The sequence below is a fragment of the Alsobacter sp. R-9 genome, assembly GCF_054612375.1.
Window position 1 is genome coordinate 278,784 of record NZ_JBTSWJ010000002.1, and the last position, 112,664, is coordinate 391,447.

General features: G+C 68.3%; 100 protein-coding genes and 3 tRNA genes (1 of these 103 only partly in view). 54 read left to right on the plus strand and 49 right to left on the minus strand.

Translation table 11 applies throughout. The features are described 5' to 3' along the window. The first annotated feature begins 2 nt into the window (after positions 1–2). From ACX9GQ_RS04045 to ACX9GQ_RS04070, 6 genes are all read left to right on the plus strand, one after another. Positions 3–1,187, plus strand: a complete 1,185-nt coding sequence (locus ACX9GQ_RS04045) for a glycosyltransferase family 2 protein (protein WP_459628254.1) — start codon at positions 3–5, stop codon at positions 1,185–1,187. A 3-nt stretch (positions 1,188–1,190) separates the two neighbouring features. Next, positions 1,191–2,714, plus strand: coding sequence for a glucosamine inositolphosphorylceramide transferase family protein (locus ACX9GQ_RS04050; protein WP_459628255.1), 1,524 nt, complete (start codon positions 1,191–1,193; stop codon positions 2,712–2,714). A gap of 14 nt (positions 2,715–2,728) precedes the next feature. Continuing rightward, positions 2,729–3,937, plus strand: coding sequence for a glycosyltransferase (locus ACX9GQ_RS04055; protein ID WP_459628256.1), 1,209 nt, complete (start codon positions 2,729–2,731; stop codon positions 3,935–3,937). Positions 3,938–4,051: 114 nt separating this feature from the next. Next, positions 4,052–5,167: a hypothetical protein gene (locus ACX9GQ_RS04060; RefSeq protein ID WP_459628257.1), complete on the plus strand. Its 1,116-nt coding sequence runs from the start codon at positions 4,052–4,054 to the stop codon at positions 5,165–5,167. A gap of 53 nt (positions 5,168–5,220) precedes the next feature. Further along, on the plus strand, positions 5,221–6,477 hold the full coding sequence (locus ACX9GQ_RS04065; RefSeq protein WP_459628258.1) for an O-antigen ligase family protein: 1,257 nt from the start codon (positions 5,221–5,223) through the stop codon (positions 6,475–6,477). Continuing rightward, a complete protein-coding gene (locus tag ACX9GQ_RS04070; RefSeq protein WP_459628259.1) occupies positions 6,455–7,705 on the plus strand; it encodes a glycosyltransferase family 4 protein in 1,251 nt (416 codons plus the stop codon). Before ACX9GQ_RS04065 ends, ACX9GQ_RS04070 begins: the two co-directional genes overlap by 23 nt. Positions 7,706–7,760: 55 nt before the next feature. Here ACX9GQ_RS04070 and ACX9GQ_RS04075 read toward each other — a convergent pair whose 3' ends face one another. From ACX9GQ_RS04075 to ACX9GQ_RS04090, 4 genes are all read right to left on the minus strand, one after another. Then, positions 7,761–9,203, minus strand: a complete 1,443-nt coding sequence (locus ACX9GQ_RS04075) for a hypothetical protein (protein WP_459628260.1) — start codon at positions 9,201–9,203, stop codon at positions 7,761–7,763. Between the two features lie 60 nt (positions 9,204–9,263). Then, positions 9,264–10,388: a hypothetical protein gene (locus tag ACX9GQ_RS04080; protein ID WP_459628261.1), complete on the minus strand. Its 1,125-nt coding sequence runs from the start codon at positions 10,386–10,388 to the stop codon at positions 9,264–9,266. A 46-nt stretch (positions 10,389–10,434) separates the two neighbouring features. Then, the gene (locus ACX9GQ_RS04085) at positions 10,435–12,096 is read right to left on the minus strand and encodes an MBOAT family O-acyltransferase (RefSeq protein ID WP_459628262.1); all 1,662 of its coding nucleotides are present in this window, start codon (positions 12,094–12,096) and stop codon (positions 10,435–10,437) included. A gap of 204 nt (positions 12,097–12,300) precedes the next feature. Next, entirely contained in the window at positions 12,301–13,737 is a 1,437-nt protein-coding gene (locus ACX9GQ_RS04090) for an undecaprenyl-phosphate glucose phosphotransferase (protein WP_459628263.1), read from the minus strand. Between the two features lie 375 nt (positions 13,738–14,112). Between ACX9GQ_RS04090 and ACX9GQ_RS04095 the strand changes: the two genes are divergently transcribed. From ACX9GQ_RS04095 to ACX9GQ_RS04110, 4 genes are all read left to right on the plus strand, one after another. Continuing rightward, a complete protein-coding gene (locus ACX9GQ_RS04095; protein WP_459628264.1) occupies positions 14,113–14,955 on the plus strand; it encodes a WecB/TagA/CpsF family glycosyltransferase in 843 nt (280 codons plus the stop codon). 448 nt (positions 14,956–15,403) lie between these two features. Continuing rightward, positions 15,404–17,083: an ArnT family glycosyltransferase gene (locus ACX9GQ_RS04100; RefSeq protein WP_459628265.1), complete on the plus strand. Its 1,680-nt coding sequence runs from the start codon at positions 15,404–15,406 to the stop codon at positions 17,081–17,083. A 15-nt stretch (positions 17,084–17,098) separates the two neighbouring features. Then, positions 17,099–17,854, plus strand: coding sequence for a glycosyltransferase family 2 protein (locus tag ACX9GQ_RS04105; RefSeq protein ID WP_459628266.1), 756 nt, complete (start codon positions 17,099–17,101; stop codon positions 17,852–17,854). After that, entirely contained in the window at positions 17,854–18,180 is a 327-nt protein-coding gene (locus tag ACX9GQ_RS04110; RefSeq protein WP_459628267.1) for a lipid-A-disaccharide synthase N-terminal domain-containing protein, read from the plus strand. The genes ACX9GQ_RS04105 and ACX9GQ_RS04110 overlap by 1 nt, the downstream gene beginning before the upstream one ends. A 9-nt stretch (positions 18,181–18,189) precedes the next feature. Here the strand turns inward: ACX9GQ_RS04110 and ACX9GQ_RS04115 are convergent, their stop codons facing one another. Then, positions 18,190–18,768, minus strand: coding sequence for a transglutaminase-like cysteine peptidase (locus ACX9GQ_RS04115; protein ID WP_459628268.1), 579 nt, complete (start codon positions 18,766–18,768; stop codon positions 18,190–18,192). A 275-nt stretch (positions 18,769–19,043) separates the two neighbouring features. Between ACX9GQ_RS04115 and ACX9GQ_RS04120 the strand changes: the two genes are divergently transcribed. Together ACX9GQ_RS04120 and ACX9GQ_RS04125 are read left to right on the plus strand one after the other, a co-directional pair. Next, entirely contained in the window at positions 19,044–20,633 is a 1,590-nt protein-coding gene (locus tag ACX9GQ_RS04120) for a hypothetical protein (protein ID WP_459628269.1), read from the plus strand. Positions 20,634–20,859: 226 nt separating this feature from the next. Beyond that, positions 20,860–21,444 carry a pyridoxamine 5'-phosphate oxidase family protein gene (locus ACX9GQ_RS04125; RefSeq protein ID WP_459628270.1) on the plus strand — a complete coding sequence of 195 codons (585 nt, stop codon included), beginning with the start codon at positions 20,860–20,862 and terminating at the stop codon, positions 21,442–21,444. 9 nt (positions 21,445–21,453) lie between these two features. Here ACX9GQ_RS04125 and metC read toward each other — a convergent pair whose 3' ends face one another. Then, complete coding sequence (gene metC / locus ACX9GQ_RS04130) at positions 21,454–22,638, minus strand: cystathionine beta-lyase (protein ID WP_459628271.1); 1,185 nt, start codon at positions 22,636–22,638, stop codon at positions 21,454–21,456. 225 nt (positions 22,639–22,863) lie between these two features. Here metC and ACX9GQ_RS04135 point away from each other — a divergent pair, with 225 nt between their 5' ends. From ACX9GQ_RS04135 to ACX9GQ_RS04155, 5 genes are all read left to right on the plus strand, one after another. Continuing rightward, complete coding sequence (locus ACX9GQ_RS04135) at positions 22,864–23,880, plus strand: amino acid ABC transporter substrate-binding protein (protein ID WP_459628272.1); 1,017 nt, start codon at positions 22,864–22,866, stop codon at positions 23,878–23,880. A gap of 143 nt (positions 23,881–24,023) precedes the next feature. After that, positions 24,024–25,220: an amino acid ABC transporter permease gene (locus ACX9GQ_RS04140; protein WP_459628273.1), complete on the plus strand. Its 1,197-nt coding sequence runs from the start codon at positions 24,024–24,026 to the stop codon at positions 25,218–25,220. 10 nt (positions 25,221–25,230) lie between these two features. Then, positions 25,231–26,412 carry an amino acid ABC transporter permease gene (locus tag ACX9GQ_RS04145; protein ID WP_459628274.1) on the plus strand — a complete coding sequence of 394 codons (1,182 nt, stop codon included), beginning with the start codon at positions 25,231–25,233 and terminating at the stop codon, positions 26,410–26,412. A gap of 11 nt (positions 26,413–26,423) precedes the next feature. After that, a complete protein-coding gene (locus ACX9GQ_RS04150) occupies positions 26,424–27,200 on the plus strand; it encodes an amino acid ABC transporter ATP-binding protein (protein ID WP_459628275.1) in 777 nt (258 codons plus the stop codon). 15 nt (positions 27,201–27,215) lie between these two features. Further along, positions 27,216–27,728: a hypothetical protein gene (locus ACX9GQ_RS04155; protein ID WP_459628276.1), complete on the plus strand. Its 513-nt coding sequence runs from the start codon at positions 27,216–27,218 to the stop codon at positions 27,726–27,728. Here the strand turns inward: ACX9GQ_RS04155 and sseA are convergent. Continuing rightward, entirely contained in the window at positions 27,725–28,579 is an 855-nt protein-coding gene (gene sseA / locus ACX9GQ_RS04160) for a 3-mercaptopyruvate sulfurtransferase (RefSeq protein ID WP_459628277.1), read from the minus strand. The genes ACX9GQ_RS04155 and sseA overlap by 4 nt on opposite strands. A 57-nt stretch (positions 28,580–28,636) precedes the next feature. Further along, complete coding sequence (locus ACX9GQ_RS04165) at positions 28,637–29,350, minus strand: alanyl-tRNA editing protein (protein WP_459628278.1); 714 nt, start codon at positions 29,348–29,350, stop codon at positions 28,637–28,639. Positions 29,351–29,626: 276 nt separating this feature from the next. Here ACX9GQ_RS04165 and ACX9GQ_RS04170 point away from each other — a divergent pair, with 276 nt between their 5' ends. Together ACX9GQ_RS04170 and ACX9GQ_RS04175 are read left to right on the plus strand one after the other, a co-directional pair. Then, positions 29,627–30,283, plus strand: coding sequence for a ChrR family anti-sigma-E factor (locus ACX9GQ_RS04170; protein ID WP_459628279.1), 657 nt, complete (start codon positions 29,627–29,629; stop codon positions 30,281–30,283). A gap of 75 nt (positions 30,284–30,358) precedes the next feature. Beyond that, positions 30,359–31,147 (plus strand): SDR family NAD(P)-dependent oxidoreductase, encoded by a 789-nt coding sequence (locus ACX9GQ_RS04175; RefSeq protein WP_459628280.1) that lies wholly within the window; start codon positions 30,359–30,361, stop codon positions 31,145–31,147. On the opposite strand, the gene ACX9GQ_RS04180 is transcribed toward ACX9GQ_RS04175, so the two are convergent. The 6 genes from ACX9GQ_RS04180 to ACX9GQ_RS04205 all read right to left on the minus strand — a co-directional run bounded on the left by ACX9GQ_RS04180 (position 31,134) and on the right by ACX9GQ_RS04205 (position 37,961). Then, positions 31,134–32,504, minus strand: a complete 1,371-nt coding sequence (locus ACX9GQ_RS04180) for an MFS transporter (RefSeq protein WP_459628281.1) — start codon at positions 32,502–32,504, stop codon at positions 31,134–31,136. The two genes, ACX9GQ_RS04175 and ACX9GQ_RS04180, sit on opposite strands and share 14 nt — an antisense overlap. Beyond that, the gene (locus ACX9GQ_RS04185; protein ID WP_459628282.1) at positions 32,501–33,796 is read right to left on the minus strand and encodes a class I SAM-dependent methyltransferase; all 1,296 of its coding nucleotides are present in this window, start codon (positions 33,794–33,796) and stop codon (positions 32,501–32,503) included. The genes ACX9GQ_RS04180 and ACX9GQ_RS04185 overlap by 4 nt, the downstream gene beginning before the upstream one ends. Beyond that, on the minus strand, positions 33,793–34,665 hold the full coding sequence (locus tag ACX9GQ_RS04190) for a DUF1365 domain-containing protein (RefSeq protein WP_459628283.1): 873 nt from the start codon (positions 34,663–34,665) through the stop codon (positions 33,793–33,795). The genes ACX9GQ_RS04185 and ACX9GQ_RS04190 overlap by 4 nt, the downstream gene beginning before the upstream one ends. Further along, positions 34,662–35,963 carry an NAD(P)/FAD-dependent oxidoreductase gene (locus tag ACX9GQ_RS04195; protein WP_459628284.1) on the minus strand — a complete coding sequence of 434 codons (1,302 nt, stop codon included), beginning with the start codon at positions 35,961–35,963 and terminating at the stop codon, positions 34,662–34,664. The genes ACX9GQ_RS04190 and ACX9GQ_RS04195 overlap by 4 nt, the downstream gene beginning before the upstream one ends. A 38-nt stretch (positions 35,964–36,001) precedes the next feature. Then, a complete protein-coding gene (locus tag ACX9GQ_RS04200) occupies positions 36,002–37,489 on the minus strand; it encodes a cryptochrome/photolyase family protein (protein ID WP_459628285.1) in 1,488 nt (495 codons plus the stop codon). An 82-nt stretch (positions 37,490–37,571) separates the two neighbouring features. After that, positions 37,572–37,961 carry an excalibur calcium-binding domain-containing protein gene (locus ACX9GQ_RS04205; protein WP_459628286.1) on the minus strand — a complete coding sequence of 130 codons (390 nt, stop codon included), beginning with the start codon at positions 37,959–37,961 and terminating at the stop codon, positions 37,572–37,574. Positions 37,962–38,196: 235 nt separating this feature from the next. On the opposite strand from ACX9GQ_RS04205, the gene ACX9GQ_RS04210 reads away from it, so the two are divergent. The 6 genes from ACX9GQ_RS04210 (at position 38,197) to ACX9GQ_RS04235 (ending at position 44,516) form a co-directional block, all read left to right on the plus strand. Further along, positions 38,197–38,272 (plus strand) — tRNA-Asn (locus ACX9GQ_RS04210). 217 nt (positions 38,273–38,489) lie between these two features. Beyond that, positions 38,490–38,563: transfer RNA gene (locus ACX9GQ_RS04215), tRNA-Cys, on the plus strand. Positions 38,564–38,790: 227 nt separating this feature from the next. Next, positions 38,791–39,444, plus strand: a complete 654-nt coding sequence (locus tag ACX9GQ_RS04220; RefSeq protein WP_459628287.1) for a protein-L-isoaspartate O-methyltransferase family protein — start codon at positions 38,791–38,793, stop codon at positions 39,442–39,444. Positions 39,445–39,624: 180 nt separating this feature from the next. Beyond that, on the plus strand, positions 39,625–40,992 hold the full coding sequence (locus ACX9GQ_RS04225; RefSeq protein ID WP_459628288.1) for a TolC family outer membrane protein: 1,368 nt from the start codon (positions 39,625–39,627) through the stop codon (positions 40,990–40,992). Between the two features lie 136 nt (positions 40,993–41,128). After that, a complete protein-coding gene (locus ACX9GQ_RS04230; RefSeq protein WP_459628289.1) occupies positions 41,129–41,692 on the plus strand; it encodes a PopZ family protein in 564 nt (187 codons plus the stop codon). Between the two features lie 121 nt (positions 41,693–41,813). Further along, positions 41,814–44,516: a valine--tRNA ligase gene (locus ACX9GQ_RS04235; protein WP_459628290.1), complete on the plus strand. Its 2,703-nt coding sequence runs from the start codon at positions 41,814–41,816 to the stop codon at positions 44,514–44,516. 33 nt (positions 44,517–44,549) lie between these two features. Here ACX9GQ_RS04235 and ACX9GQ_RS04240 read toward each other — a convergent pair whose 3' ends face one another. Continuing rightward, positions 44,550–44,969 (minus strand): DUF4864 domain-containing protein, encoded by a 420-nt coding sequence (locus ACX9GQ_RS04240; protein WP_459628291.1) that lies wholly within the window; start codon positions 44,967–44,969, stop codon positions 44,550–44,552. A 180-nt stretch (positions 44,970–45,149) separates the two neighbouring features. Here ACX9GQ_RS04240 and ACX9GQ_RS04245 point away from each other — a divergent pair, with 180 nt between their 5' ends. The 5 genes from ACX9GQ_RS04245 to lysM all read left to right on the plus strand — a co-directional run bounded on the left by ACX9GQ_RS04245 (position 45,150) and on the right by lysM (position 51,149). Next, complete coding sequence (locus ACX9GQ_RS04245) at positions 45,150–46,739, plus strand: peptide ABC transporter substrate-binding protein (RefSeq protein WP_459628292.1); 1,590 nt, start codon at positions 45,150–45,152, stop codon at positions 46,737–46,739. A 200-nt stretch (positions 46,740–46,939) separates the two neighbouring features. Then, the gene (gene oppB / locus ACX9GQ_RS04250; protein WP_459628293.1) at positions 46,940–47,860 is read left to right on the plus strand and encodes an oligopeptide ABC transporter permease OppB; all 921 of its coding nucleotides are present in this window, start codon (positions 46,940–46,942) and stop codon (positions 47,858–47,860) included. Next, complete coding sequence (locus tag ACX9GQ_RS04255; RefSeq protein WP_459628294.1) at positions 47,853–48,989, plus strand: ABC transporter permease subunit; 1,137 nt, start codon at positions 47,853–47,855, stop codon at positions 48,987–48,989. Before oppB ends, ACX9GQ_RS04255 begins: the two co-directional genes overlap by 8 nt. A gap of 1 nt (position 48,990) precedes the next feature. Continuing rightward, on the plus strand, positions 48,991–50,655 hold the full coding sequence (locus tag ACX9GQ_RS04260) for an ABC transporter ATP-binding protein (protein ID WP_459628295.1): 1,665 nt from the start codon (positions 48,991–48,993) through the stop codon (positions 50,653–50,655). 56 nt (positions 50,656–50,711) lie between these two features. After that, positions 50,712–51,149, plus strand: a complete 438-nt coding sequence (gene lysM, locus ACX9GQ_RS04265; RefSeq protein WP_459628296.1) for a peptidoglycan-binding protein LysM — start codon at positions 50,712–50,714, stop codon at positions 51,147–51,149. A gap of 58 nt (positions 51,150–51,207) precedes the next feature. Here lysM and ACX9GQ_RS04270 read toward each other — a convergent pair whose 3' ends face one another. The 6 genes from ACX9GQ_RS04270 to ACX9GQ_RS04295 all read right to left on the minus strand — a co-directional run bounded on the left by ACX9GQ_RS04270 (position 51,208) and on the right by ACX9GQ_RS04295 (position 56,880). Beyond that, on the minus strand, positions 51,208–51,498 hold the full coding sequence (locus ACX9GQ_RS04270) for a hypothetical protein (RefSeq protein ID WP_459628533.1): 291 nt from the start codon (positions 51,496–51,498) through the stop codon (positions 51,208–51,210). Positions 51,499–51,503: 5 nt separating this feature from the next. Beyond that, positions 51,504–51,803, minus strand: coding sequence for a hypothetical protein (locus ACX9GQ_RS04275; protein ID WP_459628297.1), 300 nt, complete (start codon positions 51,801–51,803; stop codon positions 51,504–51,506). 288 nt (positions 51,804–52,091) lie between these two features. Then, positions 52,092–52,166, minus strand: a tRNA-Lys gene (locus tag ACX9GQ_RS04280). Positions 52,167–52,242: 76 nt separating this feature from the next. Further along, positions 52,243–54,420: a glucans biosynthesis glucosyltransferase MdoH gene (mdoH, locus tag ACX9GQ_RS04285; RefSeq protein ID WP_459628298.1), complete on the minus strand. Its 2,178-nt coding sequence runs from the start codon at positions 54,418–54,420 to the stop codon at positions 52,243–52,245. Continuing rightward, the gene (locus ACX9GQ_RS04290) at positions 54,396–55,988 is read right to left on the minus strand and encodes an OpgD/OpgG family glucan biosynthesis protein (RefSeq protein WP_459628299.1); all 1,593 of its coding nucleotides are present in this window, start codon (positions 55,986–55,988) and stop codon (positions 54,396–54,398) included. The genes mdoH and ACX9GQ_RS04290 overlap by 25 nt, the downstream gene beginning before the upstream one ends. Before the next feature lie 337 nt (positions 55,989–56,325). After that, positions 56,326–56,880, minus strand: a complete 555-nt coding sequence (locus ACX9GQ_RS04295; protein WP_459628300.1) for a hypothetical protein — start codon at positions 56,878–56,880, stop codon at positions 56,326–56,328. 89 nt (positions 56,881–56,969) lie between these two features. Here ACX9GQ_RS04295 and glmU point away from each other — a divergent pair, with 89 nt between their 5' ends. From glmU to ACX9GQ_RS04310, 3 genes are all read left to right on the plus strand, one after another. Then, entirely contained in the window at positions 56,970–58,337 is a 1,368-nt protein-coding gene (gene glmU / locus ACX9GQ_RS04300; protein ID WP_459628301.1) for a bifunctional UDP-N-acetylglucosamine diphosphorylase/glucosamine-1-phosphate N-acetyltransferase GlmU, read from the plus strand. Positions 58,338–58,488: 151 nt separating this feature from the next. Then, complete coding sequence (gene glmS / locus ACX9GQ_RS04305) at positions 58,489–60,315, plus strand: glutamine--fructose-6-phosphate transaminase (isomerizing) (RefSeq protein ID WP_459628302.1); 1,827 nt, start codon at positions 58,489–58,491, stop codon at positions 60,313–60,315. A gap of 94 nt (positions 60,316–60,409) precedes the next feature. Then, a complete protein-coding gene (locus ACX9GQ_RS04310) occupies positions 60,410–61,159 on the plus strand; it encodes a DUF502 domain-containing protein (protein ID WP_459628303.1) in 750 nt (249 codons plus the stop codon). A 40-nt stretch (positions 61,160–61,199) separates the two neighbouring features. Here the strand turns inward: ACX9GQ_RS04310 and recG are convergent, their stop codons facing one another. Next, positions 61,200–63,302, minus strand: coding sequence for an ATP-dependent DNA helicase RecG (gene recG / locus ACX9GQ_RS04315; RefSeq protein ID WP_459628304.1), 2,103 nt, complete (start codon positions 63,300–63,302; stop codon positions 61,200–61,202). Positions 63,303–63,844: 542 nt separating this feature from the next. Here recG and ACX9GQ_RS04320 point away from each other — a divergent pair. After that, entirely contained in the window at positions 63,845–64,690 is an 846-nt protein-coding gene (locus tag ACX9GQ_RS04320) for a tetratricopeptide repeat protein (RefSeq protein WP_459628305.1), read from the plus strand. A 24-nt stretch (positions 64,691–64,714) separates the two neighbouring features. Here the strand turns inward: ACX9GQ_RS04320 and xth are convergent, their stop codons facing one another. Next, the gene (gene xth, locus ACX9GQ_RS04325; protein ID WP_459628306.1) at positions 64,715–65,497 is read right to left on the minus strand and encodes an exodeoxyribonuclease III; all 783 of its coding nucleotides are present in this window, start codon (positions 65,495–65,497) and stop codon (positions 64,715–64,717) included. 140 nt (positions 65,498–65,637) lie between these two features. Here xth and ACX9GQ_RS04330 point away from each other — a divergent pair, with 140 nt between their 5' ends. Further along, entirely contained in the window at positions 65,638–66,192 is a 555-nt protein-coding gene (locus tag ACX9GQ_RS04330) for a hypothetical protein (protein ID WP_459628307.1), read from the plus strand. On the opposite strand, the gene ACX9GQ_RS04335 is transcribed toward ACX9GQ_RS04330, so the two are convergent. From ACX9GQ_RS04335 to ndk, 3 genes are all read right to left on the minus strand, one after another. Beyond that, positions 66,193–66,543, minus strand: coding sequence for a hypothetical protein (locus tag ACX9GQ_RS04335; RefSeq protein WP_459628308.1), 351 nt, complete (start codon positions 66,541–66,543; stop codon positions 66,193–66,195). A 96-nt stretch (positions 66,544–66,639) separates the two neighbouring features. After that, positions 66,640–68,733, minus strand: a complete 2,094-nt coding sequence (locus ACX9GQ_RS04340) for a molybdopterin-containing oxidoreductase family protein (protein ID WP_459628309.1) — start codon at positions 68,731–68,733, stop codon at positions 66,640–66,642. 118 nt (positions 68,734–68,851) lie between these two features. Then, a complete protein-coding gene (ndk, locus tag ACX9GQ_RS04345; RefSeq protein WP_459628310.1) occupies positions 68,852–69,274 on the minus strand; it encodes a nucleoside-diphosphate kinase in 423 nt (140 codons plus the stop codon). Positions 69,275–69,378: 104 nt separating this feature from the next. Here ndk and ACX9GQ_RS04350 point away from each other — a divergent pair, with 104 nt between their 5' ends. The 6 genes from ACX9GQ_RS04350 to ACX9GQ_RS04375 all read left to right on the plus strand — a co-directional run bounded on the left by ACX9GQ_RS04350 (position 69,379) and on the right by ACX9GQ_RS04375 (position 73,908). Beyond that, positions 69,379–69,903: a DinB family protein gene (locus ACX9GQ_RS04350; RefSeq protein ID WP_459628311.1), complete on the plus strand. Its 525-nt coding sequence runs from the start codon at positions 69,379–69,381 to the stop codon at positions 69,901–69,903. Positions 69,904–70,014: 111 nt separating this feature from the next. Continuing rightward, positions 70,015–70,509 (plus strand): TspO/MBR family protein, encoded by a 495-nt coding sequence (locus ACX9GQ_RS04355; RefSeq protein ID WP_459628312.1) that lies wholly within the window; start codon positions 70,015–70,017, stop codon positions 70,507–70,509. 215 nt (positions 70,510–70,724) lie between these two features. After that, on the plus strand, positions 70,725–71,768 hold the full coding sequence (locus ACX9GQ_RS04360) for an ABC transporter substrate-binding protein (RefSeq protein ID WP_459628313.1): 1,044 nt from the start codon (positions 70,725–70,727) through the stop codon (positions 71,766–71,768). 12 nt (positions 71,769–71,780) lie between these two features. Further along, positions 71,781–72,623, plus strand: coding sequence for an ABC transporter permease (locus ACX9GQ_RS04365; RefSeq protein ID WP_459628314.1), 843 nt, complete (start codon positions 71,781–71,783; stop codon positions 72,621–72,623). Beyond that, positions 72,611–73,375, plus strand: a complete 765-nt coding sequence (locus ACX9GQ_RS04370; RefSeq protein WP_459628315.1) for an ABC transporter ATP-binding protein — start codon at positions 72,611–72,613, stop codon at positions 73,373–73,375. The genes ACX9GQ_RS04365 and ACX9GQ_RS04370 overlap by 13 nt, the downstream gene beginning before the upstream one ends. Before the next feature lie 89 nt (positions 73,376–73,464). Next, positions 73,465–73,908 (plus strand): response regulator, encoded by a 444-nt coding sequence (locus ACX9GQ_RS04375; RefSeq protein WP_459628316.1) that lies wholly within the window; start codon positions 73,465–73,467, stop codon positions 73,906–73,908. Between the two features lie 85 nt (positions 73,909–73,993). Here the strand turns inward: ACX9GQ_RS04375 and ACX9GQ_RS04380 are convergent, their stop codons facing one another. The 19 genes from ACX9GQ_RS04380 to ACX9GQ_RS04470 form a co-directional block, all read right to left on the minus strand. Continuing rightward, positions 73,994–74,809 carry a transporter substrate-binding domain-containing protein gene (locus ACX9GQ_RS04380; protein ID WP_459628317.1) on the minus strand — a complete coding sequence of 272 codons (816 nt, stop codon included), beginning with the start codon at positions 74,807–74,809 and terminating at the stop codon, positions 73,994–73,996. 88 nt (positions 74,810–74,897) lie between these two features. Beyond that, positions 74,898–75,569 carry an amino acid ABC transporter permease gene (locus ACX9GQ_RS04385; RefSeq protein ID WP_459628534.1) on the minus strand — a complete coding sequence of 224 codons (672 nt, stop codon included), beginning with the start codon at positions 75,567–75,569 and terminating at the stop codon, positions 74,898–74,900. Continuing rightward, positions 75,569–76,234, minus strand: coding sequence for an amino acid ABC transporter permease (locus ACX9GQ_RS04390; RefSeq protein ID WP_459628318.1), 666 nt, complete (start codon positions 76,232–76,234; stop codon positions 75,569–75,571). The genes ACX9GQ_RS04385 and ACX9GQ_RS04390 overlap by 1 nt, the downstream gene beginning before the upstream one ends. A gap of 21 nt (positions 76,235–76,255) precedes the next feature. Next, a complete protein-coding gene (locus ACX9GQ_RS04395) occupies positions 76,256–77,281 on the minus strand; it encodes a C-terminal binding protein (RefSeq protein WP_459628319.1) in 1,026 nt (341 codons plus the stop codon). Between the two features lie 6 nt (positions 77,282–77,287). Continuing rightward, positions 77,288–79,726 (minus strand): thiamine pyrophosphate-dependent enzyme, encoded by a 2,439-nt coding sequence (locus tag ACX9GQ_RS04400; RefSeq protein WP_459628320.1) that lies wholly within the window; start codon positions 79,724–79,726, stop codon positions 77,288–77,290. A 10-nt stretch (positions 79,727–79,736) separates the two neighbouring features. Next, a complete protein-coding gene (locus tag ACX9GQ_RS04405) occupies positions 79,737–80,516 on the minus strand; it encodes an SDR family NAD(P)-dependent oxidoreductase (protein WP_459628321.1) in 780 nt (259 codons plus the stop codon). Between the two features lie 121 nt (positions 80,517–80,637). Further along, positions 80,638–81,390: a GntR family transcriptional regulator gene (locus tag ACX9GQ_RS04410; protein ID WP_459628322.1), complete on the minus strand. Its 753-nt coding sequence runs from the start codon at positions 81,388–81,390 to the stop codon at positions 80,638–80,640. Between the two features lie 58 nt (positions 81,391–81,448). Further along, positions 81,449–82,429 (minus strand): dihydrodipicolinate synthase family protein, encoded by a 981-nt coding sequence (locus ACX9GQ_RS04415; RefSeq protein ID WP_459628323.1) that lies wholly within the window; start codon positions 82,427–82,429, stop codon positions 81,449–81,451. Positions 82,430–82,505: 76 nt separating this feature from the next. After that, on the minus strand, positions 82,506–83,441 hold the full coding sequence (locus ACX9GQ_RS04420) for an AraC family transcriptional regulator (protein ID WP_459628324.1): 936 nt from the start codon (positions 83,439–83,441) through the stop codon (positions 82,506–82,508). A 304-nt stretch (positions 83,442–83,745) separates the two neighbouring features. After that, positions 83,746–84,216 (minus strand): MgtC/SapB family protein, encoded by a 471-nt coding sequence (locus ACX9GQ_RS04425; RefSeq protein WP_459628325.1) that lies wholly within the window; start codon positions 84,214–84,216, stop codon positions 83,746–83,748. Positions 84,217–84,287: 71 nt separating this feature from the next. Continuing rightward, positions 84,288–85,133: an endonuclease/exonuclease/phosphatase family protein gene (locus ACX9GQ_RS04430; RefSeq protein WP_459628326.1), complete on the minus strand. Its 846-nt coding sequence runs from the start codon at positions 85,131–85,133 to the stop codon at positions 84,288–84,290. A 9-nt stretch (positions 85,134–85,142) separates the two neighbouring features. After that, complete coding sequence (locus tag ACX9GQ_RS04435) at positions 85,143–85,970, minus strand: carbohydrate ABC transporter permease (protein ID WP_459628327.1); 828 nt, start codon at positions 85,968–85,970, stop codon at positions 85,143–85,145. After that, complete coding sequence (locus ACX9GQ_RS04440) at positions 85,967–86,905, minus strand: carbohydrate ABC transporter permease (protein ID WP_459628328.1); 939 nt, start codon at positions 86,903–86,905, stop codon at positions 85,967–85,969. Before ACX9GQ_RS04440 ends, ACX9GQ_RS04435 begins: the two co-directional genes overlap by 4 nt. 55 nt (positions 86,906–86,960) lie before the next feature. Continuing rightward, positions 86,961–88,253, minus strand: coding sequence for an ABC transporter substrate-binding protein (locus ACX9GQ_RS04445; RefSeq protein WP_459628329.1), 1,293 nt, complete (start codon positions 88,251–88,253; stop codon positions 86,961–86,963). A 4-nt stretch (positions 88,254–88,257) separates the two neighbouring features. Then, positions 88,258–89,319 carry an ABC transporter ATP-binding protein gene (locus ACX9GQ_RS04450; protein WP_459628330.1) on the minus strand — a complete coding sequence of 354 codons (1,062 nt, stop codon included), beginning with the start codon at positions 89,317–89,319 and terminating at the stop codon, positions 88,258–88,260. A gap of 152 nt (positions 89,320–89,471) precedes the next feature. Then, positions 89,472–91,133: an ABC transporter permease subunit gene (locus ACX9GQ_RS04455; RefSeq protein WP_459628331.1), complete on the minus strand. Its 1,662-nt coding sequence runs from the start codon at positions 91,131–91,133 to the stop codon at positions 89,472–89,474. Beyond that, positions 91,130–92,149, minus strand: coding sequence for an ABC transporter ATP-binding protein (locus ACX9GQ_RS04460; RefSeq protein WP_459628332.1), 1,020 nt, complete (start codon positions 92,147–92,149; stop codon positions 91,130–91,132). Before ACX9GQ_RS04460 ends, ACX9GQ_RS04455 begins: the two co-directional genes overlap by 4 nt. 141 nt (positions 92,150–92,290) lie before the next feature. Further along, positions 92,291–93,295 carry an ABC transporter substrate-binding protein gene (locus ACX9GQ_RS04465; protein ID WP_459628333.1) on the minus strand — a complete coding sequence of 335 codons (1,005 nt, stop codon included), beginning with the start codon at positions 93,293–93,295 and terminating at the stop codon, positions 92,291–92,293. Positions 93,296–93,442: 147 nt separating this feature from the next. Next, positions 93,443–94,147 (minus strand): exopolysaccharide biosynthesis protein, encoded by a 705-nt coding sequence (locus ACX9GQ_RS04470; protein ID WP_459628334.1) that lies wholly within the window; start codon positions 94,145–94,147, stop codon positions 93,443–93,445. Between the two features lie 221 nt (positions 94,148–94,368). On the opposite strand from ACX9GQ_RS04470, the gene ACX9GQ_RS04475 reads away from it, so the two are divergent. The 3 genes from ACX9GQ_RS04475 to ACX9GQ_RS04485 all read left to right on the plus strand — a co-directional run bounded on the left by ACX9GQ_RS04475 (position 94,369) and on the right by ACX9GQ_RS04485 (position 97,370). Next, positions 94,369–94,596 (plus strand): hypothetical protein, encoded by a 228-nt coding sequence (locus tag ACX9GQ_RS04475; RefSeq protein ID WP_459628335.1) that lies wholly within the window; start codon positions 94,369–94,371, stop codon positions 94,594–94,596. Between the two features lie 126 nt (positions 94,597–94,722). After that, positions 94,723–96,471 carry a hybrid sensor histidine kinase/response regulator gene (locus ACX9GQ_RS04480; RefSeq protein WP_459628336.1) on the plus strand — a complete coding sequence of 583 codons (1,749 nt, stop codon included), beginning with the start codon at positions 94,723–94,725 and terminating at the stop codon, positions 96,469–96,471. Then, entirely contained in the window at positions 96,468–97,370 is a 903-nt protein-coding gene (locus ACX9GQ_RS04485) for a response regulator (RefSeq protein ID WP_459628337.1), read from the plus strand. The genes ACX9GQ_RS04480 and ACX9GQ_RS04485 overlap by 4 nt, the downstream gene beginning before the upstream one ends. Here ACX9GQ_RS04485 and ACX9GQ_RS04490 read toward each other — a convergent pair. The 3 genes from ACX9GQ_RS04490 to ACX9GQ_RS04500 are packed head-to-tail and all read right to left on the minus strand — an operon-like array spanning position 97,360 to position 101,851. Beyond that, a complete protein-coding gene (locus tag ACX9GQ_RS04490) occupies positions 97,360–98,937 on the minus strand; it encodes an ABC transporter substrate-binding protein (protein ID WP_459628535.1) in 1,578 nt (525 codons plus the stop codon). The genes ACX9GQ_RS04485 and ACX9GQ_RS04490 overlap by 11 nt on opposite strands. A gap of 29 nt (positions 98,938–98,966) precedes the next feature. Beyond that, positions 98,967–101,345, minus strand: coding sequence for an ATP-binding protein (locus tag ACX9GQ_RS04495; protein WP_459628338.1), 2,379 nt, complete (start codon positions 101,343–101,345; stop codon positions 98,967–98,969). A gap of 56 nt (positions 101,346–101,401) precedes the next feature. After that, on the minus strand, positions 101,402–101,851 hold the full coding sequence (locus ACX9GQ_RS04500) for an SRPBCC family protein (RefSeq protein ID WP_459628339.1): 450 nt from the start codon (positions 101,849–101,851) through the stop codon (positions 101,402–101,404). Positions 101,852–101,943: 92 nt separating this feature from the next. Here ACX9GQ_RS04500 and ACX9GQ_RS04505 point away from each other — a divergent pair, with 92 nt between their 5' ends. Further along, positions 101,944–102,813: an alpha/beta hydrolase gene (locus ACX9GQ_RS04505; protein WP_459628340.1), complete on the plus strand. Its 870-nt coding sequence runs from the start codon at positions 101,944–101,946 to the stop codon at positions 102,811–102,813. A 1-nt stretch (position 102,814) separates the two neighbouring features. On the opposite strand, the gene queF is transcribed toward ACX9GQ_RS04505, so the two are convergent. Next, complete coding sequence (gene queF, locus ACX9GQ_RS04510) at positions 102,815–103,264, minus strand: preQ(1) synthase (RefSeq protein WP_459628341.1); 450 nt, start codon at positions 103,262–103,264, stop codon at positions 102,815–102,817. Between the two features lie 177 nt (positions 103,265–103,441). Between queF and eno the strand changes: the two genes are divergently transcribed. The 9 genes from eno to ACX9GQ_RS04555 form a co-directional block, all read left to right on the plus strand. Beyond that, the gene (eno, locus tag ACX9GQ_RS04515) at positions 103,442–104,731 is read left to right on the plus strand and encodes a phosphopyruvate hydratase (RefSeq protein ID WP_459628342.1); all 1,290 of its coding nucleotides are present in this window, start codon (positions 103,442–103,444) and stop codon (positions 104,729–104,731) included. 149 nt (positions 104,732–104,880) lie between these two features. Continuing rightward, positions 104,881–105,213: an FtsB family cell division protein gene (locus tag ACX9GQ_RS04520; RefSeq protein WP_459628343.1), complete on the plus strand. Its 333-nt coding sequence runs from the start codon at positions 104,881–104,883 to the stop codon at positions 105,211–105,213. 197 nt (positions 105,214–105,410) lie between these two features. Continuing rightward, complete coding sequence (pdhA, locus tag ACX9GQ_RS04525) at positions 105,411–106,472, plus strand: pyruvate dehydrogenase (acetyl-transferring) E1 component subunit alpha (RefSeq protein WP_459628344.1); 1,062 nt, start codon at positions 105,411–105,413, stop codon at positions 106,470–106,472. Positions 106,473–106,557: 85 nt separating this feature from the next. Beyond that, the gene (locus ACX9GQ_RS04530) at positions 106,558–107,961 is read left to right on the plus strand and encodes a pyruvate dehydrogenase complex E1 component subunit beta (RefSeq protein ID WP_459628345.1); all 1,404 of its coding nucleotides are present in this window, start codon (positions 106,558–106,560) and stop codon (positions 107,959–107,961) included. Positions 107,962–107,965: 4 nt separating this feature from the next. Continuing rightward, complete coding sequence (locus ACX9GQ_RS04535; RefSeq protein ID WP_459628346.1) at positions 107,966–108,265, plus strand: DUF5076 domain-containing protein; 300 nt, start codon at positions 107,966–107,968, stop codon at positions 108,263–108,265. A 19-nt stretch (positions 108,266–108,284) separates the two neighbouring features. Next, positions 108,285–109,661, plus strand: a complete 1,377-nt coding sequence (locus ACX9GQ_RS04540; RefSeq protein ID WP_459628347.1) for a pyruvate dehydrogenase complex dihydrolipoamide acetyltransferase — start codon at positions 108,285–108,287, stop codon at positions 109,659–109,661. 197 nt (positions 109,662–109,858) lie between these two features. Further along, positions 109,859–111,292 carry a dihydrolipoyl dehydrogenase gene (lpdA, locus tag ACX9GQ_RS04545; RefSeq protein ID WP_459628348.1) on the plus strand — a complete coding sequence of 478 codons (1,434 nt, stop codon included), beginning with the start codon at positions 109,859–109,861 and terminating at the stop codon, positions 111,290–111,292. A gap of 18 nt (positions 111,293–111,310) precedes the next feature. After that, positions 111,311–111,604: a GlsB/YeaQ/YmgE family stress response membrane protein gene (locus tag ACX9GQ_RS04550; RefSeq protein WP_459628349.1), complete on the plus strand. Its 294-nt coding sequence runs from the start codon at positions 111,311–111,313 to the stop codon at positions 111,602–111,604. Positions 111,605–111,736: 132 nt separating this feature from the next. After that, positions 111,737–112,664, plus strand: the 5' portion of a protein-coding gene (locus ACX9GQ_RS04555; RefSeq protein ID WP_459628350.1) for an ABC transporter substrate-binding protein. Its footprint extends 326 nt past the window's final position; the window shows 928 of its 1,254 coding nt (coding positions 1–928); it begins with the start codon at positions 111,737–111,739; the stop codon falls past the right edge of the window.

A 112,664-nucleotide genomic window follows, 5' to 3' on the forward strand; every position in this document is an offset into this window, starting at 1 on the left:
AGATGGCTTGGTTCCTGTCGCAGATCGTGGGCCTTAATGCGCTCTTGATGGCGATCTGTTCCGGTTATCTCGTACTCCTGACGGCATGTGCCGCTCGTGCCGCCGGCCGTCGGCAACACTTGCCGCAGGACGCGTCGACGCCGTTCTTCACCGTCCTGGTCCCCGCGCACAACGAGGAGCGTGTCCTGCCCTCCCTTGCGGCTTCGTTCAGGGACATGGATTATCCGGCGACCTGCTTCCGCGTACACGTCGTCGCCGACAACTGCACCGATCGAACGGCGGCCATAGGCCGGGCTGCCGGTTTCGTTGTGCACGAGCGGAATGACCTGGCGGCCCGCGGCAAGGGCCACGCCCTCGACTGGTTGATCGACCAGATCAGGAAGGCGGGAGAGGACCCCCGATACATCGTCGTCGTCGACGCCGACACGACTCTGAGCGCGAATTTCCTCAGGGCTCTCGCCGTTCGAGTCGGGGAGGGCGCCAAGGCCGTCCAAGCCCACTATAGGGTCGCTGAACCCGAGCAGAGTTGGGGCAAGGCGCTGAGGGGCGCCGCGATGCTTCTCGTGAACTATGTCCGTCCCTTGGGCCGGAGTGCCATCGGCGCCTCTGCAGGTGTCAAGGGAACCGGGATGGTCTTCGCAGCGGAACTCCTGCAAGGCCATCGGTGGGGTGCATCCCTTGCCGAGGATGCGCAACTCAATCTCGATCTCGTGCTAGCGGGCGAGCGTGTCGTCTTCGCGCCCGAGGCCGAAGTTTCCGGTCATGTTCCGACGACGCTGCGCGGCGCGGAGACGCAGAATGCACGCTGGGAAGCCGGCCGGCTTGCGCTCGCGGCTCACTATGCCCCTAAGCTCCTCAAGGCTGCGGTCGGCGAACGGAGTGTCGCCGCGCTCGATGCGTTTGCCGAGCTTCTCGTCCCGCCGCTCTCGATCGTGGCGATCAACGCGCTGGCGTCTTTTGTGCTCGCACTTCTGCTGCCGGCTCAGTGGCCGGTGTGGGTGGCGGCAGTCGCCCTTGTTGGCCTTGCCATCCACGTGGCTTGGGGCCTCCAGATCGCGAAAGCCGAGCGCGTCCACTACCGTGCCCTCGCCATGGCTCCGGTCTTCGTTCTCTGGAAGCTTCGCCTCTATGTGCCCATCCTGTTCGGTCGACGGCCAACGGGATGGATCAAGACCGAGCGGGACTAGCCGATGCACATCCAGCTTCGTGCCTCCCGCGTCCGCCCCTGGAGCTTTGTCGGCGCCCTCGCTTCCCGCCTCCGCGAGGCGGGGCATGATGTATCCGTCGCGTGGATCGACGATGGCGTTGCGCCCCCCGCAAGCGGGTTACTCCTCCTGCTGGAACTGGAGGCATTCATCTTCGGTCCACGACGTCCGTGCGGGTTCGAGGTCGCCGACCTTCCGCTCTCCGCTGCTGACGAGCCCACCCGGGGTCCGCTTGATCTCGTGATCGACTTCTCCGGGTCGCCTGTCGTCTTGTCGGATACGGAAGTCAGGGTGGTGGTGACGTGCGACGGCGTTCGTTTCGATGACGGACTCGTCGGATCGTTGATCGACGGGGCACCGCCCGCCATCCACATCGTCGATCCGGCGACAGGCGAGATCGTCACCGGTGGGCTCGTCGCGATAGACGACTTCACCGTGATGCGGCGTGCGCTCGGCCAGGCCTGCGATCGTATGGTCACGCTGTGTCTGATGGTCGTTGAAGGCCATCGCGAAGCACGAGGCGGAGAGCCGCACACGGGCTGGCCCCAGCGCCTCAAGGAGCGCGCCGTCAGCCCTGTCCGGCTGGCGCGGCACCTGTCGGCCGAGCTTGCCGGCAAGGTCTCCGCTCGGTTGCGCGCCCTCGTGGAACGGGACCATCACTGGTTCATCGGATGGCGGCGACGGACCGGGCGCAGCGTCTGGCAGTCAGCGGCCCTCGATGTCCGATCGTTCCTCAGGTTGCCGGACGACCGGAACCGTTACTTCGCCGATCCTTTCCCCGTTGACCGGGGCGAAGACACGATCGTGTTCTGCGAGGAGTATCCGTACGCCACAGGGCGGGGCCTGATATCCGCTTTCACGATCCATCCGGATGGCACCACTGGGCCGGTTCGTCCGATCATCGAGACCGAGCATCACCTGTCTTATCCCCTCGTGATCGAGGCCGAGGGGCATATCTGGATGATCCCGGAAAGCGCGGATGCCGGTTGCGTGGACATCTGGCGAGCGGTCTCGTTCCCCGATCGTTGGGAGCGGCACGGAACGCTGATCGCAGACCGCGCCATCGTCGATGCGACGCTGGTGAATCAGGGCGGGCGATGGTGGCTCTTCGGTTCGTCGCGATCAGCCGGATCGTCCTTCAACGATGCGCTGGAGATCTGGCACTCGGAGCGATTGCTGGGTCCTTGGACGCCGTTGCAGGACGTGCCGGTTCTCGTCGACGCATCTGCGGCTCGGCCGGCAGGACATATGAGGGTCGTTGGCGGTACGATCTGGCGGGTCGCCCAGGACTGCCGGAAAACCTATGGTGGTGGGCTGGCCTTTTGCCGGGTCGACGTCCTTGACGTCGAACGGGGCTTCCAGCAGAGCGTCGCTCACCGCCTGCCGCCCCCTCCCGGACTCGACGGGGTGCACACGCTCAACGAGACGGCGCGGATCGAAACCATCGATATGAGGGGTACCCGATCGCGCAAACCGCTGCTCGACCGCTTCGTCGGGCGCCCGGACTGATCGGTCAAACGCCCATGCGAGTCTGCTACCTGGTCAACCAGTACCCCAAGGTGAGCCACAGCTTCATCCGACGCGAAATTCTGGCAGTCGAGGGGCAAGGCGTAGAGGTGACTAGGGTCTCGGTCCGGGGCTGGAACCTGGAACTCGTCGATCCGAGCGACCATGCCGAGCGTGAGCGCACCACCTACGTCCTCAAGAGCGGAGCCAAGGCTTTCGTCAAGGCTCTCTGGCACGGTCTCACGAACGGAAAGGGGCGCTTCTGGGACGCCCTCGCCCTCGCTTTCCGCCTTGGACTGAGGAGCGATCGCTCGGTCCTCCTGCACGGCGCCTACTTCATCGAGGCGGCCCTCGTGGCCGATCTCGTCCGCCGCAAAGGGATCGACCATATCCATGCCCATTTCGGCACGAACAGCACCGACGTCGCGATGCTGGCGGCTCAGTTGGCGGGCGTCAGCTTCAGCTTCACCGTTCACGGCGCCGACGAGGTCGATCGTGCCTCTGTCTTGGGCTTCGACGAAAAGATAGCGCGTGCAGCGTTCGTCGCCGCCGTGAGCGAATATGGTCGAGGTCAGCTCTTTCGCTGGTGCGATCATCAGCATTGGTCGAAAATCCATATCGTCCATTGCGGCGTGGACGACATGTTCCTCTCCGCTCCCGAGGGCACGCCGGGTGAACCGACCCGGCTCGTGTGCGTGGGACGGCTCTGCCGTGAGAAGGCCCAGATCCTTCTCGTCAAGGCCGCCGCCTCCCTGAAGCGTGAAGGCGTCCCGTTCTCGCTCGTCCTCGCCGGCGATGGCGAGATGCGTTCGGACGTCGAAGCGGCGGTGGCGCAGGAGGATCTGGCCGATCGTGTCACGATCACAGGATGGGTCGACTCGGACAAGGTCCGCGACGAGATCCAGGCCGCGCGGGGGCTTGTCCTGCCCAGCCTGATGGAAGGCTTGCCCGTCGTCATCATGGAGGCGCTTGCGCTTCGCCGGCCGGTCGTGAGCACCTATGTCGGCGGCATCCCGGAACTCGTCCGGGACGGTCATGAAGGCTGGCTCGTGCCCGCAGGCTCCGTGACCGACCTGGCGGCGGCGCTGCGGGCCTGTCTCGCAGCTTCGCCCGAGCAGATCGGGAAGTACGGCGAAAGCGGCCGGCACAGGGTTGTTGCGCAGCATAACGCAACCACCGAAGCGTCGAAGCTGGTAAGCTTGTTCCGCGAGGCGGCAGCGCCATGACCGACAGCCGCCAGTCGCGGCGCCAATACGTCCGAACTCAAGGAGACTGCCGTCGTTCTTGGGTTGGGCCACGATGATGGTCGACTTCGTCATGCATTCGAATTGAGACCCGTCATGCTCATCCGCGAACTTCAGTCGACCGACCTCGAGGCCGTCGCATCGTTGTTTCTTTCCGTCTTCAGGCATGCAGCGGGCCAGAGCAGCCAGGAACTCGTCGCGTATCTCAGGACGATCTATCTCGAGCATCCCTGGCGGAGACCCGACCATGGATCCATGGTGGCCGTCTCCGAGGATGGCAACATCGACGCGTTCATCGGGGTCCTCCCCGTGCCGATGATCCACAACGAGAAGATCGTCCAGGCTTCGGTCTGCACGGCGCTGATGGTGGATCCAGATGCCAGTTCCAAGATGGCAGGCCCGCAGTTGCTTCGGGCCTATCTCAGGCGGGATCACGAACTATCGTTCACGGATAATGCGGCGCCGGTCTCCGAGGCGATGTGGCAGCGTCTCAAGGGGCGCGTGCTCGGAGCGGAGAGCCTGTACTTCCGGCTCGTTCTGCGACCCGCCGACTACATGATCGACGAGGTCCGTCAACGGCTTCCGTTTCCCGTCGCCGCGATCCTGACCTCGGTGCTCCCGCTCCTCAGACGGTTGACGAACAAGAACCGTCCCTCGCTGGTCCTCACGGACCCCGGGCAGTGGACTGTCGACGAGGCGACCGACGATGAACTGATTGATGCCATCCCTACGCTGCAGTCTCACCAAGCGCTGCGGCCTGCGTGGGACCAAACAGCGCTGCAGTGGATCCTCGAGCGTGCTGCGGAACGGAAGGACAGCGGGACGTTCAGGCGATTGATCGTTCGTGACTCTCGCGGCACTGCCGTCGGCGCGGCACTTTATTTTGTCAAGGCAAAGCATCGAGCTGAAGTCCTGGATACTTTCTTTCACCCGCAATACGTCGACTGGCTCCTTGATGCCCTCATCACCGACGCCTTCAAGCAGGGCGCGTCACGGTTGGAGGGAAAACTTCAACAGGCACTGATACTCTCGCTAGGACATCGCGGCGCGACATTTCGATTGGGGAGCGCCTCGCTCGTCTACAGTTCGGACGCAGAGGTCGTGCGGGCTGTCGAAAGCGGGAATGCCCGTCTCGGGGGACTGGCAGGAGAGGGCTGGTCTCGCTTGGTCTCCGACGAGTTCGTGCTTGGAGAAGTCGTCGAGGAACGATGAATTCCGAGGCGCCACGTTGCAGAATGTCGGTCTGACGCAGAAGGAGGTCCGCATTGAGTGGCGCATCAGGCCAGAGCACGCTCCCATCGTCGGGAGAACTGCAGCTTGTTGCTGCATCGGAAGGTCCCTTCTTCCTGCTGGTGAAGGGGGCCCTCCTGCTCATCCTTGTCTCCAGGGCCTCACTCGACAAGGTGCTGGGAGCGATCCCGTTCAGTTTCTTCGGGTTGCCGTTTGGCGCCGTCATCAATCTGACTGTGATCGTTGGCTCGGCGATCCTGTGCATCCTGACTTATCCCAGATGCCGCCACAGCGTAGGACCGTGGTGGGTCCTGCTGCTGACTTTCATGATCGTGTCGATCTCCTATACCCCGGACAAGCAGGAGGCTGCTCGTTTTGTGGCCATGGTCGCCACGAACGTGGCGATGCTCGCCATTCCTCATGCGCTGATCCACTCCGAGAAGCAGGTGAAGGGCTACTTGTTCCTTGTGTTGCTCGCGGCGGTCATCCCAGTAAGCATGGCACCCATCGTGGGTGGAGAACGCTTTGAGTCCACGTTTCCTCATCCCAATATCTTCGCGTTCTTCATGGTCGTCGTTATTCTTGTCAGTGCAATTTCGCTGGGATGGAAGGAATGGCGCGACGATGGTGTCTATAGAACCCTAGCCCTTTTGCTTATTCTGCCATGTCTGTTCATGCTCTATCGGTCGGGCGCGCGCGGGGGATGGGCCGCTCTGCTGGGGGCAGGCCTGCTGTATGCCGTGTTGTTTGATCGGCGTTACATCTGGTTCCTCGCCCTGACGCCCTTCGCGCTCCTTGTTCCCGAAATTCAGTATCGAGTCCTGGATGTTTTCAGGCCCGTGGAATATGTCGGTGATGGAGTGCAGGCTAGTTCGTATGCTTGGCGAAAGTTTCTCTGGGAATCCGCCTATTCTTGGTTCCTTGAGAAGCCGTTCATCGGATACGGCATCGATTCCTTTTCCGTCTATTCACCTCGGTTCTTTCCATGGGAAGCAGATGGGTACAACTCTCATAACGTGTACGTCCAGCTTGGCTTCGAGCTGGGGGTGATCGGGCTTGCGCTGTGGATCCTTATATTCCTGCGCCTCGGCGTCATCGCCTGGAATGCTCGACCGATCGCACCTGAAGCGACTGCTCTGCTGATAGTGCTGATCGCGTTTTATGCTCTGATCTGTTACTCGGATAACATCTTGTATTATTTGTCTTTCAATTGGTACTACTGGTTTGCGGTTGGGGTCTGTTCCCGGTGGATCCAATTGAGGGTGCAGAGTGAAGATCTCCTTCGCGCATGACGTGAGCGTCCTGGGCTATCTGGTTCCCGACTTTCCCTCCCAGACCCACGCCTTTTTCTGGCGCGAGGTCTGTGCCTTGCGGCAGTCTGGAATTGACGTCAGGTTGATCTCGACCACTCGGCCTGATGCCGCCGCTTCGGCCCACTCCTTTTCGGATGAGGCGAGAGCGCAGACACGGTACCTCTTTCCCCCTGGTCGAGCGGCACTCGTGGCAGCGGCCCGGCACCCCGCCGGCTTGCTCGAAGGGTGGAGGTACATCGCCCAGCTGACCGAGGGGGGACCGAAGGCCCGCGTTCGACACCTCGGTCTCATGATGTGCGCGGCCGAACTGGTCCACTTTTGCGAGGAGGCCGGGATCGAGCACCTTCACTGCCACTCGTGTGCCGATGCCGCGCACGTCGTCGCCCTCGCCAATGTTCTCTCAGGCATGCCCTACAGCATCAGCGTCCACGGGGATCTGCCCGTCTACGGCGTCGACCACTTCCAAAAGTTCAGGCGAGCCTCTGCGGTTGTCCCTGTCACGCATCCGTTGAAGGAGCAGGTGGACGCTCTCCATGCGCTGCCCGGAGAGGTGGTGCAGGTGGTGACGATGGGGGTCGACGTGGACAGGTTCCGCCCGGATGTTCGCGCGCCTGCCAGTGGTGCGGCGCTGCACGTCGTGACGGTCGCACGCCTCAACGAAACTAAGGGGCACGTCTACCTCCTCGAAGCCGTGGCGCGGTTGAAGGCGCGGGGGCATGCCGTCCGTGCGTCGTTCGCGGGCGAAGGGCCACACCGGTCGGCAATCGAGCAGAAAATTGCGTCACTCGACCTGGCGGATGACGTTATGCTCCTTGGAACGGTCGCCGAGGACGAGGTTCTTCGACTTCTGCGCAACGCGGATGTGTTTGCCCTGACAAGCTTTGGTCAGGGCGAGGCGGCTCCGGTCAGCGTCATGGAGGCGATGGCCTGCGGGCTCCCGGTCATCTGCTCGCGGATCGGGGGAACGGCCCAGATGATACGCCACGGTGTCAACGGTGTCCTCGTCAACCAGATGTCAGTCGATGATATTGATGCGGCACTGACGTCCTTGCTCGACCCTGACCGTCGTCTGAGGTTAGGCACCGCCGCCCGAGAGCGCGCGGTCACGACGTTCGACTATCGGGCGACGGCCGCGGAACTGCTGAAGGTGATCGCGAACGGACGTCGGCACATAAACAGCCTGTCTGGTGCCGGAAGACCGTGTTGAGCCGGCCGTAGTCGAAGGCTCCAGCCTACGGTCCCGGCTCAGCCGCAGTTCAGATTCATTTCGTGCAAAGGGTGGTGTCCCTCGACAGGATGCCGGATTGTCCGGAAATGGCTTCGCTGTAGCGAAACAGGAAGTTGTCGTCCTGGCAGTATCTGCCTTTGCTTGCGATGGCGTCTGCCATTTCGGCCGGTCGAGGCTCGTTGAACGTCGCAGGTGGTGCCCGCCGCGGCTTGATCATGTCCGAAATGGGCGACGTCACGCATAGCACGACCGAATAGGCCGCCAGCACGCAGAGGCCCAGCGACGCAGCGCGCGGCACGCGAAGCTGGTGGATGAACCGAAGATTGCATGCCGCCATGACGATCGGCAGGAAAAGCCAGTACCGAAGCTCATGTGCGCGCGGGGCGACTGCCGTTGCGAGGATCGCGAGGAGTGTCGATGTGAGCAGCAACTTCTGGGGACGATCCAGATTCCGCACTCGCCAAAGTTGCAGAGCCAGCAAGAGGAGGTTCAACAGGAAGAACACGCTGCCCCACCCGCCGGTTCGCGCAGGGGCCCCCCATCGAGGCGTGAGGCCCGTGACGGCGTCGAGGTTGTACCAGGGGGCCACTCCACGCAGTATCCAGTCGATCTCCGTCGCGGAGAGGGCGAACCGCATGAAGCCGGGTACCTCGAGTTCCCGCGGATTGCCGCTGTCCGTCAACTGGTAGGCAGGGAAATCGGCAGTCCAGTTGGGATCCTCGGGGCCTGCGAACAGGGTACGGCCGCCGAGTTCCACCGACACCGGATAGAAAGGGTTGCCGAAGGTCGCAAAGTTCTTGGCGAGGGACAGCGAACAGAGGAAAGCACACGCAACGGCGATCGCGACGACTGACAGTCGATTGATGCGCGCGACCTTGGGCCAGATCAGGGCGATGCCCGTGGCACTGGCGAGCAAGACAACGGCAGCGATATAAGCTTGGTATTTGATGTTGGCTGCAATCGCAAAGCAGGCAATCGCTCCCAGAACAAGCAACTTCGAAGGCTTTGAATCGTTGAACAATATACTGACAGTGAGCAAGTAGCCCATGGCCAGCAATGAGCCGGCTGGCAAGTCGCTGTACGTCGACCGGTAATGAAGAAAGAGCAGTGGGCATGCGACGAACGCCAGAACGCTCCATGTGTAGGGAATCGACAGGTACTTCTTCTGGATCCAGAAAAGAGTGAAGACGATCAGGATCGACGGAATCACGACCGCTCTCAATGAACCGGTCGACCACCAGAAGGCGCCCTGAACGGCAAACCACAGACGCGGGAAACCGAGCCACCGATTTTCGGAAAGGGGCTCCAGGACGAAGCTTTCCGGGCTTCCGATTGCCCAGATGCGGCTTGCGAAGGGAAGGTGATACCACCATGAATCATAGGCCACGATGGGCCGCAAGGTCGCGAGGATCGTGTACGATCCAAAGAGCGTGAGCACGACCAGCGCAAGCCGCCTCATGTCCGCTTCTTGAACCATCTCCGAGATCTCCCGATCTGTGTCTGCTGCCGGTACGCGGGGCGAAGGGTGCTGTTGCCTTCAGTGCGCCGGCTGCGGTTCGAAGTTGTCGCGTGCTTGCTCGTGCGTCATCCGGGCATTGATCCGAGCGGCAAGAGCCCGCGCTATCCTATCCATGGCTGCGTGCGAGTAGTGTCCGTCGGCGACGAAATTTCCGCTGTCAGACGTGTCCACGAGTTGCGAACTGTCGATGACGATGACGTCCCGTCGCTCGAGTATTGGCTGGAAGGCGCGTCGCATGACGCCAGCATAGCCTCGATCCTCGAACAGGACCACGACAGGCACTTGTCCTGACTTCAAGACCTTATCGGCGAACTCGTTGAGCAACTTTCGCGCCACGGGGGCGATGTCGGCCTCGTCGAATGACCCGTCGGCTCCATAGAGAGCCTGGGTGCGCGAACGGATCACCGACTGTCCCCACCCGCGGCGGAACAGGCGGGCCAGGGGACTGTAGTCGAAGATGTCTTCCTGCATGACCAGGCTCGAATAGAACGTGTCGCCCCTTTCGAGGTCCCGCATGAACGCCGCCCACTTCGCTTTGTCCTCAAGGGCGTGGCGCAGATCCTGGGCCGTCCGAACCGAGGGCCAGATAGCCTGAAGGCTGCCGTCCGAGCCGATGGAATACCTGGGATAGGTGTAGGGATGCGGACGTTCGAACGACGTCGTCAATCCCGTCAGCGTCTTCATCCGCCGAAGACTGGACGCGAGAACCCCGATGACCTGAACCGGGTTCGCATTGCCGTGCAATTCGTGCTGGATCTCGAAGCAGGCGAAGCTATGGCTCAGAGGGGCGGCCGGGCCGAAGTACGTTGTCGCCGCGAACTCAGGAAAATCCTTGGCCAGATGATCTGCGAGCATGAGCGAAAACGAGTTGCCATAGATGCTCACGCCGACCTGACCGGCCTTAGGAACCACCCTGTCCTGCGAGCACTCCTTCTCGAGCCAGCCGGCAGTCATGATCCAGTCTGCCTTGTCCTCGGATGGTCCCGCCAAGGTCCGGAGTTTTCCTTCGATCGAGCGACCGTAGTCGACGTATCGCTGAAGGGGTGGAAGGCTTTCCTCATAACCGGTCGGACGCGGGATCAGTAAGGCCACCGCAATGTCCATCATTGCAATGAAGACCACCGTCCAGAGGACGATCATCAAGACGTGCCTTTCTGGTCGTGATCGGGTGAGAGCCATCGGACGCCCGTCAGAACTGGAAGTAGATGAACTGAGCGGGTTCATTGCTGAGACCCATCGCCATGATGTAGATCATTGCGGCATAGAGCATGCCCTGCAGCACCGCCGGCCACTTCAGGTAACTGTTCGCCATTCCGACGCGGTAGTCGTTGATCTCGATGATGGCGATCACGGCCAGACCCGCGAGAGCGGCGCTGGTCGGCTTTGACATGACGAGCTCCGACCCCCCGCCCGCGCCGAAGAGAGCGGCGGTAAAGGTCACGATCTGCTCGAATGAAGATGCCCGAAACAGCATCCAACCGTAGCACACGAACAGGAAGAAGACGCTGATCTGAAGCACCGTGACGGCAATGCGGATGGCGTTGGATCCATCCACAGCCGGGGTGGAAGCAGCGTCCTGCGCCACCGAAGCAGCGCGACGGCGGCCAGTGACGTCGGCCCATGCGCGGTGAATGGACAGGAGCGCGCCCTGATAGGCGCCCCAGAGCACGAAGTTCCACGCGGCGCCGTGCCAGAGCCCACCCAGCAGCATGGTGGCGAACAGGTTCACGTGCGTGCGCATCTCACCGCGGCGGTTCCCGCCCAACGAGATGTAGAGATAGTCTCGAAGCCAGCTCGACAGGCTGATGTGCCAGCGACGCCAGAACTCGCTGGGGTTCCGAGAGAGGTACGGCGCGTTGAAGTTCAGGGTCAGCTCGATGCCGAAGAGTTTGCTCACTCCCCGCGCGATGTCCGAGTAACCGGAGAAGTCGCAGAATATCTGGAACGCAAAGAGAACCGTGGCCAGGGCGACGTCGGCCTGTGAAACGGCGCCTGTCGAATTGTAGACAGAGTTGACGGCGGGGGCGAGACCATCTGCGACCGCGACCTTCTTCATCAGGCCCACGATGATCAACGCAACACCCTGCCCGACCTGTACGAGACGGACACGGCGTCGCTTGACCAGTTGCGGCAGCAGATGCCGCCCACGCTCGATCGGACCTGCCACCATCGGCGGGAAGTAGGCGACGAACAGCGCGAAGTCCCAAAAATGGGTCGTTGGCTTGATGACGCGTCGATAGACGTCAATCGTGTAGCTCAGCGACTGGAACGTATAAAAGCTAATTCCTACTGGAAGAATGATGTTCAGATGAAAAAGGTGCGGGTCAAGGCCTGCTGATCGCAGTATTTCTTCTGCGCTTCCGATGAAGAAATTAAAGTATTTGAAGGTCCCAAGGAAAACAAGGTTCAGCCCGACCGAGCAGTAGATGAGGATCCGGCGACGCTGATCTTCCGCAAGTTTGCCCAGGCGGGAAATGCCGAGCCGTCCGAGGATCAGAAAGACAGCGACTCCCGCCGTGGTCGCGATGCCCAGCTGCGTCGCCTGCCAAGGTGAAGCGCTGTGTTCGCCGCTCCAATCCGGCACGAGGAAGAGTATCGCACTCCCCAGCAGATACAGCGCCACCGTCCGGCGCGTCCTTGCGTCGAGGTCTCGCTGCGAAAGCAGCACGCCGATCGAAAAGTCGACGGCGGTCGAGCAGGCGATGAGGAACAGGAACCTGACATCCCACCAGCCATAAAACACGTAGCCGGCAATCAGCAGAAGCCAGTTCTGTCCGCGAAACGGCAGGACGAGATACGCGCCGTAGACGATGGCGAGAAAAACGAAGAAAGTCAGGGAGTTGAACAGCATTCGCCGTTGCCAGACCACTCTCGCGTACGCATTACAGGGACCGGATAGTCTGCCGTGCGAAGCCGTGCACCGAAACCAACTGAGGCACTAGGCCGTCAAATTCATTTCCTTCAGGTTGATGGGCCCCTGCTGATCACGAATCATGAAGCCATGAGATCGTCACGGTCCACCGACACCGTGCGGAAGGGCGATCAGAAGCGTGGTTCAGTACGCCTCGTCCTGGGAGAACAGCACGAGCGCCGTCCTGAACATGATCCTGATGTCCTGCCCCAGGCTCCACGTCTCGATGTACTGCAGGTCGAGCCGCACGCGCGCATCGATCTTGTCGGGAGTGTCCGTCTGACCGCGGAACCCATGCACTTGGGCGAGGCCCGTGATGCCAGGGCGGATGTTATGGCGTCGGGCATATCCCTCGACGACCTTGATCCACGCCTCATTGTGCGCCACCGCATGGGGGCGGGGGCCGACGATCGACATCTCGCCACGAAGAACGTTCAGGATTTGAGGAAGTTCGTCGATGCTCGTCCGGCGGAGGAAAGCGCCGACACGGGTGATGCGCGGGTCGTTCCGGGTCGCCTGCCGGACGTCTTGGCCGTCCTCAGCCACCCTCATCGTACGGAACTTGTAGATCGCGAACTCACGATTGTTGAAGCCGTGCCGACGTTGGCGGAAGAAGACCGGCCCCGGAGATTCCAGCTTGATCGCCACGGCGGCGGCAAGCATCACCGGCCACAGGATCATCATCGCGCCCAGCGAGACAATGATGTCCAGAGCGCGCTTCCAGAACAGATCGGCCGGTCCAAGCGCCGCACGCTTCAGTTCAAAAGCCGGGATCGCGCCGTACTGGATCGGTCGCGCGATGAGAGCCATGCTCTCAATATCAGTCAGCAGGACCACGGGGAGGGCCTGCTGACGCAAGCCGTCCTCGATCGACTTGATCAGGTCCATCCGCGTCCACGGCAATCCGATCAGGATTGCATCGATACGGCCCTGCTGGCTCATGCGCACGGCGTCGCGCACGGCCGCTTGGACATCATTTTCGCCGTCGATCCGCAAGCAGTCGATCAGCTTGGCCTGAGGAACCGATGCCAGATGATCCTTGACGGTCTGTTCAACGACGTCGTTCTCGCCGATCAGCACGACGCGGTGCGACTGGACGAGCCCGCCGTCGATCGCCCTGACCATCACGCGTGCCAGGATTTCCCGGGCAACCAGAAGGGGGATGATGGTCACCGGGGCGAGCACGAGCAGCGCTCCGCGCGAATAGTATGCGCCTGACTTGAACAGGAAGGTGACGGCGAGGAACAACCCTATCGACATCAACCACCGAGCGATCGTCTTGGATGCGCCACCGGAGGTGATCGCGCGCAACCGGTAAGCGCCGCCCCATGCCCCGAGCGTCACGAAGAAAGCTGCCACGACTAGGCCACTTTCCCGGCTACGTGCCAGATCCATCGAAATGCCGGACACCGACCCATAAGCTGTCGAGGCAAGAGCGCTCCCGGCGACGATCACGCCTACGTCGATGGCAACGGCCAAGGCGATGAGCATCACCTCGACGACGTAGTATGACCCGGCACGATCCTGGGGGAGGGAGTGGTCGTCTGCCCGCGAAGCGAACTGGTCAGACAGGAAGGCCATCAAGAACTCCGCACCCGCCTAAAAGTGTTAACGAGGGTTTAATCCGCGGGACTTGATCTGTCAATAATCGAGGTTCATGATACGTTAAGAGACGGATGTTAACCCTACTGCCCTCGTCGATCTCCACATTGATCCTTGTCATGGCGTGCCGGAATCGACGCCCGGGATGCTGAATTCTTGGATTCGTTCCCTATCCCCGCGAATTTATTGCCGACTTAACGGCTAGGTTTGTGTTTTCACTTGATAATCATTGGATCGTTCGAGGTGGTTTCCTGCCGTCATCATGTGATTATCTTTTGACCTGATGAGCCGGATGGCGGTGCGGAATGATTCGTTTAATGGTCAATACACCTTGAGGTCGTACAGGCTGCTGGGATGAACCAACCGACGCCCTCCATTCCGTCCCCTCATGTTTCACGTGCACGTGATCCGCACCCGTCCGAGGGTTTGCTGCCTCGGGTGTTCGGGATCGCCTTCACACCGCAGACCGAGGCGGAACTGGCCGGAGAGTTGATTCGCTGCGAAGTGCAGGGGGACGGCACTGCGCGACTTGTTGTGACCGCCAACGTTGCTCACATCGTTGAGTTGCAGCGCAACGCCGAGTTCCGAGCTGCCTACCGGTCGGCGTGGCGATCCACTGCTGACGGGACCCCGGTCTTCCTCTATGCTCGAGCAAGGGGAGTGCACCTGCCCGGCCGCCTGACGGGATCGGGATTGTTCGCCGAATTGATGCCGCTTCTCGATCCTGAAGTGCACCGCTGTTTCTTCGTTGCTCCTTCGCAGGAGGCGCTGGACGGCTGCTCCGCGTACCTCCGGGAACGCGGATTCAGCGCCGAGCGCGTGGGAGGCGTGGTCCCCCCCAGGGGCTTCGACCAAGATGCCGCCTATTCGGCGGACCTCGTGCGGCGCATTCGGGAGGCTCGTACGACGCATCTCTTCCTGGGCGTCGGAGCACCCAAGTCCGAGATCTGGGTACATCGCAACGCAGCAGAACTCGGGCCTGCGTACGTGCTCTGCATCGGGGCTGGTCTCGAGTTCTTCTGTGGCATCAAGAGCCGCGGCCCCGCCTGGGCGCGAGCCATGGGTCTCGAATGGCTATGGCGTCTCCTGCAGGAGCCGAGAAGACTGGCGCGTCGCTACCTTCTTGAATCGTGGTCTTTCTTCGGTGCCGTGAGGGATGATCTTCGCGGTCGTTCCGTCATCGATGAAGCGAATTGAAGCTTCTGTGCGGGTCGAAAGAGGCTGACGCGGCAGCGGGTCGCGTCAGAGAGTTTGAGGGCCTTTCGCGGCGGCTCCTCGCGTTCCCGCCCGGCTGCCGGGATCGTGCGGTCGCCCGGATGTGGCGATCGCTCCCATCTCATCAACCTCCCGGTTTGACGCCAGCGCGCTCTCGCGACGCGGTGGCCTGATGGGGACAACGTCAGGCGACGTGATTGGCGTCGGGATAGCGGGACCAACGATCCGGTCGAGGCAATTGTGCCGGCGTCGGGATCAATGCGTATTCCCTCGTTTGTCCACGACCTACCGCGCCGCCGTCGGTGGGCGTCTGTGAGCCCTCCCGTGGCGACATGAGGGGCGGGGACCTTGGGGCCTCGCGGGACTGCCATGGACAAACGGAACCCCATCCGTCACTAGGATGCCGCCGTTTGTCTATCCGAGGGTTCCCTTGAAAGTCCCCTTCGTCCCTTCGCTCCTCGCCTTTGCCGAGCGCAGCCATGCGGCGGCGTGCGGGCTGCTGGTGGTTGTCTGTCTTGCGCTCTTCGTGCCGGGGTTCACGCGGCTGCCGCCGATGGACCGGGACGAGCCGCGGTTCGCGCAGGCTACGAAGCAGATGCTGGAGACGCGGGACTTCGTGGACATCCGCTTCCAGACAGAGGCGCGGCACAAGAAGCCCGTCGGCATCTACTGGATGCAGGCGGCCGCGGTGTCGCTGGCCGAAAAGGCCGGCTTCGACGAGGCCCGGCGGACGATCTGGCTGTACCGGTTGCCGTCCCTCCTCGGCGCCATCCTCGCGGTCCTGGCCACCTACGCAGCCGGCACGGCGCTGACGACGCGCCGGGCGGCCGTTCTGGGGGCGGGGCTCTTCGCAGCGACCATCCTCATCGGCGTCGAGGCGAGGCTCGCGAAGACCGACGCCGTGCTGACGGCCACGGTCGTGGCCTGTCTCGCGGTCCTGGCGCGCGTCTGGATGACGCGGGAGGATCCCCGGTTCAGGCTGCCATGGGGGTGGTGGCTCGTGTTCTGGGGCGCGATGGGGATCGGCGTGCTGGTGAAGGGCCCGATCACGCCCCTGATCGTGACCCTCACCGCGGCGGTGCTGGCGCTCGACGTCCGCGCGGCGGGCTGGCTCGCCCGCCTGCGGCCGGGGAGGGGGCTTCTGCTGGTCCTGCTCGTCGCCGTGCCGTGGTTCGCGGCAATCGTGTTGAAGAGCGGCGGTGCGTTCTTCGAGGAGGCCGTGGGCCAGGACATGCTCGGCAAGGTCGCGGCCGGGCAGGAGTCGCACGGGGCACCTCCCGGGACCTACCTCGCCGCCTTCCTCGGCACAGCGTGGCCCATGGCACCGTTCGTCCTGCTGGCCCTTCCGTTCGCGTGGCGGGAGCGCTGGCGCGACGAAGTCACGTTCGTGCTCGCCTGGGCCGTGCCGATGTGGATCGTCTTCGAGCTCGTGCCCACCAAGCTTCCGCACTACGTCCTGCCGCTCTACCCGGCGCTCGCCCTGCTCGTCGCCATCGCGGCGGAGCGCCAGGCGCTCGTCGTGAAGGGGTGGCTCGCCCAGGCGGCACTGGCCTTGCTGCCTTTGATGGTGCTGGCGCTTGCGGCCGTGGCCACCATCGGCCTGATGCGGCTCGACGGCGCCATTCCCTTCGTCGCGCTTCCGATCCTTGCCGTCGCGGCGCTCCTCGGGCTTGTCGTCCGGCGCGCCGTGCTCCGGGGCGCGTTCGGCACCGGGATCGCAGTCACGGTCGCAGCGTCGGTCTGCGTCGCTGTCGCGGCCTATGGCTGGGCGGTGCCGCTGTTCCGGTCGGTGGCACTCAGCCCGCGGCTCGCTGACACGTTGCACATGCTCGACTGCCAGCCCTCCGGCGTCGCGACGACCGGCTACAGGGAGCCGAGCCTCGTCTTCCTTACCCGGACCGACCTCGAAATGACGGATGGGGCAGGGGCCGCGGCCTTCCTCGGGCAGGGCCCGTGCCGTGTCGCCTTCGTGGAGTCGCGGCAGGAGGCGGCATTCCTCGCCGCTGCCCCCGCCGATGGTGCTGCCGCCCCGCGTCTGCTGACCCGCGTGCAGGGCCTGAATCTCAACGGCGGCCGGAAGCTGGACATCGGGGTCTATCGCGGTCCATAGGTCTGCGGAAACGCCATGACCGAATCCGTCCCGCCATCACCTTCCCCGCTACCGGTGGTCACCGTCGTCGTTCCCGTGCGGAACGAGGAGGGCAACGTGGCGCCCCTCGTCGCCGAGATCGAGGCGGCCCTGGCGCCGCGCGGGCCGTTCGAGGTGGTCTATGTCGACGACGGATCGACGGACGGGACGCCGCGCGTGCTCGCGACGCTGCGCGAGACGCGTCCCTGGCTGCGGCAGATCCGGCACGAAGCGTCGTGCGGGCAGAGCGCGGCGGTCCGCACCGGCGTGCGGGCGGCTCGGGCCCCGATCATCTGCACGATCGATGGCGACGGTCAGAACGATCCGGCCTACATCCCTGCGCTGGTGGATGCGCTCGTCGCGGCTCTGCCGCGTGCGGGCCTCGCAGCCGGCCAGCGGCTCGGCCGCAAGGACACCGGCTTCAAGAAGCTGCAGTCGCGCATCGCCAACGCCGTGCGCGGGCGTGTGTTGCGGGACGGGACGCGGGATACGGGCTGCGGGCTGAAGGCCTTTCCCCGGGAGGTCTATCTCGCCCTGCCGTATTTCGACGCACTTCACCGGTTCATGCCGGCGCTGATGCGGCGCGAAGGGCTCGAGGTGGTCCTGGTGGACGTGGTGGACCGCCCCCGGCTCACGGGGACCTCGAACTACGGGTTCTTCGACCGGCTCTGGGTCGGCATCCTCGATCTCGGCGGCGTCTGGTGGCTGATCCGGCGGCGCCGGCGCGTTCCGGTCGCCAGGGAGATCGCCTGATGCTCTTGGCCTTCTCGCACGGGATCATCGACTACCTGTACGACGTCTTCGTCGCGCGCTTCGACTTCTGGCTCGCCTTCGGGATCGTGGCGCAGCTGCTGTTCACGGCACGCTTCATCGTGCAGTGGCTTGCCAGCGAGAAGGCGGGCAAGAGCGTCATGCCCATGGCGTTCTGGTTCCTGTCCATGGCCGGCGGCACGATGACGCTCGTCTACGGGCTGGTGCGTCGCGAGCCGATCATCATCATGGGACAGGCGCTCGCCGTCGGCATCTATGTCCGCAACATCATGCTGATCTACAAGGAGCGGGATCGCTCCAAGGACTGAGGCGCATCTTCAGCTGCGGCCGCTGCGGCTCGCGCGGGGGCCCATCAGCACGATGTCCCAGCGCGCGCCGTCGGCCGGGTTCTGCATCTTGAGGAACGTGTAGCCGGTGTCCATCCAGGGCAGGATCCGGTCCGTGAGGTTGTCCAGGACCACGTCGGCAGAAGGCAGGCGCAGGACGAGCACCGCATGGAGGCCATCTTCCCGGCCCACGACCACCGCCGCGAGAAGCCTGTCGGCCGGGATGCCGGCGGCCACGAGCTGCTGCTTCTTCGTGGTGACGTAGTTGGTGCAATCCCCGCTGCCGCGTTCAACGACCCGCCAAGGGTTCTCGCCGACCGTTCCGGGCGAGACCGCCGCGTTCACGGCACGATTGACGGAGGCGGCGACACCCAGGAATCGCGCCTCGTCGACCGGACGCCGATCCGAGGTGGGGCCGCGCTGGCACGCGTGCGGGAATGAACGGCAGAGAGAGGCGGCCCCCTCGGGCGGCCGTCCGGCCGAATAGGCCGACAAGTGCGCGTCGCCGGCCATGACGACGCCGGCCCACGCCTGTGCCGCGGCCACCAGGCCGAGAACCCTGAAGAACACCCTGACCCACCCCGTCTGTGCGGCTTTAGACACCGGCGCGTTAACCCTAGACTTCAAGGGTTAAGTTCGCAACCCGACGCTGTAACCTCTACGCTTAATATTAATGAGTGGTTGAGGTGGTCGCTTTGCGTAAATTTTGATTAAACACTGCCCAAGGTTGTAGCGGATCAAAGCGGCGTTCCGCACGGCCATGGCCCCGATCGAGGCCCCTCCCAATCGCCGTCTGCTCTGACCCGGACCGCCCCGTGCTGTCCGGGCACGGGAAAGGTTTGGCTATGCGGCACAACACCATCATCATGAACCTGCTCGCCTCCGCGGCCCTGCTGTGGATTTCGCAGGGCTCGGCGCAGGCACAGGGGGCAAACTGCCGGGTCATCACCCCGCGCAACATCGAGAGCTGCACGCGCGGCCCGATCGGCACGGTTCCGTCTGCGCCGGCCGATACCCGGTTCAATGAAGGCGCCGGCCAGACGAACTCCGGCTTCGGCGGCTTCCTCGGCGGCCTCTTCGGCGGCAGCCAGCCCGGCATCAAGGACACGGGCGGCACGACGCGTCCGGGTGGTGAGACCGCGGGCAACCCTCCCGGCGGCAATCCTCCTGGCGGCAATCCTCCGGGCGGCCCCGGCAAGCCCGGCGACGGCAAGGGCGGCCACGAGGGCAAGGGCGGCCACGAGGGCAAGGGCGGCCACGAAGGCAAGGGTGGCCACGAGGGCAAGGGTGGCCACGAGGGCAAGGGTGGCCACGAGGGCAAGGGTGGCCACGAGGGCAAGGGTGGCCACGAAGGCAAGGGTGGCCACGAAGGTAAGGGTGGCTCCGGGAAGGGCGAAGGCTCCGGCGGCAGCAAGGGCGGCGAAGGCAAGGGCGGCTCCTCTGGCGGCCACGACGGCAAGGGCGGCCAGGACGGCAAAGGTGGCTCCGGGAAGGGCGAAGGTTCCGGCGGCAGCAAGGGCGGCGAAGGCAAGGGCGGCGAAGGCAAGGGCGGCTCCTCCGGCGGCAAGAACGACGGCCCCGGCAATGGCAACGGCAATGCCGGCAACCCCGGCAACGGCGGCGGGAACAACAACGGCTCTGGCCCCGGCACGGGCAACAACGGCTCCAACAACGGCGGCGGCAAGGGCGGCTCCGGCAGCCAGGGCGGCGAAGGCAAGGGCGGTTCCTCCGGCGGCAAGAACGACGGCCCCGGCAATGGCAACGGCAATGCCGGCAACCCCGGCAATGGCGGCGGGAACAACAACGGCTCTGGCCCCGGCACGGGCAACAACGGCTCCAACAATGGCGGCGGCAAGGGCGGCTCGTCGGGTGGCGCGGGCTCGTCGGGGAGCCAGGGCGGCTCGTCCGGCGGTCCCGGCAACGGCAACGGCAATGCCGGCAACCCCGGCAATGGCGGCGGGAACAACAACGGGTCCGGGCCGGGCACCGGCAACAATGGCAGCAACAACGGCCATGGTGGCGCCGGGGGCAACGGTGGCTCCGGCAATGGCGGCGCCGGCGGTTCGGCCGGTGCAGGCGGCAATGGTGGCGCCGGTGGTGCTGGCAGCGGCGGCAACGGTGGAGCCGGGGGTGCAGGGGGCAATGGTGGTGCCGGTGGCGCGGGCAACGGCGGCGCGGGTGGAGCCGGCGGTGCTGGCGGCGCGGGTGGAAATGGCGGTGCCGGCGGCGCCGGCGGTAACGGCGGTGCCGGTGGTGCTGGCGGAAACGGCGGTGCAGGTGGAGCCGGCGGTGGTGCTGGCGGCAACGGCGGCGCTGGTGGAGCCGGGGGCGCTGGCGGAAACGGCGGTGCGGGTGGAGCCGGCGGTGGTGCTGGCGGCAGCGGTGGCGCTGGTGGAGCCGGCGGTGCTGGCGGCAACGGCGGCGGAAAGAAGTAACTTCTGACGCTCGCTCTTCAGTTCAGATCGCCGGCGGCCCGTGGCCGCCGGCGTTTCGTTTTGCACGGCCATGGCGGGGGGATGCGGAGGGACAGGTCGATGGCTTGTTGCGGGCCGGCCCGGCGTTCGGGCGTGGCGTCGTGACCCTTGCGCCGGGATAGGCCTTCTGCGACGCAGTCGGCCTCCGAAGGGCCCGTGCCGGGAGCGCAAGCGGGGAGATGCCTGATTGAACCATCCGCCCATCTTCGGGTCGGGGTCCCTCGACGAGATCCTGACGGAATGCAAGCGGCTCCTGTCGCGCGGGGTGGCGGACCGTCGCAGCCCGCTGCACACGCCGACGGTCGCCACGATCGGCTCGGACGGGGCGCCGCGCCTGAGGACGATGGTGCTTCGCGCGTTCGATCCGGCGGCCAGAATCCTGCGATTCCACACGGACCTGCGCAGCGCCAAGGCCTGCGAGATCGCGAACGACCCTCGCGTCGCGATCCACGCCTACGATCCCGGCACGAAGCTCCAGTTGCGCCTTGACGGGACCGCCTTGATCCACCGGTTCCCCGATCCGGTCGCGGCGGCGGCCTGGGAGGCCTCGAAGCCCATGAGCCGGATCTGCTATGCGACCGCGGTGCCGCCGGGGACGCCCCTCGAGTCGCCGCACCCCGTGGCGGAAGGGGGCGACGGGCGGGAGCACTTCGGCGTGGTGGTTGTCGAACTGGGGCGGCTGGAGTTCCTCTGGCTCTCCCACACCGGCCACCGGCGCGGCGTCTACCGCTGGACCGGCGGCGGCGTGGAAGCCGGTTGGCTGGCGCCCTGACCTCGCCCGTCAGGACGCGCGCAGGCGCGCGAAGCCCTCGGTGAGGTCGGCCTTCAGGTCGTCGAGGTCCTCGAGCCCGACCTGGATGCGAAGCGCCGGTCCCCCGGGCGACCAGCGCGTCGCGGTGCGGTAGGTCGAACAGTCGAACGGGATGATGAGGCTCTCGAACCCGCCCCACGAATAGCCCATGCCGAAGAGCTTGAGTCCGTCGAGCATCGCCGCCACCGCGTCCTCGCCGGCCGGGTGCAGGATGATCGAGAACAGGCCGGACGATCCCTTGAAGTCGCGCTTCCACAGGTCGTGGCCGGGCGCGCCGGGCAGGCCGGGATGGAGCACCTCCTTCACCTCCGGCCGCCCTCGCAACCAGGAGGCGAGGTCGAGGGCCTGCTTCTCGTGCTCGCGCAGGCGCAGCGCCATGGTGCGCAGGCCGCGCAGGCCGAGGAAGACGTCCTCGGGCCCGGGACACACGGCGAGGTCGTCATAGGTCGCGCGCAGCGCGGGCCATGCCTTAGCGCTCGCGGAGACGAGGCCGAGGAGCAGGTCGGAGCCGCCGGAGAGGTACTTGGTGCCGGCCTCGATGGCGAGGTCCACGCCCATCTCGTGCGGCGGGAAGAAGATCGGCGTCGCCCACGTGTTGTCCATGAGCACGGTGGCACCGGCCCGGTGCGCCACCTCGGCGATCGCCGGGATGTCCTGCATCTCGAAGGTCTGGCTTCCGGGGGCCTCTGTCAGCACGGCCGCGGTGTTGGGCCGCATGAGGGAGGCGATCCCGGCACCGACCTGCGGATCGTAGTAGGTGGTCTCGACGCCGAAGCGCTTCAGCAGCCCGTCGCAGAGGGTCCGGGTCGGCCTGTAGGCGCTGTCAGTGACCAGCAGGTGGTCGCCGGCCTTGAGGCATGACAGGAGAGCGACGGAGATCGCGGCGAGGCCGGACGAGGTGACGATCGTGCCCGCCGCGCCGGCGAGTTCCGTCCACGCGGTCTCGAGGCTTTCCGTCGTCGGGGTGCCCTTGGTGCCGTAGACGTAGCGGCCGCGGCGGTGCTTGATGTCGTCGTAGGTGGGGTAGAGGACCGTCGATCCGCGGTAGATCGGGGTGTTGACGAAGCCGTGCTGCTCACCCGGGTCGCGGCCTGCGTGCACGAGGCGCGTGCGCACCCCATAGCCGGCGACGTCCTGTGCGGTGATCTTCTTCATGGGTTGTCTCCCACCCCGTTGCTGCGACGCATCCGGGGCTTTTGGAGCGGCACGCGGACGCGGTCAACCGGGCACTCCGGGTCAGCGCGCGGGCTTGACCGCCCTGCGAAAGTTCAATCCTATGTGAAAATGCCAAGTCTGCCGCCGTCGCCTCGACGACGGGGATGCGGGCCAAGGCTGATCTCCTCAAGGGAGACGACCATTCAGAGTGGGAGCTACTTCAACATGAAGAAGATCATCGTTTCCGCGGCGCTCGGCGCTGCGGTTGCCCTCGCGGCGGGGTCCGCGTCTGCCCAGACGCTGAACAACGTCAAGCAGAAGGGCTTCCTGCAGTGCGGCTCGAACACCGGCCTCGCCGGCTTCGGCCAGCCGGACGCGCAGGGCAACTGGACCGGCCTCGACGTCGAGTACTGCCGGGCCGTGGCTGCCGCCATCTTCAACGACCCGACCAAGGTGAAGTTCGTTCCGCTGTCGGCCAAGGACCGCTTCACGGCGCTCCAGTCGGGCGAGGTGGACATCCTAGTCCGCAACACGACCTGGACGATCTCGCGCGACACGTCGCTCGGCCTGAACTTCGGCGCGATCAACTACTATGACGGCCAGGGCTTCATGGTTCGCAAGAGCCTGAAGATCGCGTCCGCGCTCGAGCTGAACGGCGCCTCGGTGTGCGTGCAGCAGGGCACGACGACCGAGTTGAACCTCGCCGACTACTTCCGCGCGAACAAGCTCGAGCTGAAGTCGGTGACCTTCGCGACCTCCGACGAGACGCTGAAGGCCTACGAGGCCGGTCGCTGCGACGCGTTCACCACGGACGCCTCGGGCCTCTACGCCGAGCGCCTGCGTCTCGCCAAGGCCGACGAGCACATGGTCCTGCCGGAGATCATCTCCAAGGAGCCGCTCGGCTCCGCGGTGCGCCACGGCGACGACCAGTGGCGCGACATCGTCACCTGGACGCACTACGCCATGCTGACGGCCGAGGAACTCGGCGTGACGAAGGCGAACGTCGACACGATGATGAAGTCCGAGAACCCGGACGTGAAGCGCCTGCTCGGCACCGAAGGCAAGTTCGGCGAGCCGATGGGCCTCACCAACGACTGGGCCTACCGGATCATCAAGCACGTGGGCAACTACGGCGAGGTGTTCGACCGCACGGTGGGCAATGGCTCCCCGCTGAAGATCGCGCGTGGCCTGAACGCGCAGTGGTCGAAGGGCGGCCTGCAGTACGCTCCGCCGATCCGCTGATCGCAGGGCGCGGCGTGGCCATGGGCCGCGCCGTCGCCTGATCGAGACGAAACGGGGCGCGGCCGCGGGCCGCGTCCCGGCCTCGGCGACAAAAGGCTGGCATCACAATTGCCTGTCGCCGGAAGAGGGTGGGGATTAGGCTCATGAGCCAAGTGCAGTCGGGTGCTGCCGCGGACAAACCGCGCGTTTCACCCATCAACGACCCGAAGGTCCGCAGCCTGGTGTTCCAGGCGGTGCTGGTCCTCGTGATCGGGTTCATGGTCTACGAGGCGTTCGTCAACGCCCGCGAGAACCTCCAGCGCCAGAAGATCGCGTCCGGCCTCGGGTTCTGGGACAACATCGCCGGCTTCCCCATAAGCCAGTCCCTGATCGCCTACTCCGAGGCGACCAGCACCTATGGCCAGGCCTTCTGGGTGGGCCTGCTCAACACGCTGCTCGTCGCCGTCATCGGCATCATCCTCGCCACGCTGCTGGGCTTCGTTGTCGGCGTGGCGCGGCTTTCGAAGAACATCCTCGTCGCAGGCGTGGCGCGCTGGTACGTCGAGATCGTGCGCAACCTGCCGCTGCTGCTGCAGCTGCTGTTCTGGTACAACGCCGTCCTCAAGGCCCTGCCGGGCGTGCGCGACAGCGCCAAGCTGCCCTTCGGAAGCTACCTGAACAACCGCGGCCTCTTCATGCCGCGCCCGATCCCCGACAGCGGCTTCGACCTCGTCCTCATCGCGCTTCTCGTCGGAATCGCCGGGACCGTCGGCTACCGCACATGGGCGAAGAAGCGGCAGGAGGCGACAGGCGAGCAGTCGCCGGTGGGGCTCGTGACCGCGGGACTGGTGCTGGGCCTGCCCATCGTTGCGTTCCTCGTGATGGGGATGCCACTGGCTTTCGAATTCCCCGCCGCCGGGCGGTTCAACATCAACGGCGGCATGGTCGTGCAGCCGGAGTTCCTGGCACTGCTGTTCGGCCTCGTCATCTACACCGGTGCCTTCATTGCCGAGGTCGTGCGTGCCGGCATCATGGCGGTGTCGCGCGGGCAGACGGAGGCGGCCTATGCGCTCGGCCTGCGGCCGAACATCACGACCAAGCTGATCATCATCCCGCAGGCGCTGCGGGTGATCATCCCGCCGCTGACGAGCCAGTACCTCAACCTCACGAAGAACTCGAGCCTCGCGGTCTTCGTCGGCTATCCCGACCTCGCCAACGTGTTCACGGGCACCGTCCTCAACCAGACGGGCCAGGCGATCGAGGTGGTCGGCATCACCATGCTCGTGTACCTGACGATCAGCCTGAGCACCTCCACGTTCATGAACTGGTACAACCGCCGCAAGGCGCTGGTGGAGCGGTGAGGGCCACGCCATGACCGCAACCGAATTCCCCGGCACCCCGATGTCCCACCGAGACGAGCCGGTGCGCTTCGTCCGGCAGTCCTCCGTCGCGGCCGCCCCGCCGCCGTCGTCCGTCGTGGGTCCGATCGCCTGGATCCGCGAGCACCTCTTCACCGGTCCGGTCAACATCGCGCTCACCATCATCCTGGTGGCGCTGGCCCTGTGGATCGTCCCCGGGCTGATCCGCTTCCTGTTCATCGACGCGGTGTGGTCGGGGGCCGACCGCGAGGCGTGCATCATCACCGAGCAGCGACCTGTGGTGGGTGCATGCTGGGCCTTCATCTGGGATCGCGCGGCCTACTTCACCTACGGCTCCTATCCCGTGGCCGAGCGCTGGCGCGTCGACGTGTTCTTCGTGCTCCTCGCCATCGGGGTCGTGTGGCTCCTCAACCTGAAGCTGCCGCGCAAGGATCTCGCCGGCCTCTATTTCTTCGTCGGCCTGCCGATCGCCTCCTACATCCTGCTCGTCGGAGCGCCGGTCCTCGGGCTGCGGACGGTCGAGACCAACCTGTGGGGCGGCATCCTCGTCACCATCGTCTGCTCGGCGGTCGGTATCGTCATCTCGCTGCCGCTCGGCATCCTGCTGGCGCTCGGGCGGCGATCGACCATGCCGGCCGCCCGGCTCTTCAGCGTCATCTTCATCGAGTTCGTGCGCGGCGTGCCGCTCATCACCGTGCTGTTCATGGCCAGCGTGATGCTGCCGCTGTTCGTGCCGGACTACCTGCAGCCCGACAAGCTGCTGCGCGCGCTCGTCGGCATCGCCCTGTTCGCCGCCGCCTACATGGCGGAGGTGGTGCGCGCCGGCCTGCAGGCCCTGCCGAAGGGCCAGTATGAAGGCGCGATGTCCCTCGGCCTGAACTACGGGCAGATGATGCGCCTCATCATCCTGCCGCAGGCCCTCAAGGTGACGATCCCCAATATCGTCAACACCTATATCGGCCTCTTCAAGGACACGACGCTGGTCGTGATCGTCGGCATCTTCGACTTCCTGAAGACGATCGAGGCCGCCCGCATCGACCCCCGCTGGGCTGCGCCGACGACAAGCGCGACCGGCTACGTCTATGCTGCCATCTTCTATTTCGTGTGCTGCTACCTGATGTCCCGCTATGCCCGCACCGTCGAGGCGCGGCTGGCGAAGGCTGACAAACGCTGAGGGGAAATGCCATGAGCGCCGCGCCCGCCGGACTGAAGCCGGCCAAGCTCAACAACGAGATCGCCATCGAACTGTCGGGCATGAACAAGTGGTACGGCGAGTTCCACGTTCTGCGTGACATCAACCTGACCGTGAAGCGCGGCGAACGCCTCGTCGTCTGCGGACCGTCGGGGTCCGGCAAGTCGACGATGATCCGCTGCATCAATCGGCTGGAGGAACACCAGCAGGGCCGGATCGTGGTGGACGGGATCGAGCTGACCAACGACCTCAAGCGGATCGACGAGATCCGCCGCGAGGTCGGCATGGTGTTCCAGCACTTCAACCTCTTCCCGCACCTCACGATCCTCGAGAACTGCACGCTCGCGCCGATCTGGGTGAAGAAGATGCCGAAGAAGGACGCGGAGGAGGTGGCGATGCACTACCTCAAGCGCGTCAAGATCCCGGAGCAGGCGAACAAGTACCCCGGGCAGCTCTCGGGCGGACAGCAGCAGCGCGTTGCCATCGCCCGTTCGTTGTGCATGAGCCCGAAGATCATGCTCTTCGACGAGCCGACCTCCGCTCTCGACCCGGAGATGGTGAAAGAGGTGCTCGACACCATGGTCTCCCTCGCCGAGGAGGGCATGACCATGATCTGCGTGACGCACGAGATGGGCTTCGCCCGCCAGGTGGCCAACCGCGTCATCTTCATGGACGCGGGCCAGATCGTCGAGGTGAACACGCCCGACGAGTTCTTCCGCAACCCGCAGCATGAGCGCACCAAGCTCTTCCTGAGCCAGATCCTGCACTGACCGGGGAGCGTGCCGATGAGGAGCCTCGTCCTCCTCGCGGCCGTCGGCGTGTCGGTGATGGTGCTCGCGGCGGTCCTCTCGGGCCGCCGGGCCGCGGTGATGGGGGCAGCGGCCGTCGCGGCCGGGCTTGCCGTGTGCCTCGCGGCGGTGCTCTCCATGGACTGCACGCAGTGCCACACCGCGTCGCTGGCGGTCGGTTTCTTCGTGTCCGCGCCGTTCTTCCTCGCCGGCTGGATCATCCTCTTCGTCGTCGGGCATGGGCCCGAATCGCTTGCCTGGCGCGTCGCGGCGTCTGTGGCGGCCGTCCTTCAGCTGGGCTGGGCTGCGCCGGCCGCCCGCGCCGCGCTGTCGGGGCGGTGTCCATGCGACGGGCTGCCGTGGATCGAGGGAGCGAACGGCCTCGCCGCGGTCGGCATCGACCGTTGGGCCATGCCGTTCTTCGCCGTCGCCGCGCTCCTGTCGCTCTACCTTTTGGGGCGGCGCACGCCCACTGGCCGGGACCCGGCGTCTTCCGACCGCCCGGCCTAGCGCCCGCCTGCCTTCGAGGGGCCGGTGGCGATGGGGCGGTCGCTCGAACCCCAGTCCGCCCAGGAGCCGTCGTAGAGCGCCTTGATCGGCCGGTCGAGGCTCTCCAGCGCGACCGCCAGGATCGCGGCCGACACGCCGGAGCCGCAACTCGTCACGACGGGCCGGTCGAGGTCCACGCCCGCCTCGGTGAAGGCGGCCTCGATGTCGGCGGCCTTGCGCAGGCGACCATCGGCGACGAGGCGGGTGAAGGGCACGTTCAGGCTCCCCGGCATATGGCCGGAGCGGACGCCGGGACGCGGTTCCGGCGCCTCGCCGCGAAAGCGGTCCGCCGGGCGGGCGTCCACGACCTGTGCCGCTCCGCTGTCGAGTGCACGCGCCACCGCGTTGGCGTCGGCGACGGCGCCGTGATCGAGCCGCGCGGTAAAGACCGCCGGGCGTCGCCTCGCCCGTTCGTCCGTCCAGGGGCGATTCTCGGCTCGCCATTTCGGCGCGCCTCCCTCCAGGATCGTGACGTCGCGCGCCCCGAAGGTGCGCAGCGTCCACCAGACGCGGGGCGCGGCGAAAAGGCCGGCGCCGTCGTAGACGACGATGCGCATGCCGTCGCCGATGCCCAGTTCGCCGACCATCCGGCCGAAGGCGTCCGGTGAAGGAAGCATGTGCGGCAGGCCGGACGAGGGGTCGGCGATGGCGTCGATGTCGAAATGCACGGCGCCGGGGATGTGACCCGCAGCGTACTCGGCCTTTCCGTCGCGCTTCATCGTCGGCAGGTACCAGGAGGCGTCGACGACGACGACGTCAGGGGCGGCGAGGTGATCCTCCAGCCACGCGGTCGAGACGAAATGGTCGGGCATGGGGTCCTCTTTCGACGGCTGTCCGCCGCAGATCGCTTGACGGGGGCAGGTTGGGGATCAGCCGAGCGCGACGCGCACGCGACGGTTGATCTTTCCCTTCTTCTCGATGGCGGTGACGAGCACGGTCCCGATCTCGCCGGTGTTGCGGACGTGGGTGCCGCCGCACGGCTGAAGGTCGAGCCCCTCGATCTCCACGAGGCGCACGCGGCCCGATCCCATCGGAGGCTTCACGGACATCGTCTTGACGAGGCCCGGATTGGCGAGGAGTTCGTCGTCCGTGATCCAGCGCTCGGTGACGGCAGCGTTGCGGCCGATCTTGGCGGCCAGTTCGGCTGCGATCGCCTCCTTGTCGAGGCCCGCGTCGGGGATGTCGAAATCGAGCCGGCCTTCGCCGTCGCCGATCGCGCCGCCCGTGACGGGGTAGGGCAGCACCGCGGTGAGCAGATGGAGCGCCGTGTGGATCCGCATCCGCTTGAAGCGCGTGTCCCAGTCAATCTCGACCGTCACGCGCTCGCCGGGGGCGGGAAGGACGGCACCCTCCGCCGGCACGTGGATGACGGTCGTCTTGTCCTCCGACCACACGGCCGTCGCGATCGGGATGCGCGTGCCGTCGGCTCGCACCAGCTCGCCGCGGTCGCCCGGCTGGCCGCCGCCGGTCGCGTAGAATACGGTTCGGTCGAGGATGATCCCGTTGCGCTCGTTGATGGCGAGGACGGTGGCGTCGGTGGTGGCCCGGTAGGCGTCTTCACGGAACAGGAGCTGCGTCGTCATCGTTTCCTCGGGCCGTCGTTGCCGGAACCCTAGCGGGTCAGGCGGGGGACGCGAAGCGGGAAAACGCGGCGGGCCGGGACGCGTCATTTGTCCACATCGACGACGCGGCCCGGAGCGCTACAATATGTTTCACGTGGTTGGTCTGTGTAAGCAGTCGTTGACGCGCATTCTGTCCGGTTTGGTTGTGATCCGGCGGGTGGGCATCGGCGTAAGGTTGTGACATGAGGTGGTGGAGACACTGCCGAGGCGCCTGTCCAGTGACGCGGAAGGACGACATTGAGCTTGCACCATTTCTCCCCCGCGACCGGGCGGCCGATCGATGAACTGCTTGCAGGCTATGCGGCCGGCCGGCTTTCTCCGCCCCTGCACGGCCTTGTCGCCGCCCACCTCTCCATCAAGCCTGACAACCGCCCGTTCGTGGCGGCGCTCGAGGGTTTAATCGGCGAGGAGATCGAGGCCATGCCGGCCGCTCCGGTCCGTGACCGCGAGGCCCGTCTGGCGGCGATCTTCGACGCGGTCGAGATGCCGAAACCGGCGCCCCTGGAGCCTTGCGCGGTGATCCCGGGCCCGCTGCTGCGCATGATGGGCTGCAACCTCGCTGGCGTGCCCTGGCGCACCAAGCTTCCCGGCGTCCGCGAGTACCGGCTGAACACCCCGGGCGAAACCGAGGCTTCGCTCATGTGGATCAAGCCCGGCCGGACGATGCCGTCGCACACTCACGAGGGCTCCGAGTACACGCTGGTGCTCCAGGGCGGCTTCACCGATGCCACGGGCCATTACCGCCGCGGGGACATCGCCATCGCTGATTCCGAGGTCGATCATCGTCCCCGCGCGGACGAGGACGAGGACTGCGTCTGCTTCGCGGTGACGGATGCGCCGCTGCGCCTCACCGGCCGCGTCGGCCGGATCGTGCAGCGCTTCCTCGGCCACTGATGGCACGCGCACGGGAGGCAGGCGGCACATGGTCGTGTCGGCTGCCACCTTAGGCGCGTTGATGAGCTCATCGACATGACCGCCGAGTATCGAGCACGTCCCACCGATGGCGTGGCGTGGGTGACCGGCGCCAGCTCCGGGATAGGGCGTGCCGTTTCGCTTGAACTGGCCCGCCGCGGGTATGTCGTCGCCGCGACGGCACGGCGCTTGCCGGAGCTGGAGGCGCTGGCGAGGGAAGCCGACGGGCGCGGGCACATTCTTCCCGTTCCGGGCGACGTCACCGATCCGGCCGCCATCGAGGCAGCGGTCGAGGCCATCGAGCAGCAGCACGGGCCCATCGCCCTGGCCTTCCTCAACGCGGGGACCTTCTTCCAGGACAAGCGGGCGGTTTTCGATGCCGAGATGGTCAACCGGACGTTCGACATCAACGTCGGCGGCGTTGCCAACTGCCTGCAGCCCGTGCTGGCGCGGATGACGGCCCGCGGGCGCGGGCAGGTCGGCATCAATGCGTCGGTGGCGGGTTATGGCGGCCTGCCGACCTCTGCGGCCTACGGCGCCACCAAAGCCGCGCTGATCAACATGACCGAGAGCCTGCGCTTCACGATGGGCCTCGCCGGCGTCACGATGCAGATCGTCAACCCGGGGTTCGTCGGCACGCCGCTGACCGACAAGAACACCTTCCCGATGCCGTTCCTCATTCCCGTCGACGATGCGGCTCGCAGGATCTGCGACGGTTTCGAGCGCGGCGGGTTCGAGATTGCCTTTCCCCGCCGGATGGCATGGCTGCTGAAGGTGGTGAACCTGCTGCCCTACGCGCTCTACTTCCCCGTCGTGGCCCGCTTCACGGGCTTCAACCGGCGCTGACTCCGGAGCGCCTCGCCTCGATGGTCGCCTGCAGCCGGTCGTGCACGCCGGCATCGAGCGGAAACCGCCACATCGCCCACACTGCTCCAAGCTTCAGCACGACCGGCACGGCCGCGTAGAGCAGGCCGAGCATCATCAGGCCCGACGCCTCGACACGGTTGGCGGCCGGATCGAATCCGGCCGCTCCGAGAACGGGAAACGCGAGGCCGACGGCTCCCGCGAGAGCGAGCTTTGTCGCCAGGGCCCAGAGCGACAGGTAGAGCGCCGAGCGCTCCTCGCCGGTGGCGGCCGTGTCGACGTCGATCACGTCGGCCTGGATGGAGGCCGGCAGCACGACGTCGGCGCCCAGCGTGAAGCCGGTCACGACGCAGATGAGCGCGAAGGCCCAGACCTGTCCTTCCCCGAGCAGCGGCGCGAAGGCGAACGCGGCGCAGGCGGTCAGCATGCCGATCGCCCAGGCCCGGTGCTTGGAGAGGCGCCGGGCCAGCAGGAGCCAGAGAGGGACGCCCGCCACGCCGCAGACGAAGTAGAGGACCAGCAGCGGGCCGACGGCATCCGGACGCCCGAGCCGGTACTGGACGAAGAACAGGAACAGCGTCGCCGGCAGGCCGTTGGCGAGGCCGTTGATGAAGAACGCCGTGATCAGGCGCCGGAACGGCGCGTTGGCCAGGAGGTGGCGCACGCCCTCGAGCGGAGGAAGGCGCTGGGTCGATCGATCGAGCGGCTCGGCCACCGCCACGAGTGCGAGCAGGCCCGCGAGCGGCAGGCCGACGGCGACCGCCACGGCGAAGGTCTGGAGCACCGCCCGCTCCCCCGGCACGCCCAGGGCGGGCAGAAGGGCAGGGGTGGCCAGTGCCAGAAGGGTCCCAACCACGGTGAAGGCCTCGCGATAGGCCGTCACCCTGTTGCGGCCCTCATAGGACCGGGAGAGTTCCGCGCCCCATGCCGCGTAGGGCACCTGCGCCGCCGACCACGCCACGGACAGCACGCAGCCCCACAGCGCGAGCCAGCCCAGACCTGCGCCCTGCGGCGGCACGAACACCTGCCACGCGCCGATCATGAGGAACGGGATCGACAGGGCGAACCAGAGGCGCCGACGTCCGAAGGCCGGGCGCCAGCGATCCGCCAGCACGCCGACGACCGGGTCGCTCGCCGCGTCGACGAGGCGGACCGCGAGAAGCACCTGCCCCACCGCAGCGATCGGGAGGGCGAGCGCCTGCGTGTAGAAGGCGGGAACCAGCACGTAGAATGGCAGGCTGAGGATCGCGAGCGGCAACGCCGGCAGGCCATAGGCCAGCAGTGTCCGCGCGCGCGGCTCGCCGACCGGCGCCGGTGGGGACGACGGCGGGGAGCTCACGCCGGCTTCGCGTAGACGATCTGCCGGACGTCGATGTTGCCGGAGCGGAAGCCCGCCTCGCAGTAGGCGAGATAGTACTCCCACATCCTGCGGAAGCGCTCGTCGAACCCGAGGCCGGTGAGGTTGGGCCATGCGGCGCGGAACCGCTCGCGCCACTGCTCCAGTGTCACGGCGTAGTCGAGGCCGAAGATGTGCTCGTGCCGCAGCGCCAGCCCCACCTTCTCGCCCAGCGACTGCATGATCGAGGGGCTCGGCAGCATGCCGCCGGGGAAGATGTAACGCCGGATGAAGTCCATCTCGGCGCGATAGCCCTCGAAGAACCGGTCCTGGATCGTGATCACCTGGAGGCCCGCGATGCCGCCGCCGCGCAGGCGCTCCGACAACTGCCGGAAATAGACCGGCCAGTACTGCTCGCCGACGGCCTCGAACATCTCGATCGAGGCGATCCGGTCGTAGGTGCCGGTCTCGTCCCGGTAGTCCTGGAAGCGAATCTCGACGCGGTCGGCGAGCCCCTGCTCGAACATGCGCCGCTTGGCGTACTCGTACTGCTCCTGCGAGATGGTGAGGCCGGTGACGCGGCAGCCGATTTCCTTGGCGACATACTCGGCGAAGCCGCCCCAGCCGCAGCCGATCTCCAGCACGTGGTGGTCGGGACCGATGGCCGTCTTCTCGGCGAGGGCCGCGTACTTGCGACGCTGGGCGCTCGACAGGTCGTTGTCGCCCTCCGCGAACAGAGCCGCGGAGTAGGTCATCGTGCGGTCCAGCCACGCCTCGTAGAAGCGGTTGCCGAGGTCGTAGTGCGCGTGGATGTTGCGACGCGAACCGGACTTCGTGTTGCGGTTGAGCCAGTGGCGGAAGTTCTGCCACAGCCGCACGAGCGGCCGGCCCTCCAGCATCGTCGCGATGATGTCGTGGTTGGCGCAGAACAGGTGCAGGAAGCGCGTCAGGTCAGGCGTTTCCCACTCGCCGCGCAGGTAGGCCTCACCGATCCCGATGTCGCCGCCGTCGATCAGGTGGCGGGCGAAGGCCAGGTCGCGCACGATCATTTCCGCCTCCGGCCCGGGCCGGGAGCCGCGGAACCGGAAAACCCGGCCGTCTGGCAACTGGACGACCAGGGTGCCCACCGCGATGCGGGTGGCCAGCGTGAACGCCTGCCGCGCCGCGAAGGGGAGTCCCGCGATGCACTGGGCGAGGTTGTCCTTGGTGACGTCGACCGTGTCGCCGGGGGATGCGATCGATCCGGAATGCACGCTTCGATACTCCTGGGTCTCGACAGTCAGCGTCGTGGTCATGTCAGGGCCCGTGCCCCCGGCGTGATGGCTCCGTCGGTCGTCGGACGGTCGCGAAGGGCCGGCTCGGTGCCGTAACTCAGCAGGGGCGGCGGCGGTGGCCTGTCGACGAGCCGCATGCCCTTGATCCACAGCCTGAGCGCTTCCCAGTGGATCCCGGCCATCACTTTCATCGTCAGCAACGGAACATTCACCAATGCTGACACAAGCGCCGGGGTCGTCAAGGGCTTGACCTTGCCCGAGAAAGTGGCTGAGAGCAGCGGACCCTCGGGGTCCGTCTCGAGGATCCGGATGGCGAGCGTGTCGGTCGGCGGCCGCACGCGGAACGCATACCGCATCGTCAGCCCGTTGAAGGGGGACACGTAGAACAGCTTGTCCCGCTCCTGCCGCACGCCGGCAGGAGACAGTTCGCCCGGCAGGACCGGCGCCACGTAGGTGTGGTGCTGGCCGAAGGTGTTGCGAACCTCGTAGACGACCGCGGCAAGGTCGCCCCCGGCCCGGTAGGCAAAATAGACGGACAGCGGATTGAACACGTACCCCATCAGCCGCGGATAGCACTGCAGGAGAACGCGTCCGCCCGCGAGGTCGATCCCTGCGGGCTCGAGGACCCGCTCCACGTAGCGGCGCAGGCTGCTTCCGTCCCGCGGGCCGTGGTCACGCTCGTGGAAGCTGAGCAGTCCGCCCCGGTTCACGCGGAACAGCGCCGAGCGGCGATCCGCCTCCGCGAGACGGTCGAGATCGACCAGCAGGGAGAACACGTCGTAGTTGAATCGATGCGCGACCGGCTTCAACCGGGCGTGCATGACCTTCCCGACGACGAGGCTGATCGCCTCCTCGGGAGGCGGGAACAGCGGGACGCGGGGTCCCGTCATTCGGCCGCCTCGGCAAAGGCGGGGGCGCCCGCCCGCCACGGTACGCTGGCGCCGAGGGCCTCGGCCACGGCGAGACCGGCGGACAGTCCGTCCTCATGGAAGCCGAAACCCGCCCAGGCGCCGGCGAACCACGTGCCGCGCTGGCCCTGCAGCAGGGGCAGCCGACGCTGTGCCGCGATGGCGCCGGCATCGTACTGCGGATGGTCGTAGCTGAAGACGCCGTAGGTGAGCTCCCGCGCCGGTGGCTCCGGCGGGTTGAGGGTGACGAAGAGCGGGCGGGAGGGATCGAGCGCCTGCAGGGCGTTCATCCAGTACGTCACGCACAGGTCGGCGTCCGGGTCGTCGCCCTGGATCACGTTCCATGCGGCCCACGCGCGCTTGCGGCGCGGCATCAGCCGCTCGTCGCGGTGGAGGTAGACCGCGTTGGGGCGGTAGCCGATGCTGCCCAGGACCTCGCGCTCGAGGTCCGAGGGATCCGCCAGGGCCGCGAGCGCCTGGTCCGAGTGCGTGGCGAAGATCACGTGGTCGTAGGTCTCGGTCCGTCCCGTCTCGTCCGTCACCTCGACGGCGAGGGGCTGCCGGCGCACGCGGGTCACGCCGCAGCCGAGGCGCACCTTGTCGCGATAGGGACGCGACATCGCCTCGACATAGACGCGGCTGCCGCCGGTGACCGTGCGCCACACGGGCCGCGCCCATTGCAGCAGATGATGGTTCTCGAAGAAGGCGACGAAGCTCTCGGCGGGGAAGGCCAGCATCGAGGCGGGCGACATCGACCAGATCGCCGCACCCATCGGGATCAGGTAGTCGTCGCGGAAGCGACGCGAGAAACCGCGCCAGGCGAGGTAGTCGCCGAGCGGCATTTCCACGAGCTGGCCGGCCTTGCGGTCGGCCACCGCGAGACGGTTGAACCGCAGGATCTCGAGAAGCATCGAGAGGTAGCCGGGCGAGAGCAGGTTGCGGCGCTGGGCGAACAGCCCGTCGACGACCTTCTCGGTCCTTCCGCACCACTCGAAGCGACCGCCGCGGGCGGACACCGCGAAGCTCATGGTCGACGCCTGCGTCTCGACGCCGAGGTGGGCGAAGAGTGCCGTCAGGTTGGGGTAGTTCATCTCGTTGTAGACGATGAACCCCGTGTCGACCGCGAGCGGAGTCCCGTCCGCGACCACGTCGACCGTGGCCGAGTGCCCGCCGAGCCGGGAGTCACGCTCGTAGACGGTGAGGTCGTGTGTCGTCGAGGTGGAAAGGGCGTAGGCGGCGGCGTTGCCGGCGATGCCGGTTCCGATGATGGCTATGCGCATGGACCCCTGCGACGAAACGGACGAACCCGACTCGGGTGTCAACCAACTTGGACTATACGGGGCTCGCTGTCGTTTGGTTTCACGGCGGCGAGGGCGTCGAGAGCGCGCTGGCGTGCGGCATCGTGATCCACGATCGGGCGCGGGTAGGTCTCGCCCAGCCGGACGCCCGCCGCGGCGAGGCGCGCCGGCGAGGCGGTCCACGGCTGGTGGATGACGTCGGGAGGCAATCCGGCCAGTTCCGGAACGAACTGGCGCACGTAGGAGCCGTCCGGGTCGAACTTCTCGCCCTGCAGGATCGGGTTGAAGATGCGGAAATAGGGAGCCGCGTCGGCGCCGGAGCCGGCGACCCACTGCCAGCTCGCCGCGTTGTTGGCCGGATCCGCGTCCACCAGCGTGTCCCAGAACCAGTCCTCGCCGAGACGCCAGTCGACGAGCAGGTGCTTGATGAGGAACGACGCCGCGATCATGCGGACGCGGTTGTGCATCCAGCCCGTCTGCCACAGCTGGCGCATGCCCGCGTCCACGATCGGGTAGCCGGTTCGCCCGCGCTGCCATGCCCGGAGCGCCGCCTCGTCCGACCGCCACGGGAAGGCATCGAACTTGGCCTGGATGTTGACCCTGTCCATGTCGGGGCGCTGGTAGAGAAGGTGGTAGGAGAATTCCCGCCACCCCAGCTCCGCGAGGAACTTCTGCAGGTCGGTGCCGCTCGCCCGGGTCCGGCCGGACATCACGGCCGCGCTTGCGGCGTGCCAAACCTGCCGCGCGCCGATCTCCCCGAAGCGCAGGAAGGGAGAGAGCTGCGACGTCGAGGCCCGGTCGGGCCTGTCGCGCTGGGCGGCGTAGCCGGCAAACTCGTCCTCGATGAAGGTGGAGAGGCGCTCGGCCGCCCCTGCCTCGCCCGGCACCCACGCCTCGCGCATGCCGCCCGCCCAGTCGGGCCCTGTCGGCCGCAGCTTGAGGTCATCCAGCGTCACCCGCGCGGGGAGGGAGGTCGGATGTTCGGCCGGGGTCCAGCTCTGGGGGGCAGGGGAGGGTGCGGGCGGATCGCCGGAGGCGAGCGCGGCGCGCCAGAACGGCGAGAACACCTTCAGGGGCTCCCCCGTCTTGCTCTTCACCTGCCATGGCTCATAGAGCAGCGCCGCGTTGAAGCTTTCGGCCTGGATCCCGGCACCCCGCAGGTCCGCCTTGACCTGCGTGTCGACGGCGATCCCGGCCGCCGTGTAGCGCCGGTTCCAGAAGACCGCCCGAGGTGACGTCGCGGAGGCGAGGGAGGCCATCACCTCGCGCGCCGGGCCGTTGAGGACCAGGAGGTCGGAACCGCGCAAGCGCAGCGAGGCGGCGAGCGCCGCAAGCGAATGATGGAGCCACCAGCGGGCTGCGCCACCCAGGGCGCGCACCCCCGGCGACGTCTCGTCGTGGATGAAGACGCACAGCACGGGCGAGCCGGTGGCGACCGCCCCGGCCAATGCGGGGTTGTCCGCGAGACGGAGGTCGTCGCGGAACCAGACGATCACGGGCTGGGTCATGGGCTCTGCACTGCTCTTCGAGGACCGGGCCGGCGGGTTACGCGCCCGCCTCCGGCCCGGATCATCGGCCTGCGAGGCCATGCTAGCGACCGGCAGTGCCCTCGCAAGCGATGCCGTCGCCGTCGTCGTCGAGGAACGGCTTGTATCCGGGCTGGCCGCGGAAGGCACGATCGACGCCGAGGAGCCGCGCGGTGGAGCAGTCGAACACGAGGATGTGCCTGGTCATGTCGAACATCGACCATCCGCGCTCGTTCGCGGCGAGAATGGTGAGGGTGACGGCGCTGCCGATCACGAACGCCGTGATGGCCAGGGCGATCTGGCCCCACCGGCGCCCTTTCGGCTTCGGCCGGGCGGCGAGATAACCGTCGGTCACCGTCGCGAAGCGCGCCTTGAGCGCATCGGCGCGCTCGTCCGCGCCGGGGCGCAGGGGCGACGGGCCCGGGTCTGGCGGGCGATTCTGCCGCGGGGTCAACCGCGCCTCCATGGCTGCGTGACTGCGGAACGCTAGCAGTACCTCGGCCGCCTGCAAGCATGGACTGGGCCGTGCCGCCCGATCCGGCTTCCGCTTGCGCTGCGGCGAACGCCGGGACGACCGGGCGGGCCATTCGCCATCCCGCGGTTACCATGGGGCCGCTACCGTCACGCGGCGTGTCCGAATGGACTTGCGCCGGCGGGCCTGATCGGTGTAGACCCCCGCTCGCCGACGGTCCCCGATAGCTCAGTTGGTAGAGCATTCGACTGTTAATCGAATGGTCGCAGGTTCGAGTCCTGCTCGGGGAGCCATCCTTTCTCGTACATGCGCTTCCACACTCCGTGCCCGGCCCGAGCATTGTCTTCGGTCGATTGCGGCGCGTTGCTCCCGTTGGTTCCGGAGCAGCTGGTTCGAAGCGCCTCGCATGCAAGTTGATTGATGTCGGCGGCCGCGAAAGACGGGTTGCGGCGCGCTGTGTCATCCTGTTATCAGGTGCCCAGGCTCCGGCCCGGCCGGGGACGTCGCGATGGCCTCGTGGCGGAGTGGTTACGCAGAGGACTGCAAATCCTTGTACGGGGGTTCGATTCCCTCCGAGGCCTCCATCGCCCCCCGGACGAACGAGCGTCCGGGCATGACGCAGCCAGGAGCCGTTTGAGTGGCCCTCGCTTGCCCGGCATGAACGATCTTCACGACGCCTGCGCGGATACAGCCTCCGCTGGTGACGATCTCCCGATCCTTCGCCTACCGTCGTGCTTGCGTTTTGAGACGCTTGGTTCAAAACAGCCGCACGGTTGCCCGTGTCCGCCGCTCGTCTGACTGGAGTTCCGCCATGCCCGATTTCGCCCAGCTCCGCCGCACGATGGTCGACGGCCAGATCCGGACCTACGACGTCACGGATCCGGACCTCATCGCGGCGCTGGACGCGGTCCCCCGCGAGCGTTTCGTCGCCGATTCGGCTCTGGCCTACACCGACCGGCCGCAGGCGATGCTGGCGCAAAGCGACCGGCAGCTCATGACCCCGATGGTCTTTGCCCGCCTGGCGCAGGCCGCGGGCATCCGTAGCGGCGACCGCGTTCTGATTGTGGGGTGCGGCACAGGCTACGGAGCCGCCGTGATCGCCGGCGTGGCCGGCGCCGTCGTGGCACTCGAATCGGATCCAGCCCTGGCGGATGCGGCGAAGTCCGTCCTCGCGTCGCTCGGCGCCTCTGGGGCGGAGGTTGTCGTGGGGCCGCTCCCGTCCGGCGTGCCGTCGAAGGCGCCCTTCGACGTCGTGCTCCTGGAAGGCGCCTTCGAGACCGAACCGGAGACCCTCCTGTCGCAGCTGGCGGACGGGGGGCGGCTGGTCGGCGTGCGGGGGCGCGGCCGCGCCGCCCGTGCCGTCGTGTACACGCGGTCCGGTACGGTGGTGGGCGACCGCACCGTGACGGAAGCAGCGGCTCCAGTCCTCCCCGGTTTCACGCGAGAGCCAGCTTTCGTGTTCTGAGGGGTGTTACTTAATTGCGCCACCTTTCCAAATTCCGCAGGTGAGGTCTTTCAACCCGACCTTCGGAAACGCTACTGTGGTCGACGATCGCCGCAGCTCACGGTTGCGGATTCGAAAGGAATTCTGGGCATCGTGCCGCCAGACGCTTGAAATGTGGGGCAACCATTGAGCCGGGTCAGATTGAACATCCTGCGGTCCCTGCTGCTCTCGGGCGTGGTCGTGATCGGCGGCGCCGGGACCACGATGGCGCAGGAGAACATCAGCGGCGCCCTCGCCAAGGCTTACGCTGCGAACCCGCAGTTGAACGCCGCGCGCGCCAGCACACGGGCCATCGACGAGAACGTGCCGCGCCAGATGTCCGGCTACCGGCCGCGCATCACCGCGTCGGCCGACGTGGGCTACACCACGCAGGACCTGTACCGGAGCCAGTGGGCGAACGATAAGTACTTCCCGCGCGGCGGCGGCGTTCAGGTCGACCAGAACCTCTGGAACGGCAACCGCACCATCAATGGCGTGAGGCAGGCTGACGCCACGGTGCTGGCGTCTCGCGAATCGCTGCGCGCCACGGAGCAGACGGTCCTCAACGACGCGGCCACGGCCTACATGGACGTGCTGCGCGACACCGCCATCCTCAACCTCCGCAAGAACAACATTGACGTCCTCGAAGAGCAGCTGCGGCAGACCCGCGACCGTTTCAACGTCGGCGAAGTGACCCGTACGGACGTCGCCCAGGCCGAGGCGCGGCTGGCACAGGCCAACTCGGACGCCAGCGCGGCGGCCGGAAACCTGAAGGCCAGCATTGGCCGGTACCGCGCCGTGGTCGGCGCGGAGCCTCGGCAGCTGGCGCCTGCCAAGGCGCTGGATACGATCCTGCCGCGGTCGCTCGACGCGGCCATCGTCGTCGGTCTCGCCGAGCATCCCACGATCCTGTCGGCGCTCCACACCGTGGACGCCGCCGAGCTTAACGTGAAGGTCATCGAGGGCGAGCTCTACCCCACCGTCGGCCTGCGCGCCGCTGCGACGAAGCGCTGGGACTTCCAGGCGTCGAACGTCGAGCAGAATCAGGCAGCGGTGCTCGGCACGGTGTCGGTGCCGATCTACGAGGGCGGCGAGACCTACGCCCGCGTCCGGCAGGCCAAGGAAACGCTGGCGCAGCGCCGCATCGAGGCCGACCAGGCTCGTGAGACCGTCCGGTCGCAGGTGGTCACCGCCTGGGCCGCGCTCGAATCGACGATCCAGCAGATCGCGGCGTCCCAGGCCCAGATCCAGGCGTCCGAGACGGCGCTAAACGGCGTTCGCGAGGAGGCGAAGGTCGGCCAGCGCACCACGCTCGACGTCCTCAACGCCCAGCAGGAACTGCTCAGCGCCCGCGTCCAGCTCGTCACCGCCCAGCGCAACCGCGTCGTGGCCTCCTACGCCTTGCTCGGCGCCATCGGCCGCCTGTCGGCCCGCCAGCTGGCGCTCAGGGTCGACGAGTACGAGCCCAAGGTTCACTACGAGCAGGTGCGCGACAAGTGGATCGGCTTGCGGACGCCTGACGGTCGCTGACGCGTCCTTCCATTCGACGTTGACAGCGCCGGCCCCGTCCTTGCGTTCGGGGCCGGCGTTTTCATAATCGCTGTTGGCATCGGCGGCGCATGAAGCGACCGATTCGGTGCGGTGTGTCTGGCGGCGGGGCGGACGTATGAGTGCGAGCCTGAAGGCGAACGAACCGTCGATGGAGGAGATCCTCGCCTCCATCCGCCGCATCATCGCGGACGACAACGGCACGGCCCCGGCTGACACAGCGCCCGCGGCACCGGAACCGGAGCCGGTGGAGGACGCCGACGTTCTCGACCTCGCCACGCTGCCGCAGGACGCTCCGCCGGTCGACGACGACATCGAGTTCCGCGAGGTCGAGGAGCCTCTCCTCGTCGTTCCGCCGCATCTGCTGAAGCCGGAACCCGCGCCGCCGCCAGCGCCCGCTCCCGCTCCGGCTCCCGTCTTCGAGGAGCCGGCACCGCGTTTCGCCGCTCCGCCTCCGCCGCTGGAGGACAGCCTGCTGTCGGAGGCGACGAACGCGTCCGTGTCGGCGGCCTTCGGCGCTTTGACCTCGACGATCATCACGCAGAATGCGCGGACCCTCGAGGATCTCGTGAAGGACATGCTGCGACCGATGCTCAAGGCGTGGCTGGACGAGAACCTTCCGGGTCTCGTCGAGCGGCTGGTGAAGGCCGAGATCGAGCGCGTGACGCGCGGGCCGCGCTGACGGCGCGTGGCGGCCGGGGTCCCCGGCGCCTTCCGACGACATTGACGAACCGGGCGTCGTCGGCTTTCTAGCCGCCACGGCCAACGCTGCATGCCGCGCCGCGGGCGCGAGGAACCACCCGATGATGGACAAGACCTTCGACCCGGCGACCGTCGAGGACAGGATCGCCGCCCTTTGGGACCGCGAGCAGGCCTTCCGGGCCGGCCGGCCCGAGCGGGCCGGCGCCGAGCCCTACTGCATCGTGATCCCGCCGCCGAACGTCACCGGTTCGCTGCACATGGGCCACGCGCTCAACAACACGCTGCAGGACGTTCTGTGCCGCTTCGAGCGGATGCGGGGCAAGGACGTGCTCTGGCAGCCGGGCACCGACCATGCGGGCATCGCCACGCAGATGGTGGTCGAGCGCCAGCTGATGGAGCGCCAGGAGCCCGGCCGGCGCGAGATGGGGCGCGAGGCGTTCCTGAAGCGCGTCTGGTCGTGGAAGGAGGAGAGCGGCGGCACCATCATCCGCCAGCTGAAGCGCCTCGGTGCCTCCTGCGACTGGTCGCGCGAGCGCTTCACCATGGACGAGGGCCTCTCGCAGGCCGTGCTCGAGGTCTTCGTCACCCTTCACAAGCAGGGGCTCATCTACCGCGACAAGCGCCTCGTGAACTGGGACCCCAAGTTCCAGACGGCGATCTCGGACCTCGAGGTGCAGCAGATCGAGACAAAGGGGAATCTCTGGCACTTCCGGTATCCCATTGAAGGGTCAGACGAAACCATTACCGTTGCGACCACGCGCCCGGAGACGATGCTGGGCGACACCGCGGTCGCCGTGCATCCGGAGGACGAGCGCTATCGTCATCTCGTCGGGTGCTTCGCGATCCTGCCGCTGGTCGGCCGGCGCATTCCGATCGTCGCCGACGAATACTCCGACCCCGAGAAGGGCTCCGGCGCCGTCAAGATCACGCCTGCCCACGATTTCAACGACTTCGAGGTCGGCCGGCGCCATTCGCTGCGTCTGATCAACATCTTCGACGCCGAAGCTCAGCTCACGCTGAAGGGCAACGAGGCGTTCCTGGAGGGCGTGGCGCCGTCGGACGACCTCGACCGCGTGCTTGCGCTCGACGGGCAGGACCGGTTCGCCGCGCGCAAGGCCATTGTCGCGCTGATGGATGAGAAGGGCCTCCTTTCCGCCATCGAGCCCAACACCCATGCCGTGCCGCATGGCGACCGCTCGGGCGTGGTGATCGAGCCCTGGCTCACCGACCAGTGGTACGTCGACGCCAAGACGCTGGCGCAGCCGGCGCTGGAGGCGGTGCGAAACGGCAAGACGGTGTTCGTGCCGAAGAACTGGGAGAAGACCTACTTCGAGTGGCTCGAGAACATCGAGCCGTGGTGCGTCTCCCGCCAGCTGTGGTGGGGCCACCAGATTCCGGCCTGGTACGGGCCCGACGGCACGGTCTTCGTCGAGAAGACTGAGGCGGAGGCGCTTGCGGCCGCGGCAGCGCATTACGGCGAGGCCGTGGCGCTGCGCCGCGACGAGGACGTCCTCGACACGTGGTTCTCCTCGGCATTGTGGCCGTTCTCGACGCTCGGCTGGCCCGAGCCCACCAAGGAGCTGGCCCGCTACTATCCGACCAGCGTCCTCGTCACCGGCTTCGACATCATCTTCTTCTGGGTCGCCCGGATGATGATGATGGGCCTGCACTTCCGGCACGAGATTCCCTTCCACACCGTCTACATCCACGCCCTCGTCCGCGACGAGAAGGGGGCCAAGATGTCGAAGTCGAAGGGGAACGTGATCGACCCGCTCGACCTGATCGACGAGTACGGGGCGGATGCGCTGCGCTTCACGCTCGCCGCCATGGCGGCGCAGGGCCGCGACATCAAGCTGTCGCGCCAGCGCGTCGAGGGCTACCGCAATTTCGCGACGAAGCTCTGGAATGCCGCCCGCTTCGCCGAGATGAACGGGTGCACCCGCGTGGCGGGCTTCGACCCGGCCGGCGCCCGGTTGACGCTCAACCGCTGGGCGCTCGGCGAATTCGACCGCGCGGTCGGCGAGGTGACGGCCGCCATCGAAGCCTACCGATTCAACGATGCCGCGAACGCCGCGTACCGCTTCGTGTGGAACGTGTTCTGCGACTGGTATCTCGAGCTCGCCAAGCCGGTCTTCGCGGGCGAGGACGAGGCGGCGAAGGCAGAGACCCGGGCGAGCGTCGCCTATGTGCTCGACGGCATCGCCCGGCTTCTGCACCCGTTTATGCCCTACATCACCGAGGAGTTGTGGGCGATCAAGGGCGCCGAGGGGCCGACGCGTGAGACCATCCTTGCGCTCGCGCCCTGGCCCGCGTCAGGGTCGCTGGCGGCGCCGGAGGCCGAGGCGGAGATCGGCTGGCTCGTCGACCTCATCACCGAGATCCGTTCGGCCCGCACCGAGACGAACGTGCCCGCGGGTGCGCAGATCCCGCTGGTCCTCGTCGGCGCCTCGGCCGGGACGCGGGAGCGCGTCGCGCGCTGGGGCGACATGCTGCGGCGGCTCGCCCGGCTCTCGGAGGTGACCTTCGCCGACACCGCGCCGCCCCAGTCGGTGCAGATGGTGGTGCGCGGCGAGGTCGCGGCGCTGCCGCTCGCGGGGATCGTCGACCTCGCGGCGGAGAAGGCCCGCCTCGTCAAGGAGATCGCGCGGCTCGACGCCGACGTCGCGAAGATCGACGCCAAGCTCGGCAACGCCGACTTCCTGGCCCGCGCGCCCGAGCAGGTCGTCGAGGAGCAGCGCGAGCGCCGCGAGGAGGCCGTGTCCCGGCGGGGCAAGCTCAGCGAGGCGCTGGAGCGGCTCGGCTGAGGCCGAGGCCAACGCCAAGGCAATGAGGCCAGGTCAGGTTGTCGGCGGCGGGGCCTTGAGCAGCCTGCAGCCGGCGATCTTCCATGATCCGTCGGGCTGCCGCTCCATGGTGTAGACGGCGAGCCAGTCCTCGCCGGCGGTGTCCGTGATCCGCACCTCCTGCTCGGGTCCCGCAGGCGTGTCCCGCAGCGGACCGAAGCTCCACGCCTTCGGCCGGTAGACCGGCTGGTAGCCCTGCCGGACCATGGCCATGAAGTTGTCTGTCGTCCGGAACATCGTCTGGATGCCGGGAGAAGCGTGCGACCAGGCCCGAGGCCCGTCGTCGCCGAGGAAGGCCTTCAACTGATCCTCGATCACGGCGCGGACGGCGTCGTCCGCCCGCGCTGCAACCGGTTGCACGAGGGCGAGCGCCGCCGCGGCGGCCGTCCACAGGATCGCGTCTCGGCGGGCCATGGCGTCTTCTCCTTGTCCCGTCTTCAGCTAGGGCTTCCCGGCCATCCGGGGAGGGGGGCGAACGCGGCGGAAGGGCGGCTAAATCACGTCAACGCTCTGTTGCAAGGGCCGCGGTTCTGTCGCAACGTTCACACCAGAACCGAAACGCCCCGGCCCATTCCCGCAGAGGAGGACGCGCCCATGTTCCATTTCACGATCCGATCGACGACGGCGGCGCTGGCGCTGGGCCTGCTGCTGTCCAGCGCCTCCGCGCAGGTGGTCTACAACCGCGGCAACCCGGGCGATCCCGAGACGCTCGACGCGCACAAGACCTCGACGGTCGTGGAAAGCGACATCCTCTACGACCTCTACGAGGGCCTCGTCACCTACGATGCCAAGGGCAACATCGTGCCGGGCGTGGCCGAGAGCTGGGCGGCGAACGACGACGGCACCGTCTACACCTTCAAGCTGCGGCCGGGCGTGAAGTGGTCGAATGGCGACCCGCTGGTCGCGGGCGACTTCGTCTTCTCGTTCCGCCGCCTGCTCGATCCCGCGACCGGGGCGAAGTACGCCAACATCCTCTACACGCTGAAGAACGCCGAGAAGGTCAACAAGGGCCAGGCGAAGGTCGAGGAGCTCGGCGTCAAGGCCGTCGACGACCGCACCCTGGAGATCACGCTCGAGAACCCGGCGCCGTACTTCGTGGCGCAGCTCGCCCACCAGACCGGCCTGCCGCTGCACCCGGGCTCGGTCCAGAAGCACGGCAAGGACTTCGTCAAGCCGGAGAACTGGGTGTCGAACGGCGCCTTCACGCTCAAGTCCTTCGTGCCGAACGACAAGATCGTGATGACGAAGAACCCGAACTACCGGGAGGCGGGCACCGTCAAGATCGACCAGGTGAACGTGTTCCCCATCGAGGACCGCGCCGCCGGCCTGCGCCGCTTCCAGGCGGGCGAGATCCACACCTACAACGACGTCCCGACGGACCAGATCAAGTTCATCCGCGACAACCTGAAGGGCCAGTTCAAGCTCGCGCCCTACCTCGGCACCTACTACTTCGTGTTCAACACGAAGAAGGAGCCGCTGAACGACGTGCGGGTGCGCGAGGCGCTGTCGATGCTGATCGACCGCGAGTTCCTCGCCGAGGAGATCTGGGGCGGGACGATGATCCCGGCCTACTCCTTCGTGCCGCCGGGCATCGGCAACTACGGCGCCCCGGCCACGGTCAAGTGGAAGGACCTCTCGCCGATCGAGCGCGAGGAGAAGGCCAAGCAGCTCCTCAAGGAGGCGGGCTACGGCCCGGGCGGCAAGAAGCTGAACCTCGAGATCCGCTACAACACCTCCGAGAACCACAAGAACACCTCGGTGGCGATGGCCAACCAGTGGAAGCCCTTCAACGTCGACGTGAAGCTGGTCAACACGGATCTGAAGACCCACTACGCGCTGCTGCGCGACAAGGGTGACTTCGACGTAGCCCGCGCTGGCTGGATCGCCGACTACTCCGACCCGCAGAACTTCCTGTTCCTCGGCGAGAGCGACAACAAGGGGTTGAACTACGCGAACTACGCCAACCCCGAGTATGACGCACTGATGAAGAAGGCGGCGGCCACCAAGGACCTCACCGAGCGCGCCAAGGTTCTGCAGCAGGCCGAGGCGATCTTCCTGCGTGACCAGCCCTACATCCCGCTGATGTTCTACGGCTCGAAGAACCTCGTGTCGCCGAAGGTGAGCGGCTACGAGACCAACACGCTCGACCGCCACCTGTCGCGCTTCCTGACGATCTCCAACTGATCGTCCCGGCCGGCAACCGGCACCCCGGCGCGGTGACGCGTCGGGGCGGGCACCGGGAGGCGGGGCGTTCGGCCCCATCCTCGGTGCCGCGCCGCGGCCGGCCGCGTCGCGCGACGAGGCGGGCATGTCCGCACTGAGAACCATGGGCATCGCGGGCGCCTGCCACCGCGGGTGCGCTCCGGTCGGGGGGCGGTGAGGCGATGGGGCTTTACGTCATCCGCCGCCTGCTCTCGGCGATCCCGACCCTCTTCCTGATCATCACGATCTCATTCTTCCTGATCCGCGTCGCACCGGGCGGGCCGTTCGATCTCGAGCGGCCGCTCGAGGCGAAGGTCATGGAGAACCTGCGCAAGATCTACCGGCTCGACGAGCCCCTCTGGTACCAGTACTGGCTCTACATCACGGCTCTGGTGCAGGGCGACCTCGGCCCGTCCTTCTACTTCCGCGACTTCACCATCGGCGAGCTCTTCGCTCGCGGACTGCCGATCTCCATCCGGCTCGGGCTGTCGGCGCTGGTCCTCGCCGTCGTCGTGGGGGGGACGCTGGGCGTCATCGCGGCCTTCCGCCAGAACCGCTCGACCGACTATGTCGTGGTGGGGCTCGCCACCTTCGGCATCACCGTGCCGACCTTCGTCGTCGCGCCGATCCTGCAGATCGTCTTCGGGCTGATGCTCGCTTGGCTGCCGGTCGGCGGCTGGAACGACGGCGCCTTCCGCAACACCGTCCTGCCGATCCTGACGCTCGCCCTGCCGCAGGTCGCCGTCGTCGCCCGCATGACCCGCGCGGCCATGATCGAGGTGCTGCGCTCCAACCACATCCGGACGCTGCGCGCGAACGGCCTGCCGCTGTCGATGATCGTCAGCCACGCGCTGCGCGGGGCGGCGCTGCCGGTCGTCTCCTATCTCGGCCCGGCGGCGGCCGCGCTGCTCACCGGGTCCGTGGTGGTGGAGACGATCTTCGGCATCCCGGGCATCGGCCGCTACTTCGTGGAGGGCGCGCTCAACCGCGACTACACGCTGGTCATGGGCACGGTGATCGTGATCGCGATCTTCGTGCTCGTCTTCAACCTGCTCGTCGACCTCGTCTACGCGCTGATCGACCCGCGGGTGCGCTATGAGTGACGCCGTCGCCGCCGCCCCGTCAGCCGTCGCGAAGCCTGCCAAGGGTCGGTCGCTCTGGGCGGACGCGCGGGCGCGCCTCGCACGCAACAGGGCGGCGATGGCGAGCCTCGTCGTCCTCGGCTTCGTCGCGTTGGCCTGCCTGCTCGGCCCCTACGTCACGGGGCACGACTATGACCAGGTCTACCAGGATTACGTGCGCGTGCCGGCGCAGCTCGCCGCCTTCCCGACGGCCGAGCAGTTGCCGCCGGCCACCGACCGCATCGCCTCCCGCATCCGGGCGAAGGCGGAGGATCTGAAGGTCACGGGCGACACGATGCGCGTGACGCTGACGGCGACCCGCCCCATCGACGAACGGCTGCTCGTCTACTTCGACCGCTCGGACCTGTTCGGCCAGGCGAAGGTCGCGGAGAAGGCGGACGACGGTCGCCGGCTCGTGGTGGACGTCCCCATCGACCGCAAGCACTTCTACTTCGGCACCGACTCCAACGGGCGCGACCTGCTCACGCGCACGCTCGTCGCCGGGCGGGTGTCGATGGCCATCGGCGTCCTGGCGACGACGGTGGCGATCCTGATCGGCGTGCTCTGGGGCGCGCTCGCCGGCTATCTCGGCGGGCGCGTCGACAACGTCATGATGCGCATCGTCGACATCCTCTACTCGCTGCCCTTCATCTTCTTCGTCATCCTGCTCGTCGTCTTCTTCGGGCGGAACTTCGTGCTGATGTTCATCGCCGTAGGCGCCGTCGAATGGCTGGACATGGCGCGGATCGTCCGGGGCCAGACGCTCTCCATCAAGCGCCAGGAATACGTGCAGGCGGCCGAGGCGCTGGGCGTCTCGACGGGCGGCATCCTGCGCCGCCACGTCATCCCCAACACGCTGGGGCCGGTCGTCGTCTACATGACGCTGCTGGTGCCCAAGGTGATCCTGCTGGAAAGCTTCCTCTCGTTCCTCGGGCTCGGCGTGCAGGAGCCGATGACGAGTTGGGGCGTGCTGATCGCCGAAGGCGCCAAGAACATCCAGGGCTCCACCTGGATGCTGGTGTTTCCCTCCATCTTCCTCACCGGCACGCTGTTCTGCCTGAATTTCATCGGCGACGGACTGCGCGACGCGCTCGATCCCAAGGACCGCTGAGATGAGCGTGTCACCGGCCCCTTCCGCCGTGCCCGCCGCGCCCATTCTCAGCGTGCGGGACCTCCACGTCCGGTTCCGCACCACGGACGGCCTGCTGCACGCGGTGCGGGGCATCGACCTCGACGTGGCGCCGGGGGAGACGCTCGCCATCGTCGGGGAGAGCGGCTCGGGCAAGAGCCAGGCGATGATGGCCGTCATGGGCCTGCTGGCGGCCAACGGCAGCGCCGACGGCTCGGTCACCGTGGACGGCGAGGAGATCCTCGGCCTGTCGCCCAAGGCGCTGAACCGATTCCGTGGGCGGCGCCTCGGCATGATCTTCCAGGAGCCGATGACGTCGCTCGACCCGCTCTACCGGATCGGCGACCAGATCTGCGAGCCGCTTCAGGCGCACCAGGGCCTGTCGCGGCGCGCGGCGCGGGAACGGGCGCTGGAGCTCCTGACCCTCGTCGGCATCCCGCGGCCGCAGGAGCGGCTCGACAGCTACCCCCACGAGATGTCCGGCGGGCAGCGGCAGCGCGTGATGATCGCCATGGCGCTCGCCAACCGGCCGGAGGTGCTGATCGCCGACGAGCCGACGACAGCGCTCGACGTGACCATCCAGGCGCAGATCCTGGACCTGCTGGCCGACCTCAAGACACGCTTCGGCATGGCGATCGTGTTCATCACGCATGACCTCGGGATCGTCCGGCGCTTCGCCGACCGCGTCGTGGTGATGAAGTCCGGCTCTGTCGTGGAGACGGGCGCCACCGCCGACGTCTTCGGCGCGCCGCGCGAGGCCTATACGCGGATGCTGCTGGCGGCGGAGCCGACGGGCCGCAAGGCGCCCCCGCCGCCGGACGCACCGGTCGTCGTGGAGGCGAAGGACGTCCGCGTCACCTTCTCGTTGCGGAAGGGCTGGTTTGGGCGAACGCACTCGGAGTTGCGCGCGGTCGACGGAGTCAGCTTCACCCTCAAGCGCGGCGGCACCATCGGCATCGTCGGGGAGTCGGGATCGGGCAAGTCGACGCTGGGGCGCGCCGTGCTGCGGCTCCTGCCGGCCTCGGGCAGCGTGACCTACGAGGATCGCGCCCTGATGCCGCTCGACCGCGACGCCATGCGGCCGCTGCGCAAGCAACTGCAACTCGTGTTCCAGGATCCGTTCGGCTCGCTCTCGCCGCGCATGACGGTGGGCGAGATCATCACCGAGGGCCTGCTCGTCCACGAGCCCGGCGTCACCCGAAGCGAGCGCGACAGGCGGGCGGCGCAGGCGCTGGAGGAGGTGAGCCTCGATCCCGCGTCCCGCAACCGGTTTCCGCACGAGTTCTCTGGCGGCCAGCGGCAGCGCATCGCCATCGCCCGCGCCATGATCCTGAAGCCGAAGCTCGTCGTGCTGGACGAGCCGACCTCCGCGCTGGACCGCTCGGTGCAGAAGGAGATCGTCGACCTGCTGCGCGGGCTGCAGGAGCGCCATGCGCTTTCCTACCTCTTCATCAGCCACGACCTCGCGGTGGTGCGGGCGCTGGCCGACGAGATCCTCGTGATGAGGGGCGGGAAGGTGGTGGAGCGCGGCGGCGTCGACGCGATCTTCGCCGACCCGCAGGAGGCCTACACCCGTGCGCTGATCGCGGCGGCCTTCCTCACCGACGACCGCGAGGCCGCGCTGGCGCGGCTATCGGCCTCAGCTTGAGACATTTTCCGTATGGGATAGGCTGACCATCCGGGGCGCAAGCGGAGGAGGCTGCGGTGGGGCTCTTCAAGTTCATCAAGGATGCGGGTGCGAAGCTGTTCGGAACCTCGGCGAAGGCCGAGGAAATCGCCGGAGCCGTGAAGGGGACGGGTCTCGACACGAGCGGCGTCTCGTTCTCGCTGAACGGCGACCGGGTCGTGCTCAGCGGCACGGCGATGTCGCAGGAGGAGGCCGAGCGGCTCATCCTCGCGGCCGGCAACACGGTCGGCGTGGCGGAGGTCGACACCTCCGGGTTGATCGTCACCAAGGAAACGCCGGCGGCCGAGTTCTACACGGTCAAGAAGGGCGACACGCTCTGGGCGATCGCCGAGAAGCACTACGGCAAGGGCCACGGTGCGAAGTACACCGAGATCGTCAAGGCGAACTCGCCGCCGGTGAAGAACCCGGACCTCATCCAGCCGGGCTGGGTGCTTCGCCTGCCCCCGGCGTCCTGACAACGCCCCGTCGCCGACGGGCAGGAGGCGCCGACGCGCCTCCGCCCACGTCGGGCGATCAGCGCCAGATGTCGAAGGGCGTAGCCTCGCGGCACAGGTAGCCGGCGAGGCAGTACTTGTTGTCCTTCGTCTGCACGAACGACGTCTGCGCCCGCTGCGTGGGGGCGCAGAAGCTGCGGTCGCGCACATATCGGTCGTAGATGAACTGTCCCGTGCCCAGGACGACCGCGCCCTGCTGGCGAACGAGGGCCTGCGCCTGCGCGCACGTCATCGTCAGGCTGTCGGGACGCGACTGCGCAAGCGCGGGGCCTGCGGCGGAGATGGCGACCAGCGTCGCCAGGGCGAGCATCCGTTTCAATTGTAGGTCCTGCTGTTGCTGCACACGTAGCCGGCGAGGCAGTAGCTGGTGTCCTTCGTCTTCACGTAGGACTCCTCGGCCTTCATCGGGAATTTGCAGAAGCTGCCGTCGCGGACATACCGGTCGAAGACGTAGGGACCGGTGCCGAGGATCAGGCTGCCGCGCTGGTTCACCAACGCCTTCGCCTGCGCACAGGTCATCGTCAGGCTGTCCGCCTGCGCCTGCGCGAAGGCCTGCGATCCCCACAGGCACCCGGCGGCCACCGCCGCCACTCGCAGTCCCGTCTTCACCGGCATCCCCCGTCCTCACGCGCGTTCCGCTGAACCTCGCCCGCCGGAACGGCTCCCATTCCTGATACTGTCACGATTGAGCCCGCGACAAGCCGGAAAGCCCCGCGTCACCCGGACGTGAATGCAACACGTGCGACGGACCCGCCTTGCGGCAGAGCAACCGGAACGGGTTCCCGCGAAGGATGGATCTCTTCGGCACCGCTTCCCGGAGCCGGGCGTCCCGGCGCAGCGAGCGAGTTCGCGGGGAATGCTGCCCGGCCCTCCAGCAACGGCCGACCGTCTCCTTCGAGACACTGGTGAGCGGGGCGGGGATCGAACCCGCGACCAGCTGATTAAAAGTCAGCTGCTCTACCACTGAGCTACCCGCCCGGCGCGAAGCCGCCGCCTGCCTAGCCGCGACGGGCCGCGGGGTCAATAGAAGGCGCGTCGGCTGCGGGCGGCGCGGCTACTCCGCCGCGAGGGCAGCGTCGCGGCGGGGAAGGCCGGCGGCGAGGCCCAGGAGGACGCGGTCGTGCAGCACGACGGCGACCTCCTTGCCGTGCAGCCAGCCGACGAGTTCCTCGATCGACTCCGCCTCGCGGACCTTCGCCTCGGCGACGACGCGGTCCCGGTCGATCTCGCCGCGCTTCGGGCGGTCGGGCGGCGGCAGCATCGCCTCGTGGCGGGCACGCAGCACGGGATCGGCATGGATGGCGATGAGGGCGTTCGCGTCGTCGAAGCCGGATTGCGACAGGTCCTTCATCAGCGCGTTGGCGCGCAGCGCGATCGGCGGCGGCGTCGTCTCCTCGGGCGTCATAAGCAGGCCGGCGCGCTTCAGCGCGAGGCCGAGCGACAGCTGGCCAGACGCGGCCGAGATCGGGATCGCCAGCACGAGGCCCACGATGGTGGGCGACATCCAGCCGAACAGCGACGGAGCGATCATGAAGGCGGAGACACCCGCGAACAGCCCGAAGGCCGTGTGCAGGCGGTGGCGCCGCACGATGTCGCGGAAGGGGATCGACCCATCGTCACGGCGCTGCGGGTTCCAGCCCGTGTCCCGCCCCGCGATGATCTGGAACACCGCACCCGACTGGATCAGCATGAGGATCGGCGCGAGCAGGGCCGACATGATGATCTCGATGACGGCGGACACCACGAGCCGCAGCGAGCCACCCGACCCCTGGCGCAGCGATCGGCGCAGCAGCGCGAGCAGAAGGCCGAACACCTTTGGGGCGAGGAGGATCGCCATGGTGATCAGGAAGAGCTGCAGCGCACGCTCGGCGTCGAAGCGGGGCCAGGTGGGGAACAGCGAGAAGTCCCGCGTGAAGTACTCGGGCCGCACGTAGCGCGTCTGCAGCACCAGCACGATGCCGACCACCAGCTGCGCCAGCCAGAGCGGGGAGGCGAGGTAGCCCATGATCCCCGTGGCGAAGTGCTGGCGGGTGGGCCATGTCAGCCCGGCGGCGCCGATGACGCGCGAATGCTGCAGGTTGCCCTGGCACCAGCGGCGGTCACGGGTGGCGAGGTCGATCAGCGAGGGCGGGCTTTCCTCGTAGCTGCCGTCGAGATCGGGCAGCATGTAGACGGTCCATCCGGCGCGGCGGATGAGGGCGGCCTCGACGAAGTCGTGGCTGAGGATGTGGCCGCCGAACGGGGGCTTGCCGGACAGGGTCGGCATCCCGCAGTGGGCAGCGAAGGCCCGGGTGCGGATGATGGCGTTGTGCCCCCAGTAGTTGCCCTCGCGACCGGACCACACGGCGAGGCCGGTGGCGATGACCGGCCCGTAGATCTTGGCGGCGAACTGCTGGAGACGCGCGAACAGCGTGTTGCGGTTGATGATCAGCGGCAGCGACTGGATGATCCCCGCGTCCGGATCGGACTCCATCGCGGCAGCGAGGCGCACGATGCAGGAGCCGGTCATCAGGCTGTCGGCGTCGAGGACCAGCATGTGGTCGTAGGCCCCGCCCCAGCGGGTGACGAAGTCCTCGATGTTGCCAGCCTTGCGACCGATGTTCCGCTTGCGGTGGCGGTAGTAGATGCGCGCCTGCGGCATGCGCTCGCGCAGCGCGAGGAAGGCCCGCTCCTCGGCGACCCATGCGTCGGGCTGGGTGGAATCCGACAGGATGAAGAAATCGAAGGATGCGAGCAGCCCCGTGCGCTCGATGTCCTCGATCATCGCCTGCAGCGAGGCGAACACGCGGGCCGTCGCCTCGTTGTAGACCGGCGTGACCACGGCGGTCCGGGCGTCGAGCCGGGTGGGCAGCGGCGTGCCGCGCGGCCGGCGCAGCAGCACGAGGAAGCCGACCACCGCGCTCGTGAAGGCGAGGGCGATCCAGGAGAAATTGATCGAGAACAGGGCGACGAGGGCCCACTGCAGGATCGTGACGTTGGAGACCGACACGACCTTGTACATCTCGAACGTGCCCCACGCCGTCAGCGCGAGGGCTCCGAGGAAGACGAGGATCCGGGCCAGCCACGGCGCCCGGCGCGGCCGCACGGGCTTTCGCCGCTGCGAGGCGGGAAACGACTTGAGCGACTGCACCGGCATCGCCAGCGGATGCTCGGGCGGAAGCGCCGGCAGGGACGCCCCGTCGGCAGGCAAGGCCGACTTGCCGCCCTCTATGGCGTCCAACGATACAGCCATGTCTCGCTCACCGGCTTCCCACCCGCCTCGAGCACGAGGCGCAACTCACTCAGCGTTTCGCTGCCGACATCCAGATCGAATCCAATCCTGACGAGTTTTCGTTCAGGATAAGGCCACATCCGGACGTTGACGATCTGCCCCGGCGCGGCGGAGAGCGTCGGACGCAGCTCCGTCGTGGTCTGGGTCGAGCGCAGGCCCTCCCCGGAGAAGTCGACCACGAAACGGCGTTGTGCCGCGTTGCGGCCGCGGCCCACCCGGGTCTGCGTCACCTGCGCGAGGCTCGGCCGCTCCGGCGGCTGCCAGCACCAGAACTGGCGGTAGGCAAAGAAGGTTTCGCCGCCCGCCACCAGGGGCTGCCGGGGACGCCAGTAGGCGAGCACGTTGTCGTTGATCTCGCTGTCGGTCGGAATCTCGATCAGCTGGACCAGGCCGGGGGCCCAGTCGCCGATGGGCTCGATCCACAGGCTCGGCCGGCGCTCGAAGTTCTGATCGTCGTCGAGAAAGCTCGCGTAGTCGCGTTCGCGCTGCAGTAGCCCGAAGCCCTTGGGCGAGGGATCGACGAAGGCGGAGATCTGCAGTGTCTCCGGGTTGGAGAGGGGGCGCCAGATCCACTCGCCGTTGCCGTTGTGGATCTGCAGCCCCGAGCTCTCGTGGACCGCCGGCCGGACGTCGTCGATGTTGCGGCGGTCGTTGGTGCCGAACAGGTAGGTCGAGGTCATGCCGGCGATGCCGTAGTTCTCGACGTTGGCGCGCGGGAACAACGTCACTTCCGTGTCGATGATCGACACGTCCCCGGTGCGCAGCATGAAGCGGTAGGCGCCGACCACGCTCTCGCTGTCGAGAAGCGCGTGAATCACCAGCGCGTCCGACCGCGCGGACGGCTGCTCGATCCAGTAGGCGCGGAACTGCGGGAACTCCTCGCCCTTCGGGTCGCCGGCCTTCAGCGTCAGGCCACGGGCCATGACGCCGAGGTTCTGCCCGCGGGCAGACGACCGGAAGAAGGTCGCGCCCTGGAAGATCGCGACTTCGCGCTGGCGCCCGCCCTGCGCATCGCCGAACACGCGGAAGCCGGAGAAGCCGATGTCCGGAAGGGTGGCGGGCACGTTGAGGCGCCCGTATTCGAACTTGTTGCGGTCGTAGCTGACGCGCCGGACGGTGCCGTCCTCGACGACGAAGAGCGACACAGCGCTCTGGAAGGCGTAGCCGCGGTGCAGCGGCTCGACCGTGAAGCCGCGGCCTTCCTGCTGCCACAGCACGGTTGCGGGAAGAGCCCGGATGCCGATGTACTGCTCGTAGTTCAGGCCGTTGAAGGGGTCCGGCAAGTCGGTGGCCGGGGCGTTGTAGGCCTTCTTGGACAGCAGGCGGGCCAGTTCCACCACCGTTCCCGGGGTGAACGAAGTGCCTTCGCCCAGCGCACTCTGGATCGCGGTCTGCGCGAAGGACTGAGCCGCGGCGGGACCGGCCGCGGCGAGGGCGACCGCGGCGGACGCGCCGCCGGCCAGAAAGCTCCGCCTGTCGATGCCCAGCCGGGCGTCGGGCGGAGAGGGCGATGCGGCAAGGTCGGCCATGGACGCGTTACGCGCTTTCAACGCTGAACTCGGGATGAACGGCGACCCGCCGGCACCCGGTCACGCCATCTGCGGGGCTCCCGGTGGCCATCACCACAGACGCCCTCGCGTCGGCCTGCCCCAATGCGGGGAGCACCACTTCGTTTCGCCGGGGGATCGATTCGGACGCGCGGTTGCACCGCCTCGCCGGGCCGGCCGTGACGACCCACCCCGCACACCGCCACGCTCGCGCCGGAACCCCATGAAGCAACTAGCACATTTTTCGGGCAATAACAGAGGGATTGCGGCTTGGACGGGGGTGTAGGGCTGCAGATGACGCACGCTTTGCGCGCATGGGTCACGAAGGCGGTCCGGAAGGCACCTGTTCGAGCTCGCGGACGGCGCAGACGATCTCGTGCGCCCTCAGCCGCCCGCACAGCGCGGCGGCTTCGGCGGCATTGCGGTAGCGACCGGCGATCAGCTCGAAGCGCGGCTTGTCGGCTGTGCCGGCGGTCGCGGGGCGTACGGTGATGCCGAGGCCGTCGAGGACCCCGGGAAACCGCTCGCGCACTTCGCCCCAGTGGGCCCAGAGAAGGTCGGCGCTCTCCCCGCCCGCAAGCCGGACGCCGAAGAGCCTCAGAACGGGGTCGGGCATGGGCATGCCGCGCGTCGGCGAGAGGATGGAGCCCGTGGTGACGGGATCTGCGAGCGGGGCCTTCACCGCGGGCGGCGGTTCCGGTTGCTGGCGCAGGGCCCCGGAGACGACGGTGGGAACGGCAAGGGCGACGGACGCCACTGCCGCCGCGAGCCACGGCCAGAGGGCGGGGAGGCGTTCGACCGTCTCCGGCGATGCCACGGGCGCGGGGCGCGGCGGATCGAAAGACGGTTCCAGGCGCTGGAATGTCGACGTCATCGCTCGAGCCGTTTATGACGCGGATGCCTGACGCATTGGAACGCGCGCATGGTTAACGAACTGCAACCAAGCCGGGGACGACGTTCATCATGACGGACATCTCGACGGGCGGCCGCTGTCTGGCCGTGGTCCTGGCCGCCGGAGAAGGCACGCGGATGAAGTCCGCCGTGCCCAAGGTGCTTCACGCCATCGGCAACCGACCCATCGTGGCCCACGTGCTCGATTCGGTCGGCCGTGCCGGGGCAACGGCAGTGGTCACCGTGGTCGGGCCCGGCCGCGAGGATGTGGCGGCAGAGGCGCGGCGGGTCGTTCCGGGCTCGCTCGTGGCGGTTCAGGAACAGCGGCTCGGCACGGCCCACGCGGTGCTGGCGGCGCGGGAAGCCATCTCCGACGGCTGGGACGAGATCGTCATCGTGTTCGGCGATACGCCGCTCGTTCGCCCGGAGACGCTGGCGCGGATGCGCGAGGCGGTGAGGGGCGGCTCGGCCGTCGTCGCGCTGGGCTTCGAGGCCGCCGACCCGACCGGCTACGGCCGCTTCGTGATGGACGGCGACAGCCTGCTCGCCATCCGCGAGCACAAGGACGCCACGCCGGCGGAGCGGCAGATCCGCCTCTGCAACGCGGGCCTGATGGCCCTTGATGGGCGCGCGGCGCTCGACATCCTGTCGGCGATCGGAAACGACAATGCGGCGCGCGAATTCTACCTCACCGACGCGGTCGCGGTGGCGCGCCAGCGGGGCCTTCGCACCACGGCGCTCGTGGCTCCCGAGGACGAGGTGATGGGCATCAACGACCGCGTCCAGCTCGCGCAGGCCGAGGCCATCCTTCAGGGCCGTCTGCGGGAGCAGGCGATGCGGGCCGGGGCGACGCTGGTGGCTCCCGCGACCGTGTTCCTGAGCGCCGACACCCGCCTGTCGCCGGACGTCATCGTCGAACCGCACGTGGTCTTCGGCCCCGGCGTGACGGTGGAGGGTCCTGCCACGATCCACGCCTTCAGCCACCTCGAGGGCGCCAGCGTCGCGGCCGGCGCATCGGTCGGCCCCTTCGCCCGGCTGCGGCCGGGTGCAAAGCTCGGCCCGGCGGCCAAGGTCGGCAACTTCGTCGAGATCAAGAACGCCGATGTCGGCGCGGGCGCCAAGGTGAGCCACCTCACCTACGTGGGCGACGCTACCGTCGGCAGCGGCGCCAACCTGGGGGCGGGCACCATCACCTGCAACTACGATGGCTACGGCAAGTACCGCACGGTGATCGGGGAGGGCGCCTTCATCGGCTCCAACTCTTCGCTCGTCGCGCCCGTGACCATCGGGGACGGGGCCTATGTCGGCTCGGGCTCGGTCGTCACGACGGACGTGCCGGCGGATGCGCTCGCCGTCGCCCGCGGCCGCCAGATGGTCCGCGAAGGCTGGGCGAAGGCTTTCCGCGATCGGAAGTCGAAGGAGAAGTCGAAGCCGCGCTGAACGGAGCGGGCAGGCGGCGCGACGTGTCTCGCCGCCCGGGGCGGATCGAAATTTAACCGACCGTCACAACACTTGATTTGGCGCGGGGCCGGCGATGGCCTAGCTCTTGGCTCGCTGTTCAGCGCGGCTCTGCAAGGAGAACGTCGGCCCCATGTGCGGTATCGTCGGAATACTCGGAACCTCCCCCGTCGCATCCTCCATCGTGGATGCCCTGAAGCGGCTCGAGTATCGCGGTTACGACAGCGCCGGCGTCGCGACGCTGGAGGGCGGGCGGCTGGCGCGTCGGCGGGCCGAGGGCAAGCTGCGAAACCTGGAGGCACGGCTGCGCGAGGACCCTATGCAGGGGACCGTCGGCATCGGGCACACGCGCTGGGCCACCCACGGCCGCGCCACCGAGCGCAACGCCCATCCCCACGCGACCGACCGGCTGGCCGTCGTCCACAACGGCATCATCGAGAACTTCCGCGAGCTCAGGGACCGGCTGGAATCCGAGGGCATCCACTTCGAGTCCGAGACCGACACGGAGGTCGTCGCCCAGCTGGCGACGTACGAACTGCGCAAGACCAACGAGCCGGCCAAGGCCGTGGCGAACACCCTCGCACAGCTGCGCGGTGCCTTCGCGCTCGCCTTCCTGTTCGACGGCGAGGAGAACCTGATCATCGGCGCCCGGCAGGGGGCGCCGCTCGCCGTGGGCTGGGGCGACGGCGAGATGTTCCTCGGGTCGGACGCGCTGGCGCTGGCGCCGTTCACGGACACGATCACCTACCTCGAGGATGGCGACTGGGCCGAGCTGACCCGCGGCGGCGCCGTGTTCCACGATGCGTCGGGGCGGCTCGTCGAGCGCAAGCGGCAGAAGTCGGCGGCGGGCGCCTTCACGATCGACAAGGGCAACCACCGCCACTTCATGGCGAAGGAGATTCACGAACAGCCGGAGGTCGTCGGGCGGACGCTCGCCCACTACCTCGACATGGCATCGGGCAGCGTGCGGCTGCCGTTCGAGCCGCCGTTCGACTGGAAGGCCCTCGACCGCGTCACGGTCTCGGCCTGTGGCACCGCCTACATCGCCGGCCTCGTCGGCAAGTACTGGTTCGAGCGTTTCGCGCGGCTGCCGGTCGACATCGATATCGCCTCCGAGTTCCGCTACCGCGAGGCGCCGATGCCCGAGCGCGGGCTTGCGATCTTCATTTCCCAGTCAGGCGAGACGGCCGACACGCTGGCCGGCCTGCGCTACGCGCGGGAGTGCGGCCAGCACATCCTCTCCGTCGTCAACGTCCCGACCTCCTCGATCGCGCGCGAGAGCGACGTGGTCGCGCCGACGCTGGCCGGGCCGGAGATCGGCGTGGCCTCGACCAAGGCGTTCACCTGCCAGCTGACGGTGCTGGCGTGCCTCGCCATCGCGGCGGGGCTGGCGCGCGGCACGCTGGACGCGCTGGAAGCGAAGGCGCTCGTCTCCGAGCTCATGGCGGTGCCGGGGCTCATGGCCGAGGCGCTGAAGCGCGAAAGCGGCGTCGAGCACGTCAGCCGGGAACTCTCCAAGGTGTCGGACGTGCTCTACCTCGGGCGCGGGACGAGCTATCCCATGGCGCTCGAAGGTGCACTGAAGCTCAAGGAAATCAGCTACATCCACGCGGAAGCCTATGCGGCGGGCGAGCTCAAGCACGGCCCCATCGCGCTCATCGACGAGACGATGCCCGTGATCGTCATCGCCCCGCACGACCCGGTCTTCGAGAAGACGGTCTCGAACATGCAGGAGGTGGCCGCGCGGGGCGGGCGCATCATCCTGCTGTCGGATGCCAAGGGGCTCGCGGAGACCGGCATCGCCGACGTGGAGCCGATCGAACTCCCGGCGATGGGGCACCACTTCGCGCCCATCGTCTACGCCGTCCCGATCCAGCTGATCGCCTACCACACCTCGGTCGTGCTGGGGAAAGACGTCGACCAGCCGCGCAACCTCGCCAAATCCGTCACCGTCGAATAATCATCAGCGACGGAAGAGCCCCCGCGCCGTAGCATGCGCCTTGCATGCGACGGAGGGAGAGCCATCTTCTCGTTGCGCGGGGGGACGGGGGGTCATGAGCGGTCCAGGACAGGAGACGGGCGAGCAGGGACCGGGCGGCGGGATGCCGAACCCGGCTTTCGCCGTGCCGCCGACGGTCCGCCGCTCGCCGGGGCACCGGCTGCGCGCCTATTTCCTAACCGGGATCGTCGTCGCCGGGCCGCTCGCGGTGACGGCGTCCGTGACCTGGTGGTTCATCAACCTCATCGACGGGTGGGTGAAGCCGCTCATCCCGGCCCGCTACCTGCCCGAGACCTACCTGCAGATGTCGATCCCCGGCTTCGGCCTGATCGTCGCGCTGGTCGGGCTCACCCTGCTCGGCTTCCTGACGGCCAACCTGGTCGGGCGCTCTCTCGTCGATTTCGGCGAGACGCTGCTGGGGCGGATGCCGGTGGTGCGCGGGCTCTACAAGAGCGTGAAGCAGATCTTCGAGACCGTGTTCTCGCAGTCGGGCACGTCGTTCCGGACGGTCGGGCTGGTGCAGTTCCCGGCGAAGGGCATGTGGTCGATCGTCTTCATGTCGACCCCGCCGCAGGGCGAGATGTCCGAGCGCCTGCCGGGACCGGACGAGCACGTCGCCGTCTTCCTGCCCTGCACGCCGAACCCGACGACCGGCTTCTTCTTCTACCTGCCCCGCCGCGAGGTGATCGAGCTGACGATCAGCGTCGACGAGGGCGCCAAGCTCATCATGTCGGCCGGCCTCATCCAGCCCGAGGGGCAGAAGAAGCTCGCCGCACTGGCCGCCGAGGCGCGCTCCGCCGCGTGAGCGGCCGGGCCTGCTGCGGTCCCCGGACGCGCAGCGTGCGCTAGCCTGCCTGCAGCAGTCGGATGGCCTCGTCCCGCTCGAACAGATAGAGCAGCGTGCGCAGCGCCTGGCCGCGCGGGCTCGCCAGCGAGGGGTCGCGCGCCAGGACGAGCTTCGCGTCGTTGCGCGCGGCGGACAGCAGTTCGCCCTGCACCTCGGGCACGGCCAGGCGGAACCCGGGCATGCCGGACTGCCGGGTGCCCAGGACGTCGCCCTCGCCACGCAACCGCAGGTCCTCTTCCGCAATCTCAAACCCGTCCTCCGTGCGTCGGAGCGTCTCGATCCGCGCACGGGCGGTTTCCCCCAGGCCGGGCTTGTAGAGCAGGAGACATGTCGAGCGGCCGGAGCCGCGTCCCACGCGGCCGCGCAGCTGGTGGAGCTGGGCGAGACCGAAGCGCTCCGCGTGCTCGATGACCATGACCGTCGCCTCGGGCACGTCGACCCCGACCTCGATGACCGTGGTGGCGACGAGGATGGCCGTCTCGCCGCGGGCGAAGGCGGCCATGGCGGCGTCCTTGTCACGGCCCGGCATCTTGCCGTGCACGAGGCCGACACGTTCGCCGAAGACCTGCCGCAGGGTGTCGAAGCGTTCGTTTGCGGCAGCGACGTCGAGTTCCTCGGACTCTTCCACCAGTGGGCAGACCCAGTAGACCCTCGCGCCGGAGGCGAGGGCGCGCCCGACCGCGCCGACCACCTCGTCGAGCCGGTCGATCGACACGGCCCGCGTGTCGATGGGCTGGCGACCGGCCGGCTTGTCGCGCAGGACCGAGACGTCCATGTCGCCGAAATAGGAGAGCACGAGCGTCCGCGGGATCGGCGTGGCCGTCATCACGAGGACGTCCACGGCAGCGCCCTTGCGGGACAAGGCAAGGCGCTGGTGGACACCGAAGCGGTGCTGCTCGTCGACGACGGCAAGGCCGAGGTCCCTGAACTGCACCTCCTCCTGGAAGAGAGCGTGGGTGCCGACGACGATGTCGAGGGTGCCCTCGGCGAGGCGGGCGAGCGTGGCGGCGCGGGTGCTGCCCTTGTCGCGCCCCGTCAGCAGGCCGAGGCGAAGGCCCGCGCCTTCCGCCATGGGGCGCAGGCGCTCGTAGTGCTGGCGGGCGAGAATCTCCGTCGGGGCCATCATTGCCGCCTGCGCGCCTGCCTCGACCGCGGTAGCCATGGCCAGCAGCCCGACGATCGTCTTTCCGGCACCGACGTCGCCCTGCAGCAGCCGGAGCATGCGTTCCGGCGCGGACAGGTCCTTCCGGATGTCCTCGACCGCGGAGCGCTGGGCCTGGGTCAGCGAATAGGGCAGGGCGGAAACGATCCGCTCCGTGATGCGACCGTCGCCGACGAGCGGCCGCCCGGCGGCCCGCTTCATCGACTGGCGCACGAGAAGCAGTGCCAGCTGGCTGGCGAGCAATTCGTCGTAGGCGAGCCGTTGCCGGGGCAGGGACGACGGCGCCACGTCGCTCTCGCGGGCCGGCCGGTGGAGCGCCTGCAGAGCCTCGGCGAAGCCAGGCCAGCCGCGTGACGCCAGCAGCGCCGGATCGCCCCACTCGGGCAGGTCGGGCAGGCGCTCGAGCGCCGCGGTGCCGGCGCGGGCGAGCACGCTGGGGTAGAGCCCTTCGGTGGCTCCGTAGACCGGCTCGTAGGGCGGGAGCCGGGCGAGGCCGGCGGCGTCGAGGACGCGGTCTGGGTGGACCATCTGCCGCCGACCGTCCCACAGTTCGATCCGGCCGGACACCCAGCGCGTCTCGCCCACCGGCAGCAGCTTCTGCATCCGCTGGGCGTGGGCGTTGAAGAACACGAGCGTCACGTCGCCGGTGTCGTCCGATACGAGGACACGGTAGGGCGCGCGCGAGCGGCCCGGCGGCGACGCCTTGTGGGCCTCCACGTGCACCTCGAGCGTGACCATCGCGTCCAGAGGTGCGTCGGCGATGCGGGGGCGCGTGCTGCGGTCGATCACGGCGTGCGGGAGGTGGAACAGGACGTCGAGAACCCGGGCGGGGCGACCCGGCTCGCCGAGGAGCCTGTCGAACAGCGGCGCCAGCTTCGGCCCGATGCCCGGGAGGGCCGTGACGCTGGCGAAAAGCGGGTTGAGGACGGACGGACGCATGCCGGTTCGATTCGTCGTGGGTTCCGGGCCGCTTACTCTACCGCGTCGAAACGGGCGGCGCGCCTCGACGCGGCTGTGGCGTGACTGCAACAAGCAGGGGCAATCGCCGCGGGGCGCCTCCGCCGCCTGCCCGATGCCGCGATCCCGCCACAAACCGGGCGCAGCGTCGCATCATCTGCAAGATCCTGAAATCGCACGGTTTCTTGGTTCGCAGGGCGTTAACCAATCCATGGTTGACGTGATGCGCGAGACGGCTGTGTCGGGTGGAACTCCTTGCGGTCGGAATGCGGCGTGGTACGGCGCAGAAGGCGGACGGCGACGTGGCGGGTGAGGCGATGCAAAGGCATGACGTCCAGGGCGGCGCGCGGACGGACGGCGAAGCGCCGGCTTTGCGCATTGTGGCGCCCGACCGTCGACTTTGCCGCAAAAGCGACCTGAAAACGTCCTCGCCGCTCAATCTCCTCGGCGCAATCGGCTTCTACGACGTCTCCATGGATCATCCTGTCCGGCCCGCCCGGCCGGCCGTTGTCGCGGTTCGCAGCATGGCTTCCCGTCTCGCTTCGTTTCTCGGCCGCCCCGCCTGGGCCGCTTCTCTCGCCTGCGCGGCCGCGCTGGCCCTGTCCGCGCCGGCATCGGCCCTGGATGCGAAGCTGCAGGCTCAGCCCGCGGCTCCCCTCCCGGCGGACTCGTTCAAGTCGGCCAAGGACGCGCTCCAGAGCGGCGTCAAGAACCTCAATGCCGGCAACCCAGCCGGGGCTGTCCGCGCGCTGGAGTACGCGGCGGGTCAGGGCAACGTCGCTGCCGCGCTCAAGCTCGGTCAGATGTATGCCGAGGGCGAGGGCGTCCCGCAGGACGACGTGAAGGCCTTCGAGCACTACAAGACGATCTACGACCAGTTTGCCGACGAGGCTGAGGACTCCCCCAACGCGGGCGCCGTCTCGATGGCCTACGTGGCGCTCGGCTCCTATCTGGTCCAGGGCATCCCGAACAGCTACGTGAAGCCGAACCCGTTCCGGGCGCGCGAGCTATTCGATTACGCCGCGACGATTTACCGGGACCCCAACGCGCAGTACAATCTCGCGATGCTGCAGCTCGACGGGGTCGGCGGGCCCAAGGAGCCGCGCAAGGCGGTTCGCTGGCTCAACCTCGCCGCCGAGAAGGGCCACGTGCAGGCGCAGGCCGTGCTCGGCAACCTCCTGTTCTTCGGCGACAGCAGCAAGCAGAAGCCGCGGGGCCTGATGTGGCTGATGCTGGCCCGCGACGGCGCCGACACCAAGCGGGACGCCTGGATCCTCGAGCTGCACGGCAAGGCGACGGCTCAGGCGACCGAGAGCGACCGCACGGCGGCGCTGGCGATGCTCGAGCAGCAGATGCGCCGGCGCCCCTGAGCGCCGGCCTGCACCCGCGATCCTTCAGAGCTTCAGGTCCGCGATCACCGGCACGTGGTCCGACGGCTTCTCCCAGCCGCGGACATGCTTGTCGATCCGGCAGGACACGAGCCGGTCAGCAGCTTCGGGCGAGAGCATCAGGTGGTCGATCCGGATGCCGTTGTTCCGCGGCCACGCGCCGGCCTGGTAATCCCAGAACGTGTACTGGCCATCGCGGCTGTCGCAGGCGCGGAACGCGTCGGTGAGCCCCAGCGCCGCGAACTCGACGAATTTCGCGCGGGTGCGGGGCAGGAACAAGGCATCGCCGGCCCAGGCGGCGGGATCGTGCACGTCGCGCGGCGTCGGGATGACGTTGTAGTCGCCCGCGAGGACGAGAGGCTCCTCCAGCGCGAGCAGGCCCTGCACGTGACGGATGAGACGGTCCATCCACGCGAGCTTGTAGGTGTACTTCTCCGTTTCGGGAGGGTTCCCGTTCGGCAGGTAGATCGAGGCCACGCGGACCACGCCCCCGTCGGTGGAGATGACCGCTTCGACGTAGCGGGCCTGCTCGTCCCCGTCGTCGCCGGGCAGCCGCCGGGTCACCTCGTCGAACGGGCGGCGGGAGAGGATCGCCACGCCGTTGAAGGTCTTTTGGCCATGCACGGCGACGTTGTAGCCCAGCGCCTCGATGTCCGCGGCCGGGAAGGCGTCGTCGACGCACTTGAGTTCCTGCAGGCAGACGATGTCCGGCTGCGCCTCCTTGAGCCAGTCCGTCAGGTGGCCGATCCGCTGCTTGACGGAGTTGACGTTCCAGGTGGCGATGCGCATGAGGCACTCCGGGTCGAACGGGTCGGACACTAGACCATGCCGCATCCGGAAGGGAACAAGGCGGTGGCGGGAGGCGGACACGTCGGGAGCCGCGCCTGCGTCCGCCGCTGTCCACGCCGCTGGTGAGGGAGAAACCGGGAATGCCCAGCCGCTGGCCCGTCGTGGGCTACGCCATCGTGTCCGCCGATGACCGCATCGCCGATGCGCAGGGTCGGATGCCCGATTCGCTGAAGAACGAGGCCGATTGGCAGCGCTTCCAGGCCGCGCTGGACGCGGCGGCGGTGACGGTGCTTGGCCGGCTCGGCCACGAGGCCCATCCCAACGGGCGCAACCGCTTGCGCATGGTCGTCTCGACCGGCGTCGCGGGTCTGGAGCGGCGTCCGGACGGCTGGTGGTGGAACCCGCAGAAGGTGGCCTTCGCCTCCGCCATCGCCGAAGTGGTTCCCGCCGGCGGAGAGGTCGCGGTACCGGGAGGGCAGGGCGTCTTCGACCTGTTCCTGGGGATCGGCTACGACGCCTTCCACCTCACCCGTGCGCGCGGCGTGACGGTTCCGGGAGGGCGGGGGGTCTTCGCAGCAGTCGAGCGTGGAACGGGAGCCGAGGCGCTGCTGGGAGCGCATGGTCTCGCTGCGACACCGCCGGTCAGCATCGATGCTGCGGCGGCGATCGATCTGACGGTGTGGACGCGGCGCTGATCAGAGCGGGCGCGGGAGCTTGCACTGGTCGACGGCCTTGAGCGCCTTCTCGCGGCCGGTGTCGTCGAAGTAGCTCTTCTCCTGGAAGAACGCGAACTCGGCCTTGCTCAGCCGGTCGACGGTGCGGTTGGCGTAGCAGGAGCAGGCGTTGGCGAGTTCGCCCGCCGGAAGCCCGCTGGTCTTGGCCCACTGCCTCGAGCAGCCCTCGGCGACGTACTGCTTGGCCTGGGGCCGGGTCATCGACTTGGTGTCGGGATCGGGCTGCGGCGGGAAGTTGGACGACGACGCACCGGCGAACGCGGCCCCCGTTGCGAGGAGGAGGGCAAGGGCGGCAGGCAGGACGGCGCGCATCACGGTCTTCCCCGATTCGGACAGCCAGGACGGCAGTTGGTTTCGTCCGCCGGGCGCGCGAGGTCAAGCCCGCGCGCCGTGCGCCACGGCAATGGCTCAGCCGGCGGCCTTTCGCACCCGCGCGCGGTTGTCGTGGAATGCCGCGCCGCCGAAGGGAGCCGGCGAATCGGCCCCCGTCAGGTGGTTGATGCCCTTGCCGTCGGGATAGGCGTCGTCCGGCCAGATCGATTCGGCGATCAGCACCCCGCGGCGCACGCCCGCGAAGTGCTGGGCCCAGAGCGTCACGGCGCCGCGCTCGTTCTCCAGCACCACGCGGTCGCCGTCGGCGATGCCGAGGTCCGCGGCGTCGGCCGGGTGGATGAAGACGGTCGGTCGCCCCTCCCGCTCCCGCGACGTCTTCGTCTCGTTGAAGGTGGAGTTCAGGAAGTTGCGGGCCGGGCTCGTGGCGAGCCGGAACGGGTACTCGGGCGTCGCGTCCTCGATCACGGCCCAGTGGTCCGGCAGGGATGGCATCTGTGCGATCGGGCCCATCGGGCCGTTGTTGGCGAAGGGCACCTTCGGCCAGTCCGGACGGAAGCGGAACTTGCGATCCGGCCAGGCGAAGCCCTCGACGTAGTGCGCCTGCGCGAAGGAGGGCTGGCAGTCGAGGAACTTCTTCTCCTCCAGTTCGGCCAGCGTGCCCCATCCGGAATGCTGCAGCGTCCAGTCGATGATGGCGCGGGGCTCCATAGAGAAGCCCTCGTGCTCGGCCCCGACCCGGGATGCGATGCCGCAGATGACCTCGTGGTTGGAGCGGCATTCGCCCGGCGGGTCGACCAGCTTGCCGCCGAAGCCGATGTACTGGTGGCCGCCGCCGTAATAGAGGTCGTCGTGTTCCATGAACATGGTCGCCGGCAGCACGATGTCCGCGAGCCGGGCCGTCTCGGTCATGAACTGCTCGTGGACGACCGTGAACAGGTCCTCGCGGGCAAAGCCCGCCTTCACGAGGCCCTGCTCCGGCGCGACGGAGGCTGGGTTCGTGCTCTGGATCAGCATGGCCTTCACGGGCGGGCCGTCGAAAAGCGCCTCCCGGTCGCCGGTGAGGATACGGCCGACCTTGGACTGGTCGAGGCGGCGTGTCGTCTGGTCGACCACGTCGAGCCCCTCGATCAGGCTCTTCCTGAAGTGATAGATCGCGCCGTTGTTGTGGAAGGCGCCGCCGCCCTCGTATTGCCACGCCCCGGTGACCGCGGCGATGCAGGAAGCCGCGTGCATGTTTGCCGCGCCGTTGCGCTGGCGTGAGAAGCCGTAGCCGAGGCGGAAGAACGTCCGCTTCGTCGTGCCGACCAGCCGCGCGAACGCCTCGATGTCCGCCACCGGCAGCCCGGTGATCGCCGAAGCCCACTCCGGCGTGCGCGCGCGCAGGTGCTCCTCGAGCTCCTGCGGGCAGTCGGTCCAGCGTGCGAGGAAGTCGCGGTCGGCGAGGTTCTCGCGGAAGAGGACGTGCATCACCGCGCAGGCCAGCGCGCCGTCCGTCCCCGGCTTCAGCACGAGGCCGAGGTCGGCCTGCTTCACCGTGGCGTTCTCGTAGATGTCGACCACGACGATCTTCGCGCCGCGTTCCTTGCGGGCGCGGGTGGCGTGGGTCATCACGTTGACCTGCGTCGCCACGGCATTCGTGCCCCAGATGACGACGCAGTCGGCCCTGGCCATCTCGCGCGGGTCGGGCCCGGCGAGGCGGCCGGTGCCGGCGATGAAGCCCGGCCATGCCGTGTTGATGCAGATGGAAGAGAAGAAGCGCGAGTAGCGCTTTGCGTGCGTGAGGCGGTTGATGCCGTCGCGCATCACGAGGCCCATCGTGCCGGCGTAGTAGTAGGGCCAGACCGACTGGCTGCCGAAGTCCCGCTCGGCGGCGAGGAAGCCTTCGGCGACCCGGTCCAGCGCCTCGTCCCAGCCGATCCGCTCGAACTGGCCGGACCCCTTCGGGCCGACGCGGCGCATCGGGTGGAGCAGGCGATCTGGATGATGGACGCGCTCGGCGTAGCGGGCGACCTTCGCGCAGATGACGCCGGCCGTGTAGGTCTGCGTCTCCGAGCCGTAGAGCCTGCCGATCCGCGAGCCGCCGACGACCTCCACCTCGAGTGCGCAGGCGGACGGGCAGTCGTGCGGACACACCGACGGACGGCGGACGACGGGGGCTGGGGCGTTCATCGGCGATCCTGCTGGCAGGTTGCGGAGGGACGCCGGGCGACGAATGCCGATCCTCCGGCCCCTCCCCAAACGAAAAGGGGCGGCCAAAGCCGCCCCGTGTCAAGCGCGTCGGGCCTTGTCAGCCGACGATCTCGTTGCCCGAGAAGAACTGCGCGATCTCGATCGCGGCTGTCTCGGGAGCGTCCGAGCCATGGACGGAGTTCTCGCCCACCGACTTGGCGAAGAGCTTGCGGATGGTGCCGTCGGCGGCATTCGCCGGATTGGTGGCGCCCATGACCTCGCGGTAGCGGGCGATCGCGTTCTCGCCCTCGAGCACCTGCACCACGACCGGCGCCGAGATCATGAAGTCGACGAGCTCGCCGAAGAAGGGGCGCTCCTTGTGGACCGCGTAGAACGTCTCGGCCTGGGCGCGCGTCATGTGGATGCGCTTCTGCGCCACGATGCGCAGGCCGGCGTTCTCGATCACCTGGTTGATGGCGCCGGTCAGGTTGCGGGCCGTCGCGTCCGGCTTGATGATGGAGAAGGTGCGCTGAACCGCCATCGGTCTTTTTCCCTTGCACTGTCGATCTGAGGTGCGCGGCTTATAGCCAAGGCAAGGGGCGGCCACAAGGCGGCGCGCCCGTACTGCGACAGGAGGCCCGGCCCATGGTCAACGACCGCTACAGGACGTTCGCGCGCTACAACCAGTGGGCGAATGCCCGCCTTTATGCCGCCGCCGCGCGGCTGTCCGACGCGGACTACCGCGCCGACCGGGGCGCCTTCTTCCGCTCGGTGCACGGAACACTGAACCACATCCTCGTCGCGGACCGGATCTGGATGCTGCGATTCACGGGGGAGGGGACGCCGCCGGGACCGCTCGACACGATCCTGCACGATGACCTTGCTTCGCTGACGGCGGCGCGGGAAGCCGAGGACGCGCGCATCGTCGGGTGGGTTGACGGGTTGACGGACGCGGACCTCGCGGGCCGCTTCCGCTACCGTGCGGTGACGACCAACGTCGAGTGGGAGCAGGACCTCGCGCCGGCCCTCGACCACTTCTTCAACCACCAGACGCACCATCGCGGGCAGGTGCATGCCTTGCTGACCGGGCTCGCGGGCGCGGCGCCGGAACTCGACCTGCTCTACTATCTGCGCGAGGTGGGGCTCGGAGGCATGCGTCAGGTCGCGTGAACGCCTGTCGAGGGGCGCCTCTCGACTTCACGGCGTCGCGACTTAGCTTGGCGGATGGAACCACGGCGGCCTCCGGGCCGTCTCCATGCGGTGGATGGACGGGAGACAACGGTGGACGGCGACTATCTCGGCCTGTGGGTCTTCATCGGACTGTGCTTCGTGGCGGCGATGAGCGGGGCGATCTTTCCGCCCGGCGCCTGGCACCGCAGCCTGGCCAAGCCCAGTTGGCATCCCCCGAACTGGCTGTTCGGGCCGGCCTGGATGGTGCTTTACGCCATGATCGCGGTGGCGGGCTGGCTCGTGTGGAAGCAGGCCGGCAGCTTCGCGGCCGCCTCGACGGCGCTCACGCTGTGGGGCGTGCAGCTTGTGCTCAACGCGGCGTGGTCCGGCATCTTCTTCGGCCTCAAGCGCATGGGCTGGGCCTTCGTCGAGGTGCTGTTCCTGTGGGCCTCGATCCTGGCCACGATCATCGCGTTCTGGCCGATCCACACCGGTGCGGCGCTGATGATGGTGCCCTACCTCGCATGGGTGACGTTCGCCGCGGCCCTCAACTTCTCGATGTGGTCGCTGAACCGCGACCGCCCGGTTCCCGTCGCCGGGGAGTGACGGGTGACCGGCGGTGAGGGGGAAACGCCATCTCCCGTGCCACGCCGAAGGAGAACGAATTTCTCTCCGCACGGGTTGGCCTAGACCGATTTTCTTTTTGTTTTCCAGCGGATTGTGCCCGGGAGAACAACAATCTATCTGCGGCTGACCCGCCCTTGCCGGGCGGTGTCCGGTGGCCTCCGGCCGCTCGTCCCGTTCCAACGAGGATCAGCCGCATGTCCCTCCCGCACCTTCATCGCCGCGCCGTTCTCGCCGGCGGCCTCGTGGCCCTTGCGGCCCCCGCCTTGCGGAGCGGCGCGGTCGCGCAGTCGGCGCGGGTGCCGGTCCGTGTCGGGGTGATCCCGATCGTCGGCGCGGCCCCCGTCTTCGTCGCCGACGGTCTCGGCTGGACGAAGGAGAGGGGCCTCGACCTCACCTTCACCACCTTCGAATCCGGCCCGAACATGATCCAGGCGCTCGCCTCGGGCACGATCGACCTCTATGTCGCCGGGGTGGCGCCGCTGGGCGTGGCCCGCTCGCGCGGCGTCGACGTCAGGGTGGTGGCCAGCACAGCGGTGGGCGAGAACGTCTTCGTGGGCTCGCCGCGGCTGACGAAGCACTTCCAGCTCCGCGTGCCGCCGGCGCAGGCCTTCAAGGCCTACCGGGCCGAGACGGGCAAGGCGGCGCGCCTTGCGACGCAGCCACCGGGGTCCGTTCCCAACACGACCCTGCAGTACTGGCTCTGGGAGCAGGCCAAAGCCGACAAGGCGGACGTCGAGGTCGTACCGATGGGCATCGACGCGACGCAGCAGGCGATGCTCGCCGATGCGGTCGAAGGCGCGATCGTGCGCGAGCCGGCGCTCACCATCATCCAGAAGCGCAACCCCCAGGTGAAGCTGCTGGCGGGTGGCGACGAGCTCTTCCCGGGGCAGCCCGGCACCGTCGTCGCCGTATCCGGCGCGTTCCTCGGCCGCCAGCGCGACGCCGTCCAGACCCTCGTCGACGTCACCGTCCGCGCCGTCGACGTGCTGCGCAAGGCGCCGGACAGCGTGGCGCCGCAGGTGGCGCAGGCGCTGGCGAAGGGCATCGTGGATGTCGAGACCATCGCTGCGGCCCTCAAGTCGCCCGCCTCCCGCTTCGTTGCCGATCCCCGGGTGATCGTGGAGCCCTCCAAGGCCATGCAGGCCTACCAGGTCAAGCTCGGCAGCCTGAAGGAGGAGGTGCCGCTCGACGCCCTGTTCGATGCGAGCTTCTTCCTCAGGGCCACCGGCACGAACTGAGGGCGTCGGGCCATGGCCGAGACGGGCGTTCCCGTCGCAGGGGCATCCCTGCCCGGCGCCGTACCGGAGGTAACGCGCCCCGGGTGGGCTCCCTCCCGGCTCTCGGCTGCCGTCCGTCCGCTGGCGCTCGCGGCGGCTGGTCTCGCGCTGTTCCTCGCGGCGTGGGAGGCGGTGCCGCGGCTCGGCTTCGTGAACCCGATGATGCTGCCGGGCCCGAGCGCGGTCCCGGCCGCGTTCATGCAGGAGTTGCGCTCCGGCGTCTGGGGCTCCTCGGTTGTCGTCAGCCTGACCCATTACGCGCTGGGGCTCGGCGTCGGCACGCTGCTCGGGGTCGGGCTCGGCATCGTCACGGGCATGTTCCGCCCGGTGGAGGAGGCCACCTCGTGGATCGTGCGCATCCTGCGGCCGATACCGGGTCTCGCATGGGTTCCTTTTGCCATCATCTGGTTTGGCGTCAGTCCCTCGGCGGCGGTGTTCATCATCGCCATAGGCGTCTTCTGGATCGTGTTCTTCGCCACGAACGGGGCCATCCGCGGCGTCGATCGCGACCTGATCGAGGTCGCGGACGCCTTCGGCTTCCGCAGCCCGCTCGAGCGGCTCTTGAAGATCCTCCTCCCGGCCGCGCTTCCGGGGATCCTCGTCGGGCTGCGCACCGCACTCGGACAGGCGTGGATGGCTGTCGTCGCCGCCGAGATCTTCGGCGTTCCGGGGCTCGGCCAGCGGATGATCCAGGCCTCCAGCCTCCTCGCGACGGAACTCGTCGTCGTCTACATGCTCACCATGGCGGCGCTCTACGGCCTGCTCGACAGCGCCTTCGTCGCCCTCCAGAACTGGCTCGTCCGATGGAAGGCGTGATCGACATCCGCGGCCTGTCGCTCGCCTTCGAGCGCGATGGCCAGCGCACGCAAGTTCTGGAAGGGCTCGACCTCGTCGTCGAGCGGGGCAGCTTCGTTGCCGTCGTCGGCGCCTCCGGCGTGGGCAAGTCGACCCTGCTGCGCGTGCTGATGGGCCTTGCGAAGGCCAGCGCCGGCACGGTCGCCCTCGGCACCCGTTCGAAGGAACGCCAGCCGCTGGCGCTCGTCTTCCAGGATGCGCGCCTGCTGCCGTGGCGCCGTGTCGCCGACAATGTGTCCTTCGGGCTCGAGGGACGCGGGCTGTCCCGGGCCGAGCGGCGCGAACGCGCGCTGAGGGCGCTCGCCATCGTCGGCCTCGCCGATCTCGCCGGGCGCTGGCCCCACCAGCTCTCCGGCGGGCAGCGGCAGCGCGTGTCGTTGGCGCGCGCGCTCGCGGTGGAGCCGGAGGTGCTGCTGATGGACGAGCCCTTCTCCGCGCTCGACGCCATCACCCGTGAGACGCTGCAGGACGAACTCACCCGCATCCAGGCCGTCACGGGCACCACCATCCTGTTCGTCACGCACGACATCGAGGAGGCGGCCTATCTCGCCGACCGCGTGGTGGTGCTGGCGGGAAGCCCGGGCCACGTCGTCGCCGACCATCGCATCGAGGCGTCCCGGCCGCGCCGGCGCGGGGCCGACAACGCCGGCCTCGTCGCGACCGTGCGGCAGCATCTCGGCGGCGACGCGCTGATCGACGGTGCCGCGATCTGAGGCGCAACCCGGGGTTTAGAAGGTCCAGCTAGAGCTTCGTTAAGTGGAAATGGCGCAGGATGCCCCGGTTGAATCAGGGTTTTCCCGTCATGCCTGCGCAACCATACTTTTCCCAGGTGACCGGCACCGACCATTTCGTCGATGTCCGCGCGGCCACCTCCCGGAAGGCCGGGTCCGTGCTCGTGGTCGACGACCAGGCCAGCATGCGGGCCTTCGTGATCCAGCTACTCAAGGAAATCGGCATCACCGAGATCGGCGAGGCGTCGAACGGGCCGGATGCCTTCAAGGCCATGCACGAGCGGAAGTGGGACGTGATGCTCGTCGACATCGAGATGGCGCCGGTCGACGGCCTGACGCTGCTCAAGGGAATCCGCAGCACGCCGCAGTACACGCACCAGCCGGTGATCCTGATGACGGCCAGCCGCAACATCAACAACATCCGCGCGGCCGAGCGGCTGAAGGCGACGGGCGTGATCGTGAAGCCCTTCACGTCGCAGCAGCTGCGCGAAAAACTGAACCGGCCCTCCGCCTGAGAAGGGCCGGCTCCCTGGTCTGTCCAGGCAGGTGAACGGCGGCGCGGGCCGCCGTTTCCGTTTTTGCGGCTGGCGATCGCGTGGATCAGAACACCGGCAGCGGCATCATCGGCGCGCCGTTGCGGTGCTTCTTGGAGATCGCGTCGAGCTCGCCCGAGTTCTTGATCGAGTAGACGAAGGTGTTGAGCCACTGCAGCAATTCCGGATTGCCACGGCGGATGCCGATGCCGAAGTGCGCTGCGCGCAGCGGGAACTTCTGCTCGTACTCCTCGCCCTTGGCGCCCTTGCGCAGGTAGATCTCGCCGTAGTCGCCGCCACCCATGGCGTCGATCTGGCCCGACAGCATGGCCTGCACCGTCGAGGGACCGTCGTCGAAGCGAAGGATCTGGATGCCGGGGATGTTGAGCGCGGTGAGCGCTCCGTCCTCCAGCGCGCCGCGGGTGACGCCGACCTTCATGTTCTTCAGGTCGTCCGGCCCCTTGATGTTCACCGACTTCGGGGCGATCAGCACCGCCGACTGGCCGGCGTACGGGATCGAGAACGAGACCTGCAGGGCGCGCTCGGGCGTGATCGAGAAGATCGCGATCACCATGTCGACGCGGTTGGAGAGCAGCGCCGGAATGCGGCCCGGCGAGTTCACCGTGACGAACTCCACCGGCACCTTCAGCTGCTTGCCGATGGCGTTGGCGACGTCGATGTCGATGCCCTGCGGCTGGTTGCTGGCGTCGAGCGAGCCGTAGGGCGGCACGGTGGTGTCGATGGCGATGACCACCTTGCCCCGCTTGATGATCTCGTCGGGGGTCTGCGCCGAGGCCGAGGAAAGCCCGGCGGTGAGCCCCGCAGCGGCGAGGCCGATGGCGGGCAGGAGGGTGAGTGCAAGTCGCCTGAGTGAGAAGCGCATCGTCGTTTCCTCCGTGAGGCGGTCCGCGCAGGGCGGCGACGCCGGTTGTCCGGGCCGCCCCTCCGGCCCGGGTCTCGTTGCCGGTCGGTCAGAGGGCCTGCACGCGCAGGGTGCCGACCTGGAGCTTCTTCTCGAGATGCCGCGCCAGCATGCTGAGCGGGAAGCAGATCGAGAAGTAGATGAGCGAGACCGTGCCGAAGACGGCGACGGGCTGGAACGTGACGGTGTTCATCTGGTGGCCCGCCTTGGCGAGCTCGGTGAAGCCGATCAGGGCGGCGAGCGAGGTGCCCTTCACCACCTGCACCATGTAGCCGACGGTCGGCGGCAGGGCCATGCGCACCGCCTGTGGGATCACCACGAGCGCGAGCGTCAGCTTGAAGTTCAGCGCGAGCGCCTTGGCCGCCTCCCACTGGCCCTTCGGGATGGCCTGGATGCAGCCGCGCCAGATCTCGGCGAGGAAGGCGCTGGTGCCGATGGTGAAGGAGATGACGGCGGCGGTCCACGCGTCGATCCGCAATCCCACCATGTTCACGCCGAAGTAGAACAGCAGGAGCAGCATCAGCATCGGCGTGGCCTGGACGATCTGGATCCACAGCGACACGACGAGCCGCAGCGGCTTCCAGGGCGCGATGCGGGCGACGGCGAGGAGCAGCCCGACGAGGCCGCCGAAGACGAAGGCGAGGACGGACAGCACGATCGTCCACCGCGCCGCCATGATGAGGAACCAGACCTCGTTGGAGCTGAATTCGCGCAGCATGATCAGCCCCTGTCCGCGAACACGAGGCGGTGCACGCCGGCGAAGATGGCCCGGAAGCCGAAGGCCATGGCGATGTAGATCGCGGTGACCACGAGATAGATCTCGAAGGACCGGAAGGTCTGCATGTTCAGGCTGTTGGCGAAGGCCGTCAGTTCCTCCGCCGCGATGGCGGAGACGATGGAGGAGCCGAGCAGCGTCAGGATGAACTGGCTGCACAGCGCCGGGTACACGGCGCGGATGGCCGGCAGCAGCACGATGAACCGGATGATCTGCAGCCGGGTGAGCCCGAGCGACCGACCCGCCTCGATCTGCCCGACGGGGACGGATTCGATGCCCGCCCGCACGATTTCGGTCGAGTAGGCGCCGAGGTTGATGCTCATCGCGAGCAGCGCCGCGGTGTTGGGGTCGAGCCGAATGCCGGCGTTGGGCAGCGCGAAGAAGACGAAGTAGAGCTGGATCAGGAAGGGCGTGTTGCGAATGAACTCGACATAGGCCGCTGCCGCCCATGCCACCGGCCGCGAGCCGTAGCTGCGGGCGAGGGCGCACGCGATGCCGATGACCAGCCCGAACACCATGGCGAAGGCGGACAGCTTCACGGTCAGCACGGCGCCCTGGAGGAACTGGGGCCAGTAGCCGAGGATCTGCCCGAACTGGAAGGTGTAGCCCACCGCGCGCCCCCGCCGTCACGCTCAGCCGGTGGCCGGTTGCGGCGGCGCCGCACCGAGCTGGTCGGCGTTGACGCAGTTGCGCGTCTCGCCCCGTTCGAGGAGGGCGAGGGCGGTCTCCAGACCCTTGGTGCGCAGGTCGTCGAGGGCCGAGGGACTGTAGAAGGCCGAATGGGGTGTCAGCACGAGACGCCCGTCGATCCACGGCTCCCGTGCCCGCCATGCGGCGAGAAGCGGGCTCGCCGGGTCCGGCGGCTCCTGCGGGAGCACGTCGAGCGCGGCGCCCGCGATGCGGCCCTGCCGCAGAGCATCCGTGAGCGCAGCGACGTCGACGAGAGCGCCGCGGGCGGTGTTGACGAGGACGAGACCGGGCTTCGCCTGCGCGAGGATTCGGGCGTCGATCATGCCGCGCGTCGCGTCCGAGGCCGGCGCGTGGAGGCTGACGACGTCGCTCGCAGCGAAGAGTTCCTCCAGGCTGCCGACGCGTCGCGCAGCCAGCGCGATCTCCATGCCGCTGGAGAGGTAGGGGTCGTAGAACGCGATCTCCATGCCGAAGCCACGGGCGCGCGCCGCTGCTGCGGTGCCGATCCGGCCCATGCCGACGATCCCGAACGTGAGGCCGCGGATGCGCCGGATGGTCGGCGAGGCGGCGTAGCGCCAGCCTTCGGCGGGGTTCTCGCGGATGAGGCGGTCGTTGTGCACGACGCCGCGCAGCAGGCCGAGCGCCAGCGCCAGCGCATGGTCGGCGACCTCCGAGGTGCCGTAGTCGGGCACGTTGCACACCGGCACGCCCGCGGCGCCCCACGCGGCGAGGTCGATGTTGTCGTAGCCGACACCGAGCCGCACCACGATGCGGCAGCGGGGGAAGGCCTCCGGCGGGTGTCCGAGCGTGTTGCCGGCCGAATAGACGACGAGGGCGTCGGCTTTCGCGCGCAGATCGTCGGGCACGGGGCCGCTGACATGACGGTGGATCGTCGCCCGCCCGGCCGCGACGCGGCGTTCGAGGTCGTCGTCGGCGTCCGGCGGGAGATGGACGAGGACGATGTCCATGGCTCCTCAGCCCTTGCCGATGACGGCGATCGTCTCGCCCATCTTCACCACGTCGCCCTCCGCGTGGAGCAGCGCCGCCATCACGCCGCCGGCGGGGGATTCGATCTCCACGACGGCCTTGTCGGTCTCGATCTCGGCGACGATCTCCTGAGCGGCAACGGCTTCGCCGGCCTTCTTCAGCCAGCGCACGAGCTTGCCCTCGCTGACGGTGAGGTCGCCGAAGGGCATCTTGACCGGCTCGCCCGGCGGCAGGTCGACCGCTGGCGCGGCTGGTTTGGCGGCTGGCGCCGTGACGGCGGGAGCGGCCGGGCGGGGTGCTGCCGGCGCGGGTGCCCGTGCGGCGGCGGAGCGTCCGATACCGCCCGCCGTCAGGCGTTCGGACGGCGCGACCCGACCGTCCAGCAGGTCGCGCGCGGCCCGGGCGATCTGGTCGACGTTGACCAGCATGGCCCGCTCCAGCGCCGGCGCGAAGGGGTGGGGCATCGGCCGCGTATGCAGGCGAGCCACCGGGGCGTCGAGGTGGTCGAACGCGAGCTCCTGGATGGCCTGGCCGAGCTCGGCGCCGACGCCGTAGAGGGCGTAGGCCTCGTCGACCACGAGCAGGCGGTGCGTCTTGCGCACGCTCGCGGCGACCGTGTCCACGTCGAGCGGCTGGATGGTGCGCAGGTCGATGACCTCGGCCTCGATGCCCTCCGCGGCCAGGGCCTCGGCGGCCTCGAGCGACCGGTGCAGCAGCTGCCCGGCCGAGGCGATGGTCAGGTCGCGGCCTTCGCGCGCGATCCGGGCGACGCCGAACGGCACGAGGTGGTCGCCCTCGGGAACCGGCCCCTTGCTGGCGAACAGCGCCTTGGTCTCCAGCATCAGCACGGGGTCTCCGGCGCGCAGCGCCGTCTTCATCAGGCCCTTGGCGTCGGCGGGGGTCGACGGCAGGCACACGATCAGCCCGGGAATGTGCGCCCAGGAGGGATGGTAGGTGCCGGAATGGTGCGGTCCGGCTGACCGCACGGCGCCGGCGCCGACGCGCACGACCATCGGGGCCACCATCTGGCCGTTCGACATGTAGCGCAGCTTGGCGGCCTGCAGCGCGATCTGCCCACCGGCCTCGAACAGGAAGTCGGCGAACATCAGGTCGGCGATGCAGCGAACGCCCGTCGCCGAGGCGCCGAGCGAGGCGCCGGTGAACCCCAGCTCGGAGATGGGCGTGTCGACCATCCGCTCCTTGCCGAACTCCTGGTAGAGGTTCTTGGTGTGGGCGAAGGTGCCGCCGCGTTCGCCCGTGCCCTCGCCGAAGTAGATGATGTTGGGATTGCGCCGCATTTCCTCGGCGATGCCGTCGCGCACGGCGTCGAGCCAGCTGGTCTCGACGAAGCGGGTGTCCTCCGGCATGGGCGCGAAGGCGTCGGGCGGGTTCACCGGATCTGCGTAGGCGTGCAGGTGTGCCGTCGCCGGGTCGGGCTCGGGCGAGCGGCGGGCGAACTCGATGCTCTCCTTCACGATGCGGTCGATCTCGGCCTCCACGGCCTCGATCTCCTGCATGGTGACGACGGCATAGTCCTCGACCAGTCGCTTGCGGAAGGTCGTGACGGGGCAGCGCTTCACCCAGTCGTCGATCTCCTCCTGGGTGCGGTAGATGCCGACGACCGGGTCGCCCTCGTGGTGGCCGACCGTGCGATAGGTCTTCGACTCGATCAGGGTCGGGCCGTCGCCGCGGCGGGCGCGGGCCGTGGCTTCCTGCATGACCTGCCAGACGGCGACGACGTCGTTGCCGTCGACCGCGACGCCCGGGATGCCGTAGGCGGCGGCGCGCGTGGCGATCTCGGGGTTGAGCGTGACGTCGCGCAACGCGGTCGCCGTCGCGTAGAGGTTGTTCTCGCAGACGAAGATGACGGGAGCCCGCCGGGCGCCGGCGAAGTTCAACCCTTCGTGGAAGGCGGCGTGGTTCGCCGCCCCGTCGCCGAAGAAGGCGACGGCGACACCGTCGGTGCCGCGGAACTTGGCGGAGATCGCCGCGCCCACGGCGGAGGGAATTCCGCCGCCGACGAGGCCATTCGTGCCGAAGAGGCCGGTCGCGGTGTCGTAGAGATGCATCGTGCCGCCGCGCCCGCCGCAGCAGCCGTCACGCTTGCCGTAGAGCTCGGCCATCAGCACGTTCGGGCTCATGCCCTTGGCCAGCGCGTGACCATGCCCGCGGTGCGTGGAGGTGATCCAGTCGGTCAATCGCAGATGGGCGCAGACGCCGACCGCCGTGGCCTCCTCGCCGATGTAGAGATGGAGAAAGCCCGGTGTCTCGCCGGAGCGGCAGGCGACCTGCGCGGCGAGCTCGAACCGCCGCAGCAGCACCATCTCCCGGTAGAGCTTGAGGAGGGTCGGGCCGTCGAGCCCCTCGGGCAGGGGCGGGACGTTGGAACGGGCGTCGACGGAAGAGAGCCTCGGGCGGGCGGCCATCGTCGCCTCCTCAGAAGTCGCGGGCGAAGCCGGCGGTCCAGCCGCCGTCGACGGCGAGGATGTGGCCGGTGACGTAGGAGGAGGCGGGCGCGACGAGGAAGAGCGCGCCGTTGGCGATCTCCTGCGTCGAGGCGGGCCGGCCGAGCGGGATGTGGGACATCAACCGCGCATGGGCGTCCTGTGCCTCCTTGGCGTTGTGTATCCACTTCGCCCAACCCTCGGTGGCGGTCGAGCCGGGGGCGATGCCGTTCACGAGGATGCCGTCGGGCGCGAGTTCGAGGGCCATCGAGCGGGTGAGGTTCACGACGCCCGCCTTGGCCGCCACGTAGGAGCTCTGCAGGCGCATCGGCACGAGGCCGAGGACCGAGGCGATGTTGACGATCCGCCCGCCGCCGTTCGCCTTCATCGACGGGATCACGGCGCGGCTGACGAGGAAGACGCCGGTCAGGTCGATGGAGATGAGGTTGTGCCAGGCTTCGACCGGGAACTCGTCGACCGTCTTGCGCTCGTCCGCCTTGACGCCGATGCCGGCGTTGTTGACGAGGATGTCGATGCGCCCCGCGGCCTTCAGCGCGGCGTCGACGCCTCGGACGATGTCGTCGCCGTTCGAGACGTCCATGGGCACGAAGTGGTGCCCACCCTTCGCTGCGTGCTCGGCGAGGTCGCCGGGCTGCCTGTCGCTGTAGATCAGGGTGGCGCCGTTGTCGGCCAGCGTGTCGGCGATGGCGCGGCCGATGCCCTGAGCCGATCCGGTGACGAGCGCGACTTTCCCCGCGAGATCGACCCGCATGGTGTTCTCCTCGGCGCTTCCTCGTCCCGGTCTCTTTCTTCCGCGCCGGGTGCGGCAGGCAACTTGTTATAACATCTTCGGGCCGGTTCTCCGGTCCTGTCAAGGCGGTTGCAGGCGCTCGTCAGCGCGTCGCGCCCGCCGTGAGGGAGTAGCTCAGGCTGTAGCCCTCGGCGGGGAAGCGGGTGAACGCGACCTCGACCGGGGTGTCGCCCGGGGCCCGCCGGTAGACGAGCTGGGTCGTCAGCATGGGTTCGTTTCGCCGGCAACCGAGAAGGCGAGCATCCTCGGCGTCCGCCTTGGCCGCACGCACCGTCATCGTCACGTCTGCCACGGCGATGCGCAGGCGGCTCGCCAGCACGCGGAAGATGATGACGTCGTCGAAGTCGGCGAGCGTCAGGCGGGCCCCGATGTCGGGCGGGAAGTAGATGATGGACCTCGCATAGGCCCGGCCGCGCCGTTCCAGCAGGCTGCGCAGGCACCAGAGCGGAGCATGGGCGTCGAGACCCAGCGCGGCCGCGGCCTCCGGCGCAGTCTCGGCACGGTAGCCGAGGATGTGCAGGCTGGCGTCGCCGGCCGAGGCGATGAGGTCGTCCAGCGTGTCGATCTGCCAGACGGGACGCGGCGCGGGCTCGCGCGACACGACCTGCGTGCGGCGCCCATGCTGCTTGAGCACGTAGCCTTCCGCCTCGAGGCCCTGAAGGGCATGGCGAACCGTGATGCGGCTCGCACCGAAGCGCTCGCCGATCTCCTGTTCGGACGGGAGGCTGTCGCCCTCCGGATAGTCGCCGCGCCGGATCGCATCCCGAAGCGCATCGCGAATCAGGCCATGCAGGGGCCGCCGCACGGCCCGTCCGTCCGGTCCGGATGCCTGCATCCGTTCTTCCCTGCCCATGGGGGCATCGTTGCGCCGAAGCCGCCCGCTGGCAAGGCGCTCAGGCGAGGGGGAACTCCCGGCGCAGGCTTTCCCAGCGCCGGCCGGTCTCGATCCCGCCCTCGACGTGCCCGTCCGGTGCGAACAGGTAGGGCGGCCGCGGCGGACCGGTGCGGACGAGCTTCGAGCCCCACAGGCGCCCGTGGGCGATCGGGATGTTGTAGTCGACGAAGTTCTCCAGCTTGCCGCCGGGGAACATGGGAGCCTGCGCCCACCACATGCGCGCGCCGATGTGGTCGGCGCGGTCCCAGTCGCGCGCCTCGACGGCGCGGGCGAGGGCCACCAGTGGCTCCGGCCCGTCCGCGACGTTCCCGGTCCAGCAGGCGAGGGCGGCGTCGGGATGGGCGCGGGCGAGCTTGCCCCACTGGGCGTCGATGGGCAGCACCCGCATGCGGCCCTCGACGGCGAGGAGGTCGTCCACGATCGAGGGGCCGCCGATGTGCTTGGTCGCGACGATGGACCGGTTGCGGGACAATTCCCGGTAGGTTTCGGTCGCGATCTTGCCCTTGAAGGCGAACTCGTTGTCGTAGACGACGATCGGCACGCCGGGGCAGGCCTCCGCCACGTCGGCGTAGAAGCGGACGATGGCGGGGTGGTCCATCGCCATCCACATCGGACGGCCGAGGAAGAGGCCGTCGGCGCCCAGCGCCACGAGGCCGCGGGCGCGCTCGATCGTGTCGCGTGTGTTGAGGGTGGTGACGCCGGCGAAGAGCAGCGCCTTGCCGCCATGCGCCTGGACGATGGCGTCCGTGAAGGCCCGGTGTTCGCGCCACGTCAGCGTCGGCCCTTCGCCGAAGCTGCCGCCCGTCATCAGGATGCCGACGCCCGCGTCCACCACCATGCGAACCATCGCCGCGGTCGCCTCGAGATCGACCGACTGCTCGCAGGACCAGTGGTCGGCGTCGGGCGTGGAGGGTGTCGGGAGGATGCCGACGATGCCGCGGATGGCATCGACCGTGATGCTGGACGAGAGGCGGGACATGGGGACTCCGGAGCGGGGCAGGGGTATGCCGCTGCCAGAGTGCGGCGGCCCCGGCCGCGTGCCAAGACGTGTTCTGTCAGTGCGAGCGGCGGAGCGTCTGCGACGGCGTCTCGCCGAACCGGGCCGCGTAGTAGGCCGCGAACTTGCCCAGATGCCCGAAGCCGCTGTCCGAGGCGGCTTCCGTGACGGAAGCGACCTTGCGAAGGGTGAGCAGCTGCCGCGCGAGGTCCAGCCTCGCATTGCGGACGAAGTCCGTCGGCGAACACGCATGCTCCTGGCGGAACAGATGCTGAAGCTGCCGGATGCTGACTCCGGCTGCGGTGGCGATCATGTCGACGGTGAGTTCGTCCGAGAGCCGCTCGCGAATGAACTCCATGGCCGCGCGAAGGGGCAGCGGCGAGATGCCGCGGGGGTGGATGTCGTTGCGCATGACCCCCGCGAGCACGTTGGCCGTGTGCAGGAGGAGGCCGTCCTCCTGCATCCGGTGATGCAGTGCGAGGAATCGCGGCGAACCCGCCTCCTCCGTGGAGTTGAATACGTCGGCGGCCATCCACTTGAGCCTGTCGAATCCCGGCAGGTCGGTGCGCATGGCCGCGAGGGACAACAATCGCTGGAGCGGCTGGTCCACGTCGAGGCGCTTCAGCATGGTGCTCAGTGCACCGGCGTCGAAGCGGATGACGAACTCGCTGTAGCCGTTCTCGGCGGTGAAGGAGGCGGGTTGGCTGACGGTGAAGCTGCCGCCCCTGCGCGCGGCGCATTCGTGGGTCTCGCGGCCGGTCGCGACGATGCAGCGTCCTGCCATCGGGAAGAAGACCACGGGAATGGCCTCGCCATCGACGGTGAACCGGGCATGCGGCTCCCAGGTGCGGGACAGGTGGACGGATCCGCGCTCGACCGTGCGATAGCGGAGGCGGAACGACCGTTCGAGCGCGCTGATGGCGCGGACGCGGCCCGTCCTCCCGCGCAGGGCGGCCAGAGCCTCGTCGGGGTCGCGGTACTCGATGTCGGTCATGCCATGCCCATCCACCGCCAGCTTGGCTGCACCCCTAGGACAGTCAACGGCATCGTGCATCTCTCCTGATCACTTCGAGTTGACAATGAGTTGCGTTTAGGGGCCGCAACTGCGCGTACGGGATAGCGGGGCGGGTCCCGGCGGGTGACAGATGATTGGCTTCGGGCGGCAGACCCGGGGCGTCCGGTTGGCCTGGGTCGCGAGCTCCCACCCGTCAAAATGGTCGCCGGAACCGGCCTTCGGAGCCCGCCGGACTTTTTCTCGAGACCCGGCGGCCGTCATGGCCGCCTTTTTTTCGAGATCATCAGTCTTCCGGAGACGGGTGGCTCCGTCGTCGCCGTTCGACGAGCCGCTCGGCAAGCCACAGCAGCGTGACCACCGCCACCGCGGCGACCAGCCCCACCAGCGCGATCCGGATGAACCCGGCTCCCGCGGCCATGCCCAGCGCGCTCGTCATCCAGAGACTGGCGGCCGTGGTCAGGCCCCGCACGGTGCCGCGCGAAACGAAGATGACTCCCGCACAGAGGAAGCCGATGGCCTGCGCCAGTCCCTGGATGGCCCGGCTGGGATCGGCGGACTGCACCTGCCGCTGCAGTTCCAGCGCAATCAGCATGGTGGCGGCCGAACTCAGCGCCACCATCATGTGCGTCCGTACGCCGGCCGAGAACCCGCGAATCTCGCGGTCGAGGCCCGCAACGAAGCCCAGGAGAGCGGCCACGCCCAGACGCCAGACGAGGTCTGGCCAGGGAATCGCCGCGGGGCCCAGCATGTCCATCCGTGCCTCCTCCGCCTTTCGACGGGGAACGGCACGGAGCAGCAGGCGTTCCGCGGCAGGCGAGGCGAACGTCAGACGTCGAGCGTGAGCAGGACCGGCTGGTGGTCGGACGCGCGGGTGTCGACGTCGTAGGCGATGCCGCGGACGTTGGGGACGAGGTCCTCGCTGACGAACACGAAGTCGCAGCAGTGCGGCGGCGAGTGGCTCTGGTCGACGATGCAGAAGCTCGGCGGATGCGGCTGCCCGGGGTGCACGACCGTCCAGGCATCGCGCAGGGACGGCACGCCGGGCCCGAAGGGAACCTCGATCGCCCGCTTCACCGGGTCGTCGTCCTTCATGTTGAAGTCGCCGGTCAGGATGGCGCGCGTGGTGCCGGGCTGCGGCATGAACGGGCCGTAGTAGGGAGACGGAGGGGTCGCGACGCGCTCGCAGGCTGCGCGGTGGGCCTCGCGGATGCCCTGCACCTGCGCCGCGCGAAGCTTCACGGACGACCATTCGAGATGGGTCGTCATGACCCGGACCGGTCCCGACGGCGCCATGAGCGTCGCCTCGATCATGACGCGCGGCATGTTGGGCGTGGCGTCCGCCTCCCACGGCAGCAGGTAGCGCATGACCTGCCCGACCGGCAGGCGCGACAGGATCATGTTGCCGAAGCGCCGGCGCCGCCCGCCTGCCTGCAGCGGCGGCACGTCGACGGCGACGCCGTCGATCGCCGCGAAGCCGGGAAACAGCGCGGCCATGGCGGCGAACTGGTCGCCGCCGTCGTTGTCCTTCAGGTCCGGCATGCCGTCCGACAGTTCCTGAAGGCAGACGACGTCGGGATCGCCCATCCGGCGCACCTCGGCGGCGATGCGGGCGAGGTCGCAGCGCCCGTCGACCCCGAGCCCCCACTGGATGTTCCACTGCAGCAGTTTCATCGAAGGACCTCAGCGGATGCCGGCGCGCATGAAGCTCTGCACGAACTGGCGCTGGAAGATCAGGAAGGCGACGAGGAGCGGGCCGGAGGTCATCAGCGTGGCGGCGGTGATGACGGACCAGTCGATCCCCTGGTCGACGGAGGAGAACACCGAGAGGCCTACCGTCAGCGGCCTGGTCTCGACGGAGTTGGTGATGATGAGCGGCCACAGGAAGTTGTTCCAGTGGAAACTCACCTGCACGAGCGCGTAGGCGAGGTAGATCGGGCGGGCGAGGGGCACGTAGACGCGCCAGAGCACGCCATAGGTGCTGCAGCCCTCGATCCGCGCCGCGTCCTCGAGGTCGCGCGGTACCGTCATGAAGGCCTGGCGCAGCAGGAAGATGCCGAAGGCGGAGGTGAAGTAGGGCAGGGCGACGCCGAAAAGCGTGTCCACGGCCCCGAGCGAGCGGATCGTCCGGTAGTTCACGACCGCCAGGATGTCCGGCGAGATCATGAGCTGAAGCAGGACGAGGCCGAACAGCACGTCGCGGCCACGGAACTTCGAGCGGGCGAAGACGAAGGCCGCCATCGTGCACAGCACGCACTGGGCGATGACGATCATCGCCACGATGAGGATCGTGTTGAGGAAATAGCGGGAGAACGGCGCGGCGTCCCAGGCGCGGCGGAAGTTCTCCAGCGTGAGCGGCGCGGTGAGGTCGAAGCGGGTCGAATAGGCGGCCGGATGGAAGGCCGTCCAGATCGCGTAGAGCAGGGGGGCGAGCCACAGGAGCCCGAGGATCCAGGCGATCGCGGTCTCCCCGTGCCGCACCAGCGGCGATCTGCGGTCGACTGCGCTCATTGGTAGTGCACCCGGCGGCGGGCGAAGAGGAACTGCACGAGCGCCAGCAGCGAAAGGACCGCGAGCAGCACGACGGTGAGCGCCGTCGCGAGGCCCTGGTCCCAGAACTTGAAGCCGGTCTCGTAGATCATCAGCAGCAGGACGTTGGTGGCGTTGTCGGGACCGCCATGCGTCATGACGAAGATGTGGTCGACCGTGCGGAAGGCGTTGATCACCGCGTTGACGAGGATGAACAGCGTCACGGGCGCCAGCAGCGGCCAGGTCACGCGGCGAAAGAAGGTCCACCGCGACGCACCCTCGATCGCGGCGGCCTCGCGCAGGTCCGGCGGGATCTGCTGCAGCGCCGCGAGGTAGAAGATCATAAAGAAGCCCGCCTCCTTCCACACCGTGACGGCGATGATGGCGCCGAGCGCCGTCTCCTGCTGGCCGAGCCAGTTGGTCGCGCCGAACCCGAAGAGGCGCAGCACCTGGTCGAGGAGGCCGTAGTCGGGCGTGTAGAAGAACAACCAGATGTTCGCGACCGCGATCATCGGCAGCACGGTGGGCGTGAAGTAGGCGAGGCGCAGGAAGCCGCGGCCGGCGACCTTCCCGTTGACGAAGAGCGCCATCGTCAGGGCCAGCGCGACCGAGAGCGGGATCGTCGCCACGGCGTAGATCGTGTTGTTCCACAGCACCTTCCAGAACAGCGGGTCGGCCGCGAGATCCTGGTAGTTCTGCAGCCCCACGAAGCGTGACGGGCGGCGCGGCCGGGGCGTCGAGTAGAGGCTGTCGATGAGCGTCACCACCACCGGCACGTGCGTGAAGGTGGCGAACAGGACGACCGAGGGCAGCAGCAGCAGCCAAGCCTCCGCCGTCTCGATCCAGCGGCGCCGGCGCGCGCCGGCGGCTCCGGCACGGGTGCCGGCGAGGGGCATCGAGAGGGGGGCGTTGCTCACGGGTCGGACCGGTGGCGAAGGGCGCCGGGCGGCAGGGTCCGCCCGGCGCGCCGTCTCACTTGTAGTCGCGCAGGATGCGCTCGGCCTCGCGCTGGGCGTCGTCCATGGCGGCCTTGGCCGTCTTGGAGCCCGTGATCGCGGCCTGCAGGTTGTCGTTGAACACCTTCATGACGCGCTGGGCTTCGTGCACGGTGATCTCCGGCACGGCGTACTTCAGCTGGTCGCGCGCCACGCCCGCCTGCGGGAAGCCGGCGAGGTACTGCTTCATCACCGGCGTGTCATAGGCCGCCTGCGAGGTGGCGACGTAGCCGGTGGCGATCGACCACTCGGCGGCGCGCTCCGGCGTTGTCATGAAGCGCACGAACTTGAACGCGGCTTCCTGCTTGGCCGGCGGGATGTTCTTGAAGATGTAGAAGTTTCCGCCGCCCGTCGGGGCGCCGTAGCTGACCTTGGCCGGCAGCATGGCGACGCCGAAGGGGAAGGTGGCGTTGTTCTTGATGTTGGTGAGGTTGCCCGTCGTGGTCCACATCATGGCGAGCTTCTTCTCCAGGAAGTCCTTGGGGGTCGTGCCCCAGGACGTGAGGCCCGGAGGCTGCACACCCTGCTTGGAGAGGTCGATGAGGTACTGCAGCGCCTCGACGACCTTGGGATCCGCGAAGTTGGTCTTCTTGCCGTCCGGCGTGAACAGCCGCACGCCGTTCGCCGTGGTCAGGCCGGTGAAGAGCCAGGAGGTGTTGCCGTCCGTCGGGATCTGGACGCCCCACTGGGTGACGTTGCCCGACGCGTCCTTCTTGGTGAGCTTCTTGGCGAAGTCGGCCATCTCCTGCCAGTTCGCGGGACCCTTGTCGGGATCGAGGCCCGCCTCCTTGAAGGCGTCTTTGTTCCAGTAGAGCACGGGCGTCGAGCGCTGGAACGGGATGGCGTAGGTCTTCCCGTCGAGCTTCGCGTTCTCCATGAAGCCCGGGTAGAAGCTCGCGAGCCACGCCTTGTCCTCGGCCGTCTTGGCGAGGTCGTCGATGGCGACGACGGCATTCTCGTCGGTCAGGGTGATGATGTCGGCGGCGAGCAGGATCGCCATCTCGGGCGTGTCGCCGCCCTTCATGGCGGTCAGCGCCTTGCCGATCGTCTGGACGTAGTCGCCGGCGTAGATCGGCTTCACCTTCACGCCCGGGTTCTGCTTCTCGAACTCGGCGGCGTAGCCGTCGATCAGCTTGGTGATCGGGCCGGAGACGGCGATCGGGTAGTAGAAGCGGAGTTCCATCTCCTGCGCGGAGACGGGCACTGTGGAAGCGGCGAGGGCTGCGGCCAGCGCGCCCCCGAGTGCTGTGCGGCGGGTCAGGTGGATCATCGCGTCAGCCTTTCTGGACGGATCTCGGGGCTTCGGTCATGCGTCCGCTTTCGCGCCGCAGCCCCGTGGCGGCGTCGAAGCGGTGTTCGTCATGGGCGCTCCAGGCGAGCGAGACGCGCTCGCCCGCGGCCGGTCGCCGGGCGCCCGCCACGCGGGCGAAGACCTGCGCGCCGTCGGGTTCGCCGAGAGGGCGCAGGCCGACGATGGCATCGGCCCCGAGATACTCGACGCCGGCGACGACGTGGTCGTCCTGTCCCCCGGACGGCGGCTCGATCCGCAGGTGCTCGGCTCGCACGCCGACGATGTCGCCCTCGGGGATGCCGGCCCGGTTCGCGGAGGTGAACATGTTCATCGGCGGCGCGCCGATGAAGCGCGCGGCGAAGACGCTGGCGGGCCGCTCGTAGAGGTCGGACGGGGTGCCGGCCTGCTCGATCACGCCGTCATTCATCAGGATGATCTGGTCGGCCATGGTCATGGCCTCGATCTGGTCGTGCGTGACGTAGATCATCGTCATCGCAAGGCGCTGCTGCAGGGAGCGGATCTCGAGCCGCATCTCGTTGCGCAGCTTGGCGTCGAGGTTCGAGAGCGGCTCGTCCATGAGGCAGACGGGCTGCTCGCTGACGATGGCGCGGGCGAGCGCCACGCGCTGCCGCTGCCCGCCCGAGAGCTGGCCCGGCTTGCGGGCGAGGTAGGGGGCGAGGCCCGTGAGCGCCGCCACCTGCTCCAGTCGCTTCTTCTGCTCGTCCTTGGGCACCTTGCGGACCTGGAGGCCGAACAGGATGTTGTCGGCGACGTCGAGATGGGGGAACAGCGCGTAGGACTGGAACACCATCGCGATGCGCCGGTCCTTGGCGGCGAGATGGGTCACGTCCTGCCCGCCGATGGAGATTCGCCCTCCGGTGGGATCCTCCAGCCCGGCGATCAGTCGCAGCGTCGTCGACTTGCCGCATCCCGACGGCCCCAGCAGCACGCACAGGTCGCCGTGCGGGACGCTGAAGGAGACCTCCCTGACGACGGCCTTGCCGTCGAAGCGCTTCTCGAGGGATTCGACGTCGATCCGCGACACGTGCTTTCCGTCCCGGCGCTCACTGCCGCCCGTTGACCGGCGGTCGCGTGACGCGCTGGCCGTGATCTTGAACCCTTTTGGCGGGCTGCCACAACAGTTGGATGACGGTGCGTCGCCGAATTGTCATGGTACCGCCCCCTCCGCCGTCGCCGTCACATCGCCGCGCGCGGGATGTCGCGTCCAGACAGCCTGAGCGTCAGGTTGAGCAGCACGAGCGCCCCGATCACCACCAGCATGATGAGGGTGGAATAGGCGGCGGCGTGCGTCGTCGCGCCGGCGTCGTCGAGCAGCATCACCGTGACGGCAGCGAGGTTCGTGCCGGGCGAAACGAGGAAGATGATGCCCGACAGCGTCACCATCGAGCGCATGAAGAAGAAGATCCCGATTGCCAGCAGCGTCGGCAGCACGAGCGGGATGGTGACGTGGCGCAGCGTGTCCACCACGCGCCCTCCGAGGCAGGCGGAGGCCTCGTCGAAGCTCGACGAGATCTGCCGCAGCGACGTCGAGGCCGTCAGCATGCCCTGGGAGAAGTAGTGGAACACGTTGCACAGCGCGAGCATCAGCAGCGTGTCATAGATGAGGGAGAACGGCCCGGTCGCCTGGTTGAACGCGAAGATGTAGGCGAGGCCCAGCACCATGCCCGGGACGGCGGCCGGCAGCAGGCCGATGCCGTTGACCATGCGCCCGACGATGCCCTTGTCGCGCTTGATCACGAAGGCCGCGGCCATGGTGGTGACGACGCCGATGGCGGCGGCGATGAGGGACACGAGCACGCTGTTGACGAGGGGCTCGTAGCCGTTCTGGGCGGTGTTGTTGAGGTAGTTGTCGAGCGTGAAGGTGAGGTTGTAGGGCCAGCCCTTCACGAAGCTCGCGAACACCACCATGCCGATGACGGCCACGATCGGCAGCACGATGAGGCTCGCCGCGCCGAACATGACGGTGTCGAACAGGGGCGCCCGACGCGGCACGAGCGGCACGGACCGATCGGCGACGAGGGCGAACTGCCGCTTGTTGGCGATGCGCTCGATCTGGAAGGCGAGCAGCGCCGGCGCGAGCAGGACGATCGCCACCACCGAGCCGAGCTGGAAGTTCATCTGCCCCGACACCTGATTGTAGATGTCGTTGGCGAGCACGGTGTAGTCGCCGCCGATCACCATCGGGTTGCCGAAGTCGGTCAGGGCGATGGTGAAGACGAGGAAGGCGGCGGCCAGCAGGCCGAACTTCACGCTGGGCAGCGTGATGTCGAAGAACTTCCGCACCGGCCCGGCGCCCAGCACAGTCGCGGCCTCGTAGGTCCGCGCGTCGGCCACCGCGAGGGCCGTGGAGATCAGCAGAACCGCCTGCGGCAAGGCGTAGAGCACGTTGGCGATGACGATGCCCCAGAACCCGTAGATCTTGATCTGCAGGTCGAATGTGCTGTTCACGAGCCCGTTGCGTCCGAACAGGAAGATGAGCCCGATGCCCTGCACCAGCGAGGGGGCGAAGACCGGCAGCGTCACGAGGAACCGGAAGACGCCCTTGAAGGGCATGGCGGAGCGGGTCAGGGCGTAGGCGTAAACGAAGGCCAGCGAGACCGTGATGACGGTGACGGTGATGGAGACGGCGAAGCTGTTCCACGTGACCGTCGGAAACTTCCGGCCGCCGAAGACGCGCCAGTAGTTGTCGAGGCCCCAGCCGGTCTTTGTCGCCAGGCTCTTGGCGACGATGATCATCATCGGCCAGGCCACGAAGACGACCAGCAGCGCGACGATGGCGAGCCCGATGGTGGCGACGAAGACCTTGTCGGCGTCGAGCTTCAGCGAGCGGGCGCTCATGCGGGGAACTCGCGCAGGCGCTCGGCGGGCAGCGCGAGGGTCACGGCCTCGCCCTCGGCGACGGCGGAGAGGCCAGGGGCGTCGACGACGACGGTGACGCCGTTGACATCGGCCTCAATCCGCATGGTGGCGCCGAGGAACTGGCGGGAGACGACGCGACCCGCCACCGTATTCTCGCCCGGCGGCGAGCCGGCCGGCAGCACGACCACGTGCTCTGGCCGGATACCCGCGATGCCAGTGGGGGACACAGGCCCGCCGGGACCGCGCAGGGTGCCGATGCGGGCGATGTCCTGCGGACCGAGGAAGTTCATGTGCCCGACGAACTCGGCGACGAAGCGCGTGGTGGGGCGCAGGTAGAGCCCTTCCGGCGTGTCGGCCTGCTCGATCCGCCCGTGGTTCATGCAGATGACGCGGTCGGAGACGGCGAGCGCCTCCTCCTGGTCGTGCGTCACCATCAGCGTCGGCAGGTTGAGGCGGCGCTGCAGGTCGCGGATCTGGTCGCGGAGTGTCAGCCGTACCTTGGCGTCGAGCGCCGACAGGGGCTCGTCGAGGAGCAGCAGCTTCGGCTCGACCGCCAGCGCGCGGGCGACGGCGACGCGCTGCTGCTGGCCGCCGGAGAGCTGGTGGGGCAGGCGGTCGCCGATGCCGGGCAGGCCGACCGTGTCGAGCAATTCGCGCACCCTCTCCTGCGCCTGCGCCTTCGGGACGCGACGCAGCGTCAGGCCGTAGGCGATGTTCTCGGCGGCGGTGAGGTTGGGAAACAGCGAGTAGGACTGGAAGACGATGCCGAAGCCGCGCTGGCGGGCGGGCAGGTCTGTCAGGTCCGCGCCGTCGAGCGTCACCGTGCCCTCGCTGGCCTCCTCCAGCCCGGCCACGATCCGCAGCAGCGTGGTCTTGCCGCAGCCCGAGGGGCCGAGGAGGCAGACGAACTCGCCGTCGCGCACGTCGATGTCGACGTGGTCGAGGGCGACGACGTTGCCGAAGCGCTTCGTGACGTTGCGGACGGACAGATGCACGGGAGCGCGGACCCTGTGGGCGACGGGAAACGGAAAGAGACCGCACGGCGGTGCCGCGGCTGCGCCTTGGCGGGCGCCGGGGGGCTCTGCGGCCGGGTCGAACGAAAGACCCCCGCGGCCGGGCCGCGGGGGTCGGGTCTGTCAGCGCTCGAGGTCCTTCTTCCAGCGCTCGAGGATCGCATCGCGGTTCTTCGCGGAGGAGTCGAAGTCCATCTTGAAGAGCACGGTGCTCACGTCGGCCGGCAGGCCCGCCTTGATCGCCTCGTCGGAGAGCTTGCCGCCCGGGACGGTGACGATGCCCTTGTAGGCGTTGTAGGCGGCCACCGCCTCGGGGGTGAGGGCCCAATCGAGGAACTTCTTGGCGTCGGCCTTGTTCTTCGACGCCTTCATCAGGGCGTTGGCCTCGAGCTCGTAGCCCGCGCCCTCGGCCGGAATCACCATCTTGATCGGAGCGCCGCCGGCGATGGCCTTGATCGCCACGAACTCGTAGGAGAGGCCGATCGCCGCCTCGCCCGCGATGGCCATGCGGCACGGCCGCGAGCCCGACTTGATGTACTGGCTGATGTTGCCGTCGAGGTCCTTCAGGTACTTCCAGCCCGCCTGCTCGCCCATGCCCTGGAGCAGCGCGACGACCTGCAGGTAGCCCGTGCCCGAGGAGGCCGGGTTCGGCATCACGATCTCGCCCTTGTAGGCGGGGTTGAGGAGGTCCTTCCAGCTTGTCGGCATGGGAAGGTTCTTCTTGGCCAGCACGTCGGTGTTGACGCAGAACGCGGCCATGTAGCCCGTCGTCGCCACCCAGCGGTTCTGCGGGTCGCGGAAGCGCGGATTCATCTTGTCCGCGTCCTTGGGGGCGTAGCCTTCGGTGAGTTCGAGAATGCGGGGGTCGACCATGTTGGTCACCGCCCAGCCCCAGATCACGTCATGCTTCGGGTTGGACGCCTCCGCAAGCATGCGGGCGCCGAGGTCGCCCGTCGACAGGCGCAGGACGTTCACCTTGATGTCCGGATTGGCCTTGTTGAAGGCCGCGAGGTAGGCCTTCACCTCGTCTTCCTCGTAAGAGGTGTAGACGGTGATTTCGCCGGCCTGGGCCGCGAAGCCCGCCAGCATGGCCGCGCCCGCGACCAATCCCTTCCAGAACGACGTCATGATCCAGGCTCCCTCCCTGCGTGTCACGTCATCGTCATTGAAGGGATATTCGCACGCCGGGGCAAGGCCTTGTCTTCGCCGTTCACGGGAAGCAGCACCACCGGCCCACAGCCGCGACCGGTTTGTCGCGCAGGCGACCTCGGCCGTTCACCAGCCGACGAGGCCGTAGGTCCAGGCCACGATCTCGGCGCCGGCGACCAGCAGAACGGCCGTCCAGCCAAAAGCCATGCCGGACAACACGACGCCCGCCAGCACCGCGAGCCCGTCGCGGGCGAGGAAGCCGACGGCGAAGGCGATGAGCGCGACGGCCGGCGCGAAGTTGCCGAAGGGAATCGGCAACGCGATGATGATGGCAAGCGCCATGACCGGGGCGGCGAGGAGCACGCGCGCCCGGGTGCCGGCCAGGGTCGGGAACCGGCTCTCGCGCAAGTGCCGCTCGACCTTGCGCAGCCAGGGCAGGGCGGCGGCGATCACCCGCCGCAGCGAGGCCGCCGGCAGTTCCCGGCGACGCAACACGCCCGGGAGCCACAGCGAGCGCAGTCCGAGCAGCACCTGCAACCCGATGAAGAAGGTAAGCGTGCCGAAGGTGAGGCCCACCGGGCCGGGAATCGGGATGAGGGCCGGAAGGGTGAGGATCAGCAGCGCGAGCCCCAGGCCCTCCTGGCCCAGGCGATCGAAGGCGTCGCCCAGCGTCAGCGGCTGGTTGGAATAGCGGTGCTGTCGCAATCCTTCGGCGAGATCCAGCAGGCTGCGCTGGATGACGCCGTTGCGGCGGAGGCGGGCCGCCGGACGCGGCGCAGGTTCGGCAGGGCTCGCCGGGGCGGACATGAGGGTTGATGAAGGTGGCGCCACCCGGTCTCTCCGGCGTTTCATCGTCGAGCGGCGCCGGACAGGCGTTTCCGCGGTGCCTTCCGAGATGGGGAGGAGCAGCCCGCACGTCAAGCGGCCGTTTAATCACCAGATTTTCGTTGGGTTTTACTCAAAATCTGCAGATCCGTTAAAATTTTATGGAATTCGGCAAGGAGTTGGTGACGGCTGGCGGGCATTCTACTCAAAGTTGAGGAAAATGCGTCATGCGTGCCAGCTCCGGTGTCTCATCGCTCAGTCAGGACTTTCGCACACGGCGTGCGGGGGCGGGCGGCGTCGAGTCCGTCACCGTGCAGCGACCTGGCCGACGGATTGGCTTCGTTTCGTCGGCGGTCATCGTCGTTGCCGCGGTCGGGTTCGGCTGGCTCGTCGGCTCCGGCCGTCTCGTCCACGTCGTGGCCATGGCCCAGGACCTCCTGCACCGGCTGCACTGACGCGTCAGCGTTCGCGATGTCCGCCGCCTCACGCGCCGCGTGTGTAACGCGATTGCCCTGCACCCTCGGGTAGTGCTTTAAGTAAGCGAACCGTTTGCAATCGCGTGGTGCGCGTCGGGACTGGTCGTGGAGCCGGAGGACGATTTTCTCCTCGTCGTGGACGACACGCCCGAGGCGAGGGCCGCTCGGCGCGTGGCGACCGTCGCCGTCGTGGACGATGACGAGGCCGTGCACGAGGGAACGCGCTTCGCCCTGCAGGACTACGTGCTCGAAGGGGTGGGTCTTCGGATCCTCTCCGCCTACTCCGCCCAGGAGGCCCGCGATCTTCTCGAGCGGCATCCGGAGACGGCGGTCGTTCTCCTCGATGTGGTCATGGAGACGGACCGGGCGGGCCTGGACCTCGTCGAGTTCATCCGCAAGCAGCTCGGCAACGAGACGATCCGCATCATCCTGCGCACCGGCCAGCCCGGGCAGGCGCCCGAGCGCGAGGTCGTGCTTCGCTACGACATCAATGACTACAAGGCCAAGACGGAGCTGACCGCCGACAAGCTGTTCACGACGCTGACCGCCGCGCTGCGCAGCCATGACCAGTTGGTCCGCATCGGCGATACCAACCGCGCGCTGAAGTCGATGGTCGAGTTCACGGCGCGCCTGATGGGTCAGCGCTCCGTCCACAGGCTTGCCGACGAGGTGCTGGAATGCCTCGCCGAACTCGCGGGCGAGCCCTCCGGCGCCCTCGTCGCCATCGACGAGCCTGCGCGCCCGAGCCAGGGCGTTCGGCTTCTGGCCAGCACCGGCATCCATGGCGGCGCCGGCGGCCTCGGTGCGTTCGCCGCGCTGCCGGAGGAGCTCGGGGAGGACCTGCGGTCGCTCCTCGACGGGCCGCCCGGCCTGCGTTCGGCGGTGCCGCTGCGCGTCGCGCTGTCGACGGCCGGCGGGCGGCGCGTCGCGATCCGCGTGGACGGCGGGGCGGGCATGGCCGACCCCGTCCTGCTGCCGCTCTTCATGGACCGGGTGGCGGCTGCGTTCGACATGCTGCTGCTCCAGGAGGAGCTGCGGCTGGCCAACGAGCAGCTGGAGCAGCGCGTCGCGCAGCGCACGGGCGAGCTGATGGCCGCCAACCGGCGTCTGGAAACCCAGTACGCGCGGGCCCGGCGGACGGCCGCCTTCCAGAACGAGGTGCTGGGCATCGTGGCGCACGACCTCAAGAATCCGCTTGCCGTGATCATGGGGCGCACCGAGATCCTGCAGGAGACGCTCGCCCGGCTGCCGGACGTGGCGGAGATGACTCGCGGCCAGCTGGAACGGATCCGGGAATCGGCCCGCCGCCTCACGGGCATGGTCGACGCCCTCATCAAGGACGCCATGGTGGATGCGTCGGAACTTCCGATGCGCCTCGAATCCACGGACGCGGTCGCGCTGGTGCGCGAGGCAGTGGACGCGAACCGGCCGCTCGCCGAGCGCAAGGGCCAGGACATCCAGTTCGTCGCGCCGCCGCGGCTCGACGTCGTCTGCGACCACGAGCGCATGCGCGAGGCGGTGGACAACCTCGTCAGCAACGCCGTCAAGTACAGCCCGCGCGACGGCCACATCGCGGTGACGGTATCGCGGCTGGGCGATGAGGTCGTCATCGCCGTGCAGGACAGCGGCCCCGGCCTGCAGCCGGAGGACTATCCGCGCCTGTTCGGCCGGTTCCAGCGCCTCTCGGCCCGGCCGACCGGCGGGGAGAACTCCACGGGGCTCGGCCTCTTCATCACCAAGCGCATCGTCGACCTGCACGAGGGGCGGCTCGACGTCCGCTCGCTCGGCGCGGGCATGGGCAGCGTCTTCACCATCGCCATCCGCGCCGCCGTCGGCCGGGAGGTGGCGGCGTGAAGACCCACAACCACATCGCCGTCGTCGACGACGAGGCGGATGCCCGGGACATGGTCGGAGACTACCTGTCCCTTCACGGCTTCCGCGTGTCCCTGTGCGACGGCGGCGCCGCGCTGCGCCAGCTGATGGCACGCGACCTTCCGGACCTCGTCATCCTCGACCTGAACATGCCGGAGGAGGACGGGCTTTCGATCATCCGGTCCATGAAGCAGACGACGGCGGTGCCCGTGATCATGCTCACGGCCACGGCGAGCGCCATCGACCGCGTGGTCGGGCTCGAGCTCGGCGCCGACGACTACCTCGCCAAGCCTTGCGAGCTGCGCGAACTCCTGGCCCGCGTCCGCTCCGTCCTGCGGCGGGTCCGGTGGGTGCGCCCGGCGCAGGCCGAGCGCAGGCTGGCTGCCATCGTCTCCTTCGATATCGTCGGTTTCAGCCGGCACGTGCAGGACGACGAGCCGGGAACCCTCGCGGCCGTCGACCGCGTGCTCGCCGAGATCGTGGCCCCTTCGCTCCCTCCGCGGAACGGGCAGCTCTTCAAGATGCTCGGCGACGGCGCCCTGATCGAGTTCCAGAGCGTCGTGGACGCCGTGGAGTGGAGCGTCGCCTTCCAGGCGGAGGTCTCCGCCGAGACCTTCGCACCAGCCCCCCGGCTGGACTTCCGGGTCGGGATCGCCGTGGGGGACATCGTCGTCAGCAGCCAGGACCGCTTCGGGGAGGGCGTCGCACTTGCCGTGCGGGTCCAGGAGATGGCTGCTCCCGGCGACGTGATGCTGTCGGACTACGTGCACCAGCTGGTGCGCGGGAAGGTCGCCGCGAGCTTCGTCGACGAGGGGCTGCACGACCTCAAGAACATCGCCGAGCCCATGCGGATCTGGCGCTGGGACCGCGCTACGGCCTGAGGTCGACGCCGTCGAAGGGGTGGCGGCCGAGAGGGTCCATCACGAAGCCCGTCACCTCCTTCCGCGTCGCCATGAAGACGACGGAGTGCGCGATGGGCACCCACGGCGCCTGGTCGTGCACGATCTCCTGTGCCTTGCGGTAGAGCGCCTCGCGGGTCGGCCGGTCCGGCGTCCGCTTGGCCTGCGTGACGAGGCCGTCGAAGTCGGTGTTGCACCAGCGGGCGACGTTGTTGCCGCCGGGACGCGCCGCGATGCAGCCGAGCAGGACGTAGAGGAAGTTGTCCGGGTCGCCGTTGTCGCCCGTCCAGCCGTAGAGGGAGAGGGTGGGGGTGCCGGCCTGCAACTCCTTGCGGTACTCCGCCCAGTCGCGCGTCTCGAGCCGCAGCCGGATGCCGATGCGCCCGAGGTCGGCCTGGATCATCTCGGCGATGCGCTTGCCGTTGGGGTTGTAGGCGCGGCTCACGGGCATGTACCAGAGGTCGGCCTCGAAGCCGTCCGGCTTGCCGGCCTCGGCGAGCAGCTTCAGGGCCGCCGTGCGGTCGAAGGGATGGTCGGTGATGGCGTCGTTGTAGGACCACAGAGTTGGCGGGATCGGGTTCTTCGCCACCTTGCCGGCGCCCTGGTAGACGGCCGAGATGATCGCCGCCTTGTCGATCGCCATGCTCACGGCCCGGCGCACGCGGGGGTCGTCGAACGGCGGGCGGGTCGTGTTCATGGCCATGTAGCCGACGTTGAGGCCCTCCTGCTGGAGGAGCGTCAGCGCGGGATCCTGGGCGATGCGCGGGACATCGGCCGGGCTGGGGAACGCCATGACGTGGCATTCACCGGCCTTCAGCTTGGTGAAGCGCACCGCCGGGTTGGGCGTGATCGAGAACACGAGCGTATCGATGGGCTGGCGCCCGCCCCAGTAGCCCTCGAAGGCGCGGTAGCGCACCGTCACGTCCTTCTGGAAGCTGTCGAAAACGAACGGCCCGGTGCCGATCGGCTGCGTGTCGAGGAGTTCCGGCTTGCCGAGGGCCAGCAGCCGCTCCGCGTACTCGGCCGACAGGACCACGTTGAAGGGCATGGCGAGGTTGGCGAGGAACGGTGCCTCGGGCTTGGTGAGCGTGATCCTCACCGTCCGGTCGTCGATCTTGTCGATCGACTTGAGCAGGTCCGGCATTCCGAGGTCGCGGAAGAAATCGAAGCTGAAGCCGGACACCTTGTGGAACGGGTGATCCTCCTTCCACTGGCGGACCAGCGAGAACACGACGTCGTCCGCGTTCATCTCACGGGTCGGCTGGAACAGCGCGTTCGCGTGGAACCTGACGCCCGTGCGCAACCGGAAGACGTATTCCGTGCCGTCGGCTGAGATCGTCCAACTCTCCGCCAGCGACGGCCGGATGGTCGTGGAGCCCTTCTCGAACTCGACCAGGTTGTTGAACATCGGGCGCCCGGCGTTCATGCCGGTCGTCGTCGTGACGATCTGCGGATTGAGGGCTTCGGGATTGCCCTCGGAGCAGAACACGAGCGTCTTGGCGCCGGCAGGGGCCGCGAGCAGCGCGACGGCCAGCGTCCCTGCCGCCATTATGGGTGCGAAAGACCGAATCCCGTTCGTCACGATCCTGTCCTCCCCTGTGCGTTGGCGTTTCCGTTGCGACCGGCCGCATCGGCCGGCGCGGCGACCCGTGGCAGGTCGATGGTGTAGCGCGTGCCGCGTCCCGGTTCGCTCCACACGTCGATGCGGCCCTTCAGCGTCTGGGCCACGAGATTGTACACGATGTGCAGCCCCAGGCCCGTGCTGCCGCGCTGCCGGGCCGTGGTGAAGAACGGATCGAAGATCCGGCCGAGGTCCTCTGGATCGATGCCGCGGCCCCTGTCGGCCACGACGAGCGTCACCCGGTCCATGCCGTGGGGCGCGACCGAGATCGCGACCTCGCCTGACTGCCCCTCGTCATAGGCATGGATCGAGGCGTTGACGACGAGGTTCGTGACCACCTGCCCAAGGGCCCCCGGGTAGGTCTCTATCTCCACGTCCGGCGGGCAGTCGATCGTTACCGAGAGCCCTCGCTTGCGCAGCACCGGCGTGAGGCTGGTCACGATCTCGGCCAGCCATTCCCGCAGGTCGACCCTGCGCCGCTCTCCGCTGACCTGGTCCACCGCGACGCGCTTGAAGCTCTGGACGAGATCGGCGGCGCGCGTGAGGTTCGCGAAGAGGAGCCGGGATCCCTCCGTCATGCGCTCGGTGAAGGCGATCAGGCGGGAGCGGCGGAGCTGGTCTCCGCGGGCTTCCTCGGCGAAGCCGCGCGCCTCCTCGCCCATCTGCGTGGCCGTCGTAAGAGCGACGCCGACGGGGGTGTTGATCTCGTGGGCGACACCCGCGACGAGCTGGCCGAGCGAGGCCAGCTTTTCGGCCTGGATGAGGTCGGCCTGCGTCCGCCGCAGGTCCGCGAGCGCCTGGTCGGCGCGGGAAACCGCCTCCCGCAGCGCCCGCTCGCGCACCACGATCTCGCCGACGAAGACGTTGGCGGCGCGCGCCATGTCGCCCAGCTCGTCGCCGCGCCCGGCGTCCGTGACGCCGCCGCTGGCGGGATCGTCGGCCAGCTTCAGCATGGCGAGCCGCAGCCGGTGCAGCGGAAGCGTGATCGACCGCGCCACCACGAGCGCGGCTATGATGCCAGTCAGCAGCGCGATGGTCGCGCCGATGAGCAGGATCTTGCGGGTCGTCCCGCCCAGTCGGTCGGCGTCGCCGGTGAAGGTGTCGTTGAGCTCGCTCGCGCCCTGCGTCAGGGCCTCGGCGGCGAGATCCATGGAGGCGGCGGTGGCATTCTGCTGGCGGAGGCCGGCGGAGGTGGTCAGCAACCGGTCGCGCCAGGCGCGGATGGCGTCCACCATCTCGCTCTGGATCAGCGGAGAGATCGGCAGGGCGGAGATCGAGGCCGCGAGTTCGGCGCTTTCCTCTCCGAGGATGGCGACGGCGCCGATGTCGCGGTTGCCTAGGGCCTGGCCTGAGCGCTGGCCGAGCTTGAGCGCCGAGATGGCGACGTTCTGGGTGGCCTGTTCGGTCTCGTTCGCCTTCACCGAGTAGGTGAGGAGCTGCGCCACCTCCTCCTGCAGGGAGCGCCGCTCCGTCTCGTCGATCTTCAACAGGCGCTCGCACCAGTCGACGAGGGCGCGTCCCGTGGCGCCGAGGGTGCCGGTGGAGGTCGAGACGCCGGCATCGGCGTTGAGGCTGTCCGTCAGCCGCCGCAACTGGGCAACATCGGGTCCGCGTCCGGCTGCCTCGAGGGCGGCGGCGAGGTCCTGGCTGGCGTTGCGCAGTTCTGCGCGGGCGGCGCCGCGTCCCGCGCCATCGGCCGCCGCCAAGGCAACCAGGGCGCGCAGGTCCTGCGTCTTGTCGACGACGTCGCCGATCAGCGAAAGGCGGCGGTCCTTCTCGGCGAGCGAATTGACGATGTCGGCGTTGGAGGCCCGCTGACGCACCCGCGCCTCGTCCGTCAGCGCGATCAGCCTCGACGCGCGTTCCGCCATCTCGCGGACGAGGCGTTCGCTCTGCTCCATGGCGTGCACGAGCAGCCCCATCTGCTCCGTGTAGCGGGAGAGATCGGAGGAGGCCCGCTGCACGGCTTCCGTCTGTTCCGGCGTCCGCGTGAAGGCGACGAGGGCGGCGAGGTCGGAGCGGGCGCGGTTCGTCAGGGCAAAGAAGCGGCCGGCGGCCGCCATGCGGTCCTGCGAGGGGGCGACGATGAAGCGGTCGCGTTCGGCCGTCGAGACGAGCACGTCACGGTAGATGCTGCCGGCCAGCACCGCGCCGCTGCGCGCCCGGTCGGCCTCCTGCAGCAGCAGCCAGGCCGTGGCGGCGATGACCGCCGCCATGGCGATGGGAATGCCGCCGACGAGGATGACCTTCGATGCGATGCGCAGGGGAGGGACTCCGGTTGGCCGCGCCGAGGCAGTTGAGCGGAGGGCGCCCGCCACTGCAAGCCGCAGTTGCAAGCTGGACGACTTCCGCCGTGTTTGCCGGACGATGCGGCCCGGGGGAACGGCCGGGTTCAGGCTCGCGGTGTCTCGAGCCGCGCCTCGATCTGCTCCTTGATCAGCCAGATCTCGGCCTCGTGCGCCGCGCAGAGCCGGGCCCAGCGATCCTCGTGCATGGTCGGCGGGCGCCATGCGGTGAGCGTGGCGTAGCACTGGTTCTCGCCGAGCCCGCACACCGGACCGGGTACGACGCGGGCGCTGATCCGCGGCTGCCGAACCTCCAGCGAGCCGACCCGATAGTCGATCAGCAGCCGGGCCGGATCCGCATCGATCTCGAAGTAACCCTGGCCACCGTCGAACAGCGAGCGGCCGGTCCAGATACCGGCGGGCCCGGCCGGCTCGACCTGCATGCAGCCGAGGGACCACTGGCCGAGCCGGACGGGATCGACGAGAAAGTCGAAGACGGTCCGGGCAGGGGCCGCGACGAGGGCCGTGCAACTGTGGGAGAGGGTATTCACGGACATGGCCCATGTGTGGCGCACCGCGTGGACCGGCGTCAACGGCCCGTCGCGTGGGCGGTTGGCAGCACCGGGCGGTTCCTGCCAGACTGCCGGGCATGCTCTGGCGTCATTATCCCGACAAGGCGTCCCTGGACGCCCAGTTCACCCTCGACACCGTCTCCGACCTGCCGGGGATCATGCAGCGCCGCCTCGACCTGTCCGCGGCGGCGCGCGCGGCACGGCCGCACCGACTGAAGGTCCCATACGGTCCTGGGCCGGACGCGACGCTGGACCTCTTCTTCCCGGAGGAGGCGGCCCGGCCCGCGCCCGTCCTGATGTTCATCCATGGCGGGTTCTGGAAGGCGCTCGATGCTGCGACCTTCAGCTTCGTCGGCGGCGCCTTCGCCCCCGCCGGCGCCCTCGTGGCCGTGATCGACTATCCGCTGATCCCCGCCGTGCGGATGGACGGCATCGTCGACCACACGCGGGAGGCGCTACGCTGGCTCGCGCAGAACGCGGCGGAGCACGGCGGCGACCCTGCGCGCCTCCACGTCGCCGGCCACTCGGCCGGAGGCCACCTCACTGCCCTGCTGCTCGATCAGGCGTGGCAGAAGGAGGCGGGCCTGCCGCCGCGCTGTGTCCGGGGCGGCATCGCGATTTCGGGCGTCTTCGAACTCGAGCCGCTGCGTCGGTCGTTCCAGCAGGACACTCTGGATTTCTCGGAGGACGATGCCGAGCGGTGGAGCCCGCTGCGGCGCCTGCCGGCACAGGCTGCGCCCCTGGTCGTGACCGTCGGCGGCGCCGAGACGCAGGAGTTCGTGGACCAGTCGATCGAGTATGCGCAGGCGTGGCAGGAAGCTGGGCACGAGGCGCACCTGCACGTGGTGGCACAGGCCAACCACATCAGCATCCTCACGGACGCCTTCGCCCGGCCGGGCGCGCCGCTGCACACGGCGACCCTTCGTCAGATGGGCCTCTGCGGCTGACTTAGCGGCCCCGGTAGGGCGCGACGCCCTGGTCGGGCAGCCACAGGCCATCCGGCGGTGCGCCCGTCTGCCAGAACACGTCGATGGGGATGCCGCCGCGGGGGTACCAGTAGCCGCCGATGCGCAGCCACTCTGGCTCCAGCAGGTCGGCCAGACGCTTGCCGATGCCCACCGTGCAGTCCTCGTGGAAGGCGCCGTGGTTGCGGAAGGAGCCGAGGAACAGCTTGAGGGACTTGGACTCCACCAGCCACTGGCCCGGCGCGTAGTCGATCACGAGGATGCCGAAGTCCGGCTGGCCCGTGACCGGGCAGAGCGAGGTGAACTCGGTGCAGGTGAAGCGGGCGAGGTAGCGCGTGCCCGCTTGCGGGTTCGGCACGCGGTCGAGCACGGCCTCCTCGGGCGAGGCGGGGAGGGCGCTGGCCTTGCCGAGCTGCAGGGTTTCGAGGGTCATGGCGGCCTTTTCCGTTCCAGATGCCCGCGGCTGGGCGTTCGCTTCGCGCGTCATACAGGCTTTTCGTCTCGGTTTCATGCTTCCGTCGGGGAGCGTGCGCCCTTGCGCGCCCGCGCCCATGGCGTAAAAGCCCGGCATGCCTGCCCGCGCCGCCGGGCGACCACGAAGGAGATCCGCATGACCGCCATCGTCGACATCGTCGCCCGCCAGATCCTCGACAGCCGCGGCAACCCCACCGTCGAGGTCGACGTGACGCTTGAGGACGGCTCCATGGGCCGCGCGGCCGTTCCGTCGGGCGCCTCGACCGGAGCCCACGAGGCGGTCGAGTTGCGCGACGGCGACAAGACCCGCTGGTTCGGCAAGGGCGTCGGCAAGGCCATCGACGCCGTGAACGGCGAGATCTTCGACGCCATCGGCGGCATGGACGCCGAGGAGCAGGTCAAGATCGACGAGACGATGATCGCGCTCGACGGCACGCCGAACAAGGCGCGCCTCGGCGCCAACGCCATCCTGGGCGTGTCGCTGGCGGTGGCCAAGGCGGCGGCCGAGGCGAGCGCCATGCCGCTCTACCGCTACGTCGGCGGCACCTCGGCCCGCGTCCTGCCGGTGCCGATGATGAACATCGTCAATGGCGGGGCCCACGCCGACAATCCCATCGACTTCCAGGAGTTCATGATCCTGCCGGTCGGCGCACCGACGCTGGCCGAGGCGGTGCGCGTCGGCGCCGAGGTGTTCCACACGCTCAAGGGCGCGCTGAAGAAGGCCGGCCACAACACGAACGTCGGCGACGAGGGCGGCTTCGCCCCGAACCTGCCGTCGGCCGAGGCGGCGCTCGACTTCGTGATGAAGGCCATCGAGGCGGCCGGCTTCAAGCCCGGCGACGACGTGCTGATCGGCCTCGACTGCGCCTCGACCGAGTTCTTCAAGGACGGCGCCTACCATTACGAGGGCGAGGGAAAGACCCGCTCCATCGAGGAGCAGGCGCGCTACCTCGCCAAGCTCGTCGGCGATTATCCCATCGCCACCATCGAGGACGGCATGTCCGAGGATGACTGGGAGGGCTGGAAGATCCTGACCGACCTCGTCGGCAACCGCTGCCAGCTCGTCGGCGACGACCTGTTCGTCACCAACGTGAAGCGCCTGTCGCAGGGCATCGCCAACGGCATCGGCAACTCGATCCTCGTCAAGGTGAACCAGATCGGCTCCCTGACCGAGACCCTCGCGGCGGTCGACATGGCCCAGCGCGCCGGCTACACGGCCGTCATGTCCCACCGCTCGGGCGAGACGGAGGACGCGACCATCGCCGACCTCGCCGTGGCGACGAACTGCGGGCAGATCAAGACGGGCTCGCTCGCCCGCTCTGACCGCACGGCCAAGTACAACCAGCTGATCCGCATCGAGCAGGAGCTCGGCACCTCGGCCCGCTACGCCGGGCGCGGCGCCCTGAAGGCGCTGGCGCGCGCCTGAAACGCCCGCACTGAGCTCTCGACGGTTCCGGCCGGGCCTCGTGCCCGGCCGTTTCCATTGGGGGCCGCCTCTGTGAGGAGACGACGGAGGCAGTTGCGGGACGCCGGGCGTTAACACGGCGTCAACCATCCGGGCGCGATGGTTCCGCCATGGTCGTCCGCCGCCGCCTCCGCGCCGTCCTGATTCCGCTCGTGCTCTACGCCGTCTCCGGCGGAGCGGTGTACTACTTCATGTACCATGCGCAGCACGGCAGCCGGGGCATCGAGACCAAGGCTGCCCTGAAGCAGCAGATCGTCGAGATGGAGCGCGAACTCGGCGAGCTGAAGGACGAGCGGGCCGATTGGGAACGGCGCGTCGCGATGATGCGCACGGACAATGTCGACCGCGACCTGCTCGAGGAGCGGGCGCGTCTGACCCTCAACCGGCTTCACCGCAATGACGTCGTCATCATGACCGGGCCGAACGCCGCGCTGGGCCAGTAACGGCGCCGCAGCAACGCTTTGTTGCATCGCAGCAGATGAACGACATTCCAGTTCATCGCCTAAGCGCGTGGTAATTCAATAACTTGTTCGGGCAATCGGTCTCGGTTGCAACCATTCTTGCGCTCGCAAATGCGCGGCGGCTGCGATACTGTCACGCCAACAGTCGAGCCCGGGGAGGGCTCTCCAAGGAGGTGCCGATGGCGGTTGCCGCCCGTAAAGCAGGGGGCGCGTCCAAGTCGACCGCGTCCCGTTCCGCAGCGCCCAGCAAGACGGCCGGCCGCAAGGCGTCCGGCCCCGCGCCGCTGACCCGCGACCAGGACGTCGCGGCCTACCGCGAGATGCTGCTCATCCGCCGCTTCGAGGAAAAGGCCGGCCAGATGTACGGCATGGGCCTCATCGGCGGCTTCTGCCACCTCTACATCGGCCAGGAGGCCGTCGTCGTCGGCATGCAGATGGCGACGAAGCAGGGCGACCAGGTCATCACGGGCTACCGTGACCACGGCCACATGCTGGCCTGCGGCATGGACCCCAAGGGCGTCATGGCCGAGCTCACCGGCCGGCGCGGCGGCCTGTCCAAGGGCAAGGGCGGCTCGATGCACATGTTCAGCGTCGAGAAGCACTTCTACGGCGGCCACGGCATCGTCGGCGCGCAGGTGTCGCTGGGCACGGGCCTCGCCTTCGCCAACCGCTACCGCGGCAACGACAATGTCTCGCTGACCTATTTCGGCGACGGCGCGGCCAACCAGGGCCAGGTCTACGAGAGCTTCAACATGGCTGAGCTCTGGAAGCTCCCGGTCGTGTACGTCATCGAGAACAACCGTTACGCCATGGGCACGGCCGTGAGCCGCGCGTCCGCGCAGACGGATTTCTCCAAGCGCGGCATCTCCTTCAACATCCCGGGCGAGCAGGTGGACGGCATGGACGTCCGCGCCGTCTACGCGGCCGCCCAGCGCGCCGTGCAGTGGTGCCGGGACGGCAAGGGCCCGTACATCCTCGAGATGCAGACCTACCGCTACCGCGGCCACTCCATGTCCGACCCGGCCAAGTACCGGTCGAAGGACGAGGTGCAGAAGATGCGCGAGGAGCGGGACCCGATCGAGCAGGTCCGGCGCCGTCTCCTGGAGGACTGGAAGGTCTCCGAGGACGAGCTGAAGGGCATCGACGCCAAGGTGCGCGAGATCGTCAACGAGGCGGCCGAGTTCGCCACGAACGATCCCGAGCCCGATGCGTCAGAGCTCTGGACCGACATCCTGAAGTGAAACTCGAAGACCGCGGCCCGCGGCGCGCCCCGACGCGCGCCGGGCGGCGGTCCCGCTCAACGGCCGACCACGGGGATTGCTCTCCATGCCGATCGACATCCTGATGCCCGCGCTCTCCCCGACGATGGAGAAGGGCAACCTCGCCAAGTGGCTCAAGAACGAAGGCGACAAGGTCAAGTCCGGCGACATCATCGCCGAGATCGAGACCGACAAGGCGACCATGGAGGTCGAGGCGGTGGACGAGGGTGTCCTCGCCAAGATCCTCGTGCCCGCCGGCACCGCCGACGTCCCCGTGAACGAGAAGATCGCGATCCTGGCCTCCGACGGCGAGGATCCGGCCACGGTGTCCGCCACCGGAGGCGCCTCGATGCCGGGCCAGCCGGAGACGGCCGAGGTCGCGGCCGAGCCGGTGCCGGCGGTGTCGGTCGAGGCTCCCGCGCCGGCGACGGTGCCCGCCGCCCCCGCGTCCGGCTATGACGCGTCGACCGAGGTGCCTGCCGGCACCGAGCTCGTCACGATGACCATGCGCGAAGCGCTGCGCGACGCGATGGCCGAGGAGATGCGGCGCGACGAGTCGGTCTTCGTGATGGGCGAGGAGGTCGCCGAGTACCAGGGCGCCTACAAGGTCACGCAGGGCCTTCTGCAGGAGTTCGGCGCCCGCCGCGTGATCGACACGCCGATCACCGAGCACGGCTTCGCCGGCGTCGCTGTGGGCGCGGCCTTCACCGGGCTGCGGCCGGTGGTGGAGTTCATGACGTTCAACTTCGCCATGCAGGCGATCGACCAGATCATCAACTCGGCGGCGAAGACCCTCTACATGTCCGGCGGCCAGATGGGCTGCCCGATCGTGTTCCGCGGTCCCAACGGCGCGGCGGCCCGCGTCGCCGCGCAGCACAGCCAGGATTACGCCGCCTGGTACTCCAACATCCCGGGCCTGAAGGTGGTGTCGCCGTCGAACGCGGCCGACGCCAAGGGCCTTCTCAAGGCGGCGATCCGGGATCCCAACCCGGTGATCTTCCTCGAGAACGAGATCCTCTACGGCCAGTCGGCCCCCGTGCCGAAGCTCGACGACTTCGTGCTGCCGATCGGCAAGGCCCGCATCGCGCGGCCCGGCCACCACGTGACCATCGTCTCGTGGTCCATCGGCATGACCTACGCCCTGAAGGCAGCCGAGGAACTCGCCAAGAAGCACATCTACGCCGAGGTCATCGACCTGCGGACGATCCGCCCGATGGACGTCGACACCATCGTGGCATCGGTCCAGAAGACCGGACGCTGCGTCACGGTCGAGGAGGGCTGGCCCCAGTCGGGCGTGGGTTCCGAGATCGCCGCGCAGATCATGGAGCGCGCCTTCGACTACCTAGATGCGCCGGTGAAGCGCGTGACGGGCAAGGACGTGCCGATGCCCTATGCCGCCAACCTCGAGAAGCTCGCGCTGCCGAGCGTCGCGGAGGTCATCGAGGCCGTCCGCTCCGTGACGTACCGGTGACGCCGTGAGCGACGGCCCCGAGCTTCACGCGCTGGAGACACCGCCCGACGTCGTGGAGAACGGCGGGCACGAGGTGGTCCGCGCCTTCGTGAGCAACGGGGCCGTCAGCGTCGCCATGCGGCGGTCGTTCGACGACCCGTTCGTGTGGGGCATGCTGCTCGTCGATCTCGCCCGCCACGCCGCCCGCATCTACGCCGCAGAGACGGAGATGTCGGAAGGCGAGGCGATGGCCCGCATCGTCGAGGGCCTGCAGGCCGAACTTGACAATCCCACCGATCCCGGCGCCACCGGCGCCATCAATTGACCGAGCCAGGGGCTGCCCGATGCCAGTCAACGTCCTGATGCCCGCCCTCTCGCCCACGATGGAAAAGGGCAACCTCGCCAAGTGGTTGAAGAAGGAGGGCGATACGATCAAGGCGGGTGACGTCATCGCCGAGATCGAGACCGACAAGGCGACCATGGAGGTCGAGGCGGTCGACGAGGGCGTGCTCGCCAGGATCGTCGTCCCGGCCGGCACGGCCGACGTGCCGGTCAACGAGTTGATCGCGCTCATCGCCGGCGAGGGCGAGGATCCGAAGGCCGTCTCGGCCGGCGGCGGCGCGAAGGCGCCGGCCCCCGCCGCTGCGGCCCCGGCGGCTCCGGCTCCCGCCGCTCCCGCACCTGCAGCCGCTCCCGCTGCTGCCGCGGCCCCGGCTCCTGCCGGTGCGCCCGCGGGCGCCAACGGCGCGGCCCGGGTGTTTGCGTCGCCGCTGGCGCGTCGGATTGCGAAGGAGGCTGGCGTCGACATCGCCACCGTGGCCGGCACCGGCCCGCACGGGCGCGTGGTCGAGCGCGACGTGCGCGCCGCGCTCGCGGGCGGCACGGCGAAGCCGGCCGCTGCTGCCCCGGCCCCCGCCGCCTCGGCTCCGGCTCCGGCCGCGAAAGCACCGGCTCCCGCTCCCGCTGCGGCTCCGGCCGGCATGGGCGACGATGCCATCCGCAGGCTCTACGAGCCCGGCAGCTACGAAGAGGTGCCGCACGACAACATGCGCAAGGTGATCGCGCGCCGCCTGCTCGAGGCGAAGCAGACGATCCCGCACTTCTACCTCACCATCGATTGCCAGCTCGACGCGCTGCTCGCCCTGCGCGAGCAGATCAACGGCTCGGCGCCGAAGGACAAGGACGGCAAGCCGGCCTTCAAGGTCTCGGTCAACGACTTCGTCATCAAGGCGCTGGCGCTCGCGCTGGTTCGCGTGCCGGAGGCCAACGTCACCTGGACCGACGGCGCGATGCTCAAGCACCGCCACGCCGACGTGGGCGTCGCGGTCTCCATCCCGGGCGGCCTGATCACGCCGGTGGTGCGCAAGGCCGACACGAAGACGCTCTCGGCGATCTCCAACGAGATGAAGGACTTCGCCGCCCGAGCCCGCGCCCGCAAGCTGAAGCCCGAGGAGTACCAGGGCGGCTCGTCGGCCGTGTCCAACCTCGGCATGTTCGGCATCAAGGACTTCGCCGCGGTGATCAACCCGCCGCACTCCTCGATCCTCGCCGTCGGGGCGGGCGAGCAGCGGGTGATCGTGAAGAACGGCCAGCCGGCCGTCGCCACGCTGATGTCGGTGACGCTCTCGACCGACCACCGTGCCGTCGACGGCGCGCTAGGGGCTGAGCTGATCGGCGCCTTCAAGCAGCTGATCGAGAACCCGATGGGAATGCTGGTTTGACCGCGATGGCGACCACCGCGAGGCCTTCGCCAAGGCGGGGTCACCGCGGACTGCGGCCAACGCATGCCAACGAGACCTGAAAAGTAGACCTAAGTCGTCAGCTCGTGCCCCCGCGGGCGCGGCCGACCTTCCGGCAACCGGCGAAGCATCAGCGGATGCGGGGGCATCCGCGCTCGCCCGAGCGATGAGGGGCACTCATGTCCGACTACGACGTCATCATCATCGGCGGGGGCCCGGGCGGCTACGTCGCGGCGATCCGCTCGGCGCAGCTGGGCATGAAGACGGCCGTCGTCGAGCGCGAGCATCTCGGCGGCATCTGCCTCAACTGGGGCTGCATCCCGACCAAGGCGCTGCTGCGTTCGGCCGAGGTCTATCACCAGATGCAGCACGCCTCGGCCTACGGGCTCACGGCGCAGGGCGTCGGCTTCGACGTCGGGGCGGTGGTCAAGCGCTCGCGCGGCGTCTCGGCGCAGCTCAACGGCGGCGTCGGCTTCCTGATGAAGAAGAACAAGGTGGACGTGATCTGGGGCGAGGCCACCATCACGAAGGTCGGCGAGGTGAAGGTCGCCGCACCGAAGAAGCCCGCCGTCCAGCCGCAGAACCCGCCGCCGAAGGGCACGCTGGGGGAGGGCACCTACAAGGCGAAGAACATCGTCGTCGCGACCGGCGCGCGTCCGCGGGTGCTGCCGGGCATCGAGCCGGACGGCAAGCATATCTGGACCTATTTCGAGGCGATGGTGCCGCCGTCGATGCCGAAGTCACTGCTGGTGATGGGTTCCGGCGCCATCGGCATCGAGTTCGCCTCGTTCTACCGCACCATGGGCGCCGAGGTGACGGTCATCGAGCTGCTGCCGCAGATCCTTCCCGTGGAGGACGCCGAGATCGCGGCGCTGGCGCGCAAGCGCTTCGAGAAGCAGGGCATGAAGATCATCACGGGCGCCAAGGTGACGAAGGTGGAGAAGTCCGCCGCCGGGGTCACGGCGACGGTGGACGACGGCAAGTCGGTGCAGAAACTGACGGCCGAGAAGCTGATCTCGGCCGTGGGCGTCGTCGGCAACGTCGAGGGGCTCGGGCTCGAGGCGCTCGGCGTGAAGATGGACCGCGGCACGGTGGTCACCGACGGCACGGGCCGCACGAACGTGCCCGGTATCTGGGCCATCGGCGACGTAGCCGGCCCGCCGATGCTCGCCCACAAGGCCGAGCACGAGGGGGTGATCTGCGTGGAGACCATCAAGGGCCTGCACACGCACCCGATGGACAAGCTGAAGATCCCCGGCTGCACCTACTGCAACCCGCAGATCGCCAGCGTCGGCCTCACCGAGGCGAAGGCGAAGGAGCAGGGCTACACCGTCAAGGTCGGCCGCTTCCCTTTCGTCGCCAACGGCAAGGCCATCGCGCTCGGCGAGCCGGACGGCCTCGTCAAGACCGTGTTCGACGCCAAGACCGGCAAGCTCCTCGGCGCGCACATGGTCGGTGCGGAGGTGACGGAGCTCATCCAGGGTTACGTCGTCGCCATGACGCTGGAGACGACCGAGGAGGACCTGATGCACACGGTCTTCCCCCATCCCACGCTCTCGGAGATGATGCACGAAAGCGTCCTCGACGCCTATGGACGCGTGATCCACACCTGAGGCGGCGGGGAGAGGGGCATGGACGGCGGGGTCTACGCGGCGCTCGGGCAGCCCGGGGTCGGGCTCTTCATGATGCTGGTGATCGGCCTGCTGGCGGGCTGGATCGCCGAGAAGATCACCGAGTCCCGCCATGGCCTCGTCACCAACCTGATCGTCGGCGTGATCGGGGCGTTCGTCGGCGGCAAGCTCGCCGAGTTGCTCAACATTCCGGTCTTCGGCTTCTTCCGCACCCTGATCGCGGCGGTCGCCGGCGCGGTCCTCGTCCTGTGGGCCTGGCGGCAGGTGCGCTCGGGCGGCACGCCCAGGGCCTGAGTGCCGAAGCCTGATGCCCAAGGCTTGCGCGCGCGGGCCTGACCCGCGCAATTGCGCTTCACATCCCGCGGCAGGCAGCCCACACTCCCCGGCAAGTGCGACGACAGCACAACCCAGGGGAGAGATCGCCACATGGCACGCATCACGCGCCGTCACGGGCTGGCCCTCGCGGCCGGCCTCGCCCTCACCGCCGGCATGGGGATGCCGGCCTCCGCCCAGACGGTCACGCTGGATTTCCCGAGCTGGCAGGCGGAGGAGCCGGGCGTCTCGGGCTGGTGGAAAGCGCTGATCGCCGAGTTCGAGCAGCAGAACCCGGGCGTCAAGGTCAACCTCTACTCGATCCCCTTCGCCCAGTACGTGCAGCAGCTGACCGTGCGCTTCGCCGGCAACAACCCGCCGGACGTGGTCCACCTGCCGACGCGCAACTTCGCAGCCTTCGCCTCGCAGGGCTGGCTCCTGCCCATCGACGACCGGCTGAAGGCCACCGACATCCCCGCCATGTGGACACCGCTGCAGGGCGACATGAAGTGGGACGGCAAGGTCCAGGGCGTGCTGCTCATGGGCTATGGCAGCCTGCTCTACTACAACCAGAAGCTGCTCGATGACGCCGGCGCAAAGGTGCCGACCACGCCGGCCGAGTGGCTTGCGGCCATCGAGAAGACGACCAAGCGCGACCAGGGCCAGTTCGGCCTCGTCGCGACCTCCATCGAGCATCCCAACCTCGTGGTCGAGGCCGGAACGTGGGTGATGGGGCAGGGGCTCGACTGGGTGAAGGACGGCAAGTACGCCTTCACGGACCCGAAGGTGGTGGCCGCGGTCGAGCAGTACCGCACGTCGATGAAGTTCGCGCCTCCCGGTACCAACTCGACGACCGCGCGCCAGCTCTTCATCGACGGCAAAGCCGCCTTCCTGCGCGACGGGCCGTGGATCTGGGCGTTCGTCGAGAAGGCACCGGAGGCGGTGCGCGCCAACCTCAAGGTCACGCGTGTGCCGTTCCCCAACGTCACGGGCGGCACGTCGAACTCCATCCACATTGCCGCGGGGACGTCGAAGGAAAAGC

Bases quoted from the DNA above. Each gene is read 5' to 3' on its own strand.
- ACX9GQ_RS04045 (WP_459628254.1), top strand. From the start codon at position 3: ATGGCTTGGTTCCTGTCGCAGATCGTGGGCCTTAATGCGCTCTTGATG.
- ACX9GQ_RS04050 (WP_459628255.1), top strand. From the start codon at position 1,191: ATGCACATCCAGCTTCGTGCCTCCCGCGTCCGCCCCTGGAGCTTTGTC.
- ACX9GQ_RS04055 (WP_459628256.1), top strand. From the start codon at position 2,729: ATGCGAGTCTGCTACCTGGTCAACCAGTACCCCAAGGTGAGCCACAGC.
- ACX9GQ_RS04060 (WP_459628257.1), top strand. From the start codon at position 4,052: ATGCTCATCCGCGAACTTCAGTCGACCGACCTCGAGGCCGTCGCATCG.
- ACX9GQ_RS04075 (WP_459628260.1), bottom strand. From the start codon at position 9,203: ATGGTTCAAGAAGCGGACATGAGGCGGCTTGCGCTGGTCGTGCTCACG.
- ACX9GQ_RS04085 (WP_459628262.1), bottom strand. From the start codon at position 12,096: ATGCTGTTCAACTCCCTGACTTTCTTCGTTTTTCTCGCCATCGTCTAC.
- ACX9GQ_RS04090 (WP_459628263.1), bottom strand. From the start codon at position 13,737: ATGGCCTTCCTGTCTGACCAGTTCGCTTCGCGGGCAGACGACCACTCC.
- ACX9GQ_RS04095 (WP_459628264.1), top strand. From the start codon at position 14,113: ATGAACCAACCGACGCCCTCCATTCCGTCCCCTCATGTTTCACGTGCA.
- ACX9GQ_RS04105 (WP_459628266.1), top strand. From the start codon at position 17,099: ATGACCGAATCCGTCCCGCCATCACCTTCCCCGCTACCGGTGGTCACC.
- ACX9GQ_RS04110 (WP_459628267.1), top strand. From the start codon at position 17,854: ATGCTCTTGGCCTTCTCGCACGGGATCATCGACTACCTGTACGACGTC.
- ACX9GQ_RS04120 (WP_459628269.1), top strand. From the start codon at position 19,044: ATGCGGCACAACACCATCATCATGAACCTGCTCGCCTCCGCGGCCCTG.
- metC (WP_459628271.1), bottom strand. From the start codon at position 22,638: ATGAAGAAGATCACCGCACAGGACGTCGCCGGCTATGGGGTGCGCACG.
- ACX9GQ_RS04135 (WP_459628272.1), top strand. From the start codon at position 22,864: ATGAAGAAGATCATCGTTTCCGCGGCGCTCGGCGCTGCGGTTGCCCTC.
- ACX9GQ_RS04140 (WP_459628273.1), top strand. From the start codon at position 24,024: ATGAGCCAAGTGCAGTCGGGTGCTGCCGCGGACAAACCGCGCGTTTCA.
- ACX9GQ_RS04145 (WP_459628274.1), top strand. From the start codon at position 25,231: ATGACCGCAACCGAATTCCCCGGCACCCCGATGTCCCACCGAGACGAG.
- ACX9GQ_RS04150 (WP_459628275.1), top strand. From the start codon at position 26,424: ATGAGCGCCGCGCCCGCCGGACTGAAGCCGGCCAAGCTCAACAACGAG.
- ACX9GQ_RS04155 (WP_459628276.1), top strand. From the start codon at position 27,216: ATGAGGAGCCTCGTCCTCCTCGCGGCCGTCGGCGTGTCGGTGATGGTG.
- sseA (WP_459628277.1), bottom strand. From the start codon at position 28,579: ATGCCCGACCATTTCGTCTCGACCGCGTGGCTGGAGGATCACCTCGCC.
- ACX9GQ_RS04165 (WP_459628278.1), bottom strand. From the start codon at position 29,350: ATGACGACGCAGCTCCTGTTCCGTGAAGACGCCTACCGGGCCACCACC.
- ACX9GQ_RS04175 (WP_459628280.1), top strand. From the start codon at position 30,359: ATGACCGCCGAGTATCGAGCACGTCCCACCGATGGCGTGGCGTGGGTG.
- ACX9GQ_RS04185 (WP_459628282.1), bottom strand. From the start codon at position 33,796: ATGACCACGACGCTGACTGTCGAGACCCAGGAGTATCGAAGCGTGCAT.
- ACX9GQ_RS04190 (WP_459628283.1), bottom strand. From the start codon at position 34,665: ATGACGGGACCCCGCGTCCCGCTGTTCCCGCCTCCCGAGGAGGCGATC.
- ACX9GQ_RS04195 (WP_459628284.1), bottom strand. From the start codon at position 35,963: ATGCGCATAGCCATCATCGGAACCGGCATCGCCGGCAACGCCGCCGCC.
- ACX9GQ_RS04200 (WP_459628285.1), bottom strand. From the start codon at position 37,489: ATGACCCAGCCCGTGATCGTCTGGTTCCGCGACGACCTCCGTCTCGCG.
- ACX9GQ_RS04220 (WP_459628287.1), top strand. From the start codon at position 38,791: ATGCCCGATTTCGCCCAGCTCCGCCGCACGATGGTCGACGGCCAGATC.
- ACX9GQ_RS04230 (WP_459628289.1), top strand. From the start codon at position 41,129: ATGAGTGCGAGCCTGAAGGCGAACGAACCGTCGATGGAGGAGATCCTC.
- ACX9GQ_RS04235 (WP_459628290.1), top strand. From the start codon at position 41,814: ATGATGGACAAGACCTTCGACCCGGCGACCGTCGAGGACAGGATCGCC.
- ACX9GQ_RS04240 (WP_459628291.1), bottom strand. From the start codon at position 44,969: ATGGCCCGCCGAGACGCGATCCTGTGGACGGCCGCCGCGGCGGCGCTC.
- ACX9GQ_RS04245 (WP_459628292.1), top strand. From the start codon at position 45,150: ATGTTCCATTTCACGATCCGATCGACGACGGCGGCGCTGGCGCTGGGC.
- oppB (WP_459628293.1), top strand. From the start codon at position 46,940: ATGGGGCTTTACGTCATCCGCCGCCTGCTCTCGGCGATCCCGACCCTC.
- ACX9GQ_RS04255 (WP_459628294.1), top strand. From the start codon at position 47,853: ATGAGTGACGCCGTCGCCGCCGCCCCGTCAGCCGTCGCGAAGCCTGCC.
- ACX9GQ_RS04260 (WP_459628295.1), top strand. From the start codon at position 48,991: ATGAGCGTGTCACCGGCCCCTTCCGCCGTGCCCGCCGCGCCCATTCTC.
- ACX9GQ_RS04270 (WP_459628533.1), bottom strand. From the start codon at position 51,498: ATGCTCGCCCTGGCGACGCTGGTCGCCATCTCCGCCGCAGGCCCCGCG.
- ACX9GQ_RS04275 (WP_459628297.1), bottom strand. From the start codon at position 51,803: ATGCCGGTGAAGACGGGACTGCGAGTGGCGGCGGTGGCCGCCGGGTGC.
- mdoH (WP_459628298.1), bottom strand. From the start codon at position 54,420: ATGGCTGTATCGTTGGACGCCATAGAGGGCGGCAAGTCGGCCTTGCCT.
- ACX9GQ_RS04290 (WP_459628299.1), bottom strand. From the start codon at position 55,988: ATGGCCGACCTTGCCGCATCGCCCTCTCCGCCCGACGCCCGGCTGGGC.
- ACX9GQ_RS04295 (WP_459628300.1), bottom strand. From the start codon at position 56,880: ATGACGTCGACATTCCAGCGCCTGGAACCGTCTTTCGATCCGCCGCGC.
- glmU (WP_459628301.1), top strand. From the start codon at position 56,970: ATGACGGACATCTCGACGGGCGGCCGCTGTCTGGCCGTGGTCCTGGCC.
- glmS (WP_459628302.1), top strand. From the start codon at position 58,489: ATGTGCGGTATCGTCGGAATACTCGGAACCTCCCCCGTCGCATCCTCC.
- ACX9GQ_RS04310 (WP_459628303.1), top strand. From the start codon at position 60,410: ATGAGCGGTCCAGGACAGGAGACGGGCGAGCAGGGACCGGGCGGCGGG.
- recG (WP_459628304.1), bottom strand. From the start codon at position 63,302: ATGCGTCCGTCCGTCCTCAACCCGCTTTTCGCCAGCGTCACGGCCCTC.
- ACX9GQ_RS04320 (WP_459628305.1), top strand. From the start codon at position 63,845: ATGGCTTCCCGTCTCGCTTCGTTTCTCGGCCGCCCCGCCTGGGCCGCT.
- xth (WP_459628306.1), bottom strand. From the start codon at position 65,497: ATGCGCATCGCCACCTGGAACGTCAACTCCGTCAAGCAGCGGATCGGC.
- ACX9GQ_RS04330 (WP_459628307.1), top strand. From the start codon at position 65,638: ATGCCCAGCCGCTGGCCCGTCGTGGGCTACGCCATCGTGTCCGCCGAT.
- ACX9GQ_RS04335 (WP_459628308.1), bottom strand. From the start codon at position 66,543: ATGCGCGCCGTCCTGCCTGCCGCCCTTGCCCTCCTCCTCGCAACGGGG.
- ACX9GQ_RS04340 (WP_459628309.1), bottom strand. From the start codon at position 68,733: ATGAACGCCCCAGCCCCCGTCGTCCGCCGTCCGTCGGTGTGTCCGCAC.
- ndk (WP_459628310.1), bottom strand. From the start codon at position 69,274: ATGGCGGTTCAGCGCACCTTCTCCATCATCAAGCCGGACGCGACGGCC.
- ACX9GQ_RS04350 (WP_459628311.1), top strand. From the start codon at position 69,379: ATGGTCAACGACCGCTACAGGACGTTCGCGCGCTACAACCAGTGGGCG.
- ACX9GQ_RS04360 (WP_459628313.1), top strand. From the start codon at position 70,725: ATGTCCCTCCCGCACCTTCATCGCCGCGCCGTTCTCGCCGGCGGCCTC.
- ACX9GQ_RS04365 (WP_459628314.1), top strand. From the start codon at position 71,781: ATGGCCGAGACGGGCGTTCCCGTCGCAGGGGCATCCCTGCCCGGCGCC.
- ACX9GQ_RS04370 (WP_459628315.1), top strand. From the start codon at position 72,611: ATGGAAGGCGTGATCGACATCCGCGGCCTGTCGCTCGCCTTCGAGCGC.
- ACX9GQ_RS04375 (WP_459628316.1), top strand. From the start codon at position 73,465: ATGCCTGCGCAACCATACTTTTCCCAGGTGACCGGCACCGACCATTTC.
- ACX9GQ_RS04380 (WP_459628317.1), bottom strand. From the start codon at position 74,809: ATGCGCTTCTCACTCAGGCGACTTGCACTCACCCTCCTGCCCGCCATC.
- ACX9GQ_RS04395 (WP_459628319.1), bottom strand. From the start codon at position 77,281: ATGGACATCGTCCTCGTCCATCTCCCGCCGGACGCCGACGACGACCTC.
- ACX9GQ_RS04400 (WP_459628320.1), bottom strand. From the start codon at position 79,726: ATGGCCGCCCGCCCGAGGCTCTCTTCCGTCGACGCCCGTTCCAACGTC.
- ACX9GQ_RS04405 (WP_459628321.1), bottom strand. From the start codon at position 80,516: ATGCGGGTCGATCTCGCGGGGAAAGTCGCGCTCGTCACCGGATCGGCT.
- ACX9GQ_RS04410 (WP_459628322.1), bottom strand. From the start codon at position 81,390: ATGCAGGCATCCGGACCGGACGGACGGGCCGTGCGGCGGCCCCTGCAT.
- ACX9GQ_RS04415 (WP_459628323.1), bottom strand. From the start codon at position 82,429: ATGTCCCGCCTCTCGTCCAGCATCACGGTCGATGCCATCCGCGGCATC.
- ACX9GQ_RS04420 (WP_459628324.1), bottom strand. From the start codon at position 83,441: ATGACCGACATCGAGTACCGCGACCCCGACGAGGCTCTGGCCGCCCTG.
- ACX9GQ_RS04425 (WP_459628325.1), bottom strand. From the start codon at position 84,216: ATGGACATGCTGGGCCCCGCGGCGATTCCCTGGCCAGACCTCGTCTGG.
- ACX9GQ_RS04430 (WP_459628326.1), bottom strand. From the start codon at position 85,133: ATGAAACTGCTGCAGTGGAACATCCAGTGGGGGCTCGGGGTCGACGGG.
- ACX9GQ_RS04435 (WP_459628327.1), bottom strand. From the start codon at position 85,970: ATGAGCGCAGTCGACCGCAGATCGCCGCTGGTGCGGCACGGGGAGACC.
- ACX9GQ_RS04445 (WP_459628329.1), bottom strand. From the start codon at position 88,253: ATGATCCACCTGACCCGCCGCACAGCACTCGGGGGCGCGCTGGCCGCA.
- ACX9GQ_RS04455 (WP_459628331.1), bottom strand. From the start codon at position 91,133: ATGAGCGCCCGCTCGCTGAAGCTCGACGCCGACAAGGTCTTCGTCGCC.
- ACX9GQ_RS04465 (WP_459628333.1), bottom strand. From the start codon at position 93,295: ATGACGTCGTTCTGGAAGGGATTGGTCGCGGGCGCGGCCATGCTGGCG.
- ACX9GQ_RS04475 (WP_459628335.1), top strand. From the start codon at position 94,369: ATGCGTGCCAGCTCCGGTGTCTCATCGCTCAGTCAGGACTTTCGCACA.
- ACX9GQ_RS04490 (WP_459628535.1), bottom strand. From the start codon at position 98,937: ATGGCGGCAGGGACGCTGGCCGTCGCGCTGCTCGCGGCCCCTGCCGGC.
- ACX9GQ_RS04500 (WP_459628339.1), bottom strand. From the start codon at position 101,851: ATGTCCGTGAATACCCTCTCCCACAGTTGCACGGCCCTCGTCGCGGCC.
- ACX9GQ_RS04505 (WP_459628340.1), top strand. From the start codon at position 101,944: ATGCTCTGGCGTCATTATCCCGACAAGGCGTCCCTGGACGCCCAGTTC.
- queF (WP_459628341.1), bottom strand. From the start codon at position 103,264: ATGACCCTCGAAACCCTGCAGCTCGGCAAGGCCAGCGCCCTCCCCGCC.
- eno (WP_459628342.1), top strand. From the start codon at position 103,442: ATGACCGCCATCGTCGACATCGTCGCCCGCCAGATCCTCGACAGCCGC.
- ACX9GQ_RS04520 (WP_459628343.1), top strand. From the start codon at position 104,881: ATGGTCGTCCGCCGCCGCCTCCGCGCCGTCCTGATTCCGCTCGTGCTC.
- pdhA (WP_459628344.1), top strand. From the start codon at position 105,411: ATGGCGGTTGCCGCCCGTAAAGCAGGGGGCGCGTCCAAGTCGACCGCG.
- ACX9GQ_RS04530 (WP_459628345.1), top strand. From the start codon at position 106,558: ATGCCGATCGACATCCTGATGCCCGCGCTCTCCCCGACGATGGAGAAG.
- ACX9GQ_RS04540 (WP_459628347.1), top strand. From the start codon at position 108,285: ATGCCAGTCAACGTCCTGATGCCCGCCCTCTCGCCCACGATGGAAAAG.
- lpdA (WP_459628348.1), top strand. From the start codon at position 109,859: ATGTCCGACTACGACGTCATCATCATCGGCGGGGGCCCGGGCGGCTAC.
- ACX9GQ_RS04550 (WP_459628349.1), top strand. From the start codon at position 111,311: ATGGACGGCGGGGTCTACGCGGCGCTCGGGCAGCCCGGGGTCGGGCTC.